Raw genomic sequence first — 115,343 nt, 5'->3', positions numbered from 1 at the left:
GGGATTATTGACCATGAAACTGGCACACGTGATTTACGCAAGCTCAGTGGCATCTGGCAACTGCTTCCATTTACAGGCACTCTCACCATGATCACCGCTGCCTCAATGGCGGGTGTACCACTGACCAATGGCTTTATCTCAAAAGAAATGTTCTTTACCGAGCTATTGGCCAACTTATCGGGTACCGTGATGGTGATTTCAGCCATCGTCGCAACACTAGCTGGTATTTTCGCAGTCAGTTATTCAATTCGCCTCGTTCATGGGGTGTTCTTTGACGGCCCAGTTGGTAAACATGTACCCAATAAAGATGCGCACGAACCGCATTTCGGCATGCGCCTACCTGCCATTATTTTAGCTACCTTATGTATTTTAGTGGGTATCCTCCCTGCTCTACTGGCAGGAACAATGGTCAACAGTGTTACTCGTGCAAGTTTGGCACAGCCTGAATTTGAAGGCGTTCATCTCGCGATTTGGCATGGTATCAATGCCCCTTTGATCATGAGTCTAATTGCTTTAATTGGTGGATCGATCTTCTACTTTACCCTAGCAAAAGAGGGACGTATTCGTAAAATCGACCTCGATCCTTATCTTGGAAAATTCCAAGGCAAGATCCTGTTTGATCTGTTCTTGAAACATTTATTACTCACCAGTCGCAAGATTAAACAGAAGACCGAAAATGGTTCTTTGCAAAGCTATATCCTCTGGATTGTGTTATTCAGCATTGTGATGGTGGGCTTACCCCTGTTCAACCAAGGCTTAACCACAGGCACACGTGAACTCACGCATGCACCGTGGGTGGCGATTGTACTCTGGCTAACCTTGTTCTCTGGGTGCTGGATGATGCTGTGGTTCCACCATGAACGTATCAAAGCCGTCCTGATCAGCGGTGCAGTCGGTCTCGTCGTTACCATGGTGTTTGTTACGCTCTCAGCACCTGACTTGGCATTGACTCAGATTACAGTTGATGTCGTCACCACTGTTTTACTCTTGATGAGTTTGTCTTTACTTCCACAACTCACGCCTTACGAATCAAGCCGTTCACGTCGCTGGCGAGATGCCAGCCTGGCCATCGCAGGTGGTTTAGGCATAGGTTGGATTGCTTGGTTGCTGTTAACCCGTGATCACAATTCAATTTCATGGTTCTTTATGCAACAGGCGATTCCACTGGGCGGTGGTTCAAACGTCGTCAATGTGATCTTGGTTGACTTCCGTGGTTTCGATACCTTCGGTGAAATTACCGTACTCGGCATTGCCGCGATTGGTGCGCTGTGTCTGATGGATGGTATGCGTGCACATGGGACCACCATGACCCAAGGCTTAACTTACCGCTTCAACCCTTCCCCACTGATGTTCCGTATCACGGCGTCATGGATCTTGCCTCTGGCCTTGGTGGTTAGTGTCTACATCTTCATGCGTGGACATAATCTTCCAGGCGGTGGCTTTATCGCAGGTTTGATCACCTCAATGGCACTGATTATTCAGTACATCGTATTAGGTCAAGACCAAACCGAACAAATGATCAAAGCCAAATCAGGTCGTCTCTATGAATTATGGATTGGCGCAGGTTTAACCATTGCTGGTCTCACCGGTATTCTCGCATGGCTCTGGGCTCGTCCCTTCCTCACCAGTGCACATATCTATGTAGAAGCACCATTGCTTGGAAAAATGCATCTTGCCTCTGCAGTCGCATTTGATACAGGGGTCTACATTACCGTTGTGGGTGCTGCCATGTTGTTGATCTCCGTACTCGGAGACTCGCGTCACTCTAGTATGGCTGGTCCAATCCCAGGTGGAGATAATCAAAATGATTAGTATTGAATTTTTACTCGCGTCAGGGATTGGCTTACTCACGGCAACAGGCATTTATTTGATTCTGCGTGCCAGAACATTTCCAGTGGTCCTTGGTTTAGCCATGATTGGCTATGCCGTGAACTTGTTCCTGTTTGCCATGGGCCGCCTGCAAATCAATGCACCTGCGGTGTTGACTCAGGCCACCAAAGTGACCGACCCACTCCCTCAAGCACTGGTATTAACGGCGATTGTGATTGGCTTTGCCACCACTGCCTTTATCGTGCAACTTGCCTTACGTAGTCGTTATGAATCTGGTACAGACCATGTCGACTCGAAAGAAGAACCCACTTTGACTTATGACCCACGTGAGGATGAGCCATAATGTTTGATTTTTACAGTTTCTGGCACGCTCACGCTCCAATTATCAGCATCTTAATTCCAGCATTCACCAGTTTTATTCTGGTGTTATTGGGCAATCCAGGTTCAGGTTCTTTAAAGCAAGATTGGCGTCAACCTTGGCGTCGCGGGATTAGTATTGCTTCGGCAGTTTTGGGCTTAATCACGGCAATCAGTTATCTAAGTATTGCCAGCACAGGCCAAATTACGGTTTATCAGCTCAGTGAATGGTCGGCACCATTTGGGATTGTGTTAGTCCTTGATCGCCTCTCCGCTTTTATGCTGGTACTGACCTATATTCTTGCAGTGCCTGTGATTTGGTATGCCAGTGAGAACTGGGATACGCGTGGGCGTTATTTCCATACCATGGTGCATTTCCTACTCATGGGAATCACCGGTGCATTCCTGACAGGCGACTTATTCAACTTATTCGTCTTCTTCGAAATCCTGTTGATGGCTTCCTATGTGCTGTTATTACACGGTCAAGGTCGTCCACGTTTCCAGCTTGGCGTGCATTACGTCACCATTAACTTGCTGGCCTCTGCCCTGTTCCTGATTGGTTTAGGCATGATTTACGGCAGTGTCGGTAGCTTGAATATGGCTGATGTTGGCCGTCTAGTATCAAGCTTAGATGGCGATCAGCACAAGCTTGCCGTTGCCGGTGGACTCCTGCTGTTTGTGGTGTTTGGTATTAAAGCCGCAATGTTGCCTGTTGGCTTCTGGTTGCCGAAGACCTATGCGGTTGCAAGCACACCTGTCGCTGCAATTTTCACCATTATGACCAAAGTGGGTATTTATGCCATTTTACGTGTGAATGGCACTGTGTTTGATGATGCCATGGCACAAAGCATTTTCAAGAACTGCTTATTGATCATTGGTCTAATCACCTCTTTCTATGGCGTGATTGGTGCAATTGGTGCTGAACGCCTACGCCGTTTTGTTGGCTTTATGGTGTTGTCATCGATTGGTACTTTGCTAATTTCGATTGCTATGTTCAATACACAGGCATGGGCCGCAGCACTATATTATTTAGTTCACAGTACCTTGATCGCAGCAGCTTTCTATTTGTTCTGTGGCTGGATGACCTCGCAACGTGGCGCGTTTAAAGATCATTTAAAAGTTGCACCACGAATCAAACAGGAAAAGGCGGCTGCTTTTACTTACTTTACCATCGCCTTGATGATGGCAGGTTTACCCCCATTCAGCGGATTTTTGGGTAAAGTCTTCATCTTGCAAGCCACTGCTGAGACACCTTATCAAGGCTGGATCATCGCAGTGATTCTGATTGTGAGCTTGCTCAGCATCATTGCCATGACACGCGTTGGCTTTATTTTGTTCTGGCGTGCAACCCCACCGGAAGAAGATCAGAAAGAAGCGGCTTATGCTGAGTATCAAGCTCTGCCTGAGCTTGCGCCAAAGCGTAATGATACTGCGATCTATATTTTACTTGGCGTATTAATGCTTTATGTGGTTTGCGCGGCGCCGATTCAGAACTACACGCTTGCAACAGCACAGCAAATTCAGAATCACGCGCTTTATAACCAGACTATTTTGAAACATGATGCACAAGGTCGCCCGATCAGCGTACAGCCTTATGATCCAAGCTATTTACCTGAAACCAAATATGGCGGTGAAGTTGAAGATCCGAATGCCTTGCTAATTCCAGATATTATTTCCAAGCCAACACTACAAGGCGAACATATTTCTGAATATAAGCAGCGTCAAATTGCGGAGCAAGTCCTCGAAGCGCCGACCATTCCAAATAACACACAGTTAAAGCCAATGGAGGATCACTGATGCAAAAATTATCTTTGCTTGAGCGTTGGTTCCCACATCCATTTGTGTCGGTGCTGATTTTCTTGAGCTGGCTAATGCTGGCACATAGTCTGGATCTGACTGACATTTTAATGGCACTGATTTTAGCTGTCGCAATTGCTCGTTTGGTGAGTCCATTTATTGCAAGAACGCCGCATATTCATTGGCTTCCTGCGATTAAACTGGTGTTTGTGGTACTTTGGGATATTGTCATTTCCAACTTCCGTGTTGCCAAAATGGTACTTGGTCCAATGGATCAATTACACCCTAAATGGTATCGGGTTCCGCTGGAAACTGAGCACGAGCAAGTGAATACTTTACTCGCGATGATTATCACCACCACACCAGGTACGGTTTCAGCTGGAATCGATCAGGAACGTGGAGATATTCTGGTACATGCACTCAGCTCAGACAATACCGAACTGGATATTCAAGACATTAAAAACCGCTATGAAAGGCCTTTAATTGAAATCTTTGATGTCAAGATTACAGAAGGAGCAAATAAATGACCATTTTGCCTTATGCATTGGGTATTGGTTTAATTGCCATTACCATCTCTATGTTTCTGTGCTTGATTCGCTTGATTGCAGGCCCTTCAGTGATTGATCGACTCTTGGCACTCGATACTTTATTCTTAAATGCCACCTGTCTGATCGTGGTCTTAGGTATTTATTGGGTCAGCACCAATCTATTCGAAGGTGCACTCTTGGTTGCAATGCTCGGCTTTGTTTCTACTGCCGCGCTTGCTCGTTACTTCACTACAGGTCATGTAATTGATTAAGGAGCTATACCATGCAACTGATTCTTGAGATTGTGGTTTCATTTTTTGTGGTGTTTGGTGCATTCTTTATGCTGATCGGTTCGATTGGCATGATCCGTCTCCCTGACTTATTTATGCGCCTGCATGCACCCACCAAATCAAGTACCTTGGGCCTCGGTAGCTTCCTGATTGCAGCTATGATTTTTGCTGCGATGCATGGTCGTTTTGGTTTTGCTGAATTACTGATTACCTTGTTTGCCTTTATCACTGCGCCTGTATCGGCGAATTTGATGGCACAAGCAGCCATTCATTTACGCTTACGCTCAACCAGTGGTGATGTACCAGAAGCACTCAATCGTCCATTGCCTTGGCAACGTTATCGTCGCAATCCATTGAAGAAAGATTAACTCTTTTATTCAAAGCATAAAAAAGCCACCCGAAGGTGGCTTTTTTATGTGTATTTACTTTTGTTCGTCTTGCTCTTGTTCAGGTAAATCCTTCACAGCTTCCGCAATCAGACCAAACATATAATTACCGTAGGCATTGGTTTTGTCATAGTGAAAACGTAAACGAGGCGTCACGCGAGTTTTAATGCGACGACTCAATTCATGGCGTAAGAAACCAGATGCTTTGTTCAATACATCTAAAGTTTCTTTATTCGCAACTTCACTTTGATCATCACCGAGTTCACGTCCCATTACCGTGACATAAACTTCGGCATAACCCATATCTGCACTGACTTTCACGGCTGAGATGGTCACCAGACCACCCAGACGTGGATCTTTAAGCTCCTGACGGATAAGTTCAGACAACTCACGTTGTACTGAATCCGCCATGCGCTTTAAGCGTTGGCTACCCGCCATTAAAGACTCCGTTTAATCAATTGAACATCATACACTTCGATCTTATCTTGTGCTTTGATGTCTTTATAGCCTTTGACTGCAAGACCACATTCCATACCAGCACGAACTTCTTCAACCACTTCTTTATAGCGACGAAGAGATTCAAGCTCGCCTTGGAACACAACCACGTCATCACGTAATACGCGAATTGGTTTGTTACGGTGTAATACACCCTCAAGCACCATACAGCCTGCTGCTGCACCAAACTTGCTTGAGTGGAACACTTCACGCACTTCCGCAACACCCAAGATGGTTTCACGGTGTTCAGGTGCAAGCTTACCGCTCATTGCCGCTTTAACATCATCAATCAATTGATAAATGATGCTGTAGTAACGAATATCGATACTATCTTGGTCTGCTTTTTGACGTGCAGTATTGTCTGCACGTACGTTGAAGCCTAACAATACTGCTTCTGATGATTCAGCTAAAGTCACATCTGACTCAGTGATCGCACCGACACCAGAACCAATTACACGGACTTTAACTTCATCAGTTGCAAGCTCATCAAGTGCAACATGTAAGGCTTCTAAAGTACCGCGTACGTCAGTTTTGAGTACCACGTTTACTGTAGGAACATCTTTCTTGCCCATTGATGCCATGATGTTTTCAAGACGCATCGAGCTTGCACGCTCAAGACGCTTTTGACGTTCGCGATCTGCACGAGCATCAGCAACTTCACGCGCTTTCTTCTCATCATTCACAACAAGAACTTCGTCACCCGCCATTGGCGCTTCTGGTAAACCTAAGATTTCAACTGGAATTGATGGACCAGCAGAAGTAATACGTTGACCATTTTCATCTGACATCGCACGAACACGACCATAAGATGAACCCGCAAGAACCAAGTCACCAATGTTCAAGGTACCGTTTTGTACCAGAATCGAAGTCACCGCACCACGACCTTTGTCGACACGTGCTTCAATGACCACACCTTGCGCCGCACCTTCTGCTGAAGCTTTAAGCTCCATCAATTCAGCTTGGATCAAGATCAAATCTAGTAAACCGTCAATACCTGCACCAGAGTGTGCTGATACTTTGGCAATTGGCACATCACCGCCCCACTCTTCAGGTACGATCCCTTTCGTGGTCAATTCATTTAAGACACGGTCTACATCAGCCGACTCTTTGTCCATCTTGTTGATGGCAACAATGATTGGCGTACCCGCAGCACGTGCATGGTCAATTGCTTCTGCAGTTTGTGGCATTACACCATCATCAGCCGCAACAACAAGGACCACGATATCAGTCGCTTTTGCACCACGTGCACGCATAGAGGTAAACGCTGCGTGTCCCGGTGTATCTAGGAAAGTAATAATTCCTTTCTCAGTTTCAACGTGATAAGCACCGATATGCTGGGTAATACCACCCGCTTCACCCGCAGCCACTTTAGAGCGACGGATACGATCCAGTAATGACGTTTTACCATGGTCAACGTGACCCATGATCGTTACCACTGGTGGACGAGTGGTTTGCTCACCACGTGCTTCTTCAGCAGCAACCAATAAGTTATCTTCTGCTTGCGTATCTGAAACTAAAACAGGGTTATGACCGAGTTCTTCAACCACAAGGACTGCAGTATCTTGATCAATGGCTTGGTTCTGAGTTACAAGCTCACCCATTTTCATAAGGGTCTTGATTACTTCACGAACTTTAACTGCCATTTTTTGTGCTAGATCAGCAACGATGATTTTCTCACCGATCTCAACATCATAAATTTGCTTTTTAACTGGTTTTTCAAAACCATGTTTATTTGCTTGGCTGGTTTTTAAGCCGCGCTTATGGTGGCTTTTGCTAAAGCTTTGTTCTGCTTGTGCATCACCACCACGACCGCCTTTCTTACCAGCGCGTGGGTTTGCTGTTGCACCACCACGTTTGATTTCACGGTCTTCCTTATTAAAGGAATCTTCATACGCTTGGCCAACAAGACCTGCGGCTAAAGGTGAATCATCAATCACACGAATGGTTGTCGTCGCATCATCACTTGAATATTTTGATGCCATTTTACGCATTTGTTCAAGTGTACGTTGCTGTGCTTCTTCAGCCGCCTTACGACGTACTGCTTCTTCAGTCGCTTTCAACTGAGCAGTTTGCTCTTCACGTGCGCGTTTTTGTTCTGGTGTTTCTGTTGGACGAATAACTGGGGCTTTAATCACCTTATCGCTATTACGCTTTTTCACCACAACTGCTGCTTTTGCAGGTGCTTGACCTGAACTATCAGAAGTATGCGCAGCACGCATCGCTTCTAAAGTTGCATTGGCTTTTTGTTCAGCGCTGTGACGAGCTTTTTGATCTGCTTCATCACGTACTTTTTGTTCAGCACGGACTTTTGCATCAGCTTCTACACGCGCTTTTGCTTCTGCAGCAAGTAACTCTGGATTTGGCTTAGCAAAAACTTGTTTCTTGCGAACTTCAACATTAATGCTTTTCGCTTTACCTGAAGTACTTGTTACTTTAGCAGTACTCGTTGTTTTACGTTTCAACGCAATCTTTCCTGTGTTACCACTTTCCTGACCATGTACTTTTTTCAAGTGATTGACCAAAGTATCTTGCTGTTCAGTGGTAATAATGTCATCTGCTTTACGCTGTGGTAGACCTGCTTCGCGAACCTGCTCTAGGAGTTTCTCTACAGGACGTTCTACGCTGAGCGCTAACTCTTGAATCGACTTGTCCGTCATCTATTATCTCCTAGTTAAACCATGATTCACGTGCTTTCATGATTAACTGACCCGCTTTGTCATGACCTAAACCGTCGATATCAGAAATATCATCAGTTGCTTGGTCTGCCAAATCATCAACAGTAACCACACCACGCGCCGCCAATGCATACGCAATCTCAGTCGTCATACCTTCCATACCGAGAAGTTCTGCACTTGGCTCTTGAATATTTTCTTGCTGTTTCAATGCATCTGTTAAAGCAGCTTCTTTCGCACGACTTTGAAGCAATTCAACTAAATCTGCCTCAAGCTCGATTTCGTCAAATGTTTCAGCTGGTACATATGCAATCTCTTCTAACGAAGTGAAGCCCATTTCGACTAAAGCCATTGCCAAGTCTTCTTCAATATCAAGACGTGTAATAAACATGTCTAAATACTGTTGCGCTTCATTTTGCTGACGAGCACGATACTCTTCTTCTAACATCATGTCGAGTTTATAACCCGTCAATTCCGATGCTAAACGAACATTTTGTCCTTGCGAACCAATCGCACGTGCTAACTGATCATTGGTTGCGAAGATGATATCGGCACTGCGTGCATCCTCATCTAAAACAATACCTGATACATCAGCTGGCTCTAATGCGCTTGCAATATATTGTGCTGGATCATCAGACCACACCACGACATCAATACGCTCACCGTTTAACTCTTGTTGTACTGCTTGGATACGTGTACCACGCATACCAATACATGCACCCACAGGGTCAATACGATGGTCATTGGTTTTCACTGCAATTTTAGCACGAACACCTGGTTGACGAGCAGCTGCTTTAATTTCGATGATTTCTTCAGAAATTTCTGGAATTTCTTTTTTCATCAATGCAATTAACATCTCAGGACGCGCACGCGACAATAATAATTGTGCACCACGACCTTCACGGTTGACGTTATACAAGATTGCATTGATACGCTGTTTAGGGCGTAAAATTTCTTTATGAATGGTTTCTTCACGCGCTAAATACGCTTCAGCGTTGTCGCCGAGATCAATGATAAAGCCATCTTTAGTTTGCTTTTTCACTTCACCGTAAATCAACTCACCCACTTTAGATTCATAAGCATCAGCCACTAATGCGCGCTCAGCTTCACGAATCTTTTGTACGATGACTTGTTTTGCGATTTGTGCAGCGATACGACCGAATTCAATCGACTCGACTTCCAACTCACGCACATCACCAATTGACCATTGTGATGGATCTACATCAGAAATTGCGTCTTGGCATGCTGGCATTTCATGATCTTCATCCGCCACCACAGTCCACTGACGGAAGGTACGGTAATCACCTGTTTTACGATCAATCTCAACACGAAGTTGAGCTTCTTCTGAACGTGTGCCTTCGTAAAACTTTTTCTTCGTTGCCGCAACCAGTGCTTGCTCTAACGCTTGGAAGATCGCTTCACGACTAACACCTTTTTCATTACTAACCGTTTCTGCAACGGTAAGAATTTCGCGGCCCATAAGTCACCTACCGATTTCTTATAAAATTAAGTTAATATTAGTCTTGATAGATTAAATTTGCTTTATCAATATTATTACTATCAATTTCAAGCACATGCTGACCTTCAACTTCGACCTGAATCAGTTCGTTTTCTAAGTCTACAGACAGTAATTTGGCTTGGAATTTACGACGGTTCTCGACAGCAGCAATTAATCGTAAAGCCACTTGATGCCCAATGTAGGCAGGCAGTTGGTTCAATTGGAAAAATGGACGATCCCAACCCGGCGAAGACACTTCCAAAGCATATTCACCTGAAATTGGATCATGAACATCAAGCATAGCACCCACCTGTTGTGTCACAAGAACACAATCTTGAACGCCAATACCACGCCCGAGTTCAACTTCACCATCTTCATTTAAGACAGGTTCAGCATTCTCATCTATCGCTTTATCAATATAAATACGTAATAGAGAACGTTTACCTTGTGGCAGGAATTCAATCCCCCACAGATCTACACCACACGCAGCTACTGCTGGGGCGATTAGATCATGCAATGCTTGAGATTTATTTGATAATTTCATTTACTCTCGTCGCTCTTATACGAGCCAATCAATCTTAACCGTATAGTGAAGCACGACTATTTGACCAATTGATGTCGAACAACTACACGATAGCTAAACAACCAATAAAAAAGGGCGTAAATCGCCCCTATGTTACACAGAAAAGCAATGCCCACTGTGCAAAAAGGCCCACCTTATTGTGAGCCTCTTTTTAGAAACTTGGTAGCGGGAGCTGGATTTGAACCAACGACCTTCGGGTTATGAGCCCGACGAGCTACCAGACTGCTCCATCCCGCATCAACGTGCAAAAATTATATACAAATATGAAAAAAAGTCAATTTAAGCTTTCATCAAATTTGCTTGATTAAGTTGCACCTTAATCAAATGGTAGCGGGAGCTGGATTTGAACCAACGACCTTCGGGTTATGAGCCCGACGAGCTACCAGACTGCTCCATCCCGCATCAACACAAACACTGCATACACCGAACTTAACTGGTTATTAAGTTTGGTGCGGAAGGGGGGACTTGAACCCCCACGCCCGAAAGCACTACCACCTCAAGGTAGCGTGTCTACCAATTCCACCACCACCGCAGTTTGTGGGACGCATTCTAGTCCTTAAAGTACAAAAAGGAAAGAACTAATTCAACTTATTCAGTTGTTTTTGGTGCGTTTGATGAAGTTTCAGGCGATGTTGCTGGTGCAGATGTAGTTGTTTGAACAGTTTTCAAACTATATGCATCTGTCGTTTGCTTTTTGGCAAAAACAGCCAAAGTCAAACTGGTGACAAAAAACAATGCAGTAAAAATTGCAGTTAAACGAGTCAAAAAGTTACCCGCACCCGAAGCACCAAATACGGTTGCAGCACCGCCACCACCAAATGATGCGCCGGCTTCTGCACCTTTACCTTGTTGTACCAGAACCAAAGCAATAATTAAGATTGCCAAAATAATGTGTACAACGAGTATAAAACTATACATCTCAATTCCTCGTTATTTGCTTTGTGCAAATGCTTTTGCGATTTGGTAAAACGATTGCGCATTTAAAGATGCACCACCGACCAAAGCGCCATTAATATCTGGACATGCTGCTAATTCAACTGCATTTTCAGCTTTTACGCTACCCCCGTAGAGAATAGCCATATTTGCACCAAATGCTGTAATCTGTTTTAAACCTTCACGAATTTTTGCATGCATCGCTTGAGCATCAGCTGGTGAAGCCGTCTTACCTGTTCCAATTGCCCAAATCGGCTCATAGGCGATCACAATATTTTGCCATTGTTCAGCCTTGACCACGGCTGCAATATCACAAATTTGTTGTAATACCACTTGCTCTGCTGCACCCTGCTCACGCTGCTCTAAACTCTCACCTACGCAATAAATAATCTTGAGGCCAGCACTTAAAGCATTTTGTAATTTCGCTTTTAAAATTTCGACATTGTCACCGAATAACTCACGGCGCTCAGAATGTCCAATTAAAACAAACTCAATGCCACTGTCTTTCAACAATTCAGCGCTCACCTCACCCGTATAGGCACCAGTACCTGCGACACGTGAAACATCTTGAGCAACGGTGTAAATCGTTCTCGCTGCATCTTTAAATTGTGTCTGAATGCCGCTTAACGCGATTGCAGTCGGCGCAACTCCAATATGACATTGCTCTGCTGCAATATTTTCCTGTTGTAATAACTGTTTAAATTCTTCTACTAATTGGAAAGCATTCGCATGCATTGGATTCATTTTCCAATTGCCAACAACCCAAGGAGTAATGCTCGAGTTCGACATACTTCGCCCGCCTACTGTTAATTTCTCAAAAATGCTGCATATTTTACACGGATTTTTATAAAATTCAGTTTTTTCTTTTACTGAGCTATAAATGACCCAAAAATCATCATGATCCGTAAAAGTCTCTTTGCTACCTTGATGCTATGATGGTGCTTCACATTCAAATTAAAAGGTAGTTTCAACTGAATTTATTTGATTCTTTGCAGGATTTATTTCAATCAAAGAAAATTAATTGACAAAAAACTCGATCAGTTCAAAGTTTTAGCTAGGAACCAAGGCAAAAACAACACTTTCTGTAGTAGTATTTTTGCATAACAAAAGTATAATTTTTAGAATACATATTATAAACATTTATTGTCATAAGGCGGACAGATGTCAGGATTACATACGTCTCCAAAGTTTTCGGGGTTTATTCGACGGTTAGTTGAAGATGGACACATGTCCACGACAATCATGCAGACCGCAATTGATGCAGCTAAAAAGTCACAACAAGATATCGTTGCACATTTGATTGAACAGCATCGCTTATCTCCTCTGACCATTGCGGAAACCATCGCCATCGAATTCGGTGAACCACTTTTCGATCTGGCCGTATATGATACTGCACTACTGCCTCGTGATCTGGCGGATAACAAACTCATTCAGAAACACAAAGTTGCGCCACTGCTACAACGTGGGCAAATTCTATATGTTGCGACCAGTAATCCCACTAATATCGAAGCATTGGATGCGATTCGCTTCAATACCAAACTGAATATTGAACCGATTATTGTTGAACACACTAAACTTGAAAAACTGATTGAACAACAGTTTGGCGATTCTGGCAGTTTTGATTTTGGAGAAAGTGAAGACTTTGATCTCGACATTGATGTGAGTCAAGATCCAAGCAACGAAGAGGATGAGGCACCACAAGGTGATGAGTCTCCAATTGTCAAATATATTAACAAACTATTGATTGATGCGATCCGTATGGGGGCATCTGACTTGCATTTTGAACCTTACGAAAAAATGTATCGGGTGCGTTACCGTGTTGATGGTGTACTCCGTCAAATTGCCAATCCGCCTTTACAAATGGCCACTCGCCTCGCCTCGCGTTTAAAAGTCATGTCACAAATGGACATTTCTGAAAAACGAATGCCTCAGGATGGACGGATTAAACTCAAACTCTCCAAAACCAAAGCGATTGATTTCCGTGTCAACTCTCTGCCAACATTATTTGGTGAAAAGTTAGTACTGCGTATTCTCGATCCATCAAGTGCCATGTTAGGGATTGAAGCACTCGGTTACGAAGATGAGCAAAAAGCCTTATTCATGGATGCGTTGGATAAACCACAAGGCATGTTACTGATTACAGGCCCAACAGGTTCAGGTAAAACCGTGTCTCTGTATACTGGTTTAAACATCCTCAACACTGAAGATACCAACATTTCTACAGCCGAAGACCCTGTCGAAATTAACTTAGAAGGGATTAATCAGGTCAACGTCAATCCCAAAACAGGACTCACCTTCTCTGCCGCACTGAAAGCGTTCTTACGTCAAGATCCTGATGTGATTATGGTCGGGGAGATTCGTGATCTGGAGACTGCTGAAATTGCCATTAAAGCTGCACAGACAGGACATATGGTGATGTCAACACTACATACCAACAGTGCACCTGAGACACTGACTCGTTTACGTAATATGGGCGTGCCCTCTTTCAATATCGCAACCTCCGTCAATTTGGTGATTGCACAACGTTTGGCACGTCGCCTCTGCGGTCAATGCAAAGAAGAGATTGAGATCCCTAAGCAAAGCTTGCTGGAACTCGGGTTTACCGAACAAGATTTAAATGACCCTGAATTCAAAATTTTTCAACCTGTCGGTTGTGCGGAATGCCGTGAAGGCTATAAAGGTCGTGTGGGGATTTACGAAGTCATGAAGGTTACACCAGAGATTTCCAAACTGATTATGGAAGATGGCAATGCCTTACAAATTGCAGCAGCATCAGAACAAGCAGGATTTAATAATCTACGTCGTTCGGGTTTGAAAAAAGTCATGCAGGGAATTACCTCTTTGCAAGAAGTCAACCGAGTAACAAGTGAATAAAATCAATAAAAAGGATTAATAATCATGGCAGCTAAAAAAGCGCAAATGATGCCAACTTTTGCTTATGAAGGGGTCGACCGGAAAGGGGCAAAAATTAAAGGGGAATTACCAGCACGGAATATGGCTTTGGCTAAAGTTACCCTGCGTAAACAAGGCGTAACCATCAAGAACATCCGAGAAAAGCGTAAAAATATTCTTGAAGGTTTGATGAAGAAAAAAGTCACCACACTGGATATCACCATCTTCACCCGCCAATTAGCGACCATGATGAAAGCAGGCGTACCTTTGGTTCAAGGTTTTGAAATTGTGGCTGAAGGACTTGAAAACCCATCTATGCGTGAAGTGGTACTGGGCATTAAAGGTGAAGTCGAAGGGGGGAATACCTTTGCAGGCGCACTCAAAAAATATCCACAATATTTTGACAACCTATTTTGCTCTTTAGTTGAATCTGGTGAACAGTCTGGTGCACTTGAAACCATGCTGGATCGTGTTGCAATTTATAAAGAAAAGAGCGAATTATTAAAGCAAAAAATTAAAAAGGCCATGAAATACCCCATCTCAGTGATCGTAGTCGCAGTTATTGTGACGATTATTTTGATGGTGAAAGTGGTTCCTGTCTTCCAAGATCTATTTAGCTCTTTTGGTGCAGACCTACCTGCATTTACCAAGATGGTGGTCAATATGTCGAAGTGGATGCAAGAATACTGGTTTATTCTGATTATTGTAATTGGTGCGATCATCGCTGCCTTTCTCGAAGCAAAAAAACGCAGCAAAAAATTTCGTGATTTATTAGACAGGATAGCACTCAAATCACCTATTTTCGGAGATTTGGTCTACAAAGCGATAATTGCCCGTTATAGTCGCACCCTAGCCACAACCTTTGCGGCTGGTGTTCCGCTGATTGATGCGCTGGAATCAACGGCTGGAGCAACCAATAACGTTATTTATGAAGAAGCTGTGATGAAAATTCGTGAAGATGTCGCAACAGGGCAACAACTACAATTTGCGATGCGGGTTTCAAACCGCTTCCCGTCCATGGCAATTCAGATGGTGGCGATTGGCGAGGAATCTGGTGCTTTAGACAGTATGCTGGATAAAGTTGCGACACATTATGAAAATGAAGTGGATAATGCGGTCGATGGCCTAACCTCGATGATGGAACCTTTAATTATGGCGATTCTTGGGGTACTGGTCGGTGGTCTGGTCATTGCCATGTACTTACCAATCTTCCAAATGGGCTCAGTTGTCGGATAATCTGGTGTTTTGATGCAATCTTTTCTCTCTTATTTTATTGAAAACCCAACTGCACTTTATCTTGCAGTTGGGCTTTTTAGTTTATGTATTGGCAGCTTCCTGAATGTTGTCATTTTTCGCACGCCTCGGATGATGGAACAGGAATGGCAACAAGAATGCCAAATGCTACTCCATCCTGAACAGCCGATTATTGATCAGGCTAAACTCAGCCTAAGCCAACCAGCCTCAACCTGCCCGAAATGTAATTCAAGCATTCGCTGGTATCAAAATATTCCAGTGCTCAGTTGGTTAGCTCTTCGCGGTAAATGTGGGACTTGCCAGAATCCGATCAGTATCCGTTATCCACTGATTGAATTACTCACCATGTTCTGCTCACTGGTTGTGGTTGCTGTATTCGGCCCAACCCTTCAAATGCTGTTTGGCCTGTTACTCACGTGGACACTGATTGCCTTAACCTTTATTGATTTTGATACCCAACTGCTGCCTGATCGCTTTACACTGCCTTTGGCGGCTTTAGGTTTGGGAATAAATAGCTATGCGATCTATACGACAGCTAGTGCTGCGATTTGGGGCTATTTAATCGGTTTTCTATGCTTGTGGATTGTGTATTACATTTTCAAACTGATCACAGGCAAAGAAGGGATGGGCTATGGTGACTTCAAACTCCTTGCGGCCTTAGGCGCTTGGATGGGGCCCCTCATGCTACCATTAATTGTGTTACTCTCTTCTGTAGTGGGTGCAATCATTGGTATTATTTTGATAAAAGCGCGCGGTGAAAATCAGCCTTTTGCATTTGGTCCATATATCGCCATTGCAGGCTGGATTGCCTTTTTATGGGGTGATCAAATTATGAAAGTGTATCTAGGTGGTTAATATGCGTTTTATCTTGGGAATTACAGGTGGTATTGGAAGTGGTAAATCTGCTGCGACCCAATGGTTTGAGTCCCAAGGTATTACCGTGGTCGATGCTGATGTGGTAGCGCGAGAAGTGGTTGAACCTGGCCAACCCGCGTTGAAGTCGATCCAAGAGGCTTTTGGTGACTGGGTATTATTAGCCGATGGCAACCTTGATCGCCGTGCCCTGCGTGAACATATCTTCCAATTTCCAGAAGCACGCCAACGTTTAGAAAAAATTACCCACCCTGCCATCCGTCAGTCGATTGTTCAGCAACTACAACACGCTGAAAGCCCATATGTGATCTTGGTTTCGCCCCTACTGTTTGAAACCAATCAGCATGAACTGGTTCAACATACCTTACTGGTCGATGCTGATGAGCAAACACAACTAGAACGTGCCAGCCAACGTGATGGGCAAAGCGAAGCGCAGATCCGAAAAATTATTGCAGCACAAATGTCTCGCGCTCAAAAACAGCAATTAGCCAATGATATTGTACTGAATGATGGTCTGTTAGAACATTTGCACCAGCAGCTCAAACCGCTGCATTTCAGCTACTTACAACGTGCAGAACACAGCGCTTAACCTTGTTTCTGTTTTTCTAATTGTACGCTCAAGCTGTCTTTACGTAGCCATCGCCATGGCTGCAAAGCACCAACTCCCATCCCAATCAAACCACAAACTATTGCAGCATTGAGCGGCTCATTTAATAAAGGGACTGCTACCACTGCGGCAATAAACGGTGCCAAGGTCACAATACTCCCCGTCTTAAATGCCCCCAAACGCTCAATCGCTGCCACATAGCTTAAAGTAGCCACGATCACCACCAAGATGCCATGAAAAAGCCCTTGAATCAGCAGATGGATCGGTGCAGCATCTTGAAAATGCTTGGGAATAAATAAAAGATAAATCGGTAAATAAATGATTGCAGACCAAATCACCACGCCAGCGGTTGCATGCCACGCAGATAGCTTCCACTGCTTTAACAGTACCGTGAAAATCCCCCACCATATCGCACTGATAAAAAGCAGTAGATCTCCAACACCCAATGCCGAAGCTTGCTGATGCAGCATCAAATAGCTCATCAGCATCAAAGCCGCCATCATGATCAATAGACTGAACCAAGTGTGTTTATCAAAAGGCTGCCTAAATAATAAATAGGCCGCTACAGCAGTACACAAAGGAATACAGCCATTGAGAAAAATAGCAGCGTGTGCCGCAGGTGCATGTAAAAAGGCAGTATAGACCGTCAAACAGTAAACCAGACCACCGATCAGCGCCAAAATCACAGGCCGTGGATGCCATAAGAAGGCAAAATCTTTTTTATAAATCAAGACAGGTAATAAAATCAAAGAAGCGATCGCAAAGCGCATTGCCACCAGATCCCAGACACTGACATGCCAATGTGCATTGAGACGGGAAAAAATGGTAAATCCACCCCAAATACACATGGTTATAAAGACAAAAAAATAGCCTTGCGTACGCGCCGTCATTTTAAATCACATGAACCGTGAGGATTAGATTATACACCACGCTGACGACAAGCTTCATACAATGCCATGCCTGTTGCCACGCTGACATTCAAGCTTTGTAAATCACCTGACATTGGAATATAAACGGTATGATCACATTGTGACTGGGTAATCGGCCTTAAACCGGTATCTTCTGCGCCCATCACAATCACCACAGGCCCATTGAAATCACACTGATGAATCGGCAAAGCCTTCTCATCCAACATCGTCCCAATGACACGGGTATGGGTGGTGTCTTTTAAATGCGCAAGTGTTCGAGCAAGATTGGTCACCTGAATAAATTTGACTTTTTCAGCGCCACCAGCAGCCACCTTACGTGCGGTCGGGGTTAAACTCGCAGAACGATCACGCGGTACAATCACTGCTTGAACGCCCATCGCAGCCGCAGTACGAATACATGCACCCAAATTATGCGGGTCTGTCACTTGATCAAGGGCCAACAACAATGCATCTGGAGATTGCTGCATCAATTCATCTAGATCTTTTTCATTGAGAGTCGGATGTGGGCGCACAGCAGCGACGACACCTTGATGAAAAGGTAGGCCTGCAAGCTTCTCTAAGCTGTCACGACTGGCTTTTTGAACACTAATCCCAAACGGTTCAGCCAACTGCAAAATTTTCTGCAAACGCTGATCATCACGTCCTTTCAAGGTAAATAACGTCAAAACGCGTTCAGGCTCTAACTCCAACAATGACTCTACTGAATGAACGCCATAATAATATTCAGGTTTTGCCATGAACGACCTCTTGCTGTATTCCCTCAGATATAAAGAAGGAGAATTAGGGGGATTTTAAAAAATAAAAATCCTGCAAAGGAACTTTACAGGTGAGGAGCTGTTATAGCTCCGCAAGGGAACTTAATAAAAAATCCTGCAAAATGACTTTTACAGGATTTCCATTAAATCTAGTGTACTCGATTTGGACCAGAATAGGTTAGCCTTCTAAATGGCAGACATAATCTAGGACTTCATCTGCTTCAATATGAAAGGTACTATTTCCAGGCACATAGAAAGATTGGCCCGCACGGAATAATTCACTTTCAGTGCTATCTGCAATTTTGACGCGACATTCACCAGAAATAATTTCCATACGCTCTGGAACATGTGTTTCGAAAGTTAAAGGCTGTTCAGTAGGTAAAATAACCCCTAAAGTCTTTTTTGTACCATCTTCAAATTGTACTGTATGGCTAATACATGCCCCACCAAAATACACATTCGATTTCTTAATGACCGTTACATGATCAAATTGCACTGAACTCATGCGTACTCTCCAAATAATGCCGCATTTATATTAGGTTATGCTGGACGTAGTTTAATTGTGCCGTGACAACTAATCAATCCATTTTCTAGGCTAAACATAGCAATTTTCATACCTGAGCCCAGATTAACAAAGCAACGCTTTGTCTGGGCGCAAGACGAACAGCTTTGCTGTGAGTAAAGGAGCAACCCAACGCTTTGCCTGAGCGCAAGACGAACAGCTTTGCTGTGAGTAAAGGAGCAACCCAACGCTTTGTCTGGGCGCAAGTCGAGCAGCTATGCTGTGAGTGGCGAGGAAAAGCAAAGTGAAACTTTACCCGAGCGCAAGACCTTGCGCCATATATGGCTCATATGCTGCGAGTTACGAGGATTAACAAAGCATGAGAAGCATCGCTTCGTAAGGTTCGGGCGCAAGACCTTACCTAAGTACTACACCAACCGTTTTCTATTCACGATCAAGAAATACAAAGCGAAATGTTCTCTGAAGCTTACAAACTATCAGCAATTCCTCAGTAAATCAGGAAAATCCTGTATTCCGCTCTTGTCGTCACTTTAAAACTTCTCTATCTTTAAGCAAAAGATTCCGTGCATTGGATGCGTTTATGCTCACCCATTTAACTTTAATTAATTTTGCACTCGCTGACCATTTGGCTTTAGATATTGAACAAGGCTTCAATGTACTGACTGGTGAAACTGGCGCGGGCAAATCATTATTGTTAGATGCGCTTTCTGCCTGCTTAGGTGAACGAACCGATACCAATTATGTGCGTTATGGTGCAGATAAAGCCGATGTCACCGCCGTGTTTAGTTATCAAACCGAAAGTGCTGAAGCGCACTGGCTGACTGAACATGAACTGGATGATGATTCCGGTGAAATCCATTTAAGACGTGTGATTTTTGCGACAGGTCGCAGTAAGGCATGGATTAATGGCCGCCCAAGCAGCTTGGCCGAACTCAAAGAAATTGGCCGCTTACTGGTTCAACTGTATAGTCAACACAGTCAGCAACAATTACTCGAACCGCCTTATCCAAAACATTGGCTTGATCGTTATCATAATTTTGCCGAACCTTCGCAAGCAGTACGCGATGCTTATAGCACATGGCAACGAAATATTCGCCAACATCAAGCCGCCCTGGATGCACAGGCGACACGCATTCAAAAAATACAACGCTTAGAGTCTCAAATAGAAGAGCTTGAAGAGGTTGTTCAAACTGATTATCGCGAAACAGAACAAGAATTTGATCGTCTCAGTCATCATGAACATATCATGCAAGACTGTAGTTATAGTCTAAATGTCTTGGATGAAGCCGAGCAAAATATCACTCAAGAAGTTGCCTCAATCATTCGTCGCTTAGAATCTCATGCAGGTCGTAGCGAACAACTCGCCAACATTTATAATTCACTGTTAAATGCGCAAAGTGAGATTGATGATGCAACTGCAAGTTTACGTCAGTTTATTGATCGTCAAAGCTTTGATCCTGAACGGATGGAACAACTGAATGCCACCCTCGAAGTGTTCCATCGTCTGGCACGTAAACATCGCACCCAACCTGAATTACTCAAGCAAGACTATGAAACTTGGCAGCAGGAATTAGAACAACTGCATCAGTTGGAGGATCCCGAAACCTTAGCTGAGCAAGTTGAAGTTTCCTATCAGTCCTTTTTACAAGCAGCACAACACTTGGATGACATCCGTCGTGCCGCCGCAATACCTTTGGCAAAACAACTAACCGAGCAAGTCAAACCACTGGCCCTCCCTGAAGCACATTTTGAGTTTAAATTTGAGCCACAGGAACCCAATGCCGAAGGACTGAGCTTTATTCAGCTATTATTTACCGCCAATAAAGGCATTCCACCGCAACCCCTGGCACGCGTTGCCTCGGGTGGTGAGTTATCCCGTATTGCGCTGGTAATGCAAGTGATGAATGCCGAGAAAACTGAATCTGAAGTTTTGGTGTTCGATGAAATTGATGTCGGCATCAGTGGTGGCACTGCTGAAGTGGTAGGCCGATTACTGGCCGATCTGGCTCAACATGTGCAACTGCTCTGTATTACCCACCAAGCCCAAGTTGCAGGACAATCAGACCAACATTTATTGGTCAAAAAACAGCAGACCGATCCTGCCAGCAGTACCATCATCGAACTGGATGAAGAACAACGCATTTTAGAATTAGCACGTATGTCTGGTGGGGTCGAAATTAGTGAAACGACTTTGCAGCATGCTCGGCAACTGCGTCAGCTTAAGTTCCAAACGGCCTAATTAAAGCGATAAAATTTCAGAAAAAGATTGGCGAAATCCGATTAACTCTTGTATGTTGATAAAAAGAACCTATCTAACTAGATCAGCACAATATATTGATGGAGAATCGCCTAGGTGACGAAACAATACTTAACTCACCGTTGTCTCATCGCTCCACCAGACATGGCAGATGACTTTTTTGCCAATACAGTCATCTATATTGCTCGCCATGACGAAGATGGTGCTCAAGGTATTATTATCAACCGACCTTCAGATTTACAAATCAAAGAATTACTCAATGATTTAGAAATTGATGCCGACAATGTCCACCCCCATGCAGTGTTGCAAGGTGGTCCATTACGTCCAGAAGCAGGCTTTGTATTGCATACAGGTCAACCGACTTGGCATTCATCCATTGCAGTCGGTGAAAATGTCTGTATCACCACCAGTAAAGATATCTTGGATGCAATTGCGCATAACGAAGGTGTCGGACGTTATCAAATCGCCTTGGGCTATGCCAGTTGGAGCAAGAACCAACTCGAAGAAGAGATTGCACGTGGTGATTGGCTAATCTGTGAATCAGATATGGATTTGATTTTTAATCTGCCTTATCACGATCGTTGGGATGCTGCTTACAAAAAGATTGGGGTTGACCGGACTTGGTTTGCTTCTGAGATTGGCCATGCCTGATATGCAAAACGCTCAATCGATTATGGCTTTTGATTTTGGCACCCAAAAAATGGGGATGGCTATCGGCCAATCCAGTATTGAAAGTAGTACTCCCCTGCCATTATTCCCGATGAAAGACGGTATTCCAGACTGGGATAAATTATTAAAGATTGTCAAAGAATGGCAACCGAATCTATTTATTGTAGGTTTACCGCTGAATATGGATGATAGTGAATCTGAGCTCTCTGCTCGGGCAAGAAAATTCGCCCGTCGTTTACGTCATCAAACCAATATTGAAACCTGGATGGTGGATGAACGTTTGACTACACGTGAAGCCAGAGAAGAACTCGAGTCTTATCAAAGCAAAGGACAGGCAAAACGCTTATCGGCAGATAGCTTTGCAGCAGGATTATTAATTCAGAGTTGGTATCGTGATCCTGCAGGGATTACACCTTAACTCAATCTCATGACAATTTTTCAGCATTGCGGCATCCGTGCCGCCTAGTAGCATCATTTTTCAATAATTCTTACGGTAGCCGTACGTCCAGAAACAAAGGCCAATGGATTTTGCGGTTGCTCATCCAGTACAATTTTCACAGGCACACGTTGCGCCAAACGCACCCAACTAAAGGTTGGATTCACATTGGCCAATAGATTCGAGCTCCCAGAACGCTCACGATCTTCAATCCCCGTTGCGATACCTTGTACATGGCCTCGAATGCGCTGTTTATCTCCCATCAACTGGACAGTTGCTGCATCACCGACATGAATACGGTTCAGTTTAGTTTCTTCAAAATAACCCACTACATAGAGCTGATGACGGTCTAATAAAGCAGCAACCGCTTGCCCCACCTTCACATAATTACCAACCCGCAAATCAAAATTCGATAAAGTTCCATCCGCAGGTGCAACCACTTCAGAACGATTCAAATTTAACTCAGCCAAATGCAGATTACTGGTCGCTACATCAATTAAAGCTTGCTGTTGTTGAATGGCGGCATTGGCTTGCTCAATACTGGCGGTGAGCTGCTCACGCTCAGCAACAGCTTGATCACGGGTCGCAAAGACTTGATCTTGCTCTTGCTTAGAAATTGCACCATCCATCAGACTGGCATAACGCGCTGCATTTTTCTCAGCCAACTTCATATTGGCTTCAGTTTTCACCAAACTCGCTTTTGAACCTGCCAAATTGGCATGCGCTTGTTCCAAACCAGCTTTGGCTTTAGCAAGATCAGATTTGGCTTGCTCAACATCCAAGGCTTGACGCGCGACATCAATCTTGAACAACACCTGCCCTTTCTTCACAGTTTGGTTGTCTTGCACCAAAACCTCTGTCACCAAACCATTAACATCGGAAGCAACTTGAATCACATCGCCTCGGATGCGTCCATCGCGTGTCCATGGTGCAGCATTGTAGTAATTCCATAAATGCACAATGGTATAAACGGCAATCAAAACCGCAACCAGCAATACCATAGGACGTATGACTTTTCGCACATCAAATGCATTCATGTTTATGACCTCGACCACATTTCTTTACATTATTAAATTTCAGCATCTCGCCCTAGACCTCAGCCCCATAGCCAAACAAAGAGGCAATGCACCAGCAACATCAGTCCCAAGTAAAAACACAGGTTAAAAATGCTGGGTAGCGCAATCCAGCCTTTGATGACTAAGCGATCAATCAAGGGACTGAGCAACTTAAACAGCACATAGGCAATAATGGCTTGTACCAAAAGGATTGGGATATAAATCCCATACAGATTCATTTCACCCATGAGATACCCCTAAACCAGATCTATTTGCATCTATCTCTTGTATAGAGATATGCCCAATGCTTTCACAAATATTATTCAGTGAAATGCACAACCGCTGCCGTAACTGCACATCTTCAATCTGTTGGGAGATGTCTTGCAAAGCTTTAATTTGTTGTACAATTTGTGTTGGAAAATGATGAATGGACAGTTGCTTTTCCTGCGCCTGAAAATAGGCTGCAAGCTGTTGCTGTAACTGTCCCAATTCATGTTGTAGTTGCTGTAATTGCGGTAATTTCTGACTAATTTCCTGTAAACGAACCAAATCAACAATTGAACTACTTTCAACCAATGCATTTTGAATCGCTGTTTTTACTTCAGGGTTCTGCACCATCTTGGTATTTAATACCCCGACACGGTCCAACATACTACGTAAGTGAATTTTAAAATCACTGCCATAAGACAAATGTAAGGCTTGGCGCATCGCCTGATAATGCAAAGCGAGGATTCGGGTTGCACTGGTATCAGGTGAAACTGCACGTACCAAATCAATCACAATCAATGACACCAATACGCCCAAGACCATCGCAAAAGAACTGTCCAGATAAGACACGGCATCCATGGTGTATTTGTTGTGTAGGTTCAGCCCCATCATGGTATTAATCCCAAGGACCATTCCTACAGGCATCAACATTTGATTGGCCATCATGGTAACTGCAACCAGAAAGACAGGAAATAACACCAAGGCCAATTGCCAGAAATGCGTCACATGCGGAAAGATCCCGAAAGCATAGATAAAAACCAGACCTGCCGAGACAATACTGCCCCAGATAAAAATACGTAATACAGGTACTGGATTATCCAAAGCCGTTAAGATACAGGCGGTAATTGCGCCCATTTGCGCCATCATAAAGCCGGCTTTCCAGCCCGAAAGAATCCAAGCCGCGGTCACAATAAAGGTAATTAACACGGCACTGATTCCACCACGAACAGCGATACCATGATCCCGATGCAAACTCGGATATTTAGTGGTGATTGCGGTAATTTCAGTTGGAATCTCTTTGTTGCCTTGCTGAATTTGCTGCCAAATCAATTTCACCGCCAACATATTGGCAATAAAATGACGAACATCCATCTTCAAAGCACCCAATACAATTTGTTGTTCGGCTGTGGCTTGCGCAATCAGCTCAGCAAAATCTTCTTCAAATCTTAGAGGCAAGCTTTGCAAATCGCTGGGTTGAACAATGCGCTCTTGCTTTAAAAAAGCCAGTGTATCCTGACGTATTCGGTCTAAATGCGGTGCCAGATTACTCAGTTGCATCTGTTCCAGCTGTTTCACCCGTTGTGACAGAGCCACCAGATTGGCCACCACCAATGACACCTGATGCAGCATTTCCTGCAAGGTTTTGGTCATGCCCTTGAGCTCGCCTTTCTCATAAGCCAAATGCACTGCCAAGGCATGAATATCTGCTGTATCACGGGTAATCACAGACAAAATCTGAGTATAGTTTTCAGGACTATCTTGAACGGTAATCAACTTTTCAAAGGTACTTTCCAGATCATTCAAGGTTTTATTAACCCGTTGTTTGATCATTGCCCCAACATGCACAGAAAAGAAGGTTGCGGAAACCACAGCAGTTGAAATTACACCCACAGAAATCTCAAGCACACGGGCCAAAGCAATATCAAAAATATTATAGGTATCGATATAGGTAATCGCGTTATACACAATCATGGCAGTGGAATAACCCGCCAACATAAAGACATAGCTCCTTGCCGTACGATCTAGCAATGAGACATATAAAGCAAAACCCACCCATAAAGATAAAATAATGGTAAATAACCACGGTGTATTAATAAAATGGGGGGTCAACAACAAAGCAATGATTGCTCCTGCTACCGTTCCCACCAAGCGATAGACACATTTTGAAGACACCATACCCGAATAAGGGCTGGCAATAATCAATACGGTACCAATCGACCACATCGGATTAATCAAATCCAATTCAAACGAAATAAACAGTGCCAGCATACCTGCTACAAATGTTTTGCACGCAAAGATCAGGTCAAGTCGACTCGGTCTAAAAGCCAACAACTGTTTAAATAGCATGAGTAGGTCTCAGTTCAGCATCAGTTTAATCACGCATGCCATCACTAAAAAAGTGACAAGCTGTCCAGACTGATTTGAAAGCATTCAAATCAGGGCAAGTACGATGAGTGAAACTGGATATAAGGAGTGATCTGCAATACTTCGTATTTTTAGGTATTTTCTCCTAAAAATAATTATCCACATAAGACATTGCGTAGCTTATTTTTTCAAAATCGAGCAAATTAGTCAACATAAATTATCACCATTTGATAATTTTTCATTTTTATCTAAAATAATCGCTATAAAATTTATCATTTTTCTCAGTATTCATCCTAAACGATTGATCTTGGATGATCAGATTTAAAAGTACATACACGACCTTTCGCTTTTCTGTTATAAAGCAATAAAAGTTCGGTTTTCACGTTATTTTGTAAGGAGTAGGCGTCCCATCATGGCCATTTCGAGTTTTGGTAAAATTCTTACTGTGCTGGATTTATTTTCAGTTTCACGTCCGATTATCAATGTCGATATCATTTGTGATGAGCTGGCGCTATCCAAACCTACCGCCTATCGTTATCTCAAAGAACTGGTTTCGACGGACATCTTAAAACGGATTAGTGGCACATCGGGTGACTATACGCTTGGCTCTAAAATTGCGGTTTTAGATTATATTTCCCACAGCACTGACCCCCTGATTCAAATCAGCATCCCCTTTATGCGCGATATCGTGGAACGCACTGAACTGTGCTGCTTATTAACCTATTTAAATCATGATTATTGTATCGACCTACATCATGAGACCTTTAAAGATGCTGAATTACTCTCTTTTGGTCGAGGTTGCCCACGACCTGTTTATGTCGGTGCTTCACCTAAAATTGTCATTGCACACTTAAGCAAGCAGCGTATTCAAGCCTATTATCAGCAGTTTTCAAAAGAATTGGCACAAGTCGGATTTGCACAAACGCAGGATGAATTCATCCAACAGATGCGCAAAATCAAAAAACAAGGATTCTACTTATCACAAGGTGAAATCGACCCTCAACTTTGCAGTTTGTCTGTACCGATCCGTTTCTCCAACAAAGAAGCGCCAATTGCGCTCACATTAGTGGCATCAAAGAATCGTTTTGACTTCATCAACATTCAAAAATTAATTGAAATCTTGCAAAATAATGCGACTCAAATTGAACATAAATTTGCAACACTGTCTGAAAGCCAAGGCAACCCGATTTGAGAATATTAAAAAACATTTACATTTTACACGGTTGTAAATATCAATAAATTCTCATATGATGATTATGTTCTTCAGCATACTCTCCCAAAAGAGCATGACTTTCCTCAGAGAACTAAGCTCATCGTTGTATGGGCTTTTTTCTTGTCTAACCGTTCATCAGTCAATAAAAAAACCCTCTAGAGAGAAGGCTTTTACGGTTAAAAATGTATTAACACATGATTTTTTGAATCAGTTTGGCTTCTACCAACATCTGCTCAGTCTGATCAGCCGCGATAGATACCAGATGCTTTCCATTCGAATAGAGAATTAAACCCTGAGTATTCAAGCGATAGCCCAACACACCGCGCTTGAGTACTTTTTGCTCGCCTGTGCTTGAACATTGGATCAACTCCCAACTGCGTGGAATAACGCCTGCAAATTTTTCTCCTGCGCTTTGATTTTGCTGCAATGTCTTTTGTGCCTTGATCAAATTTCCTTCCACAAACAGTTCTTCTTCTGACTTTTGTCTCGATTTCGCAGGGTTGCTGCCGGAGGTTGATTTCAAGGATTCACCAGTATAGCGCTGGGTAAAGAAATCCAACCAACCAAATACGGCCCGAATAATTTTAAATGGCGCCAATACGATATCTTTCAAAGAGTTGCCACTATAGTTTTGATTCTTATAAGGTCGCTTCAAAAAATACAACTGCCCAGCCGCATCAATCTGCGGTTTATAGTAATCGTAACGCGGGTCAGCAATAATCGTTTCCAAATCACCTGTTTTCAGATTTAAACGACAAATTTCTTTCGGACCAATGCTAATTCCCCCTTGTTGGTCATAAGCAAAGCCACAGCTATCATAATAAATAATGTCCGGGTTTTGTGGATCAAAACATGGATGCTGATCCTGACAATCACCTTCTGTAATATATTGAATCCGATTGGAATCCAAGCCTAATACACATAGATGTTGCTCAAAAGCATAACCTTGACTGGCTGATAAAATCAGCCGTTTATGCTGTGCATCATAATCCATATGATGAATAATGAACTCGTTATTTCTTAATACCAACGCTTCAGGTTGCTGCGGATCTAGGAGTGATTTGATATAAATCGCACAACCATCCTGCAATTGCGCGGCATAAATCAAATGCTGTTCATCCATCAATACCGCGTCAACAGGATAAACATGCGCCAATTCATCTTGCTCACTATGATTCGCGACGCCCATGAATTGTGCCCCCGTACCCGAGGTTTTCCACTGCTTGCGTTGCTTGATCTCTTGTAAGTTTTTCTTGTACTGGCTCACTGCATGACAGTCAACTGTTTGAACTTTTTGGTCGTGCAATTGATGTAAGGCTTGATCTGATAAATACAATATTGATGACATTGATGTGTGTTCCCAACTTATCGTTTTAAGCACTCACACTGCTCAATCGGCCCTTGTGAGTGCTGTTATTTTCTAATCTTTTTATTTAAATTTGAATAAAATATATGATGACTGAAATTCTAAGGCTGTTTCAAATAAGGCCACGCAGCTTTCATATAAATAAACATCGACCAAAGCGTTAGTATCACGGCTGCATACAGCAAAGCATAAGCCCAGATTTCTAGCGGTTTCCAGTTCAATAAGAACACGCTGATCGCAATCATTTGAAAAGCGGTTTTATATTTACCAACGGTTGACACCGCAACACTGGTACGCGCACCTAATTCGGCCATCCACTCACGAAGTGCAGAAACTGTAATTTCACGCGAAATAATCACAATCGCGGCAAAGGCCATTGAAATGGTCGGTTGCCATTGCACCAAAACAATTAATGCCGCTGCAACCATTAATTTATCTGCCACTGGATCTAGAAACCGTCCAAAAGCAGAGGTTTGATTCAATGTTCTTGCCAAATAGCCATCGAACCAATCGGTCACTGCTGCAAGTACAAAAATTGCAGTCAGCACCATATGGCGCATCATTCCCCCATGATGCTCAGCAATTCCAATCGCTGGCGGCCAATATGCAATCGCCAAAAATACTGGAATGAGGGCTATACGTGCCAAAGTTAAAATATTGGGAATGTTCAGGATTTGCCCTGTACTCATAAACACCGCCATGTTGTTCGCACTAAATATGCATGTCGCACAAAGGATGTGCCGAGATTGTATCCACGTGTAGGCAACTTTATACGAAATGTATCGCAGTGTCGACTAGGCAAAAACAGCAACTGTCTGTCTAAGCACCGCAATTAAACGGTTTTCAGCATCCCACACATAGGCATATTCGGTTGAATAGCCATGTTCTGCATATTCAGTCACCACTTTATATTTCAACCAATTCTGAATTTGACCCGTAATCGGTTGCAAATAGGTAATTTGCCAAGTCAATGAGCTGGCTGGTGCAGGGGTCTTAAACATCGGCAATACCCCAGGTGGCCAGACATCCATCAAGGCAAATAGGTCAGCCAATTGCATCTCACGATTTGAATGCAGATTTGGCGCAAAACGGCCCCAGCCCCCAAAGTCTGGCACTTTACTGCCCGCCATTGGATAACTTCCTTCGGCCCAACATAGTTCAAAATGCTGCAAACATTCAGGCATTAACCCTTCAAGGTAAAAGGTCTTATCCAATTGCTCAGGGCTTGGATAATCTGGCACTTGTGGCAAGTTTTGCACATGAATACGGGAATCTCGCTGCGTGCCAAAACTGGCAATTAAGATACTTTGAACAGCATCATCCTGCCAAAGTCGGACTTCCAGCGTCGTGACAGATTTTCCTTCCCTTAATACCTCAGCACTCAGTCGCGCTTGGCCTTGCTGTACTGGGCCAACAAAAGTGACGTTACAGCTTAACAGTTGCTTTGCTGCATCTTGTACCACACTGAGTGCTTTCTGAATCAGCAATCCTGCAATCAAACCACCAAATACGGTACGGCCCTGTAACCAACCGGATGGAATATCAATCCATTCTTGTTGTTCAACCTGTTGATAGAGCGGAAGCAAGGCCATCATTTTTCCTTCATCATCGAAACACACTATCTTTGAACGTTTTTAACCATTTGTGAATGATCGTTTACACGGCAATATTGGGAAGATTATGTCAATCGGTCAAATTATTCATGCAAAATTTTATAAATGGTTCTGGCCAGAACCTCACCCAGCCCCGGAACCAAGGTCAGCTCATTTTCCGATGCCTTTAATACCCCTTGTATACCGCCAAAATGGGTCAATAAATCACGGCGGCGTTTCGGCCCCAAGCCTGGAATAGCCTCCAGAACCGAACTACTACGGCGTTTATCACGCTTGGCACGATGTTTGGTAATGGCAAAACGATGTGCCTCATCACGAACCTGCTGAATCAAATGTAAGGCTTTATGATCTTCTGGCAATTGAATCTTAGTACCATCGGTAAAATGCAGTGTCTCTAGTCCAGGTTTACGTCCTTCCCCTTTAGATACCCCAATCATAAAGGCATCCAGTTCAAGTTCCTGCATCACTTCCATCGCCATATGCAGTTGTCCTTTGCCACCATCAATCAGCAATAAATCTGGCAACATATTCTTTTTATAGCGGCGGATGAGTGCTTGACGCATCGCAGCATAGTCATCCCCCCCAGTAATATCCTGAATCGCAAATTGGCGATAATCACGCTTTCTTGCCCCGCCCTGATCAAACACGACACAGGATGCAATTGGCGCTTCGCCCATGGTATGACTAATATCAAAGCATTCAATCCGATCAACTGGACGTCCTACCACCTGTTCAAGTTGATGGAAACGTTCATTCAGTTCTAGATGATTACTGAGTTTACCTTTAATTGCATGTTGCACATTCATCTGCGCCAGCTCTAACCATTCGGCACGGGTCTCCCGTACTTTGTGTTTAATCTGTACTTTTTTATTAAAGGTCTGCTGCAAGCCATCTTCTAACTGCTGCCGATCTGGTACCTCAACATTGACAATGAGTTCTGTCGGTACTTCATCTGCCACTTGGAAATAAAAATTGGCCATGAAATCACTAAGCATTTGCCCCAAATCATCGCCCAACATATCTGGGAAATAGCTTTTTCCTCCCAGCATCCGTCCATTACGCACATACATAATCTGGACGCAGGTCACCCCTGCTTGGTAGGCAATTGCCAGAATATCTGCCTCACCTTTGATTTTAAACACCGCTTGCTGAGCCTGTACCTCACGTAATAAGCCAAGCCGATCGCGATAAAACACCGCCTTCTCGAATTCCAGTGCTTCTGCTGCCTGCTCCATTTTCCCGATCAGCTCTTGATTCAGCTCTTTGGTATCGCCTTGCAAAAAACGAATGGAGTTATCGACATCTTCTTTATAGTCGGCTGGGCTAATCAGTCCCACACAAGGCGCTGTACAACGTTTAATTTGGTATTGCAAACAAGGACGTTTACGCTGTGAAAAATAGCTGTTTTCGCATTGGCGTACATTAAACAGTTTCTGTAACACCAATAAGGTATCCCGCGCGCTATAAGCACTTGGGTAAGGCCCAAAAAATTTACCAATTTGATGCTTGCCTTTGCCCCGTCCACTGGCAATCCGTGGATAGGGTTTGTCTGATGAGACAAAAATATAAACGTAGGATTTATCATCCCGCAACATAATGTTATAAGGCGGGCGATGCAGCTTAATCAGGTTTTGCTCAAGCAATAAAGCTTCGGTTTCGGAACGCACCACCAAGCTTTCAATATCATAAATACGGGCAACTAAGGCCTGTGTCTTCGGATGCTCAATGGTTTTTACAAAATAGCTCGACACACGATTCTTTAGATTTTTGGCTTTACCGACATACAATAACTCCCCATCTTTACCCAGCATTTTATAAACGCCAGGTAACTGAGTCATATGCGCCAGTATTTTTTCAATGTGTTCTCGAGCGTTTGGGTTCACAAGTCGACTTTAATCATAAGTAATATCTGGATGATGTTGGCAAACCCATCGCTTTTCAAGTGTTCAACCGTCAATTTTCATGCTGAAAGGGAGAGACGAGCCATTGGATTAGTTTCTGCTTGTCTGCTCTTTTCTTTAGACCACTGATTTTTACACTTTCCCAATCAAACTGATAATCTTGTTTCAGTGTTTTCAACCATTCTGGAAAGCCAAATACACCATATTCAGAAAAAGCAGGCATTTCTAAATCATTCTGATAAGAATCACTAAAATAGTGTTGCGAATAACTTTGATTTAATGGGCTTACAAATAATTTTACATGCCAGTTAAACGCACTATCATCTTGTAGCTCCAGAAAAACATAGCCATGATCGTATTTAAGGTCAATCCAAATACTGACACCCCAATCCTTTAAGGGTAAATCCAGCCCAAGTTTCGTTTTCCAAATAAAAGTTTCGCTTGCCCGCCGTTTCACATTTTCCAATTCGATCAGTTGCTGTACATATGGAAAGGCATCAGCAGTGAAAATATCATCACCATATTGTTGCAGCATTTTTTCGCAGTATAAACAAAGAATTCTAAAGTTATCAGGCCCGAAGACAGCATAATCACCGTGTAAAAATTTTTCTAGAAAAATAGCTTGATACTGTGGGTTAAACAAAGCCAATAATGCCATTGCACGAATTTTCAAACCCAGTACCAACTGATTGTCTTCACAATAGAAATCGTACTGGCTCATATGTTCTAAGCATTGCAAGGCGTACTCGGCGAATCCTTGTTGTTGTTTAAAAAAGTCCATTTTTTTTAAATGACCACGGATAGAGGTATAGCTCTCTATACGGGTATACAGTTTTCTGAGTTTTTCATATTGCTCAAACGAGTGGCCTTGAGCAAGAGGATTAAATTGATCGAATCCGTAAAGAAATAAAGGCTCTCTCACATCGTATACATTCAATACCGACCCGAAATCGCTTAAATATTGCCGATAGGCTTCAATAAAAATCGAATAATTTTGAGCTTTTAATTTTATCGAACATTTGAGGTGTAGAACAACGCTATATAACTGGATCAATTCTTCTTGATTCAAAATCTTATCGGCTTTTACCGAAAGTTCCGCAAAACGTTGCCAATGCTGGCTATAAAAATCTTTTAATGGCTGATCATCTTGATTGCAACGCGGGTATAGCGCATCGCTGATAAAATATTGTAAAAACTGTAAGTCACTTAATTGTTGCATCATTCTTCCTTATTATAAAAAAACGCCCTTTCGGGCGTTGATCTTATTCAAACTTAAAAAACATACGGACGCACAAAAATCAGGAAAAATAGCCCAAGCATGATGAACCATTTCAAGAAGTAATACAGTGAACGGTTCGATTTCTTCAACGCTTTGGCTTTAATCCGAATCTGGTAAATATAACCAAAGGCTTTATTCAAACCACCTGTTTGGTCACCCGCTTCATTGGGTGAACTCGCAGCCGTCATCACACTTTTACCAAACCAGTGATTAAATTTCTCCATAAAACGTGTTTTTAATGGGCGCTCTACATCTGCGAAGAAAATAATACGGTTTTGGTCAGTCGTGTTTTCAGCATAGTGAATATAGGTTTCATCAAACACCACACTTTCACCATCACGCCAAGAATAACGCTCGCCATCGACATCAATAAAACAGCGATCATCATTTGGTGTAATTAAACCTAAGTGATAACGCAAAGAACCTGCATAAGGGTCACGGTGGCGAACCAAACGACTATCTGGCGCAAGCTCAGTAAACATGGCCGCTTTAATCGTTGGCAAGGTCTTTAACAATGCGGTTGTTTTTGGACAAAGTTCAGCTGCTGATGGATGTGCTGAGTCGTACCATTTCAGATAGAACCGCTTCCAACCTGTTTTAAAGAATGAGTTAAAGCCCAAGTCATCATAGCTGCTAGATGCTTTAATGCCACCTTTCTCGTACAGCGCTTTGGCTTCATCACGAATCATTTCCCAATTTTCATCCAGAACTTTTAAGTCCTGAAAATGCTGGGTGTCGATATACGGCTGATTCGGCACTCTAGAAAACATGTACATCAAAAAGTTAATGGGTGCAAGAATCGTAGAATGGTCAAAAAACTGACGATAAAACGAATGCTTTACCTTCCCACGGCGCTGAATATACAAAGCCGAAATGATAAAAATCGCTAATATGATCCATTTAATCATTGAAATCGACACAAAAAAACTAATCGGCAAATTTTAACACCATCCCCTATAATTTCTATACTCTTTTACTTAATTCATCCCTTTCTTATTTTTTATAAAAATTAAATCAATATTATCAATATCTTATTATAAAAACGATTTCAGTTTTCAAATTTTCTTAAGGCTGAGTTTATGCTGCCAATCCAAGTATCAACAACATTATTCTTGAGATAAACTTTGCAAACAAGACCATGAACAGATATGAAAAACTTGCTGATGCGCGAATCCACATCAGCAATTAGACATTATGATAAAGTCAAAAACTAGTTCACTTAGAGCTTTTTAATCGTTTCGGCTGCAGTATTATTAAACCAATTACAACTTTTCTTAAGCTCTTCTAAAATAGATTTTTGCATATAGTAGTCTTGAGGAGCTGAGCTTTCGCTAATCGTGCTTAAACGTCGAGTATGTTGATTAATTATGTCATTCAAGCGAATATCTTCAAAATTGTTCATATCACCAAATACCAATTCACCATTATAATTGATCACAGCACTTTCGCTCACCATGCCATATGCATCGTATTCACGATAATAGCGCCATGAATAATCTTTCCATTTACCGCTATCAATTTTTAAGGTATGCCCAAATTCTTTCACTTTCGCTTTAAAGTCATTTTCAACTCTTGAAATAACCTCTGCATAGTTTGCCCCAGTCATCCCTTCTTTAGAAAAAGTAAGATAAGGCTTGTCAACATTCTCTTCTTGAATTTGATAGCAGTAAGAGCCTTGTGGAAAAAATAAGGGACTGCCACGGTTATAAGCTTGAGCAGCCTTGATTTCTTCCAACTGAGAAGGTACTCCAAATTTATCAAACATTACTTTATAACCCGGATAAAAACGATCAAAAACGTTTTCACCTGAAAGATCAATCTTTTTAAAGGTATGGTAATACCCTGTTTTAGGTGCATCGCTAAAATAGAATTTTAAAGCGTTGATGGCTTTAGTATCAGAATAAACCCAAGTATTTGTAAAAAGTTGATCTGCTGTCAACAAAAACTCATCTTCACTTAAAGGCGTATAATAGGTTGTTCCTTTAATGACATTGTCAACATACGAATATTTTTTTGCATATAAAGTTTCAGTGTCTACATTATATAAATCTACTGTCACTTTTTCTTGAATAGGTGTCGTTGTGTTATTGCCATCTTTTGAACTTGATTCAGCACCAGAACCACCACCCCCTCCACATGCACTCAACATAAAAGGAAGGATTGCCAAAACTATAAATTTATTTTTTAACATAATATTACTTTCTTAAACATTTTTATAACATGAAGTTTATCCAAAAATAAAAAATAGACAATACTTTCTGTCTAACATTTCACAAATAATTCTACTTTTTATGACTTGTTTAAAAAATGGGATTAACCGCTATCTTTATTATTTAACATGGATGAGATTTACTTCCACTCACTTAGTATTTCGCTGTTTCTTTAGCTATCAGCCCAACGAGCGGATATCTCCTCCAACTTGATCTTGCACAATTCTCCAGCAAGCAAAAAACCAAATTAAACATATATTTTTCATATAGATAAGACTAAAAAAATTATTTACAAACAATTGATGACCCTAGCGTCACGGCTTGATACAACTTGTTATGTCCTTTTTGGATATAGTTATCGTAAGATTAGCGAAGCATTTTTTGTGTGCTTAAGCGCACACACGCTTTATGACATCAACTCAGAATCCTCCACAACAAGGGAGATCAGGCATGATCCACGCTGGCAATGCCATTACCGTCCAAATGCTTGCGGACGGAATTGCAGAATTCCGCTTTGACTTACAAGGTGAGTCGGTTAATAAGTTTAACCGTGCAACCATCGAAGACTTCCAAGCAGCGATTGCTGCAGTGAAAGCCAATAACGATATTAAAGGCTTAGTTGTTACCTCTGGCAAATCAACTTTCATCGTTGGTGCTGATATCACTGAATTTGGCGATAACTTCGCTGCAGGTGAGCAAGCGATTGTTGATTGGCTTATGCCTGTACATGATGTCTTCAACAGCTTTGAAGATTTAGATCTACCTAAAGTTGCTGCTATCAATGGTACAGCGCTTGGTGGTGGTTTTGAAATGTGCTTGGTATGTGACTATCGTGTGATGTCAGAGCAAGCACAAGTGGGCTTACCAGAAATCAAACTCGGGATCTATCCTGGTTTCGGTGGTAGCGTGCGTTTAAGCCGTTTAATCGGTATCGACAATGCCGTTGAATGGATGGCTATGGCGAACCCGAAAAAACCTGCTGCTGCATTGAAAGATGGTGCGGTAGATGCGGTTGTTGCTGCTGACAAATTACAAGAAGCTGCGGTTGATCTCGTTAAACAAGCGATTGCTGGCCGTTTAAACTGGAAAGCAAAACGCCAAGAAAAATTAGACGCAATCAAATTGAACCCACTTGAACAAATGATGGCGTTCAATACAGCGAAAGGTGCGGTCCTTGCGAAAGCAAATCCTGCACAATACCCTGCTCCAAAGCTATTGCTTGATTCTTTACAAGCAGGCGCAAGCTTAACCCGTGATGAGGCATTAAAAGCTGAAGCACAAGGTTTTGCTAAAGCAGCAATTACACCACAAGCGGGTGCATTGATTGGTTTATTCATCAATGACCAAGTCGTGAAGAAAACTGCGAAAAAATATGAGAAAGGTGCTCATCCAGTGAACCAAGCCGCTGTTCTAGGCGCGGGTATCATGGGTGGTGGTATTGCTTACCAAGCGGCAAGCAAAGGCACACCAATCATCATGAAAGACATTGGTAACCCACAACTTGCATTGGGTATGGCAGAAGCGAATGGCTTACTGACCAAGCAAGTTGAACGCAAGAAAATGAAACCTGCACAAATGGGTGAAACACTGGCTCGCATCCGTCCAACTTTAAGCTATGACGAGTTTAAAGAAGTGGATATCGTGATCGAAGCGGTGACTGAAAATCCAAAAGTTAAAGAAATCGTACTCGCTGATACTGAAAAGCATGTTCGTGAAAACACGATCATTGCATCTAACACATCGACGATTTCAATCACTCGTTTAGCGAAAGCATTACAACGTCCTGAAAACTTCGTTGGTATGCACTTCTTTAACCCAGTACACATGATGCCATTGGTTGAAGTGATTCGTGGTGAGAAGACTTCTGAAGAAGCAATCGCAACAACTGTAGTGCTTGCTCAAAAAATGGGTAAAACACCAATCGTTGTTAACGACTGCCCAGGTTTCTTGGTTAACCGTGTATTGTTCCCTTACTTTGGTGCATTTGACCTGCTTGTAAAAGACGGTGCAGATTTCCAACAAGTGGATAATGTAATGGCGAAATTCGGCTGGCCGATGGGCCCTGCATACCTGATCGATGTTGTTGGTATCGATACAGGTGTTCATGGCGCAGAAGTGATGGCAGAAGGTTTCCCTGACCGTATGAAGCCAGATTACAAAGGTTCGATCGAAGCGATGTATGAAGCAAAACGTCTTGGTCAAAAGAATGACGTTGGTTTCTACAAATACGTGTTAGACAAGAAAGGTAAGAAAGCGAAAACTGTTGATCCAACAGCATACGAAATCATTGCACCATTCGTAACTGGCGAAAAACGCGAGTTTGATAGCCAAGAAATCATTGACCGTATGATGCTTGCTTTCTGTAACGAAACTGTTCGTTGCTTAGAAGACAAGATCGTAGCAACTGCTTCTGAAGCAGATATGGCGATGATCATGGGTGTAGGTTTCCCTCCATTCCGTGGTGGTCCATGCCGTTACATCGACCAAACAGGTGTTGCTGAATACGTTGCACTTTGCGACAAATATGCACACTTAGGTAAGGCTTATGAAGCGCCACAAATGTTGCGTGACATGGCTGCTAACAACACAAAATTCTACGGTTAAGGAGCGACGTGAATGGCTACTTTAAATCCACGTGACGTTGTGATTGTTGATGGCGTTCGTTCTGCCATGGGCAAATCACGTAACGGTATGTTCCGCAATGTACGTGCCGACAGTTTATCTGCTGAATTAGTACGTGCACTTGTTGCTCGTAACCAGTTTGATACCAACGAAGTTGAAGATGTAATTTGGGGCTGTGTCAACCAAACTTTAGAGCAAGGGATGAACATTGCTCGTAATATTGGTTTATTGGCTGACATTCCAAAAACTGCTGGCGGTCAAACAGTAAACCGTCTTTGTGGTTCTTCAATGCAAGCAATCCACACGGCTGCTGCACAGATTGCAACCAACCAAGGTGATGTGTTCATCATCGGTGGTGTAGAGCATATGGGCCACGTCGGTATGATGCACGGCATCGACCTTAACCCAGAAGCATCTAAACACTATGCCAAAGCATCAAACATGATGGGCTTAACCGCTGAAATGTTAGGTCGCATGAATGGTATTACACGTGAAGAACAAGATGCGTTTGGTGTTGAATCTCACCGTCGTGCTTGGGCTGCAACTCAAGAAGGTCGTTTCAAAAATGAAATCGTGGGTGTTGAAGGTCATGATGCTAATGGCTTCAAAATCCTTTGCGACATCGACGAAGTAATTCGTGCTGATGCTAACCTTGAAGCATTCAAAGCATTGAAACCGGTTTTCGATCCAAAAGGTGGTTCAGTCACAGCAGCGACTTCTTCTGCGCTTTCTGACGGCGCATCTGCAATGTTGCTGATGTCTGCTGAACGTGCTCAAGCATTGGGTTTAAAACCACGTGCCGTGATTCGTTCAATGGCGATTGCAGGTTGTGATGCTGCAATCATGGGTTATGGTCCAGTACCTGCAACTCAAAAAGCGCTTAAACGTGCGGGTTTAACGATGGCGGATATCCAGACTATCGAATTAAACGAAGCATTTGCTGCTCAAGGCTTATCAGTGATGAAAGGCCTAGGCGTTTATGACAAACAAGACATCATCAACTTGAATGGTGGCGCGATTGCATTGGGTCACCCATTGGGCTGTTCTGGTGCGCGTATCACAACAACTTTGTTGAACGTGATGGAACAACAAGATACACAAATCGGTCTTGCGACCATGTGTATCGGTCTTGGTCAAGGTATCGCGACCATTATCGAACGTGTTTAATCGACACTGAGATAAAAAGAAAATCCCCGTGCTAAGCGGGGATTTTTTTATGTGATAGAAATTCGTTTCATCGTTGTATCAAATTCTTAAAATACAAATGCCCACTGTAGACAGAACAATACACGGCAAATTATGATCGCAGTTCCAACAAATAATAAGGTTCTAACAATGTTTAAAAATATGGCAGCCGATCTAATGGGAACCAGTGATATCGGTAAGATTATTGAACCTCAAGATTATGATAAAACGGATATTGATGACTATATTTTCCATGAAGACAATGAAAAAATCTTCTTCTTAATCAAAGCAAAAACAGATGAATATTGCTTTACCAACACGGCATTTATCCACCTTGATGGTACCAGTGCGGTGAGTAAGAAAAGAACCCTAAATCGTTATCCTTATAAACACTACCAAATTAGCCGCGTACTGCTTGAAACCGCCGGAACCATTGATCGCGATGTCGAAATCAAATTCCAATTGGGTGGTGCGGCTTATTCAATTGATATTGAGAAAGCACAAATCGAAAAAGTACGCGACTTATATAAAGCCTTGTTTAGTATTGGCGAAGCATGTAAAGAAATCGAGCGCCAATACACCACATTGGTTCAAACCCAGCAAGCCGTAAATGGTATGTTCTCGCTGCGTGAACTGCCAGAGCAGGTATTATTGAATTTACCAGATATTATTTCGCAGACTACTCTTCAGGTTGAGAACAAATTTACCGAGCGACGTAAACAAATTGAAGACTATGATTTTTCGGCTATTTTTGAACGCTATCTGAAGCAATAATAAAAAATCCCCGCACATTGCGGGGATTTTTAATTTCATTCAGGATCAGCAATTTATCGGCTATCAAAAACCTCTTAAGCCGTCTTGAAACTGTTGTCGCAATCTCAAAATATCATCCACATTGATTTTAATCGTGCCATTTCGAATCCCTTCAGCACTATTACGATTAAGATTCAGAGGCTCTAACATTTTAAACAGACCATTGGTCGGATCAGAAGATTGAAAACCCGAAGCAACGGCGAGAATATATTGCTGTAATATCGGTGAAAATTGAGATAAATCGGGTGCTGCTGCCATTGGCTGATAGTCAACAACCGTTCTCATCTCAGGAATACCCGCATTCTGCATATCATTATGAACTTTATAAACATAATGTTGCAGTGCCTGGCGAACCTGCTTGTCTTCTTGAAAGGGCACAAATCCCACTTCTTCACGAAGTTCAGATTCTGCCATGACACGGATGGTCGGCAAAGAGGTCACTTCATCATTTGCCTGAACCACAGGGATGCCCATAAAAGCCAATACAGTGATCAGGGCGGATCGTTTTAGAAAATTCATCGTTTGCTCCAAACATCCCTCATCCATAAGAAGATAATGAGTTAAATAAAAGCAGTTATCTAATAGGCTACAACAAAGTGTGATTTGATTCAGTAGAGGTCAGATAAACGGTCAAGATCATCCAAATCTGGATTGAGCCCGTCGAATATTTTACCAGTCAGACAAATTTAAGCATGTAGTTCATATTCCCTAGTTTTTTGTTTATAGTCGTTTTTCTTGTCCAACCAGTCCCTAAAAGAAAGAATGAATTTTAAAATATTGAATCATAAAATTTTTGTTTGCTGTTTATTATCTGGATTAGTTCTTACAGGCTGTTCAAGTAATCGAGTCATTGGTGAAACCACACGGGATTTATTCACTAAATATGAATCTGGTCATCAATGGACAACATTAATCGAAGATGATGTGATTGCCTTTGGTAAACCCGCTATTGCCTTGCCCAATGAGCCGACGGATAGCATTATCATTGCAGGGAAACAATATAGCTATGTGATTCACAAAGGGGGAGCCGAATTTGTGCAATTGCTTAACCAGCTTAATCCTCAGTATATTCAGATCAGTCGTGATTTAGATTTTATTGCACCCGCGCCCGATAGCAATCGTTTTAGAGGCCAATTTAGATTTACGTATGCACCACCAAATGGAAATCTCAGTGAAAAAGAGCAAGCACTATTTAAGCAATATGGGATTGCTCCCTGTAACTGTATTGACACGCAAAAACCGCATAGCTTTGAACTCGGCCTTGAAGGCACTGTGTATCCTGCAGTGAGTAACCTTAGATCACTACAGCCACTCTCCAAGCCTTACCGAGTTAAAATTCAATATCTTGACTATAAAAGTGCTAAAGTTCAGTTATCGACTAAAGAAAAACTGGCTCATTTACCGCTGCTTCCCTTTACTTTAACGCTAGATGCAATTGTCTTGCCTTCTAAAGTTCTGGGTATTATTTATCAGCCTTAACAGGATCAATCCTCAGCCTAGAATAATGACACGACAAATCAAACCAAAGACACAGATCTGAGCTTTAAAATGACAGGAGTACACGGATGTTAACACCACCGATTAAAACCCTCATCAGCCTATGCGCAATCACGGTACTCGCAACAGGTTGTGCCACCTCAACCCTGATCAAGAAAGACAATCGTAGTTATACGCGAACCACAAAAGTCACCTTGGTTGAAGACAACGTGGTGGCTTTTGGCCGACCTGCGCCAAATGCTACAAACTTACCTAAAGACAGCATCGTGATTGCAGGCCAACAAAAAAGTTATATTCTCACTCAGGGCGGGACTCAGTTCGTTACGCTGATCAGTAAGCTTGATCCTAAAAATATTCAAATCACCCGTGATCTTAATTTCTATTCAGAAAAAAATGATGGTCATTTTTCAGGTACTTTGCCACTTTCCTATGTGAAACTCAAAGAAGACTTAAGCAAGAAAGACCTAGAATTCTTTATTGAAAATGGTGCCAAAGAATGTTCTACATCAAGTGATGAGCGTATGCAGGCACAACGCTTCTGTTTTGATATCAAGCTGGCAGGTGTGGTCTATCCTGCGGCGAATAATCTCAGCTCGTTAAAGGCGTTAAGTAAACCCTATCAAGTCACCATTTATACTCAGAAAGAGGAAAGCTATAAATCCAAATCAGGCTTAAATCCTCTCGAAAAACTGGTGCTGCTACCGTTTGCAGTCGCGATTGATGTGGTGAGCCTCCCCTTCCAAGCCGCAGATAAGATATTTGATTAATCCTGAGTTAAAACCATTTCAAATCGCATGATGAAGAGTAGCTAACTATGAGTTTCCTCTTCATCATCCCCCTCAAAAGTCTTGGAAATTTTTTCGATATTGAGACTCTTGGCCATCGCATCAAAGATATCTTTATACACCCCTTGTTGCTGATAAAGCTGATGGTGCTCACCATGTTCCACGATCCTGCCATCCTGCATCACATAGGTATAATCGGCATCAATAATCTGTGACAAGCTATGTGAAATGATAATCACCGTCCGCCCCTGCTTAATCTCATCCAGACTGTGCTTGATCTGCTCAGTTGCAATCGCATCCAGACTTGCCGTTGGCTCATCCAGAAAAATAATTGGTGGATTTTTCAGGAACATGCGAGCAATCGCAATACGCTGTTGCTGTCCGCCTGACAATAGTAGCGCATCGGATTGATAGGCCAATGGTAATTTGAGAATCTGCTCATGAATCGAGGCTTTCTTTGCAGCCAGGATGATTTCATCCTGTGTCGCATCCATCTTGCCATAACGGATATTTTCCTCAATCGTACCCTGAAAAATATGATTCTTTTGCAGGACTAAACCAATATGATCACGTAGATATTGGGTGTCAATTTCCGTTAACGAAGAGCCATTCAGTAGAATCTCACCAGACTGCGGTAAATAGAATTTGTCCAGTAAGCTGATCAAAGTTGATTTACCCGCACCAGACAAGCCCACCAAAGCCGTGATTTTATTGGGTTGTATGGTGAGGTTGATGTCTTTCAGCGCATGGAAACCATTGGGATAGAAGAAGTTCACCTGCTTGAGTTCAAACTTACCGGTCAGGGGTTGTGGTTTCAGCTGCCCAGAGGTTTCTATTTCATCATCGGCTTCTAAAATTTTGAAAAAGCTTTCCGCATAAATCATCGCATCATTCACTTCATCATAGATACGATGTAAGGAGCGAATCGGTGCTGAGACATTATTAAATAACAGAATATGAAACATGATCATGCCAATGCTCATATCACCGACCAGAACAAAATAAGCCGTTAAAATGATAATAAATACCACACCGATCTGTTCAATAAAGGTTTTTAAGCCATCAAACAGAAAACTGAGTTGGCGCGTCCGCATCTGGTCATCGGTCAGTTGTTTTTGTAAGGTCAGTTGTTTTTCTGCCTCTATTTGCTCACGGTTAAATGACTTAATCACCGTGATCGACTGAATAATACTTAAGGTGCCCTGACTTTTACGTTCTCGACCATCACGTAAATTACGTCGTGTGCCACTGAGTTTTTGTGCTTGTTTAAAGGTAATCCAGAAATAAATCGGTACAATACTCAGCGCCACCAAGCCAATCCAGAAATTGGCATAGAACATCAGACACAAGGCGATGATGGCGCTGCTAAACAAGGGGAAAATATCAATAAAGAAGATTTGCACCAGTCGGGTAATCGAACCAATCCCCCGATCAATCCGAGTCTGTAACTTTCCTGCTTGGTTATCATCTTGGGTAAAGAAGGCCAGACGGTATTGTAGAAACTTCACAATGATCGACTGCGCCACATCCTGTGAAATCAAAATCCGCAATTTTTCGCCAAAAAACTTTTGTCCAAACTGAAGAAAAATATTCAGTACTTCTTTACTCAATAAAATCACGCTGATGGTGAGCAGAATATGCCAGCCGGCATTTAAGCCCTGCCCTGATTCAACCACGGCATTGATTTGATCGACTGCATATTGCAAGGTTAGCGCATTGACCTGTGCGGTTAATGCGCCAATCAAGGTCAGCACCAAAGTCACTGCAACCAGCCACTTATAGGGGAGTACAAATGGTTTTACTTTATGAAACAGCTGCCATAAATTCATATGCTTCGATATCTACCTGTTCTTGTATTTCATGCATGTTGAAGGATCACTCTTGATTACAGTTCCTCTTCTAAAACCTCAGCATTATTTTGTTTAATCTTCTCCATTTTGGTATTCAGCTTTAACACATCTTGATAAAGGGCGTTGAATTTCTTCACTTGAGCCGTCTCGCGGAACAAAATCATTTTGTCTTTTCTTTGCCACTGATATTTCTTCAGCATATCGAACATGGCTTGTGCCTTTTCAATGATTTGCTGCTCAATCGGAAAAATATCATGAGCCTTATCCGCTTTTAGATTATGTTCTAATTTTGCTTGTAGCGAGCTTCTCATTTCATTATGAATCGCCAAACTTTTTGCCTGCTGCATAGCATTGGCCTGAATGTGTTGCCGTGCTTGCTCATATTCGGCTGATGCTTTACGCACCTCTACAAACATCTGCTCAGTATTCTTATAGTTCTGCTTGCGGTCCTGATCCAAACGCGCAACATCTAAAAAAGTATCCCAATTGGCAGCTTTGAGTTCACGTAAATAACGATTACGCGCTTCTACATTTTGCATCCAATAGCTCAATAAAAACTCGGACATCAACTTATAATCACCAGCCAAACGATCATCATGGATATCCAGTTGCACAGGCGTCGACCAATCTTGTGCTTGATCATAAAGTTCACGCATTTTTTCAGACATGACCACCTCAAACATCTGCTGATTATTGATGGCACGCTGTTTCAAGGTATGCTGATAAAAGAAAAAAGAACCAATACAAAGCACTACAACTGTCACAAAGATTAAAAAACGGCGCATAGAGCCTCCAAATCTCATTATATTTTTTTATGTTCTGAACTCAGTTTAATCGATAAAACACATGCAGTTATAGCCCTTTTTATTTCACTTCTCGTAACGGAGCATTACATTTTCATCGCTTTAAATTGATCGTGTTCGCCCCTATTATCTGTTTAACGAGAATTGAAGAGATCCACCATGCGTGTAGATATTTGGTCAGATGTGGTCTGTCCGTTTTGTTATATCGGTAAAAAACGTCTTGAACATGTGGCTGAAGAAGCAGGTATTGAACTGGAAATTCACTGGCATAGTTTCGAACTAGACCCAGATGCGCCAGCCAAACATGAGACTTCAAACACCGAACGACTCGCAAAGAAATATGGTCGTAGCTATGCCGAGATGGAAGACATGGAGCGCAATGTAGCAGCCATGGCCGCAACGGAAGGCATCGATTTCCAATGGCAAAAAGCCAACTCAGGCAATAGTTTTAATGCACATCGTATTATTCATCTTGCCCAGAGCAAAGGTTTGGGCAATGAAGCAGAAGAAGCTTTCTTCCATGCTTATATGACCGAAGGTCTTGCCATTGGTGAGCGTGAAGTGGTTGAAGAAATTGCCTCTCGCATTGGCTTAGACAATGCCGAAGTTGAATATGTACTGGACTCGGATGAATTGGCTGATTTTGTACGCCATGATGAGCAGATCGCCCATGAACAACTGAAAGTAACAGGTGTTCCGTTCTTTGTCTTTGAGCAAAAGCTGGCGCTTTCAGGCGCACAACCACGTGAAGTTTTCTTGCAAGCCTTACAGCAAGCACAAAGCTCATCAAATGCCGAAATTGAGCAAACCGAGGCCGCTCAATGTAATGATGATCAATGCGAAATTAAACCTTAAGCCAGGTTAATCCTAAGACTGCTTTCATCTGTATATGGAAGCGGTTTTTTTAAATCTTTAAATTTGTATATTCCCCTTTGGTTTCAGTCTTTTATCTTTAAAAAAATACCGTTTATCGCTGTTAATGATGATTTCAATCGTATTGGTTTTTTATTTGCTGAGCTTTTCACCAGCAGATATGTGAAAGTGATCACAATTCATTCAAAAATTTATAGATGATTTTTTATCTAATGATCTATTAATCCGATTCATTCTTTTAAAATGTTTTTATTTTCAAAGACAAACCGAGATATATATCTCGATTTAGAATACTTAAATGAGATTTTTTACTAACTTGACCACTATAGATTTTGCCTCTTTTTCTTCTATAATCGTCATAAAGTGACAATCTTTTGTGATCAAAATACCTCGTATAAATGCAGTGTATGCAGCGCAAAACAGTAACTGTCACATGGATAAAACAGCATACTTTATCGACTATAACTGATTACAACGTGTGAGAACTGCTGCCACTTTTTCGGATTCATGATTTAAAACAGGCTCTCGCCTATCTCTAAGGAAACAATTGATGGACGTATTAGAGAAAGCACTCTTGGTTGATGAGCTTAAAACGCTTGTTGACGGGCTGAATGATGACAAAACATCACTTTTTGAAATTGCCAAATCAAAACAACGTATCAAAGATATTTGCGCATCTTGCGACGATCCAACCTTTCAAGATCAATTGACGCCATTCAAAGAATTTATTTTGAATGAAGAGTTTTCTGCCGCAGACTTAGCCGACTATGGTTATGCCATGACCTACCGCGGCACCTATAATTTTATGGGCCGTGTCGAAAATGCCTTGTTTGCTTCAGCCGATATGGGCTGGGCTGCATTACGTCAGGGCCAGCATTGGCAGGTCTGGGTGATTCGCCCTGCGCTCTCCTTCCTGAAAAGCCCTTGGTTCAGTTCATCACAAGATGCATTGCGCTGGTTACAAAAGCATGCTCAGGATTATGTGAAAACTGATGATGTGCTACACAACCTGATTCCAGTTTTAGAGCCTATTCAGGCAGAAGATACTGAGAAAAATTCGAGCTTAGACAGTCGATCAATCATACAGCAACAGACTGCTAACTTTCAGTCGCAGCTAGATGCCATTATTCAAGAAAAAATTCAGCCCGCGACAGTAACAACTGCATCTCAGGCCACTCCGCGTGTAAAACCTGGTTTTAGACAAAACCTGAGTCCTGCTGCAAATCTCAACAAGGCCAAACCCTTGGCTTTGAATGATTTTAGTTTAGATGGTCTGCTCTGTCGCTTGGAACGGATCGATGCACGAACCTTTCCATCCCTATATCGAGTCGATCTACACGACGAGATTGATCAAAATATTAAAATTGATTGGCTCTATCTCAAAGCCGAGAACGAAGCACAACCCCTGTGGGGATCAGCACAGATTTTTATTGCTGAGCAACTCTATGCCCAAGGTCAATTTTCCCATTATGTGGTGCTGGTTGGAACACATAGCGTTGAATATGCGACCACCATTTTACAAGCCTACACCGATCAGCGTCATACCCGAACCAGTTCCATTCATCAAACCAGCTGGAATAACTTTAAACAACACTATCACCTACATGAGCACTTGTTTAATGAATGTATCATGAATGGCACCTTAGTCTGGCAGCGGGATCAACGTGTCTATCCCTACATCCCAGCATCATTTATCAACACGCAAAAATTTATTGCCTTTGATGAAACCTCTGCGACCTTTTTTACGCCTGTCATTTTACTCAGAGAACGTCAGAAAATCCGTGTCATTCATGGCCTAGAACGGGTCAAGCTATCCAGTGAAGATCAAGCCTATCCCTATCTATTACTCGATCGCACCGATGGATATACTTGGCAACTAATTCGACAAGTGATCAGCCGTTTACCACAACCAATTTCTGTGCACGATCTATATCAGGCTTTAGAAAACAGCGCCGCGCCTGAGTCCATATAACAACCCGAAAAAGTAAATTTTCTGGACACTTTAACTCAAGGATGAGTGATTTGCTCCCGATCAATCTGCTGCATAACAGATAACGCTAAACCCTTATGATCACTCTATTTTTTTTACACAGTTAAATTGCTGCTTTTTGTTTCTGATGCTTGATTTTATTCCCCTAATCATCAAAAGTTAATATAAGAACAATATATAAGTCTTTATTATGAATAATTTACAGCAAATGGTGCCATCGCGTATCTTTTTTGCTTTGCTAACGTTGTCAATTGGCTCTTTAAGTGTTGCAAATGCAGAAACCAATGCCCAAAATCAGCAAACAAAAAATGTACCAAACTCAACAGCAGCAAATAACACTGAAAATGCCTTAGACTATATTCCACGTTGGGTCGATGCTGCACCCACGATCTTTCCTGGGCAATCTGACCAATCTAATGTGCCACCCACCACCGAAACTGAAAACAAAACTTGGGCGGATAAAAAGCAGCGCAGTATTCGTGAGTGGGCTGACCGAACTTCAATCAAAATTGATGACTGGTTTGGTGATGTTGATCCAGACAAACCAGCCTCTGCCACCATTCGGGTCATGCTGGATAATTCCTGGAATGAATATGATAACTTCGAGGTTAAACCTCGTATTCGCGGTAAAATTAAACTACCCACGTTAGAAAGAAAAGTCAGTGTGGTGTTTGGTGACGACTCCCTTGATGATGAGTTTAAGAACAACGTCGCCAATACCAATAATCAACCCAATCAAGACCCCGATAAAAAATTCGACTCCAAACAAACCCGCGACAGTAACGGCTCTTTGGCCTTACGTTGGTCAGACTTTTCTAAAAAACTCCCTTTCGAGACTGATGCTGACTTAGGTATTCGTTCAGGCAGTGATATTTATGCCCGCTTAAGAGCAGAAAAACATTGGGACTTGCGTAATGACTTCCGCTTTAATGCAGAACAAATCTATCGCTATGGCAGCAAAAGTGAAAATTATTTAAGAACCAATTTAGAATTGATTCATGCACGTCCAAATCAACCTTTTTTATCAAACCAATTCAGCCTGACCTATGCCGATAAGCAGGATGATGATCTATGGTGGGATAACCGCCTTTTCCGCCAACATCAGTTCTTTGCCCATAACAACTTCAACTATGGTATTTATACGGGTGGCTACTATAACAATAACCAACTGCGCTTAAATAACTGGGGGCCTTTCGTGTCGTGGCGGCAACCTCTGTGGCGTGAATGGTTCTATGTACAAGGTGATCTTAGCTATCTTAATGATCATCGCGAAAACCGCGATCATTTTGTCAGTACTTTTGTTCGGTTAGAAACCTTATTCTAGTGCTAAATGGATGCACAAAATGCCCAATCAAAATCTAGATTGGGCATTTTTATTTTAAAAATGAAGTCCAGTAAATAAATGCTTAAGCTAAAACTGTTAAACTAATTTTCTTTTATTTTTCTTCGCTTTAACATGGATCAACGATACGCTGCACTTGTGTATTTATTGATTGTAGGTCATCTCTGTCTAGGTGAGCTACTCAGTCCTTTTTTCCCTATGTTCTTGCCTTTAAACAGGCATTTGGTACGTACGCCAGTGCAATTCTCCAATCCACATCTTCTACAACGACAGGGGGCAAAAATAAGGGCTTGTAATCTTCCATTAGAAACATCTATTGATCCACGCAGTGATATAGAACTGAGTCAGGAGTTAATGGCTGTTTTTGGTGATGATTCCCTGTGGCAACGTGCCCAACTCACACAAACAAGCCAAAAACTAGGCAAAATCACGAAGCAACACTCACATAAACACCTCAGCATGCCCAACCCTGTTAGCGCCAGTTGGAGCACCATCTCAAGTTGGTTACCCTTTAACAATGATCTGGACTTAGGTTCTAACTCCAATACCGACATCTATGTGCAGTTCCTTGCCAAGAAGCAATGGAACCTACATTCAGGACTGGATCTCGATACGGCACAAATCTTTCGTTATGGTTCCACCAGTAAGAATTATGCAGAAACCAATTTCAATTTAACCCAGAAGTTTCAACAACAAGCGCTGTTCTCGACCCAATTCAACCTGTCTAAGACCCAAGATGAAGACTACACTTGGCGTAATCGTACCTTCCAGAAATTGCATTTACTCTCCAAAGACAATCTCAGCTATGGCATCATCAGTGAGGGTGATTATGAAAATAAAGAACTTCGGGTGAATCAATGGGGGCCCTATTTCTCCTGGAAACGTCCGATTTGGCGTAATTGGTTATATATGCAAAACGATCTGAATTATTTAAATATTCCAGCAGATAAACAGGACAATCATTTCAGCTATCAAATGAGCTTTGAAGCTCACTTCTGATGAAAATAACCACACAACTGTGGATAAGTTTTAAGTTATCCATAAAAAAACCTCTGCCGAAGCAGAGGTTTTTGATCAAAGCACTTATTTCAATAACAAACTATTAATTCGTTTTACATAAGCCGCAGGATCTTCAGGTAAGCCACCTTCTGCAATCACTGCTTGATCAAAGATCACATTGGCCAAATCATCGAACTGCGCTGAGTTCTCTAATTTTTTCACCAAAGGATGCTCTGGGTTAATTTCCAAAGTGGGCTTAATTTCAGGTACTGCCTGACCTGCCTGTTTCAACATACGAATCAGTTGTGGCGAAAGCTCCCCTTCGCTGGTCACTAAACATGCAGGAGAATCCACCAAGCGTGTCGTCACACGCACTTCTTTGGTTTTATCTTTTAACGATGTGCTTAAACGATCCACCACTGGTTTAAACTGTTCTGCGGCTTGTTCTAAAGCTTTTTTCTCTTCCGCATCTTGCAGATCACCTAGGTCAACTGCACCTTTAGACACATTCTGCAGCGGCGTTCCATCGAACTCAAATACAAAGTTCATGGCCCACTCATCCACACGGTCTGCCATGAGCAGGACTTCAATGCCTTTTTTCTTGAATACTTCAAGTTGTGGCGAGTTTTTCGCAGCACTTAAACTATCTGCAGTCACATAATAAATGGCTTTCTGGCCTTCTTTCATGCGTGCTTTATAGTCCGCAAAAGAAGTACTGATCTCATCATTATTTGAAGTCGCATAGCGTAATAATTTGAGAATACGTTCACGGTTACCTGTGTCTTCACCTAATCCTTCTTTAAGGACTGAACCAAATTCAGTATAGAAGGTTTTGAATTTTTCTTGGTCCTTCTCATCGTCCGATTTGGCCAAGCCATCAATTAAAGTCAATACACGACGTGCATTACCTTCACGAATAGTTTTTACATCACGGCTTTCTTGGAGTAACTCACGACTGACATTCAATGGCAAATCAGCACTGTCTACTACGCCTTGAACAAAACGTAAATAGTTTGGAATCAGGTTATCTGCTTCATCCAAGATAAATACACGTTTCACATACAGCTTAATACCCGCCTTAGCTTCACGGGTAAATAGATCCTGTTTGGCCTGACTTGGGATATACAATAACTGCGTATATTCGGTACTGCCTTCTACGCGGTTATGCGCCCAAGCCAAAGGCTCAGCAAAGTCATGACTCAGATTTTTATAGAATTCGATGTATTGCTCATCGGTGATTTCGTTCTTGCTGCGTGTCCATAATGCACTCGCAGAGTTAATCGCTTCCCACTCATCGGTCTTGACCATTTGACCGCCTTTAGGTTCTTCACCTTCAGCGACCTCCTCCTCTTGCCATACTTCTTTTTGCATTTCGATTGGCAAGCTGATGTGGTCAGAATACTTATTGATGATTTGTTTAACTTTCCACGACTCTAAATAATCCAGTGCATCATCACGTAAATGCAAAATGATATCTGTACCACGAGTGGCTTTATCAATGCTTTGCACTTCGAACTCGCCTGTTCCACCACTAATCCAGCGTACACCCTCTGCTGCGTCCAAACCTGCACGGCGTGATTCCACCGTAATTTTGTCAGCAACAATAAAACCTGAATAGAAACCCACACCAAACTGACCAATCAACTGGGCATCTGATTTTTGGTCACCTGTCAGTTTAGACATAAAGTCTTTGGTACCTGATTTTGCAATGGTCCCTAAGTTATCAATGGCTTCTTGCTGGCTCAGACCTATCCCGTTATCAGAAATGGTTAAGGTTTTATGGTCTTTATCTAAAGTGACGCGGACACGTAAGTCTGGATCATTTTCATAATATTCAGGGTGATTAATCCCTTCAAAACGTAGCTTATCGCAAGCGTCCGATGCATTTGAAATCAATTCACGTAAGAAAATTTCAGGATTTGAATATAGCGAGTGCGTCACTAAATGTAATAACTGAGCAACTTCTGCTTGGAAACTATAATTCTGGGTCACTTGTTCACTCATAAATCACTCCTTATCTGTGCTTATCTCTTTGGAATGATTTATGAATGGTGCATATCTTGAATTTTTCAATCCTTGGGATTTATTTTTCAGTTAAAAATCGCACAAAAATCACAATTAGAACGGTCCTTGACTCAAGACGCGTGTTTGTAGAAGTTGATCAAGCTGTTGCTGTCTCTGTGCATAAGCACGACGAAGACATGGGGTATTGGCGCCACAAGAATTACGCTGTTTCAACCACTGGAACTGCTGGTCCTTTTCTGCATCACGGCCACCCATCGGCAGAGCACGCAAAATAATTTGATAGGTGGTCGCGAGTTTAACATCGGCATCATTTAAGCCACGATCATTACAAATCTGTTGCTCCGCTTTTAATTTTGCTGCCTTACAAGAGTAACTCGCTGCATGCACTTGAGATAGAAACAGCATGGGCATAACTATGAGGATCAAGGCGACTAATTTTTTCATTATCAATGGCTCACTTTTATTCGTGATGATGTCTCAGCATACAAAACTCTCTGTGTAGCCGCTGTATCTGTTTTATATGGGAATTGCAAAAATAAAAAAGCCCCACAGGGTGAGGCTTTTTCAGTAGAGCTTCGGCTTAGAACTTGTAGCTATAACCTAAAGTATAGACCACTGGATTGAGATCTAAATCGAATTTAGTCCCATCCACCAATGTCACTTCTGGGCTAATGTCTGCATAACGGACATCAACATAAACACCCCAGTTTTTAGCATCCGCAGGCTGGAAGTTAAAGCCCAACTGACCTGCGAAACCAAAGTCTTCTTTCACATCTTTCGCTACACCTTTTTCATGCCAAGGAATGAAGGCAGTACCACCGATACCGATATAAGGGGTAAAACGTGTTGAATTTTTAAAGTTATATTTCGCGGTAATGGTCGGTGGCAAATGACGAACACTCGCAACTGACTCACCATTTAATAGCACATCATGTTTCACTGGTGTCGCCAATAAAATTTCAGCTGAGAATGGTGTTTCACCAAAGAAATATTCAACTGAAGGTGTAAATGCAAACTCATCATCGCCTTTGACCGTTGCTCCTGGAGCCAACGTTGTATCTGCAGTTGGATTAATGACACTCGCACCCACTTTAACTTGAAAGCCCCCTGCAAATGCAGTTGAAGACAACCCCAATAATGCAACAACCAACACTTTCTTTAACATTAAATTAACCTCTTTAACAATTTATGTTCTTGTTCAACATAATAAACACGGGTTTTTACATTATGCAATACTTATTAATTCCGACCTTTTAAATCTATTTTGTAATACCTTGAATATTAATAATATATAATTGTTAAAATATGTAATATTTATAAATTCAGACTATTTTAGTCTACTTAAATTACTATAAAACCTAGTATTTTTATCGGATTACCTGTATTCAAGAACTCACTTAAAGTTTTTAAAAAAATTAAATTAAGCTGAATTTAAAAATATCATCACATAAAACTTAATATTAAAACCATATTATAAAATTAGATTAAAAAAGAGACAAAAAATGTCATTTAATGATATTTTTTATATTTTAACTCCAAAAAAATAAGCAAAAAAAAATGGCTCTTAATGAGCCATTTTTATTATAAAATCATCGCTGCAATCCAGCCAAAAATAAGTAGCGGGATATTAAAATGTATAAAGGTCGGCACAACGGTATCCCAAATGTGATCATGTTGACCATCCACCCCCAAACCAGCCGTAGGTCCCAAGGTAGAATCCGAAGCCGGTGAACCAGCATCCCCTAGCGCCGCCGCAGTTCCGATGAGTGCAATCGTAGCTAAAGGAGAGAAACCAAATTGTACGCATAAAGGGACGTAAATTACCGCCAGTACAGGCACACTTGAGAATGATGAACCAATCCCAATCGTGACAAATAAGCCGATAAATAACATTAGAAATGCTGCAAGCGCATGGTTATCGCCAATGATATGCACCACGCCATTGACCAGATGGGTAATATCACCGGTATGCGTCATCACTGAGGCAAAACCTGCGGCAGAGATCATGATAAAGCCCACCAGAGCCATCATGCGCATCCCTTGTACAAATACATCATCGGCATCTTGCCATTTAAAGATCCCTGATGCAGATAACACCGCAAAACCGACCAAACCACCGAGAATCATTGAACCCGAGTACAACTGCGCTACCAAGGTTAATGCAATCGCAAGTACTGCCATAAACATGGTTTTCTTCGAGATATACGGAACATTCTCTGCTTCTTGTTTCAGTTCTTCAGCATCGCTTTTCAAGTCATATTCTGCTTGTGAAGTGACTTTCAGTGGCTTGTCCAGATCAATCGTTTTGACTGGCGTAATCGAACGATCTACATAAATACGTGGCTTACGATAGCTAATAAATACGGCCACCAACGTACCAATCACCATCCCCAAGACAGGAATCGCCATGCCCAGTGGCATCATGCCGCGTTCCACATGCAAACCATAGGCTGCACCAATTTTGTTGATATTACCCATCAAAATCTGTTCAAGGAAGATCGCACCAAAGCCAACTGGCAGGAAAATATAGGTTCCCACCAAGCCGAGGGTCATGACACAGGCTGCCGCACGTCGATCTAGCTTTAAATGGTTCATGACTTTCAATAAAGGTGGAACCAGAACAGGAATAAAGGCAATATGCACGGGAATCAGGTTTTGAGAGAAAATGGCAGCAATCAGTAAAATGGTTAATAACAGATATTTCACCTTTTTTTGCTGATTTTTACCGGCTTCCATCCCCAACAAACCAATCAATTTATGTGCAAGCAAATCAGGTAAACCAGACTTAGACAAGGCTAATGCAAAAGCACCTAATACCGCATAGGCCAGTGCCACTTCAGCACCATCCCCCAAGCCAGCATTAAATGCCTCTACCGTTTGAGAAAGACTTAAACCAGCGACCAAGCCCCCAATAATGGCGGAAATCACCAAAGTGAGAACAACAGAAACACGTGCCAGTGATAGGATAAACATCACGGCAATCGCAATTACGACAGCATTCATGAATAAATTCAGGAGCAATAAAAAGGCGATATTCTAGCAGATTCATTAAAACCTAGCTGAAAATATCGCCGAATTGTGCCGCATCTCAAGTGATTTTTAGCTTAATAAATCCACTAAAGCCTTAAGCAGCCTGACGTTGTACGAACTGACGGATCAGTTCAGCAATTTTTTCTGGCTGACTCAATACCGCCCAATGGTTGGCATCGAGTTCAACATATTCAAATTTTTCTACCCATTTTGGCATCGATTCAGTAATGTACTCTGGACTGACAAAAGCATCGCGTTTTAACACAATTGCCTGTACAGGGCATTGTGCATAACGTTGACGTGGTTGAGTTAATGAAGGAATAAAGTTGGCACGATACAGGTTAATCCCATACTTACCATCCGCCACAATATTGGCATTCAATGGCAAATCTTTCTTCTTCTCTAAACCACTTAAAATCTTGCCCCATTTTTCAGGACTAAAGAACGTCCATACCGTTGGTGCAACAAGCGGTAAATGGAATGCACCGATATACCAAGATTTGGTCAGCATCTTCAATACATTGCTTGGAGCCGATTTAAATTTTTCACGTAAATACAAAGATGCATGGTCTAAGCATGGTCCTGAAATAGTGGTATAAGACAATAAACGGCCTTTTAACTTAGGCTCAGTTGCAGATTCCCACGACTGCAAAGACCCCCAATCATGCGCTGCCATATGGAAATTACGGTTAGGTAAAACTTGATCCACCACTTCTTGCAAGTCTAATGATAAACGCGGCAAGCGGTAATCCTTAATACGCTTAGGAATCGAAGAAAGTCCTGCTCCGCGCACATCATAAGTCACCACGTAATAATCATTAACCAGTTTTTCAATGATCGGCTCCCAGACTTCCTGATTATCTGGATAGCCATGGACTAAAACCAAAGGCGTTTTCTGCTCATCTCCCCATGTTTTGACACACAGTGTTTGCTGATCCGATGTTGTGACTGTTTTGACTTGTGCTTGCATAATTTTTTCCCATTTTGTTTTCTATCGGCTGTTCATAAAACAGCCATTGCCAGCGATGCAATAAAAATGATACTTATGAAGTATGAATAGAGTTGCAAGAAAAAAAATTGACCATGAAAGACTTTTTCAAAAAAATTCGCACCATTCCTGCGATTTCCAAATTTATGCTGAATCACTACTCCCCTTATCGTGGGGCAGGAATTGTAATTGAAACCATCGATCTGGATGATTATTACATTCGCGTCAAAATGCCACTGACTCGACGCAATCGTAATTTGGTGGGAACGCATTTTGGCGGTAGTCTATATTCAATGGTTGATCCCTTTTATATGCTGATTTTGATCCATCATTTGGGGCATAAATATATTGTGTGGGATAAAAGTGCCACGATTAACTTTCTTTCACCTGGTCGTAACACCGTCTATGCCGAGATCAGGCTGAATGCGGATGAAATCACTGAAATTAAAAAGCTGGCAGAAAATCATGAACCAGTTTTAAGGCATTACAGCTTGAATATTGTGGATGATGCAGGAACGCGCATCGCCGAAGTTGAAAAGGTACTGTATATCCGTCGCAAAAAACCTAAAGCCAGTTCTTAAAAACTTATTTCAATAAAAATGCCTGCAATCAATTACAGGCATTCTTGAATCAGATCTGAAGAAATTATCGTTTCTTCTCTTGAATGGCTGCACCAGCACCGCCGCCAATTGCACCACCGATTGCAGCGCCTGAGTCACCACCAAAGATGGCTTTCCCGACAACTGAGCCAATACCTGCACCCACTGCGCTGCTTGTGGTTGAACTACTATTTCCACCTTTAGCATTCGCACCGACACCAGCACCTGCTGCTGCACCAACACCAGCACCGAGGCCACCACCGACATGGTTACCAACGCCACCGCCCACAGCACCACCCAGTGCTGCGGCACCAATACGTTGATCAGATGCACTCATATTTTGACAGCCCGTAAACATCACCGCCGATAACAGCAAAGTGGAAACTAAACCGATTGTTTTTTTCATGACTATACTCACTACTCTTATGTTCTAACAAAAGCATAGTCTTCTTTTATGCGGAATTTGATCACATTGTGTTATCACAATGTCCTAATCGATTGATATTTTGTAAAGGGTATTTTTTTGGGGTAACAACATAAAAAAAATAATAAGGAATTCTAGAATTTCCCATTTAGATAAATCTTCATGATTTCTTTGTTTATTTTTCTCATAAGCAGTCTGTTAATATTTTTAGTCACGATAAACCAAGGATAATTTATGAAAAAGATAGTTTTTCTTTTTGTATTTATCTCATTTCTGTCGGGCTGTGCCGGTTCTCCAGTTGGAAACCTTATAACAAATCAACGTAATGAAACAATGCGAGATCGCATGCAATCATGGGTAGGTGCATCATCTGATGAGCTGATTACCTCATGGGGACCACCCTCTAATCAATCCAAATTATCGAATGGGTCTCATCTTATCGTCTATGAATCCTCATGGGATACGTATAGGAAAGGCGGCACTTACAGCTTCTATACCAATTATTGTGTACAAAAGTTTTTAATAGAGCGGAATATCGTAAGTAAATGGGGATTATCGGGTGGATGTAAACGTTATCCAAAAAATCCTAAGCTACTCCCTGCGACTACGGCGATACCAGAACCAACTTTAGCTGAATAAAAATCGTCATTTATAAGTTTAGCAATAAAGCTTTTCTCAGCGGTATTTTTTACTGAGAAAAGCCCATTTATATAATGAGATGATACAGATACTAATCATCAGATAGCGTCCCTGACTTTAGTTTTGAATCAAACTCATAAACAGCTTAGTACTTGCCTTTTTTCTCGCCATAAGCAGAACCAGCACTACCACCCAGCGCACCACCCACTGCAGCACCTGAGTCTCCACCCAATACGGCACCACCAATCACGGCACCTAAACCAGCACCGATGGCACTGTTTCTGGTATTTTTACTATTCGAGCCTTTGGCATTCGCAGCAACACCAGCACCAAGTGCAGCACCTAGACCTGCGCCTAAATTACCGCCGACATGCTTACCGACAGCACCACCTGCACCACCACCAATCGCAGCAGCACCAATACGCTTACTTTCGGGACTCGCATTTTGGCAACCAACAAATAGCGTGCTAGACATTAAAGCAACACCTGCAACCATCATCATTTTTTTCATTAGAACTCTTCCTCTCCTCAGATGTGCATAGGATAGTATTGTTTAATGAACTGTTTACTTTGATTAAGTAATCAAATACTGAAGCTCTAATGTGTTTTTGTAACAATTGCTTCATTTTTCCACAAAAAAAGGCACCCGAAGGTGCCTTTTCTATTCGCTAGAACTTAGAACTGGTCTGAGTTCAACGCTTGACTAAATGCTTGGTCAACTTCACTGAAATCGTTATGAAGTTCAAATTCAGCAGCTTCTGCTTCTTGGCGACGACGCTCCAAGTGGTAAGCAAGACCTGTACCGGCTGGGATCAAGCGACCCACAACAACGTTTTCTTTCAAGCCGCGTAAATCATCTTCTTTACCTGTTACAGCCGCTTCAGTTAACACGCGTGTGGTTTCCTGGAACGATGCCGCAGAGATGAACGAGTCAGTAGAAAGTGATGCTTTGGTGATACCCATCAATTGACGTTCAAACTTCGCAGGGAACTTGTTCTGAGCCAAGACAGCTTGGTTCTCTTGAACAACGCGGATGTAATCCACTTGCTCACCTTTGATGAAGCTTGTGTCACCGCCATCAGTGATATCAACTTTACGCAACATTTGACGTACAACAACTTCAATGTGCTTATCGTTGATTTTTACACCTTGGAGACGGTAAACGTCTTGAACTTCGTTCACGATATAGTTAGTTAACGCAACTTCGCCTTTCAAACGCAAGATGTCATGTGGGTTTTGTGGACCATCAGAAATCGTCTCGCCACGGTTCACATGCTCACCTTCGAACACGTTGATTTGACGCCATTTTGGAATCAATTCTTCGTAAATCTCAGAACCGTCATCTGGACTGATCACTAAACGGTTCTTACCTTTGGTCTCTTTACCAAAGCTAACAACACCTGATACTTCTGCAAGAATCGCATGCTCTTTCGGCTTACGTGCTTCGAACAAGTCAGCTACACGCGGAAGACCACCGGTAATATCACGAGTACGTGAAGTTTCTTGTGGTACACGACCAATGACGTCACCCACACCAATCGTTTCGCCATCACGGACAGTCACAATTGTGTTTTGTGGCAAGAAGTAGAACTGTTCGCCGCCATCGGTTGTATCCAACACGATTGCAGGACGTAAATCTTTACCAGAAGCAGGACGCGCTGTTACAGGCAAGATTTCAACAGTGGTCATACCTGTTGCATCATCAGTTTTTGATGTTGCAGTTACGCCATCAGCGATCTGGCTGAAACGCGCTTTACCAGCAACTTCTGTAACCAATGGATGTGTATGTGGATCCCAAGTCGCTACGATACCGCCAGCTTCTACAGCTTCACCATCTTTCAACAAGATGCTTGCACCATAAGGAAGTTTATAACGCTCACGCTCACGACCTAAGTCATCCGCAATACCAATTTCACCTGAACGTGAAACAGACACCAAGTGACCTTTAGCATGTTGTACAGTTTTCACGTTGTGGAAACGTACAGTACCTTTGTTACGGACTTGAACACTGTTTGCAGCAGACGTTCGGCTCGCAGCACCACCGACGTGGAAGGTACGCATTGTTAACTGTGTACCCGGTTCACCAATTGACTGTGCAGCCATTACACCAACAGATTCACCTGGGTTCACCAAGTGACCACGTGCAAGGTCACGACCGTAACATTTCGCACAAACGCCGAATGCAGATTCACATGCGATAACTGAACGGACTTTAACTTCATCGACACCCGCTTCTTCAAGCTGAGCAGCAATTTTCTCGTCAATTAAGGTACCACGTGGAAGAACCACTTCATCATCAGATGCACGACGTACGTCTTCAGCAGTTACACGACCCAATACGCGATCGCGTAATGGTTCGATTACGTCACCACCTTGAATGAATGGAGTCATCACCAAGCCACCAGCTGTACCACAATCCGATTCAGTAATCACTAAATCTTGTGCTACGTCTACAAGACGACGAGTCAAGTAACCCGAGTTCGCAGTTTTCAATGCGGTATCGGCCAAACCTTTACGCGCACCGTGTGTCGAGATGAAGTACTGAAGTACCGTCAAACCTTCACGGAAGTTCGCTTTAATTGGGGTCTCAATGATCGAGCCATCCGGCTTCGCCATCAAACCACGCATACCCGCAAGCTGACGAATCTGCGCCGCACTACCACGGGCACCCGAGTCAGACATCATGTAAATCGAGTTGAATGATTTCTGCTTCTCGTCTTCACCTTGTTTGTTTTTCACAAGGGTATAAGACAAGTTGTCCATCATCGCTTTCGCAACTTGGTCGTTGGTACGCGCCCAAATATCGACAACTTTGTTATAACGTTCGCCCGCAGTTACGAAACCTTGCTCAAACTGTTGTTCAATTTCACGAACTTCAGTTTCAGCTTTATCGATAATCGTATGCTTGGTTGGTGGAATCAACATGTCTTCCATACCAACAGATACACCTGAACGCGTCGCTTGACGGAAGCCCAAATACATCAATTGGTCAGCGAAGATAACTGTATCTTTCAAACCAAGTTTACGGTAGCAAGAGTTGATTAACTTCGAGATGTTTTTCTTGGTCATCTCAAGGTTGATCGATTCAAAGCTTAAACCTTGTGGAACAACTTCCCACAACAAGCAGCGACCTGGTGTTGTATCAACAATAATGGTTTGCTTTTCGCGTTGACCATTTTCATCAATCACCGTTTGGTGTACACGTACTTTCACGCGTGCATGAATTGCAACTTTACCCGTTGCTAAAGCACGGTTAACTTCGTGAGTATCTGCAAACACCATGCCTTCACCTTTGGCATTTACCGCATCACGCGTGATGTAGTAAAGACCCAAGACCACGTCCTGAGAAGGAACGATGATTGGCTCACCGTTTGCAGGTGACAAGATGTTGTTGGTCGACATCATCAACGCACGCGCTTCAAGCTGTGCTTCCAATGTCAATGGAACGTGTACCGCCATTTGGTCACCATCGAAGTCGGCGTTAAACGCAGCACAGACGAGTGGGTGAAGACGGATCGCCTTACCTTCGATCAGAATAGGTTCAAATGCTTGAAGACCTAGACGGTGAAGTGTTGGCGCACGGTTCAACATCACTGGATGTTGACGAATCACAGAAGCAAGAACGTCCCAAACTTCCGGCGTCTCGCGCTCAACCATTTTCTTCGCAGCTTTAATGGTTGTTGCTTGGCCAGAGGCTTGTAGTTTCGCGAAAATGAATGGCTTGAACAATTCAAGTGCCATTTTCTTCGGAAGACCACATTGGTGAAGACGTAAAGTAGGACCAACGGTAATAACCGAACGACCAGAATAGTCAACACGCTTACCGAGCAAGTTTTGACGGAAACGACCTTGTTTACCTTTGATCATATCTGCCAAAGATTTCAATGGACGTTTGTTTGAACCTGTAATCGCACGACCACGACGACCGTTATCAAGCAACGCATCAACAGACTCTTGTAACATACGTTTTTCGTTACGTACGATGATGTCTGGCGCAGCAAGGTCAAGAAGACGCTTCAAACGGTTGTTACGGTTGATCACACGACGATATAAATCGTTCAAGTCTGAAGTCGCGAAACGACCACCTTCAAGTGGTACAAGCGGACGTAAGTCTGGTGGAAGTACTGGCAGTACATTCATCACCATCCATTCAGGCTTGTTGTTCGAATCTTTGAAAGCTTCCATCAATTTCAAACGCTTAGACGCTTTTTTAAGTTTCGTCTCAGAGGTTGTTTGTGGAATTTCTTCACGTAAACGTGCAATCTCGGCTTCAAGATCGATATCTTTTAATAAATCCTGAACAGCTTCTGCACCCATTTTCGCAGTGAATTCATCACCGTGTTCTTCAAGTGCATTGTAGTATTCTTCGTCTGTTAAAAGCTGATACTTTTCAAACGGAGTCATACCAGGATCAGTAACAACATAAGATTCGAAATACAATACGCGCTCGATATCACGTAATGTCATATCAAGAAGTAAACCGATACGGCTCGGTAATGATTTCAAGAACCAGATGTGTGCAACTGGAGACGCAAGCTCGATGTGACCCATACGTTCACGACGAACTTTCGCAGTTGTTACTTCAACGCCACATTTTTCACAAATGACGCCTTTGTATTTCATACGCTTGTATTTACCACACAAGCATTCGTAATCTTTTACTGGACCAAAGATTTTGGCACAGAACAAACCGTCACGTTCAGGTTTAAAAGTACGGTAGTTAATGGTTTCAGGCTTTTTAACTTCACCGTGAGACCATGACTTAATCATCTCTGGTGACGCAAGACCAATACGGATACGGTCAAATTCAATAGGTGCATGACCTTCTGAATCCGTTTTCTTACGCATGATATCGAGCAAGTCTTTCAATTTTTTTCTCCGTGTGTCGAGGAGCTAAGCTCACCCGACTGGGTCACAAATATTGTTTTTACTGAAATTTGGGAATCTCGAATCCCCCCTCTCTTTCTCAAAGAGGGGTTGGAGGAGATTTTTTAGTCACCATTTTTCAGTTCAATGTTGATACCTAAAGAACGGATCTCTTTGGTCAATACGTTGAACGATTCAGGCATACCCGGATCCATATAATGGTTACCATCTACAATGTTCTTATAGATGCGTGTACGGCCTTCGACGTCATCCGACTTCACAGTAAGCATTTCTTGGAGAGTATATGCTGCACCGTATGCTTCAAGTGCCCATACTTCCATCTCACCGAAACGCTGACCACCGAATTGTGCTTTACCACCAAGCGGCTGTTGGGTCACAAGTGAGTAAGAACCTGTTGAACGTGCATGCATCTTGTCATCAACCAAGTGGTTCAATTTGAGCATGTACATGTAACCTACAGTTACAGGACGGTCAAACTGTTCACCTGTACGTCCGTCAAACAATACCGTTTGACCTGTACGTGAGATGTCAGCAAGTTCAAGTAAGTCTTTAATCTGACTTTCTTCAGCACCATCAAATACAGGTGTTGCCAATGGAACACCAGCACGTAAGTTGCCTGAAAGTGCCAAGATTTCTGCGTCAGTCAAGCTATCTAGCTCTTCTTGTTCGCCACCAACCTTGTTATAAATCTTGTCTAAGAAGTCACGTAGTTCTAACACTGTACGCTGTTCTTTCAACATTTTTTCGAGTTTGTCACCCAGACCTTTGGCCGCCATACCCAAGTGAGTCTCAAGAATCTGACCCACGTTCATACGTGACGGTACACCCAATGGGTTCAATACGATGTCGACTGGTACACCATTGGCATCATGCGGCATGTCTTCGACTGGTAAGATGTTAGATACAACACCCTTGTTACCGTGACGACCCGCCATCTTATCACCAGGCTGGATACGACGTTTAACAGCAAGGTAAACCTTAACAACTTTCAATACGCCCGTTGTTAATTCATCACCTGTAGAAAGTTTGCGTTTCTTCTCAGCAAACTTCTCGTCAATCTCGTAGCTCTTCTCTTTCAAGAATACTTGAATTTGAGTTAAACGCTCTGCGATTGCTTCATCAGTCGGTTGGATTTCTAGTAAATCAACCAGCTCTAAACCAGACAATACGTCTTCAGAAAGCTTATCGCCACGTTTGGTTGAACCACCACCGTTAGACTCTTGACCTTTCAACAAACGAACAATACGTTCACGTGCTGCTTCTTCGAAGATTTTGTATTCTTCTTTCAAGTCTTTACGGTATGCATCCAACTGAGCTTTCTCAATTGCTTGAGCACGTTCATCTTTTTCCAAACCATCACGAGTGAAGACTTGAACGTCAATCACCGTACCTTTAGTGCCAGACGGAACACGTAAAGACGAGTCTTTTACGTCAGCCGCTTTTTCACCAAAGATTGCGCGAAGTAATTTTTCTTCAGGTGTTAACTGAGTTTCACCTTTAGGTGTTACCTTACCAACAAGGATGTCACCTGCAGTCACTTCAGCACCGATATAAACAATACCTGACTCATCCAATTTAGACAGTGCAGCTTCACCTACGTTAGGAATATCGGCAGTAATTTCTTCTGCGCCTAACTTGGTATCACGCGCTACACATGACAATTCTTGAATGTGAATCGACGTTAAACGGTCTTCTTGAAGAACACGCTCAGAAAGTAAGATCGAGTCTTCGTAGTTATAACCGTTCCATGTCATGAACGCGACGCGCATGTTTTGACCTAGCGCAAGTTCACCCATGTCAGTCGATGGACCATCAGCCAAGATATCACCACGAGCAACTTTGTCGCCCAAGTTCACGATGACATTTTGGTTAATACATGTATTTTGGTTTGAACGTGTATATTTGATCAGGTTATAGATATCTACACCTGCTTCACCCGCGATCATTTCATCTTCGTTGACACGAATCACGATACGAGATGCATCTACATATTCAATCGCACCACCACGGTCAGCGATCACACATACACCTGAGTCACGTGCTACGTTTGCTTCCATACCCGTACCAACAAGCGGCTTGTCAGCACGTAAGGTAGGAACAGCCTGACGTTGCATGTTTGAACCCATCAATGCACGGTTCGCATCATCGTGTTCAAGGAATGGAATCAATGACGCTGCGACAGATACAACCTGTTGCGCAGAAACGTCCATATGGGTTACGCGCTCAGGCGACATACGAACGAAGTCACCTTGATGACGTACAGAAACCATTTCTTCAGTTAACGTACCATCTTTATCCACTGCAGAATCGGCCTGTGCAATGACAGTACCTACTTCCTCAATTGCAGATAAGTATTCAACTTCATCAGTTACACGACCATCAACAACTTTACGGTATGGTGTTTCCAAGAAACCGAAGTCATTCGCTTTTGCATAGACAGAAAGCGAGTTGATCAAACCAATGTTTGGACCTTCAGGCGTTTCAATTGGACAAACACGACCATAGTGAGTTTGATGTACGTCACGAACTTCGAAGCCTGCGCGTTCACGTGTCAAACCACCAGGACCAAGCGCAGATACACGACGTTTGTGTGTAATCTCAGACAATGGATTGTTTTGGTCCATGAACTGAGACAACTGGCTTGAACCAAAGAATTCTTTGATTGCAGCAGCAACTGGTTTTGCGTTGATTAAATCTTGTGGAGACAAGTTATCAGTTTCTGCTTGGCTTAAACGCTCTTTAACAGCACGTTCAACACGAACTAAACCAACACGGAATTGGTTTTCAGTCATTTCACCAACAGAACGTACACGACGGTTACCCAAGTGATCGATATCGTCGACTTCACCTTTACCGTTACGGATTTCAACCAATGTACGCAGTACATCGATGATATCTTCGTGCGACAAAATACCTTCAACTTCGCGTGACTTCTGATCCGTACCCACTTCGTAAGGACGACCCAAACGACGGTTGAACTTCATACGACCTACTGGAGAAAGGTCATAGCGCTCAGAAGAGAAGAACAAGTTGTTGAATAAGTTTTCAGCAGCTTCTTTTGTTGGCGGCTCGCCTGGACGCATTACTTTATAGATTTCAACAAGCGCTTCTTCACGGCCTGTAGTTGTATCTGCACGTAATGTATCTGCAACGAAAGAACCACGATCAATGTCGTTAGTGAATAGGATGTTAAATTGTTTAACACCACCTTCTGCCAACTTCACCAAAGTTTCATGGCTAAGCACGGTATTTGCAGGAATCACATCGCCATTTTTCAATGGAATGTCTTCAGCTGTAATACGCTCATATAAATATTCATCAGGTACAGAAAGCTTCGCTAAGTTTGCAGCTTCCATTTGACGTACGTGACGTGCATTAATACGTTTACCTTGTTCAACGATCGCTTTACCATCATTGTCCAAGATATCAAATTGCGCCATTTCACCACGTAAGCGATCTGGAACGAGGTCAATTTGATAGCTACCCATATCAAGATATACAGGTACTTTTTCATAGAACAAATTCAAGATTTGTTCATTGCTATAATTTAAGGCACGTAAAATCACAGTCGCAAGCAACTTACGACGACGGTCAATACGTACGAATACTAAATCTTTAGCATCAAATTCAAAATCTAACCATGAACCACGGTAAGGGATAATACGTGCTGAATACAACACTTTACCGCTTGAGTGGGTTTTACCCTTGTCATGGTCAAAGAATACGCCTGGTGAACGGTGTAATTGAGATACGATTACACGCTCAGTACCATTAATAACGAAAGTACCGTTATCGGTCATGAGTGGCATTTCACCCATGTAGACTTCTTGTTCACGAACGTCTTTAATTGATTTCGTTTCACGATCTTTAATGATCAAACGAATTTTTACGCGCATTGGTGCCGCATAAGTTGAACCACGTAAAATACATTCACGTACGTCAAACTCAGGCTTACCAAGGCTATACTCAACAAATTCTAAAGCAGCATTGCCAGAATAACTTTCAATAGGAAAAACTGAACGAAATGCGGCTTGGAGACCGATATCTTCGCGATTTTTTGGAGTTTTACCGCCTTGTAAGAATGTACGGTACGAATCGACCTGAATCGAAAGTAAGTACGGTGCTTCCATTACGTGGGGCAATTTACCAAAATTCTTACGGATCCGTTTCTTTTCGGTATATGAGTATGCCATCTGGAGTCCTCGGAAAGTAAACTAAGCCCGCCTGCAGAACGGGCTTAGAAGGAATTACGCAGGCCGATATGGCCACCACTGTTTACAAATGCTGCAATTTTTAGTGGTATTAAAACGCTTAACAATATTTTTATAAGCAAAAAAATATTGGTAAGCGTTTGATTTTGTGTTGTTTGTTTAAATAACGTGCGTTTCAAACACGAAACTAACAAAAAACGAGCCGATTATTGTAACGCAAAAAGGCTGATGACCCAAGAGCCATCAGCCATTTTTTGGAGCCGATTTTGAAAAAATCGACTCCCTACAGAATTACTTAAGTGTAACTGTAGCACCAGCTTCTTCAAGCTTCTTCTTAAGTTCTTCGCCTTCTTCTTTAGAAACGCCTTCTTTAAGAACTGCAGGAGCGCCTTCAACAAGATCTTTAGCTTCTTTAAGACCAAGGCCAGTAGCTTCACGAACTGCTTTAATTACAGCAACTTTGTTAGCACCGAAAGAAGTCAACTCTACGTTGAATTCAGTTTGTTCTTCAGCAGCAGCAGCAGCGCCTGGAGCAGCAGCAACAGCAACAGCAGCAGCAGATACGTTAAATTTCTCTTCGAAAGCAGAGATTAATTCAACAAGTTCAAGAACAGTTTTTTCAGCAACTGCGTTTAAGATTTCTTCGTTTGTTAAAGCCATGAGAATAACTCCAAATGGATATTGAATGGTGTGAAAGTAGGATTAAGCCGCTTCTGACTCGTTTTTCTCTTTGAGTGCCGTAATAAGGCGACCCAATTTCGAAATAGGAGCTTGAAGGACAGAGGCAAGCATCGTAAGCGCTTTTTCTTGGTTCGGAAGATTTGCAATTACACTAACTTCAGCACCTTGATAAACTTTGCCATCAAATGCAGCAGCTTTTAATTCAAAAGCTTTGTTAGCTTTCGCAAATTCTTCGAACAAGCGTGCAGCTGCACCCATGTCATCTTCAGAAGTTGAGAAACCGAGAATGGTTGGGCCAACAAGGTCGTCATTCAAGATATCAAATTGAGTACCTTCAAATGAACGCTTAGCTAAAGTATTACGCACGATACGTGTTGTAACACCTAGCTTACGAGCTTCAACACGAAGTTGTGTTAATTGCTCTACGCTTGAACCTTGATAGTTAGCCACAACAACAGAAAATGCTTTAGAAGCAACTTCGCTTACTTCAGCAACAATCTGTTTTTTGTCTTCGATAAGAAGAGCCATTGTAAAACCTCCTAACGGTGATTTATGCACCCAGATGGATGCACTCCCAATTCGTAAACCCTTTCAGGCTTACACGCGGAGGAGGAATAAATCACACCACCGCGTCTACTCAGACTGGATGATTAAGAAAAATATTCGAAAATATTTCTCGCCTGAGGTCTTTGACGCTGATAAATATTCATTTATCAATTCAAAGTTTGCCTAAAAACCCCTTCTCCCTCAGGGAGAAGGTAGGGATGAGGGTATAAAACCTCTCCCCAACCCTCTCCTATAAAGAGAGGGAGCTTTTCAGGGCTTTAAAATTCTTGCAAATTACTTAGAAACGTTGCTTACGTCAACGATCAAACCAGGACCCATAGTTGAGCTCAAAGTGATCTTTTTAACGTATACACCTTTAGAAGTTGCAGGCTTTAACTTTTTCAAGTCTGCAATTAAAGTTTCAACGTTTTGACGTACAGCTTCTTCGCTAAAGCCAAGTTGGCCGATCGCAGCGTGGATGATACCCGCTTTGTCTACACGGTAACGTGCTTGACCAGATTTAGCATTCTTAACCGCGTTAGCAACATCAGGAGTTACTGTACCCACTTTAGGGTTTGGCATTAAGCCACGTGGACCAAGAATCGTACCTAACTTACCAACAACGCGCATTGCATCAGGAGCAGCAATCACTACGTCGAAATCAAGGTTTCCACCTTGAATGCTTTCAGCAAGGTCATCAAAACCAACGATATCAGCACCAGCAGCTTTCGCAGCTTCTGCAGCAGCACCTTGAGCAAATACTGCAACACGTACAGTTTTACCAGTACCTGCAGGTAAAGTTGTAGCACCACGAACAACCTGATCAGATTTACGTGGATCTACGCCAAGGTTTACAGCGATATCTAAAGATTCTTTGAACTTCGCAGCTGGAAGGCTGTTAAGAACTTGTACTGCTTCTTCCAAAGTGTAAACTTTGTTTGCTTCTACAGCAGCAGCAATGGCTTTTTGACGTTTAGTTAACTTTGCCATGTCTTATAGCTCCACTTCCAAGCCCATAGAACGTGCAGAACCAGCAATGGTACGTACACGAGCGTCTAAATCAGCACCAGTTAAGTCTGGTTCTTTAGTAGTCGCGATTTCTTCTAATTGAGCACGAGTCAACTTACCAACTTTAGTTTTGTTAGGTACAGAAGAACCCTTTTGAATACCAGCAGCTTTCTTAAGAAGAATAGATGCAGGTGGAGTTTTCATGATGAAAGTGAACGACTTATCGTTGTACACAGTGATCACGACAGGAATTGGCAAACCAACTTCAAGTTTTTGTGTAGCAGCATTGAATTCTTTACAGAATGCCATGATGTTTACACCACGTTGACCTAAAGCAGGACCAATTGGTGGAGATGGATTTGCTTTACCAGCTGGAACTTGCAGCTTGATATAGCCGTCAATCTTCTTAGCCATTGAAAATTACCTCTGGGTACAGACGCCGTTAGGCTCCCCAAAAAATTAAACAACACCGAAGTGTTAGAACAACAATGCCCGATCAGATCGGGCGCTTATCAACCTACGCAGATTAAATCGTTTTTTCGACTTGGCGAAACTCGAGTTCAACCTGAGTTGGTCGATTAAATACATTAATCGTCAACGTTAAACGTGACTTATCGTATTGAACTTCCTCCACGACCCCTTTAAAGTCAGTGAACGGACCATCAATAACGAGCAATTCTTCACCAGGTTCAAACATCGTCTTAGGACGCGGTGCTTCACCTGTATTACGTACACGCGCAAGAATCGCATCAGCTTCACGTTGTGAGATTGGCGCTGGTTTTTCTGGTGTACCACCAATAAAACCAAGAACCTTTGGACACTCTTTAACAATGTGCCAAGTATCATCATTCATTTCCATTTCGACTAATACATAGCCAGGAAAGAATTTACGTTCAGACTTACGCTTCTTACCATCCTTCATTTCCACTACTTCTTCAGTAGGGACGAGGACTTCACCAAAACTATCAGCAACAGTGCTGCGCTGGATTCGGTCATTAAGTGAACGCATCACTTGTTTTTCAAAACCTGAATAGGCATGAATAATATACCAACGTTTCATCGCACTCTTACCCGATAATTAACTTAATAAACCAACCTAACCCGTAGTCAAAACACCATAAAACCAATGATGCAATGAGTACAACCAAAAGCACTTGCCACGATGTCGTGATCGTCTCTTGTTTTGTTGGCCAGGTCACTCGACGCAGTTCAATTCGCGCATCTTGCAACAAACGCACAAAGCCTTTGCCTTGATGGGTGGCGTATAATAAACCTAAAGCGACGACGACACAAGCCAAAATTACCCCAACGCGCACCCAAATATCATTTGCAGGTGCCCAATAGGCCGGTAAATGCTGATTTACCAATGCGGCGCCGATCAATAAAACGATAGCAATCAACCACAAGACAATATCAAGTGGAGAGCCAGAGTTTACAACTTCAACGGCATTATTTCTTTGAGGGATTGGCGCGTCGCTTAATGCGTCACGCGATTTATCATTCGACATTTTTTTACTCGTCGTAGAATTCGCGACTTATTATATGACAACTCAGCCAGAATTAAGCTTTTTTATAAAAAAAAAGTGGCAGGCCAGGAGGGACTCGAACCCCCAACATTCGGTTTTGGAGACCGACGCTCTACCAATTGAACTACTAGCCTATTATGCAAATCGAAAGCCGAAGCTTCCGATTTGAGTGTAACACAGTCTTGGGCTTATGCAGTTACTTTAGCAACAACACCAGCACCCACAGTACGACCACCTTCACGGATCGCAAAACGTAGACCTGGGTCCATTGCGATCGGGTGAATTAACTCTACTGACATCTCAACGTTGTCACCAGGCATTACCATTTCTACGCCATCTTGTAATTTAATCGCGCCAGTTACGTCAGTTGTACGGAAGTAGAACTGTGGACGGTAACCGTTAAGGAATGGAGTATGACGACCACCTTCTTCTTTAGAAAGTACGTATACTTCTGCGTCGAATTTAGTGTGCGGCTTGATTGTACCTGGTTTAGCAAGTACTTGACCACGTTGTACGTCTTCACGCTTAGTACCACGAAGTAAGATACCACAGTTCTCACCAGCACGGCCTTCGTCAAGAAGTTTACGGAACATCTCAACGCCAGTTACAGTTGTCTTAACCGTATCTTTGATACCTACGATTTCAACTTCTTCACCAACTTTTACGATACCAGCTTCTACACGACCAGTTACTACTGTACCACGGCCTGAAATAGAGAATACGTCTTCGATTGGCATCAAGAATGCTTTATCGATAGCACGTTCTGGCTCTGGGATGTAAGAGTCAAGCGCAGCAACTAAGTCGATTACAGCTTTCTCGCCATAAGGACCGTCATTACCGTTTAATGCTTGAAGCGCTGAACCACGGATGATTGGAGTGTCATCACCTGGGAAGTCATAAGTAGAAAGAAGTTCACGAACTTCCATTTCTACTAATTCAAGTAATTCTTCATCATCAACAAGGTCACACTTGTTCAAGAATACGATGATGTAAGGTACACCAACCTGACGTGAAAGAAGGATGTGTTCACGAGTTTGTGGCATTGGACCATCAGTCGCAGCACATACAAGGATCGCGCCGTCCATCTGAGCAGCACCAGTAATCATGTTTTTAACATAATCGGCGTGGCCCGGGCAGTCTACGTGAGCGTAGTGACGGATTGGAGAATCGTATTCTACGTGTGAAGTATTAATTGTAATACCACGTGCTTTTTCTTCAGGAGCTGAGTCGATTTGTGAGTAATCTTTCGCTTCACCGCCGTAAGTTTTTGCACAAATAGTTGCAATCGCAGCAGTTAAAGTTGTTTTACCATGGTCAACGTGACCAATTGTACCCACGTTTACGTGTGGTTTGTTACGTTCAAACTTAGCCTTAGCCATTTTGATTTTCCTCGTTTACGTCGACGCCAGTTTAGAGAAAAACAACCCTGAAAAACCTTCTTAATCGACATTCGCCTAAAAAACTAGACACCTAATACTTGAAAAGCAGACTATAATAGCCTGCTTCTTTAAAATGTTGTGGAAATTCCACTAAGCTGTATATCTGGAGCTCTTATCGAGATTTGAACTCGAGACCTCTCCCTTACCAAGGGAGTGCTCTACCACTGAGCTATAAGAGCGACATCTTCGATATGGAGCGGGAGACGAGGATCGAACTCGCGACATGCAGCTTGGAAGGCTGCCACTCTACCAACTGAGTTACTCCCGCATGTTGGTACTGACCACTTCTATCGAAGTTAAATGGTGGTGAGAGAAGGATTCGAACCTTCGAAACTTTCGTAGCAGAGTTACAGTCTGCCCCCTTTGGCCGCTCGGGAATCTCACCACATCACACTTACACAGTGCTGTTCTTCTACTTAATACTACCACACTTTTAAGATGGTGCCGGCACACGGATTCGAACTGTGGACCTACTGATTACAAGTCAGTTGCTCTACCAACTGAGCTATGCCGGCGCTTTCTAAGTGTTTCGTACGTTTCGTATCGGAACGGTGTGCAGTTTAGCAAAACTCTGAATCGATGCAAGTGCTTTTTTTAAAAAAACTGCTAAAAACTCATAAAATCAATCCGTTTGACGATAATTCAACCGCTTTGATCACTGCGCGAGCTTTTATTTGGGTTTCATTCCACTCAGATTCAGGATTTGAGTCCGCAACTAGCCCCGCTCCCGCTTGCACATAGACCTTTTGATCGCGAATAACGCAAGTACGAATCGCAATCGACATGTCCATTTCACCATGCCAGCCTAAATATCCAACAGCGCCACCAAATACACCCCGCTTAACAGGCTCAACCTCATCAATAATTTCCATAGCCCGAATTTTTGGTGCACCTGAAAGCGTTCCCGCAGGGAATGTTGCTTTAAACACATCTAAAGCATCTACATCATCTCGTACTTCACCCTGTACATTCGAAACAATATGCATCACATGGGAATAACGCTCGATCACCATCCGATCAGTCACTTGCACTTTACCGATTTTAGATACACGTCCGACATCGTTACGCCCCAGATCAATCAGCATTAGATGTTCAGCAATCTCTTTTTCATCTGCCAATAGATCTTGCTCCAAGGCAAGATCTTCCTCCTTGGTTTTACCACGTGGCCGCGTTCCTGCCAAAGGACGTACCGTTGCAATGCCATTTTCTAAACGAGATAAAATTTCTGGTGATGAACCCACAATATGAAAGGGCTTTTGGTCTGTCAGGGTTTGCCCTTGCACCAAGAATAAATAGGGCGATGGATTTAAATGGCGAAGCGCACGATACACTTGCAGCGCTTCACCATCAAAATCAGAGACCATACGTTGTCCAGGCACTACCTGCATCACATCACCCGCACGGATATATTCTTTGACCTTTTCAACCGTCTCAAGAAATTTTGCTTTGCCTGTGATCGATTCAAAATGCGGTGCTGTGTGCGGCTTCGCTTGTAAGCTAACAGGTGTCGCCAACAATTGCTCTAACTGATCCAGCTTTTGCTGAGCCTGCACATATGCATCAGCTTGGTTGGCATCGGCATGATGGATGAGGAATAAGGTATCTTTTAAATTATCAAACACAATCACGGTTTGTGAGAGCATCAACCAAAGGTCTGGTAATGTTACAGGATCAGCAGCAGGCACGTTTTTCAGCTTCGGTTCAATATAACGCACAGCGTCATAACCCAAATAGCCCACCAATCCTCCAGTAAAACTTGGCAAATCAGGCAATTCAACTTGCGTAGGGACTTTAAACTGACCTTGAAACTCACGAATATAGTCAAAGGGATCAGCACAATCCTGCTGAATCACGGTACCATCCGCCTGTTGTATGGTGAGTACCCCTGCATTGCAGGAAAAAACGGTGGACTCACCCAAACCAATCATTGAATAGCGTGCCCAGTTCTCACCACCTTCAACAGACTCAAATAGATAGGCTTGCTTATGTTGTTTAAAACGAGCAAAAACAGAAAGTGGGGTTTCAGTATCGGCCAAACGCTGGCGATAAACAGGAATGGTGTTATAGCCTGCTGCTTTTAATTGCTCAAATTGTACTAAGGTCGTCATGAATCTTCTCTATGGTTTTTAATTTCTGTGCGTTTTTTCTTTAGTGCTGTCTCAAGCCCGCCATCGAAAAACCATAATCATCTTCATGCTTGTCTCCTTACTAAATCTTCTTCTATCAATTCTGCCAAACTATCGACCACTTGCTGTGGCTGACAGTCGTAAATACTTTCTCCATGATTATAGCCATAGCTGACCACAATACAATCAATACCTGCACGTCTAGCTGCTTCAACATCATTGCTTGAATCACCAATCATCAAGGTTGCCGCAGTCGTGGTATTCTGCGCCTGCACACAGTGCAGCAACGGCAAAGGATGTGGTTTTCGTTCAGGCAAACGATCACCCCCAATCACCATTTTAAAATATGGACTTAAAGCCAAGAGATCAAGAATACCTTGTGCCAGCTGTTCAGGCTTATTGGTCACACATGCCATGCTAATATTATGGGTTTGACAATAATCTAAAAATGGTAAAACCCCCTCATACACTTGAGTATTTACACAGAGCTCCTGCGCATAAACATCAACAAATGTACTGAGGAGTTGCTCTTGCTGCTGAGCATCTACTTCCCCAAACAAATGTTCTAGCACAGCCTCACACAGTTTGGCTGCACCTTTTCCCACCCAGACCCGAACTTGCGCCTCGGTTACCTTCGCCAAACCCAATTTTTCTAAACTCAGGTTCATCGCTCGATATAAATCAGCAGCGGAATCGACCAGTGTCCCATCCAGATCAAATAAGACTAAACTACGGTTGTGTAACTGAGCAACGGACATATCTTTCGACTCAAGAAATGAAAAAGGCATACCCACGTGGGCATGCCTTGATTGTAAAAGCTTCGCCCGATTATTTAAAGAACAGCCAAGCAATCACCGCCAGAATGATCAATACAATAATAGAAATGAGGCCAACCGAAGCATTCTTCTGTTGCTCTTTTTCCGCAGTAACACGCGAAATAGGTTCTTCAATTGCAACAGGTTGCGGCTCTGGCGCTGCCTGTACATTGATTCCCTCAGGAATCGGTGCTGGCTTTGGTATCGCCACTTGCTGTGGCATTCCATCACGTGTGATCGGCGTCTCAACTGCACGTTCAGCAATACTTGGCATACCTTGATCTGTAGAATTTGACGCTACAGGTTCAATCTCGATTTCTGGCAATTCAGCTTCAGATAGCGCTGGCGCAAGTACTGAAAAGACAAAACTGGCAAACTGCAAGATATCGCCATCGTGCAATTCTGTTTCCTGCTCAACACGCGCATCATTAATAAATGTACCGTTTGATGAATTCAGGTCTTGCACCCAAAGCTGCTGATCTTTTAACAATAACGCCGCGTGACGACGTGAAATATCTGCTGACTGCAACAAAATATCGGCATCTTGATGTCTTCCCACCAACATGTCACGCTCGATACTCAGTTCTTGCCCCGTAAATTCACCTGTAATGGCTTGTAATTTCCAAGTCATAGATGCATATCCTTATAGAATTTCTTGCAATCATAGCATTGTGACATAAGCGCTTCTGTGCATCTACTGTGAAGACGCTGGTCGAATCGTGGTGGTGGTTACCGTGTTTTTACTACGCTCTGTTTCTTTCACAGGAAGTTGTACCGTTTTTTGTTGTACTTGAGGCGCTTCAACTGCAACAGGTGTAGTCACCACAACCGTTTTATTCGCTTGGGTTGCTGTGGGTACTTTTTGATACGGTGAATTTGTCGCCACTGCTTGTCGATTATAAATATCCTCAACATTCTCAGGTAGTTTGGCAAAGTTACCATTTTTGTCCATTGAAAGTTGCAAACTATAGAGCTGGTTATAACGCTGTTGAGAAATACGGCGTACATCATCAGCATCCCCTACAATTGTGGGATGTATGAAAACTAAAAGATTACGTTTTACATTACTTTTTGTATTTGAACTAAATAGACGACCTAAATAAGGGATATCACCCAACAATGGAAGGCTCTGGCGAGACAGTTCCGTATCATCTGAAATCAAGCCACCTAAAACGACCGTTTGTCCATGATCAGCCAAAACTGAGGTTTTAATCGCACGTTTACTGGTCACCAAATCCGCGGCTTGACCTTTATTGCTTTGGACATTCGAAACTTCTTGTTCAACCTCTAAACGTACAGACCCACCCTCACCAATATGTGGAATTACTTTTAAGGTCACCCCAACATCTTTACGCTCAACCGTAGTATAAGGATTTACCGTACTATTTCCGGTCGTTGCTACTGAACCCGTGACAAAAGGTACGTTTTGGCCAACAACAATATAGGCCTCTTCGTTATCCATGGTTACAATTGACGGAGATGACAATAAATTGGACTTGGTATTGGTTTTTAAAGCTTGAATCAAAGCACCATACGCACGTCGCGGATTACTGAAGTCACCAACAGCAAAACTTGCTCCACTGCCAGTGCCTCCATTTGTACTCCCAAGCACACCCGCCGCGCCTGCTGACCCACCAGTTAAATAACCTGCCGCAATTTTAGACAGGCTTGCGCCTACATTACTAAAACTAAGCAAGCCAATGCCACTAGTGAGATCACCTAAAGCCCACTGAACGCCAAGTTGATCGGCATCATCACCCGTCACCTCCATAATCGCAGCTTCGATTAATACCTGCTGACGGCGAGTATCTAATTGCTGAATTGCCGCATCTATTTCTCGCATCAACTGTGGATCAGCTTTTACGACCAAGGCATTTTGCGCAGGATCAGCAATAATACTGACTCCACCTTGATTAAAACTGGTAATACTTGAATTTTGGCTATTGTTGGAATTGCTGTTTAAATTAATCGAAGGAGTAGAAACAGACGACGACGATGATCCTGTTGTCGAGCTTGAGTTTTGATTATTCGAGATCAGATTACTCATCGAATTAGATCGGTTATTACTATTCGATGTTGACGATGACGTAGAGGCCGATTGTCCTGTTACTAAGCCTTGTAAAATCTCAGCTAAGTTTTTTGCGCTCGCATATTTCAAACGATAGACTTTAAGACCACCCAAACGATCTGCTGATGGCACATCCAGCATTTCAATCATTTGACGCAAACGTTTACGTGAATCTGGGTCACCTTTGATTAAAATCCGATTGGTTCGATTATCGGCAATGATACGCACCCGTGAACCGATAAAATCTTTTGAAGCACCAGTAGCACTCATGGTCTCCAACAAACCAATCACTTCTTCAGCCTGGCTCGACTGCAAGCTAATCGCTTCAATGTCATTTTGACCCGTGCCATCTAAATTACGCACGATATTTTCAAGCTGATAAATATTGGTTGCACGATCAGAAACGATTAAAGCATTGGTCCCCGCAACCGCTGCCAAATGCGCAAATTGCGGCATTAACGGGCGTAGGGCTGGAATCAAGTCATTCGGATTGGTATTTTGCAGCCAAATCACTCGCGTTACGATTTGATCACCACCCGCACGGCTACGTGCATCGTAAGGAATCCCAGAGTTCTTCGCATTACTGTCAGGGACAAGTTTAACCGTGTTTCCTGAAGGGAGCGCCACCACACCATTGACATTGAGTACACCTAGAAATAGGTCATACACCTCGTCCTTATTCAGAGGCTTATTGGAAATAACCGTCACATTACCACGCACACGAGGATCAACCGCAAAGTTCTTCCCAGTAATATCCGCAACTTCATTAATAAATGCGGTTAAGTCTGCATCACGTAGATTGATCTTCCATGTTTGTGCTTGCACATGAGTACTCACTGACGCAATCAAAGGTGCGGCGGCAAGTAATGCCCAAAGTGGTCGTTGATGATTTAAAAAAGCCATAACCTGCACTTATTCCTAACTGATGTGTGACGTGTGATCACTAAAAACTTTGTTGTATGGTCATCACTTGATCACCACGTTTTATTTCTATTTTGGCATGCCCTTCACGACGTACTTGCTCTAATAATTGTACTTCGTTGAGCCCCTGCCCGACGGTTTGACCATTGATCGATAGAATACGGTCACCCGAACGTAAACCCAAGGTATTTTTTAAATTCGATGGGGTCTTGTCTGATATTTCATAACCATCCGCACCGCCACCATTGACTCCCATATTTTTTAGATATTGCTCGCGATTATCCTGCATTTGCTGGATCGCTTGACCTAAAGCCGATTGTGGTGAGTTCTGAGTTGGTGCAGCCGCTGCTGGCGGTACATTGTTGCTGTTGTTAAGCACAGGATCAATTGGCTGATATAGACCTTTGTCCAAACCCTTAAATTTAACTTCTCGGGTTGCACCATTGCCCTGTTTTAAAACCACATGATCCCAATAGACTTCAGCCAATTGATATGACGTTGATCCCACGGTTTCACCAACACGATATCGTTCAGCACTATCATTCAACTTAATTACAGCCGATGATAAATAATTGGGCTGTCCCAACAACACACCTTGTAACTCCAGATTGACATTATCATCAGCCGAAGTTGCTGCTGGTTCGTTGAATAATGCAAAAGAACTGATATTGGGAACTTGGGCTTGCTGCGAGCCCAACTCCACTCGGTCAAACTGCATCGGTTGTGGTGGCGCAACCACCCACCAGAACAGTGAAGCCAATTTCCAACATAACCACAAAATCAGGAGTACTAAAACCAGACCACTGAGCTTATCCAGTTTTTGCCAACGCAATTGTTGCATTTTTTCAGTGATTGCTTTCATTAGAAACCACCTTGCAACAAGGGTTGCCGCGAACTGATCACATAGGTGTCTAAGCCAGCTTTACCTTCATAAGAGGGAATGTTTAACAACATCCGCTGGGTGAGTTGTACATCCAGCATCAGACTTGCATCTAAGCTCAGATTCGCCATTTTCTGGCTACGTTGATCACGGACATCTATTTGTAATTGCCCGTTTTCATCTTTAAGTTCAGCCACTAAAGACGGCATATTCATACGATCTTGTCGCTGACCAAAAGTATAGGCCAACGCACCACCGCCCCAATTCAATTGTCCTTCTACCGCGCTAAAGCCTTTTTCTTTTTGGTAATTCAATTGTACGTCTTTCAGTTGGATTGAGTTTTCAGGCCACTGCCAGTTGGCAAAATATTTTAATGTTTCAGGCGAGATTTTCCCTTGCAGGTCTTTAATCATGATTTTCTTACTTAGACCGTAAGCAAAAACCCCATTGAACTGGGTATTACCACTATGAATATCCAGATCTGCACCAACGCGCAGTAATAGCAAATCCAGAGGGCGAGTTTTCCAATGCACTGAACCGCGCAATTGACCACGTTGCCAGTCTGCTTGCCCCTGCCAAATGTTACCGCTGACATTATGTAATATTTGATTATCTTTTGAAAATTTCGCAATTAACCATGTTGCTGGAATTTGTAAAATAATAAAAATTAAAAATGCAAAAATGGCGAATACCCACCATCTCCATTGCTTGGTTTTTTTCTTCATTCCACCCTTACCAACATGCAAATATCATCCTTTTTGAGACAATCGCCCCCTGAATGACATTATGCATACTTTTTCAACATCGCCAATTCTCTGATATAAAAAAACCAAGCTTTTTAAGCCTGGCTTTTAATAAAGGATAAAGTCATCGTATGACAAAACGATGACTTTAAAACTTGCTTAGATTAAGAAATCTTCAAGTTTTGCACCTTTTTCTAACTGAGCAACTAACCAACGTGGTTGCTTACCACGACCAGTCCAAGTTTCTTCAGCATTGCTCTTGTTACGGTAGCGTGGCTCTACTGCTTTACGCGTAGTTTTCTTACGCTTTTGCTCGCCCACTTCCAATAACTCTTCAACGCTATAACCAATCGCATCTGCAATCGCGATAATTTGATTATACGCATCTTCAACTGCTTGATCTTTTTTACTTGCAATCAAAGCTTCTGCTTCTGCTTGTAAACGCTTTAAATCTTCTACAGATAAATCACTAATATCTGGTTTCATTAGAACCACTCCAACTTATATAGGGGAAATATATCACTCAAAAATAAAATGAATTTTTAATTCGATTCAATATTAATTTATAAATGATTAATTAATCAATATAAGAATAACGCACTTAATCGTATATTTACCCCCCAAATGGCAATTTATTTACAATAAAGCAAAAAAAGTAGACCTGTTATATAAAAACATATTCTATAAAAGCGAGACCACGGATCCGAAGCAATCCGATTTATATTAAATTACTCTTAATTTTATCTAAAAAATTTTAATTTTCTTTTCAGGGTTTAGGTTCAAATACCTTATCTCTTACAAATGAAAGCTTTGAACCTTATTATATGAAATGATGATATAATCAAACAAAAATAGACATAATCGTCTTTATAATCATTTACATTATATTAAAGCATGACCTACGCTATGTTCTAACTGAATTATGTGCTGTCTAATCTCATCAGAAATATTTAATTTCTTTGATGTGTTCTTATCCACACAAACCATGACCGCCTCAGCTGTTGCCACGATTTGCTGTTGTGTTTCACTCCACAATACATAATGCATACGAAAAGCACTATTTCTTAACTCCTCAATCCGCGCACCAATATGCAGCACATCGGGATAGAATACAGGACTCAAGTATTTACACTGGCTTGATGCAACGACCGTCAATATCTCCTGATCAAAGATATTCAGCGTCATTAAATAAGCGATGCGTGCACTCTCGATATAACGATAATACTGAACATTATTTACATGACCAAACGCATCCATATCCCCCCAAGCAACGGTTTGCTGAAGCACAACAGGATAGACAGACAATTCTTTCATGTTTTCACTCATATCTTAAAATTAAGAAAATTTACATCATTTTCAAATATTAAATTTAACTGCCTGATTAAATCTGGATTATCACCCAAAGTTGATTTAATCCTTAAATAGCTCATTAAAATATTATCTGGATATAAAGTTAATAATTGCTCTGCTTCTGCTTGTCGCTGTGTTGCCACATAAATATGCCATTTTGCAAAGCTTAACATCGGCACACTGGTGTAACGCTGTTCAAGCTGCATAATGCGCTGCTCAACATAGGCATAATCTGGAATCTGCTTCAATAATTGTTGTTGGAACCAAAGATAAAACACTTCTGGATCAAATTGATCTTGTAATAAATGTAAGGCTAGATCTTCATGCTGTACACTCATTTCTGGCATACGTGCCAATAGTTTCAACCAGAGCACTTTACTACTGTACGGACGAGTTTGAATTTCATCCTGTAAAAACAGATAGCGTTGCTGCAGTGCCGCCAGATCATCGACAGATGCCTGATCAAACCGAATCAATAATTGTTGCAACCATAGATCACGGTGTTCAGCATCAAGCAAACCATATTGGGTTGTTTGCAAAAACAACCATGGCTCCTGCAAGGCAAGTTTACCCCAAAGCGCAGTAATCCGTTGCTGATAAGCCGTCTCAATTTCAATCAACCAAGGTGAAAGCTGATGTTGGGCCAAAAACTCTAAATGGGTGAGTGCTTTTTGTGTTTCCTGCTGCTCAAGATAAATATCAATGCGTTGCAATTCAGCCAGTTCAAATGCCATCGGTGCAGATTTCTCTAAACTCTGCAATGCAGTCTCATAATCACCATTTTTATAATCAAATTGCGCATCAATAATATGATTGAGCAACCCCGACTGAGTATAAACACGCTCAATAAACACTTGTTGATCTTTTGCAGCTTCCAATAACCAAACAATCCCGAGTTGCTCATAAGGATGTAGATCTTTAAAATGCAGAATCGTTTCTTTTTTACGTTGCTCTCGGGCGAAATAACGCTTACCAAATAGCCAAGCAAATTGTGCCAGCAAACTGATGATGATAAACAGCGCAATCAGCCCCCAAACTCCACTCTGAAACTGCCAATCACGCCAATAAATATACACATAACCATTCCCATAGCCATAACTCAAGATGGCAAACAGGGCGAACAACACCATACTTGCAAGCAGATAAATCCACAATAAATGTTTCATAATGCCTTATCCCAACAAACCCAGTGTGGTTAATTTCGGAGTGGGTACCGCAGGTAGGTTTAAAATTTTCTCTAAACGTTGCTTCATTTGCTGGCTATTCTGATCAGGTAATTCAGCCAATAACTGCATCACTTCCAAGCTTGATTTTCGATATTCAGCCAACTGTCCTTGTTGCAAGGCTTGCGAAGCCAGTAATAAACGTAATTGAGCTTCTTTCAAAGTAATATTACGACTCATCAAATCGGGCGAATTACGCTGTACCTTTTCCAACTTAAACCAATGCCACCAAGCGCCACTGTCACTTTTTGTCATGCTTATTTTGGGATTTTTGATTTCTTGCTGAATCTTCTGATCCAGCTGCTGCAACAAATTGTCGAGTTGCTGCTGTTGCTGCGTTTGACTGAGGACGTATTGTTGAATGCTTTGTTTGTCCTGTTCAATGGCTTTCATCAGACTATGCTGCAACGCTGGTGAAACCGCATACTGAGCAATATGTTGCTGAGCTTGATTTAGTTGATCTAATGCATAAATAAACTGCTGTTGATCCAAAGCAAACTGAACCAATTGCATTTGTTGTTTAACCAAAATAACCGGGGCGATCCCTGTCATCGTGGTCGGTATTGCAACATTATCTGTAGGCTCGATCACACTACTATTTTGCAACTGGCGTTGCACTGCAACAAATTGATCATTCAATAGAGCATAGCGTTGCTCGGTTTGATCGAGCTGCTGTTGTAACTGGGGTAGCGTTTGAGAATATTGCGCAACATCGTAACTGAGTTTAGCCAACCACAATAAACTCAATCCTAATATTAGATAACCAATTTTTCTCATACATGTCCTTTCCAGTCACTCATGCGATGAATGATCTCTGATGCGGATAAATTTTCAAGCTGAATAATGTTAAATCCTTTCGCCGTTTGCGATTGGGCCGTTTCTACAAGCTGAGCCAAACGTGAGCCCAAAACCAGATAAACCCACGCAGCTGTACACGGAGATTGTTTGCAGAATTGCTGCCAATAATTCCAACTCGCTTCACTACTGATCAACACTGCAACAGGCTGATTTAAACTTATTTTTTTTACAATTTCAGGAAATGCAATCACACTCTGCTTAGGGCATTGACGATGATAGAGCACAAAATTCAGGATCTCGACACCGTGTTGCTGCAATTGCTGCATCATAAACTGTCGACCCCCTAAGCCTCGCCAAAATGCGATTTTCTTTAGATCTTTGTGTTGTTTTAAAATCGGCAGTTGCAGCATTCCTTCCGAAGTTTCCACCTCAGGCACCCAACTGTCTATGCTGTATTTTGCTAAAGCGTGTGCTGTAGTCTGTCCCACAGCAATCCATTGAATATGCTGCAGCTGATCAAGTTGCAAACCTGCTTGCCGTAAATAACGCATCCCAACATCAACAGCGGTTGGACTCACCACCACAATTGCTTGAACCTGTTTCAATTCTAAATAAAGTTGTTGCAGAACATAAGAAAAAGGTTCTGCAACCAACTCAAGCAAAGGTAGTGCTTCGACCTGATAACCCACTTCACTTAATGCTTGTGTTAAAGCAGAGGCACGGTCATCAGGACGTGTATTAATAAACAGCATTAATACAACGCTTTGAGCAATTCACCTGCACCTTGTTCTAACAGGCGCTGTGCGAGCTGTTCACCCAATTGTTCAGCATCGACTGTTGCACCGACCAATTGTTCTTTGAGTAAGGTCTGACCATCAACACTACCGACACGACCTTCTATGTGCAGTTGATCATTCGTCAAGGTTGCATAACCTGCAATCGGCACTTGGCAGCCCCCTTCCAGATAAGCATTGAACGCACGTTCTGCACGGACACAAATCGAAGTTTCTTCGTGTTGCAGTGGCTGAATCAATTTTAATAATTCGACATCATCGCTACGGCACTCTAGACCAAGTGCACCTTGACCCACCGCAGGCAAGCTCAATACGGGCGCCAAACAATGGCGAATACGATCAGCCAAACCTAAACGTTTTAGGCCTGCGCTGGCTAAAATAATGGCATCATACAAACCATCATCCAACTTGGATAAACGTGTCCCGACATTACCGCGTAAATCAATAATCTCTAAATCTGGACGTTGCTGTAAAATCTGGCATTTACGGCGCAAGCTCGATGTACCCACTTTGGCACCTTGCGGTAACTCGTCAAAATGGGAGTAGTGATTTGAAACAAAAGCATCCAAAGGATCTTCACGCTCGCAAATGACTGCCAAACTCAAACCTTCAGGCAAATGCATGGGTACATCTTTCATCGAGTGTACCGCCAAATCAGCACGCCCATCCAACAGTGCTGCTTCCAACTCTTTTACAAATAAACCTTTACCACCAATTTTTGCCAGAGGGGTATCCAGAATCTTGTCGCCTTGCGTTACGAACTTAAGTAATTCAACCGTTAAATCTGGATAAAGCGCATTTAAACGAGAACGAATATGTTCCGCCTGCCAGAGTGCAAGCGGGCTTTGTCGAGTCGCAATTTTTAAGGTTTTCATAAATTCAAGTGAGGTATTGATCAAAGCAATTGTTCCAAACTTAACTTGCTCACCTGAAATTGCAAGTAAAAAATCACAAAGTGATCAATCATTCAGCCGAAAAGTTTGGTTTTATAATTGATGCATACATTCTCTTAAACTCGGCAAGTGTCGGCGACTGACCGACAAACGCTCATCCAACTCACGTAACCGCACCTGATATTGTCCCGCAGTCACCAACTCTAAGCCTTCAAGATAGTCGAGCGAGACCAGTGCATTACGATGAATGCGGATAAAGCGATCGGCAAATTCCAGTTCCAGATCTTTAAGTGTTTCATCAATCAGTACACTGCCATTTTTATGGCGAACAGTGACATATTTCTGATCTGCTAAAAAATAATAAACATTTTCCAAGGGAATCAGTTCCACTCCGCGATAAGTTTTCGCAGCAATTTGATGGCGTTGTGCTTTGGTATCGTACATATCGTCTTGTTGTTGTAAACCCGTCATTTGTGCTTGTGTGAGTTGAGTTAAATGGTTAAATACCTGCTGTAAATCTTGTTGTGCAACAGGTTTAAGTAAATATCCTTGTGCTTGAAATTTAAATGCTTCCAATGCATGTTGATCATATGCCGTGCAAAAAATAATCGCAGGACGTGGATTAAGCTGGCTGAGTTGTTCAGCACATTCCAAACCATTCATCCCTGGCATTTGAATATCTAATAAAACGACATCGGGTGAGTCGTTTTCTATATGATTTAACACATCCTGACCATGATGCGCTGTCGCAATGACTTCGTGTCCCATCTGGGTCACTAAACGTGCCAAACGCTCTACTGCGAGAGGCTCATCATCAGCAATCAGAACTCTCATCCTCTCCTCCTTGTCACCGTTAACTTCATCCATATTTTTTATGGTTAACTTGACTTATTATTTTACTCGATAGTGGTAGCTCACCACGGTCGTATATAACGACGTTCCCCCATAAATCTGAAACTTAACCGTTTGCCCATAATAAGCTTTCAAGCGCTGCTTCACATTGTCTATCGCAATACCATTTCCCTGTCTCGATTTTATTGTATCGTGAGAATAAGGGTTAGTAATGACTATACTGACTTGATTTTGCAATATTTCAACCAATACACTAATGGTTGAAGGTTGTAAAATTTTTTCTACCCCATGAAAAATACTATTCTCCAGCAAAGGTTGCAACGTCAATAACGGAATCGTCACCCGTTTTAATTCAATCGGTGTTGCCTGTATATTCCATTCTACATTCAAACGCGCGCCTAAACGCATCTTTTCAATACTTAAATAATGCTGACATAATTCAATTTCTTCGGCCAGACTCACCAGTTTCAGCTCTTGAAAGCTGGCTCTGAATAAGCGTGACAGATTAATCAACATATTTTCAGCTTTTTCAGGGTCAATCGCAATTAAACTCACCACGCTATTCATACTATTAAATAAAAAATGTGGGTGAATCCGTGCCTGCATCGCCTGAATCCGCGCATTGAGTTCACTATACTGCTGGTTCATCCATTGCTCACGCATATATAAATAACGTAAGCAGAACGCCCCCAGCAAAACGCCGTAGCCTAAATGCAAACTAGTCCCATGAAATAAAATCTCATCCGAAAATGAACCCGAACGTGCAGCCCAGAATTGAAGCAGATTGATCACACAAGTCGTCAACAGCACAATCAGCTGTAACAACACAAAGCCCATTATCAAGGCAATTTTCTGACTAAACTTAGCAAAAAAATCCTTAAAATAATCAACAACTGTCGCGAACGATAAAATTACCCAATTAATAAAAACCATATATTGCAGTACACGAAAGCTCTCCAAGGCTTGCCATGACCGCGCTTCAGCCAATGCCAGCACCATCGCTAAGACATTACTTGCAACAATTAATTCCAATAAGTATTGCCATTGGCCAATTTTCGTAAAAAAATAGGAGCCTGATGGATTCCCCTGACGAGTTTGCGATAACTTCTTACGTCGAGTTTCGGCAACTGCGTTTGGATTTGCTATACTCTTTTTTATTTTGCTGAGCCGCCATGACCACATCTTCTCAATCCTCTTCTTCAGCCAACCCGAATCAAACCTCTGGAATGTGGGGCGGTCGCTTCTCTGAAGCAACTGATGCTTTTGTTGCAGAATTTACCGCATCTGTGCAATTTGACCAACGTTTTTATAAACAAGATATTGCAGGTTCAATTGCACATGCCACCATGCTTGCCAAAGTAGGTGTCTTAACTGAAGCTGAACGCGATGACATTATCCAAGGCTTGAGCACCATTAAAGCTGAAATTGAGGCAGGCAACTTTGAATGGCGCATTGATTTAGAAGACGTACATATGAACATTGAGTCTCGTTTGACTCAACGAATCGGCATTACAGGAAAAAAATTACATACGGGCCGTAGCCGTAATGACCAAGTTGCAACCGATATCCGCTTATATTTGCGTGATGAGATTGATGACATCTTAGGTCTATTATTACGCTTACAAAAAGGCTTACTTGGTTTGGCAAGCAACAATACCAATACCATTATGCCAGGTTTTACCCATCTACAAACGGCTCAGCCTGTGACTTTTGGTCATCATTTATTGGCATGGTTTGAAATGTTAGTGCGTGATACTGAACGTTTACAAGACTGCCGTAAACGCGTCAATCGTATGCCACTCGGCTCAGCAGCTTTGGCAGGTACAACCTACCCGATTGATCGTGCTTACACAGCAGAACTTCTCGGTTTCGAAGCCGTTTCAGAAAACTCTTTAGATGCCGTTTCAGATCGTGACTTTGCCATTGAATTTAATGCAGCAGCATCTTTGATCATGATGCATTTATCACGTATGTCTGAAGAATTGATTTTATGGACCTCAGCGCAGTTTAAGTTTGTGAATATTCCAGACCGCTTCTGTACAGGTTCGTCAATCATGCCACAAAAGAAAAATCCTGATGTACCAGAACTGGTTCGTGGTAAATCAGGTCGTGTCTTTGGTGACTTAATTAGCCTATTGACCTTAATGAAAGGCCAACCATTGGCATATAACAAGGACAACCAAGAAGATAAAGAGCCTTTGTTTGATGCGATTGATACCGTACGTGGTTCACTCATGGCTTTTGCAGACATGGTTCCTGCCCTTGTGCCAAATATTGAGATTATGCGTGAAGCAGCGTTACGTGGCTTCTCAACTGCAACTGACCTTGCCGACTACCTGGTCAAAAAAGGTGTGGCTTTCCGCGATGCACATGAGATTGTTGGTAAAGCCGTAGCTTTAGGCGTCGCAGAAGAAAAAGACTTATCCGAACTAACGCTACAACAACTGCAACAGTTCTCTGATTTGATCGAAGCCGATGTATTTGACAAGGCCCTGACTTTAGAAGCATCTGTCAATGCACGCGATCATATTGGCGGTACCTCACCGAAACAGGTTGAAGCTGCAATTGCCCGTGCACACACTCGCCTAGAACAGTTATACGCTTAAGGATTGATGATGACTAGACAAGTACTTTGCCGTAAATACAAACAAGAGCTTGAAGGTTTGGACTTTGCGCCATTCCCTGGTCCGAAAGGCCAAGAGTTCTTTGAAACAATTTCAAAACAGGCATGGCAGGAATGGTTAAAACACCAAACCACGCTGATTAATGAAAAACGCTTGAATGTATTTGAGCCTGATGCGAAAAAGTTTCTTGAAGAACAACGTGAGAAATTCTTCAATAATGATGAAAGCGTAGAAAAAGCAGAAGGTTGGACTGAACAAAAATAAGTCGCTTGGTCAAACCCTACCGTAAAAAGAGAGCTGAAAAACAGCTCTCTTTTTACGTGATATTTACATAAGTAATAAAGCCTTACAGAGTATACACAGTTGTCTACATGACACCTTTCACCCTACCCCGTATAGTTAAATCCAGAAGGACAAAGAGATACGTTGATATCTCACGTAACGCATGAAATTTCTCTCCCAGACTTTTCCCCCGAAGTCTGGGATTTTTTTATGCTAAGATTTTACACATAAAAAAACCGCCTATTCAAAGCGGCTTTTAGTTATGTGATTTTTACATGATTATTTTTGATGCACTTGTTGTTCAATTTCTTCAATACTGGTATGACGTACATCCGTCCCTTTCGCCATATAAATCACTTGTTCTGAGATATTACGTGCATGGTCACCAATACGCTCCAATGAACGCAATACCCACATCACATTAATCACGCGTGAGATATGACGCGGATCTTCAATCATATAGGTCATTAAGGTACGTGTAGCCGACTGATATTCACGGTCAATATCCACATCTGCCATCACGACTTTAAGCGCTTGCTCGATATCTAAACGGGCAAATGCATCTAAAGCATCATGAATCATGACACGCACTTGGTTACCAATATGACGGGTTTCCATATAACCGCGTGGCGACTCACCCTCTTCACATAAGGTTTGTGCAATACGAGCAATTTTTGCAGCCTCATCACCAATACGCTCTAAGTCAGTATTGGCCTTACTCATTGCAATCACCATACGCAAATCAATCGCAGCAGGATGACGACGCGCGAGAATCAAGGTTAAACCTTCATCGATATCGCGTTCAAATTGGTTGACCGCATTGTCTTTAAACTGCACATCAATCGCTAAGTTAGCATCTGTGTCTAATAAAGCATGAATTGCGTTGGCAACTTGTTGCTCCACTAATCCACCCATGGTCATAAACTTGGTATGCACATCTTGCAAGTCTTCATTAAATTGTGAAGAAATATGATGACTTAACACAGGATTGCTTGGGCTCACAGTATGCCTCCACTAGACACATGGAAAAATGATTGGTGATTAAAACATAGAAATGATGAAAGTTTTATGACAGCCTATCCGTTGATTTCATCTTTATAGCATGCGCTTTATAATCCTACCGCCATAACAATCACCAACAAAGAATTTTATTATGCGTTTTTTTACTCTTTGCCTGATGAGCAGTGCCTTATTACTCGGCTGCCAAAAACCGCCACAACCGACTAATACAGATAAACAGACCCAGCAACAAACGAATAAAACAACCACCACTCAACAGAATTGCACCAACTTAAATCAGGCAATGCAAAATATTGATGAGCGCAGCAGTATTGAAGCATTAAACCAAGTCAATGCTCAACTCAAACAGTGCATTTCTCAGGTCAAAAATACTCAACAATTACAATGGCTGCAAAACTCAAGCAATATGTATTTGCGTTTTATGCAAGGACATCAAAGCAAGAAAGGCTATGATCAATTTCTGAATCTTGAAGAATATCTATATCGCTTAATGGATCAAGATCCCTCATGGCAATCGATCCAACAAATCAAAAATTTTCAGGCCAAACCTGAACTATTTAAGAAGCTTTCACCTCGAGATCAGTATTTATTGCAACATCGAGGACAAGCGTATATCGAGCTACAAGACCAAGGTGAAGGTATCATTGACTACCGTCGCCAACCTCAATATATTTTGGACGTTTTTGCACCATCATTACCTATTGATCAAAAAATCTTTGTACAACGAATGGCAAAAGATAATCAGGACTTATTCTACATTGATGCGGCAATTAACGCTTCATGGGCAGAGTTGATTGAACGGGCTTTATTTTGGGAAAAATATCTACAGCAATATCCTCAAAGCTATTTTGCTAAAGACGCTCAACGCCTATTGGATGAATACTCATTTCTAATTTTCTTTGGTTCAGACAACACACCAGCACCAGTCCCTTATACCGGACTGGCATCAGATCAAGAGACAGACAAAGAAGCCTTACAACAGATCCAACACTTAGCCAAACAGAAGCATAGTCATTTGGCCGAAGTGGCACAAAAATACTTAGCCTTCACAACCACGCCTTTAGAGCAGCGCCAGCAAAAGTTTGCTCTCACTACTGCAAATACAGTCACAGACAACCCTGAAAGTAATTCGAGTGAACAATTGCACGAGTTATTACCACTAAAATCACCGTTTGAAAGTACCGATTATCGAGACTGCCATCAGGATGCAATTTGTATTCAATACAACATCAATTAAACAAGCATTTTTTTTAAAATCTGTTAGTCTAAACGCCTAGCTTGACGGAGCGCAGTTAACAAACTGCTGAGATTGTCTTAATCATTCAATTTAAAGACAAGTACCGTTGAACCTGATCAGGTTAAAACCTGCGTAGGAATCAAGCCCAGCAAAAACTTAGCCTTTATTTATCATAGAGATAAATCCGCCATTGTTTTTGGTCGTGCTTGATTCGTTAATGCCATACATAAGGATCATGCCATGAACCAATTAACGAATCTTTCCCCTGCCGATATTTCTGCTCAACATGAGCAAGACGCTAAAGATTTAACCCGTATTTTACCTGCTTCACGCAAGGTTTATGTTGAAGGTTCTCGCCCCGATATCCAAGTGCCTTTCCGTGAAATCAGCTTGACTGAAACCCCAACAGGCTTAGGTGGCGAACACAACCCACCGGTCATGGTCTATGACACTTCAGGCGTATATACCGATCCGAATATACAGATTGATTTAAACAAGGGGTTACCTTCCGTGCGTCAAGCATGGATTGAAGAGCGCCAAGATACCGATGTGCTGTCAGGTCTCAGTTCTGAGTTCGGACAAGCCCGTTTAAAAGATATTCGTACTGCTGAAATCCGCTTTGCGCATATTCAAAACCCTCGCCGTGCGCAAGCAGATAAAAATGTTACGCAAATGCATTATGCCAAACAGGGCATCATTACCCCTGAAATGGAATATATTGCCATCCGCGAAAATCAACGTCAGCTTGAACATGTTGATATGCGCCAGCATCCAGGTCAAAACTTTGGTGCACAAAATCTAAGAGAAATTACGCCTGAGTTTGTACGTCAAGAAGTTGCCGCAGGCCGTGCCATTATTCCTGCCAACATTAACCATCCTGAATGTGAGCCGATGATCATTGGGCGCAATTTCTTGGTCAAGATTAATGCCAATATTGGGAACTCAGCACTCGGTTCATCGATTGATGAAGAAGTTGCCAAAATGACTTGGGCCACCCGTTGGGGAGCGGACACCATCATGGACTTATCAACTGGTAAAAATATCCATGAAACCCGTGAGTGGATCATCCGCAACTCACCTGTGCCGATCGGAACGGTTCCGATCTACCAAGCACTGGAAAAAGTCGATGGTGTGGCAGAAGACCTCACTTGGGAAATTTTTAAAGACACCTTGATTGAACAAGCCGAACAAGGTGTTGACTACTTTACTATTCATGCAGGCGTATTACTGCGTTATGTGCCAATGACGGCAAACCGCTTAACGGGCATCGTCTCTCGCGGTGGTTCGATCATGGCACAATGGTGTTTAGCTCATCATGAAGAAAACTTCCTGTATACGCATTTTGATGAAATCTGCGAAATCATGAAAGCCTATGACGTATCCTTCAGTTTGGGCGATGGCTTACGTCCAGGTTGTGTGCAAGATGCCAACGATGAAGCACAGTTTAGTGAACTAAAAACCTTAGGCGAGCTCACCCATCGTGCGTGGGAACATGATGTACAGGTGATGATTGAAGGTCCTGGTCATGTGCCAATGCATATGATTAAAGAAAATATGGATCTACAACTTGAAGTCTGTAAAGAAGCACCATTCTATACCCTTGGGCCACTGACCACCGATATCGCTCCAGGTTATGATCATATTACTTCTGCAATTGGTGCAGCGATGATTGGTTGGTATGGGACGGCGATGCTGTGTTATGTCACGCCAAAAGAGCATCTAGGCTTACCCAATAAGAAAGATGTAAAAGACGGAATCATCACCTACAAAATTGCAGCGCATGCAGCAGACTTGGCCAAAGGCCACCCAGGTGCACAAGTGCGTGACAATGCTTTATCTAAAGCACGTTTTGAATTCCGTTGGGATGATCAATTCAATTTAAGCTTAGACCCTGATACAGCACGCAGTATGCATGATGAAACCCTTCCAAAAGAAGCGCATAAATCAGCACACTTCTGTTCAATGTGTGGACCTAAGTTCTGTTCCATGAAAATCACTCAGAATGTGCGAGATTATGCGCAAAATCAACACAATGCCAAGCAGTCAAATGATGCCGAAACAGAAGTTGAAGCAGGTCTCAATGCAATGAAAACCGCTTATCAGGAACATGGTCAAAAATTGTACCACAAGGTGTGAATCGACTAAAAAAAGATTTTCCTGCGAATCATTCTCGGTTAGGATGAGATATGTACAATCTCATCCTGATTGAAGATGACTATTCTTGACCACGCCAGCTACTCAGCAACCGACGTTACGATAGAATCTCGAGAGCCTTTATTTCGGGGGTTCATTCAAGTTGAGAAAGTGAGCTTAAAACATCGATTATTTGATCGAGAAGATTACTCACCCTTAATTCAGCGTGAATTGGTTCATCGTCCAGAAGCCGCTGGCGTTCTACTTTATAATGACCAACAACAACGCTTTGCACTGATTGAACAATTTCGTATCGGTGCATTAAGTGATCCAGTTTCACCATGGCAACTCGAAGTGATTGCTGGTGTACTTGATGGAGATGAATCTCCTGAAAGCTGTATCCGCCGTGAGAGTCTCGAAGAATCAGGCTGTGAGATCACGGAATTAAAACATTTATTTAGCTTCTACCCTTCTGCTGGCGCATGTTCTGAATTTTTTCATTTATATGTTGCAGAAGTTGATTTGCCAAAGGATGGGGGTATTTTTGGAATGCCAGATGAAGGTGAAAATATTCAGCTTCATCTATTTGATTATTCCGCATTAGAAGCATTATTAAATAACGGGCGGTTGAGAAACGCACCTGTAATCATGGCATTACAGTGGCTGTCTCAACATATACAACAAAGATAAAAATCTGAAGGGGCTAAAGACGGTGACTTTCCAAGTCTCATCATTATCGCAACAAGATTTTGTGATGATACAGATTACCGATACACATTTGCTCGAGTATCCACATTTAGAATTTGTCGGGATGCAACCTGAGCAAAGTTTTCATGCTGTAATCGACTTGATGCGCCAGCAACATCCTCATATTGACCTTATTGTACACACGGGTGATTTAGCACAATCGCCAACACCTTTGACGTATCAACGCTATGTACAATATATGCAAACTTTGGGAATCCCCTTTTTTCATACCCCAGGCAATCATGACGATGTTACGCATTTTCCATTCCACGAGGCAGATCAAACCCAACCCGCTGTAATTGAGTTGGGGCAATGGAGTATTATCCTGCTGAATAGCGCGCAGCCAAAGCGGATTGATGGCAATATTGCTGAAGTGCAATTGCAACAACTCACCCAGTTGCTGACACAACACCACGATCGCCATGTGATTATTGCCTGCCATCATCACCCTTTTGCCATGCAATCGGCTTGGATTGATCAGCACAAGCTGAAGAATTCATCTGATTTGCTCGAAACGATTCAACCCTTCTCCAATGTCAAAGCGATCGTCTGTGGTCATGTACATCAGGATTCGATCAATACATGGCAAGGCGTTGAGTTCTTATCAACCCCCTCAACCTGTATTCAATTCAAGCCGAGAAGTGATAAGTTTGCATTGGATGAAGAGCATCCAGGCTACCGTTTGATTCGTCTCAAAGCCAATGGAGAAATAGAAACGCAGGTCTATCGTTTGTCCACTTCACAACGAATGAATAGTTCAGAAGTATTGGGCTATGATTAGGGACTGCTGACATTTCACAGATGCTTGTGGCAGAGGATATTTTTTTAGGCGGTACAAGGCAGGTTTTGTGAAACTTAGTCATTCTCAGTAAACAAAACCTAACATCGTAGCGGCAAAAAATCTCTCTGCCCCGCAGGGTTATGGCTAAAACATCCCTAAACTGCGTTATGAAACTTGACAAAGGAATCGCCATTGTCTGTATTTCATGCCTTGTTTATGTTGTTTTAGCCTATAACACAATGCATGGCTGAAATAGCAGCAGTTCCTAAAACTTTTGATTACAAATTACATTGGGGATTTCTCACAAAATCTGGACGGGAATGACTACCATCTTGCTCAAAAACTCTATATGATGTCGACCCTTGATGGGAAAAACCATCTCAGGTTTCTATAAAAACACTTGCATATCACCATATTTTTTGCGTATAGATAGTACGTGTAAGATGAGGAATGCCCTATATGGCGAATGACAACCAAAATCAAGTCTTGGATGAACCGACAGAAGTGATTGATGATCTGAAATCGGCGAAACGTGTACGTAAAACCAAACCGAAGGCTTCAGAAGGTGGTACAACTGCTAGTCTGTTTGGAATTGCGCCTTATCAGCCGAAGAAAAATGAAGAATACATGTCAGAAGGACAACTTGAGCATTTCCGCCAAATTTTAAATGCATGGAAAGCGGAGTTAATGTCTGAAGTTGATCGTACCCTAAATACGATGCAAGACGAATCAAGTGCACTTCCTGACGTCAATGACCGCGCGACGCAAGAAGAAGAGTTTGCTATTGAGCTACGCACACGTGACCGTGAACGCAAGCTCATTCGTAAAATCGAACAGTCGATTGAAGCCATTCAAAACGAAGACTATGGTTTCTGTGAAACTTGTGGTATCGAGATCGGCTTACGTCGTTTAGAAGCTCGCCCAACTGCGACTTTATGTATTGATTGCAAAACTTTGGCTGAAATCAAAGAAAAGCAAAACAACGGTTAATTTTTGACAACCGTGTTGAGCCATGAAGCGAAGCAAGGCGATGCTTTGCTTAATCGCTGCTCATATGTGGGCCGGTTTGCGCCATCGCCAACCGGCCCCTTGCATTTTGGGTCTCTGCTCACCGCAGTGGCCAGTTATTGCGATGCCAAGGCCAATCAAGGCCAATGGTTGGTTCGGATTGAAGATACTGATATCCCGCGTATTTTCCCCAATAGCGAAGCACATATTCTCTCTTGCATTGATGCCTTTCAATTTGAACCCGATGCAGAGATTATTTTTCAAAAAGATCGTTTCGATATCTATGAACAGGTGCTTGAGCAACTCAAGCAATGCAATGCAATTTATGCCTGCCAATGTACCCGTAAAATGTTGGGTTCCAATCATATCTATGTAGGAACCTGCCGTGATTTAAATCTGGATTTTGCCGATCAAGCGATACGCCTAAAAGTCGCGGATCAACAGATTTGTTTCGAAGATCGCTTGCAAGGTTTGCAATGTTCTAATTTACAGCAAGATCTGGGTGATTTCGTCTTGAAACGTCGTGATGGCATTATTAGCTATCAATTGGCCGTGGTCGTAGATGATTATCTGCAAGGGATCAGCCATGTGGTTCGCGGTGCAGACTTACTCGATAATACTGCTCGACAAATCTGGTTAGGTTCTTTGCTGGATTATCCCAGCTTAAGCTATATGCACCTTCCGCTTGCCATGAATGATCAAGGGCAAAAACTGTCTAAACAGAATCTGGCACACGCATTGGATATCACTCAAGCCCCCAAACTGTTACAGCAAGCCATCTTGGCTTTAGGTCAAGCGAAGGTTGAATTGGATCAACCTCGTATTATGCTGCAACAAGCGGTACAACAATGGGATATCAACTTAATCCCAACGGGGCTTCATCTCAGTGGGACTTATTTATAAGCAATAAAAAGCCCTGTACATCGTCAGGGCTTATTTCGTCTCAATTCAGTTAGAAATTAGATTCTTCTTTCACTGGATTCAACTCTTGGGTTGACGCATCAATTTTTAGAATCAAGCTAATCATCGCCGCACACATCATCAGTGATGTACCGCCATAACTAATAAACGGTAAGGTCAAACCTTTGGTTGGCATTAATCCCATATTCATGCCTGCATTGACCAGAATCTGCATCAAGAAGATGATACTAATCCCGTAGGCCAAATAACCTGCACGTAAGTAATTATGTTGCAAGGCACGATGACCAATACGGATACAACATGCCAGCATGGTAAACGACAGCATCATCACAATCGACACGCCGAAGAAACCAAATTCTTCACCTAGTACAGCCAGCATAAAGTCAGTATGTGCTTCTGGCAGATAAGAAAGCTTCTGTACGCTGTGACCCAAGCCCGTACCAAACCACTCACCACGACCAAAGGCCATCAAAGCGTTGGAAAGCTGATAACCAACCCCCAATGGATCTGCCCAAGGATTGGTAAACGAGATCAAACGCTGAAAACGGAATGGCTCGAAGATGATCAGCGCACTGACACCCGCAAAGATCGCACCGAGCATGATTAAGAACTGCGTTGCAGGTGCGCCAGCTAAGAAGAATACTCCAACCATCATTAAGACAATAACGACAGTTGCCCCCAAGTCAGGCTCGGCAACAATAAAACCGACAGTTAAGGCCATCACACCACTTAAACGCAATAAACCTTTCCAGTGTGTTCGGACTTCTTTAGCACGGCGTACCACATAGTCAGCGGTGAAAATCGCCATGACAATCTTAGCAATCTCGGTTGGCTGCAAGGTAAAGCCACCGACCTTGATCCAGCGATGGGCACCATTCACTTCGGAACCGACCACCAACACGGCTAACAACAGCACGATGGTAATCAACCATAAAGGAAAGGCATTTTTAAACCATAAGTTTAATGACACCCGATAAGTCAGAAACGCCACCACCGCAGCCACAACAATTGAAATACCATGACGAATCAAGAAATAAAATGGACTTTCGTGAATATATTCCGCATAGGGCATCGAGGCTGATGCCACCATCACCGAACCGAAACACAGTAATGCAATCACACAAAAGATTAGAATATTTCGTGCCGTCATTTCTGCAGGCAACTTTGGCAAACGATTGAGCAATTGCGAAATCTTTTGCACCGTATTTTGGGCTAAATCCGCCATAGTTCTATTCCTAATTGTTCTCGTCATTCAAGGCATTTACACATGCCACGAATTGCTGTCCACGATCATTGTAGCTTTTAAACATATCAAAGCTTGCACAAGCGGGTGAAAGCAAGACCACATCTTCAGCTTGCGTGTTTTTCTGTGCCAATCGCACGGCTGCTTGTAAACTCTGTGCATGTTGGATCACACTGCTGCCCTGAATTGCTTGTTCGATGACTGCTGCATCTTCACCAATCAAAATCACCGATTTCACATATTTATGAATCGCATCACGAAGGGGTTTGAAATCTTGCCCTTTGCCTTGACCACCCAAGATCAAAGCCAGCTTACCGTTGTTGACTTCAATAGCAGCCCCCAAGCCATCAATCGCGGCAAGGGTTGCACCGACATTGGTGCCTTTAGAATCATTGTAATAACGCACACCGTCAATTGTGTCGACATACTCGCAACGATGCTCCAAGCCTTTAAAATGCTTTAAGGTTTCTAGCATAGATGCCATTGGTAAACCAATCGCCTCACCCAGTGCCAAACACGCCAAAGCATTGGCAACGTTATGCATCCCTTGAATATACATCTCAGTGGTTTTAAGCAGACGCTCACGGCCACGTGCTAACCACATGCTGCCATCAGCATCACGCAGCACACCAAATTGATTTAAATCTGGCGCATTCAAACCAAAGCTTTGTATCGGTGTGACATCAGGAACCAAAGGACGGCTGAGATTGTCATCACGGTTATACACCACTTTTTTCACGCCTTGGAAAATACGGTGTTTCGCTTTGTGATAGCCCAGCATATCGCCATGGCGATCAAGGTGATCTTCACTCATATTGAGTACCACGGCCACTTCTGCATTCAGATGTGACGTGGTTTCAAGTTGAAAGCTGGATAACTCTAAAATAATCAGTTCTGGTTTATCTTTAAGTAAATCCAGTGCAGGCCGCCCAAGATTGCCTCCAACAGCAACCTTCTTGCCCGCATCTTGTGCCATTAGGCCAATCAAAGTCGTGACTGTACTTTTTGCATTTGATCCTGTAATCGCAATAATTGGCGCTTCTGTCGCACGTCGTAATAATTGAATATCACCAACAACTGGAATGCCTTTTTCAACTGCTTGTTGAATTTCTGGAAGTTGCGGTGCAAGTCCTGGACTGAGAATAATTTCTTCTGCTTGTAATAACAGTTCCGTATCCAATTGACCAAAACTGGTACGAACACCAGCTGGAATCTGATCATGACCTGGTGGGGTTAGTCGTGAATCTGTTACTGCAACTTGGTAGCCCTGTTCATGTAGAAAGTTAACTGCTGATACCCCCGAAATACCTAAGCCAGCCACAACTTTTAATCCACCACGTTGTATTAACATTTTCGCCCCATTTTTTGCAGATTACAGAATGGCAAAAATGTTAGCACTTTACTGTTTTAAATGCTTTTTCAGTTTTGGTTTTATTCAATCTTTTTTGTGTCAGTGCGTAAAAGCTTCAACAGGCATAGCACAACTGATCAGCAACAAAATCAAGTTCACAACTCCCAGCCAAGCTACAGATTTAAATACATAGTGCTTGATTTTAAGTTCAATCAATTCGGGTCTTAAGCATAGATAAATCAAGATGAAATATGAAAGTAGCCATCAAACCATCTCTTTATCAATATTCAATTTTTGTGACAAAGCAGAGAGATAAAGCAAAGTCATCAATCGCATAAAACCCAATAAAATCAATTTATATTTTAAGCTGAATGATCTCTTCTAGTTCATCTTAATTTGATTCATTTTTTCTTTTCCAAAAAAATGCCCATCATAAGATGGGCAATTTTAAGATTGCGATTAACGCCATTTCACTGTTTGAATGGGGTCTGCTTTTTTGTTCTCCTTTTCATCAGTCGAACAACCACAGCCACCGCCACAACCCACAGCCATTTTAGGTTTTAACCATGTCGCCAAACGCTGCCAGCCTAAACGCTGACAAGAGTTCGACAAACTCAGAAATGCTGAATTTGCTGTTTGAGGGAACACCTTTTTGAATACGACAACAGCACTCCACAGTACCAACACAGCAACAATCAAGTACTCAAACATAACCGTCTCTCCAATGATTGCCTCCCTTTTCAAAGGGAGGCTAGGTGGAATTTCTTAACCCCAAATGCTTGATGCAATTTGATAAGTCAAGAAAGACATTAAATACGCCAAACCGAATAAATATGCCGTCATCACCGCCACATGTTTCCATGAGCCTGTTTCGCGACGTACGGTTGCTAAGGTTGCCAAACAATGTGGCGCGTAGATAAACCAGACCAATAATGATAAACCTGTTGCCAATGACCAACCCGTCCCATCAGCACTAATCAAATGCGACAAGCCTTGTGCAATCGCATCATCATCTGCACCCGATAAGGCATAGACCGTACCCAATGCAGCAACCACAACTTCACGCGCCGCCATTGCAGGAATAAGTGCAACCACGATCTGCCAGTTAAAACCAACAGGTGCAAAAATCGGTTGCAGCAAATGCCCTAACATTCCAGCAAAACTGTAGTCGATGTCTGGTAAAGTCGCCCCTTCTGGTGCTTGCGGGAAGGTACACAAGAACCAAAGTAAAATCGACAGAGCGAAGATAATCCCACCGACTCGTTTTAAGAAGATTTTGCCGCGATCGAGTAAGCCTATGCCAACACTTCTTAAATCAGGAATACGGTAACTTGGCAGCTCCAGTAATAATGCATGTTGTGATTTATCTTTTTGCAGAAACTTCATCACAATCGAAACACAGAGTGCGCTGACAATGCCTGACATGTACAAGCCAAACAGCACTAAACCTTGTAAGTTGAAAATACCCCATACCGTTTGACTTGGAATAAAGGCCGCAATCAATAAAGCATAGACGGGTAAACGCGCAGAACAGGTCATCAATGGCGCAACCATAATCGTGGTAAAACGATCACGTGGGTCACTAATACTACGCGTCGCCATAATCCCAGGCACTGCACATGCAAAGCTCGACAGCAAAGGAATAAAGGCACGTCCACTCAGACCTGCTTTAAACATGAGCTTATCCAGCAAGAAAGCTGCACGCGGTAAATAACCTGATTCTTCTAAGACCAAAATAAAGAAGAATAAAATCAAAATTTGCGGCAAGAACACCACCACACTACCCGCACCCGCGATGATGCCATCTACGACCAAGCTATGCAGCAAAGGCTGCGAGATATACTCACCGAGCTTCTCACCAAACCATGCAAAGAAGGTTTCAATCCCATCCATAAATGGCGCAGCCCAAGCAAATACCGCTTGGAATACAATGAACATCATGATTGCAAGGCTCAATAAACCAAGCACTGGATGTAAGAAAATCTTATCCAGAAAATCAGTACGTTTATCTTCCTGATCAACAAAGTTCACCACATCTTTAAAAATCACTTCAATTTTCTGGTGATGATCCCCTTTCAAGCCACTCAGTTCCGTTTGTGGAATTGAATACTTGTCTTGATCAAGTGCATGCAGTAGGTTTTCGATACCTGAATTGCGTACCGCAACCGTTTCAACCACAGGGACACCCAAACGCTCAGAAAGCTTTTGCGTGTTGATCTGAATACCACGACGACGTGCCTCATCCATCATGTTCAACACGACAAGGATTGGGCGACCCAGCTCAATAATTTCCAGTACCAAACCAAGATGTAGCTTTAAGTTAGTCGCATCCACCACACACAAGAAGGCATCTTGTTGCCCTTCTTCCGCAATTTTGCCTTGGCAAACATCACGAGTAATTTCTTCGTCTGGGCTGGTTGCCTGTAGACTATAAGTTCCTGGCAAATCCAAGACACGAACCGCTTTTCCAGAAGGAAGCTGAAAATGCCCAACTTTACGTTCAACCGTCACACCCGCATAGTTGGCAACTTTTTGACGTGTACCTGTTAAATGGTTAAATAAAGATGTCTTACCGCAGTTTGGATTTCCCACAAGGGCAACACGTAACGCATCACTCATGCAGGTGCTCCTTCAAGTTGAATTTCAATTTTATCCGCTTCCGCTTTTCGTAACGCAAAACGCGTAAAACCGAGTTGGATTAGAATCGGATCTCCACCAAAGATGCCTTTGGTAATCACCTGTACTTGTGTCCCTGGCACAAAGCCTAAACTTTCTAAACGAACTGCAACTAAATCTGGCTGTTCTGTCTCATCGACCACACGATTTACTTTCGTAATCATCGCTGTTTGCTTGACTTTTAATGCTGACAATCGCACCGCTTCTAACCCTTAACCCTTTTTTACTAGTATACAAGCAAATGAGAATAATTACCAAAACCAATCTCAGTGGCATTTGCTTCTGTGACAGATCGACAACAATTCATTTTTCTTTTACAGTGCAATTCAACCAAAAATAAATCAGGGCAGCGTTTTCCCTAAAATACCCGCCCCTCTTTCACTGAGAAATATCTTCAACGCCTTATGCTAAATAAAAAGCCTCGTATTCCCGCTGCGGTTAACATTCCCGAACATTTGAGTTTTTTACAGGGTTTTCGGGATTATCTGGTGACTCAAACCGTAAGCCCACACACCCGCAACGCCTATTTATCTGACCTGATTCAATGTGCTGAATTACATCAGACAGCAGCCTTACCACACTGGTCCAGTGACGATATTGCTGATGTTCTCATCACCCTCACCAAGGTCGGTAAAAGCCCGCGTTCGATTGCACGTTGCCTGTCTGCATTAAGACAATTTTATAAGTTTTTAAGAGAACAAAAGTTACGGGACGATAATCCTGTCGCCACCCACCATTCCCCTAAAATTGGACGAGCCTTACCCAAAGACTTATCTGAACAAGATGTAGAAGCCTTAATCAATGCGCCTGACATCAATACAGCATTAGGTCTCCGTGATCGTGCCATGTTCGAGGTGCTGTATGCCTGTGGCCTGCGTGTTTCAGAGTTACTGAATTTACGTTTAGAACTGATCAATTTAAAACAGGGCTTTGTGCGAATCACAGGTAAAGGCAATAAAGAGCGTCTGGTACCCCTAGGGCAATTTGCCTGTGACTGGATTGAAAAATATTTAATTGAATCACGCCCACAACTGTATAAAAGCAGCACGGATTATCTGTTTCTGACTCAACATGGTGGCATCATGAGTCGACAGAATTTTTGGTATGCGATTAAACGCTATGCATTGCAAGCCAATATTCAAGCTGAACTCTCCCCCCATACCTTACGTCATGCTTTTGCGACCCATCTACTCAATCACGGCGCAGACTTACGCGTGGTACAGATGCTGCTTGGACACAGTGACCTTTCCACCACGCAAATTTACACCCATGTCGCGCAACATCGTATGCAGGAATTGCATGGCAAATACCATCCACGCGGCTAAATCCACCTTTTATCTAGGATTCAACCAAAACTTGATACTGTTCACAGAGCCTATGCAAGATTTAACGAAGTGATTCATTTTTTTTGTTATGCTAGGCCCCTTATACAAATGAATTCGTACAAAAAAGGTTCTATATGTTGTTTACTCGGTCTCAGCTTGTAATTGCTTGTACATTAGCATCAACATTATTAGTCAGTGCTTGCTCAAAAGAAAACTCTGCACAAAAACAAGATGCGCTCACAGCAAGTGCACCTGCGACAGGTGAAGCATCAACTTTAAATGAACGCAATGCGCAACAGCGTTTAGTCTCGACCTTAGAGAAAAATTTCAAAACAGCCAATATCAACGCCAAAATTCTTGCGGTGAAGAAAACCGAAGTGCCTAATCTCTATTGGGTAAGTCTGGAAGGTATGGGATCTGTCTATGCCACCGCTGATGGCCAATACATTATTCAAGGCGATGTGGTGCGTTTAGGCGACAAGCAATTACATAATGTGAGTGATGCCTTACAAGCCACTGAAAATAAAAAACATTTAGCGGCACTAAAAACCGAAGATTTGATTGTTTATCCTGCTCAAGGCGGCAAAGCCAAGCATGTGATCTATGTATTCACCGATTCAAGCTGCCCATATTGCCATAAACTGCATGAACATCTTGCTGAAATTAATGCCAAAGGCATTGAAGTCCGTTATATCGCATGGCCACGTGGCGAACAATTCATGCCAACCATGCAAGCGATTTGGTGTAGTGAAGACCGTAAAGCTGCCTTCGATCAAGCAGCCAAAGGCTTACCAGTCTCTGCGGCTGAATGTAAGAACCCTGTTCGTGACCAGTATCAACTGGGTTTAAATATGGGCGTGAATGGCACACCAGCGATTTATAACGTCGATGGTGAGTATTTAGGCGGCTATATGACACCTGAAGAAATCGTACAACGCTTAAACAAATAAATTCAAACCGCACCACAAATCAGCAAAGACTCGGGCGACAGATTAAAGATGATCTTAGCCCTAGTGTCTGCGCATTTTTTTAGCTATGATCAAGCTTCATTAAAATGATTGAATATAATGGAGTGTAACGTGAAACCAGTTCGTCTGGCGATACTCGGTCTTGGTACTGTAGGTGGTGGAGCCCTTAAATTACTACAAGAAAATGCTGCGGAAATTAAACGCCGTACCGGTCGAGAAATTCAAATTACACACGTAGGCACACGCCGTCCACGTCCAGATTTACAACTCGAAGGCATTAAACAAAGCGATGACTTGATGGAAATCGTACGTCAACCTGATGTTGATGTTGTGGTGGAAGTCATGGGCGGTATTCACCCAGCCTATGAAGTCATCATGGAAGCCATTAAGCATGGCAAACAGGTTGTGACTGCAAACAAAGCTTTACTGGCTGAACATGGCAATGAACTGTTTAAAGCAGCAGAAGACAATGCTGTTCAGATTGCCTATGAAGCAGCTGTTGCGGGTGGTATCCCAATCATTAAAGTGATCCGTGAGGGTCTCGCAGCGAACCATATCGAATGGCTTGCAGGCATCATTAATGGTACAGGCAACTTCATTCTGACTGAAATGCGTGAAAAAGGCCGTGCCTTTGAAGACGTTTTAAAAGAAGCGCAAGAACTTGGTTACGCTGAAGCTGATCCAACTTTTGATGTTGAAGGCATTGATGCTGCACATAAACTGACGATTTTGGCCTCATGTGCTTTTGGTATTCCATTGCAATTTAATAAGGTCTATACCGAAGGTATCAGCAAAATCACCGCCCAAGATGTGAAATATGCAGAAGAACTTGGTTTCCGTATCAAGCACTTAGGTATCGCACGTCGCGCAGATAAAGGCATTGAATTACGTGTTCACCCAACGCTCATCCCTGCAGAAGAATTGATTGCTAACGTGAATGGCGTGAAGAATGCAGTCTTGGTACAGGCCAATGCAGTTGGCCCTACTTTGTATTACGGTGCTGGCGCAGGTGCAGGCCCAACCGCTTCTGCCGTGGTTGCTGACGTAATTGATATCGTGCGTGATATTTCGTATACCGAAGATGGCGCAGGAACGATTCCTCAGCTTGCCTTTGAAGCGTTGACTAATGTGCCAATCTTAAGCCGTGAAGAAATGACCACAGGTTATTACATCCGCTTAAATGCTGAAGACCAGACTGGCGTATTGGCTGATGTCACTACGATTCTTAGCCGTGCTGGCATTAGTATTGATGCCATCATGCAGCAATCACGCTTAAAAGACTTGATTCCTATCGTGATTTTAACGGATCCGATCGTTGAATCAAAAATGGATGAAGCGCTTGCGCAAATTCAAGCATTACCTGCAATTCGTGGCGAAATCGTAAGAATTCGTTTAGAATCGCTCGATAGTTAATCAGGTTGAGGGAAAATGACTTCCCTCACCCCGCTCTACCTCATATTGGAACACCATCATGTCGAATGCCAATCGTTATACTGGTCTTGTAGATCGTTATCGTGACCGTTTACCTGTGTCTGCAACTACACGTGCAATTTCTTTAGGTGAAGGTAATACTCCACTGATTAAACTTGAGAACATTCCACGTCTTATTGGCAAAAACGTCGAAATCTATGTGAAATACGAAGGTCTGAACCCAACAGGTTCATTTAAAGACCGCGGTATGACCATGGCGGTGACCAAAGCTGTTGAAGAAGGCTCTAAAGCAATTATCTGTGCCTCTACAGGTAATACTTCGGCAGCCGCAGCGGCTTATGCAGCACGTGCAGGCATTAAAGCATTCGTCTTGATCCCAGAAGGCAAAATTGCCATGGGTAAAATGGCGCAAGCGATGATGTATGGTGCGATTACCATGCAAATCCGCGGTAACTTCGATGATGGTATGCGTTTAGTCAAAGAAGTTGCAGATCAAGCACCAGTAACGATTGTAAACTCAATCAACCCTTACCGTTTGCAAGGTCAAAAAACCATTGCTTATGAAATCGTAGAAGCATTGGGCCGTGCTCCTGATTATCACTGCTTACCTGTCGGTAATGCCGGTAACATCACCGCACACTGGATGGGTTATACCGAAGCAGTTGCCAACCAACCTGCAGATCAGTTTGAGCAAGTGATTTATGATGCTGCAACAGATCAATTCACAGGCCCTAAACCTGAAGGTCTACCAACTATGGTGGGTTATCAAGCATCTGGTGCTGCGCCATTCTTACGTGGTGCGCCAGTAGAGAACCCAGAAACAGTTGCAACAGCGATTCGTATCGGTAATCCACAAAGTTGGAACCATGCTAAAGCAGTGGTACGTGATTCTAAAGGTTGGTTCGATGAACTAACTGATGTTGAGATTTTAGAAGCGCAACGTTTGCTTTCAATGTATGAAGGTGTGTTTGTTGAACCTGCTTCAGCAGCATCTATTGGTGGTGCGATCCGTGACCTGAAAGCCGGTAAAATTGCTGAAGGCTCTGTGATTGTATGTACGGTTACAGGCAATGGCTTAAAAGATCCTGACACTGCAATCAAACAATGTGCTGATGCCGTAATGTTGTCAATTGATGCGACTATGGATCAAGTGAAAGATTCGATTCTTTCAAATATGTAAGCAGAGATACTGAAATAAAAAAACCAGTTGCCTGCAACTGGTTTTTTATTGTGCTAAAGAAAAGAGACTTTCTTTTTGTAGATATAAAAAAACTCTTCATAAAGAAGAGCATTTTTATATTTCGAATGATTAAACGCGTTTTGGCAAAGTGCTTAACCAGCTTAATAAATTGGTGGCATCGCTATTACGTGCTTGCGAACTTGGTGCACCTAATAGCACGACAACCGCTGGGCGTGAATTCACAGTCGTATGCATCACCACACAACGGCCTGCTTCATTGATATAACCTGTTTTCGACAAGTTAATATTCCAGCCGCCATTACGCACCAGTGCGTTGGTATTGTTCGATTTAAGAACACGGTAACCTAAATTGAAATCATAGGTTGGCGTCGTTGAAAATTGACGAATCAACCCATATTGCGACGCTGTACTGACCAGAATACCCAAATCACGTGCTGATGAGACATTATGCGGATCTAAACCAGTAGATTCAGCATAACGTGTAGATGTCATACCCAATTGCCTCGCTTTTGCATTCATCGCAGCAATAAAGGCAGATCGGCCACCTGGGTAAGTGCGCGCTAAAGCTGCGGCAGCAGGATTCTCAGATTTCATCAAAGCAAACAAAAGTGCTTCTGCACGATTCATTCGATCGCCAGCACGTAAGGTTGAACTTGAGTTCTTGCCACCTGCACCTGCGAAATCAATCGATTCCAGCGTAATTTCTTCTGACATGTTTAAACGTGCATCAGCAGTCACTACAGCAGTCATCAATTTGGTAATCGAAGCAATCGGGACAGACATATTACTGTTTTTACTGTACAGCACCTCGCCTGTCTGTGCATCCATCACCAAAGCAGCACGTGCATTGACTGAAGGCTGACTGCTATACCCGAAGGTATCGCGAATCTGTGTCGACGATTGTGGCGCCGTTGAAGATGTAATTGGTGCTGAACTGCCATTACGCAATGTTGTGGTAACAGAAGTTGAACCTTGTGGACTAATTTCTAGCGGATCATCATCTTCCATGAACTGACTTGCATCACTTGCAGACCAATTCATTGAAGCTGAACCGCTCACACGCGAAGAAGCTGGATTGTTATTCACAACCAGTTCAGCGAAACTTGTTGAGCTCCACGCCAACAAGATAGACATGCTTAAAACATGCATGATAGATTTTTTAGAATTTTTCACGACACAATACTCAACTCAGGACGCTGCACATTTGCGCTTAATACCATTATGCCTTACATTTGAACAAATCAGGTAAAGCTTTTATAGACACAATTGTGTACAACTATTCGCTAAAAACGAAGAATAGGATTGCTAATTTTGTCGTTTCATTGCAAGCTAATTTTGCTTTATGTAACAAAAAACCAGTTTTTTTGAAAAAAGGAGGTCTTCTTGATCACTGTTCTCGTTGTTGATGATCATGAACTCGTGCGCACAGGGATTTGTCGTATGTTGGAAGACCACCCCGATGTAGAAGTCATTGGACAAGCTGAATCGGGTGAAGAAGCGATTGCTTTGGTCCGACAAAAACACCCACAAGTGGTGTTATTAGATGTGAATATGCCAGGCATTGGCGGCGTAGAAACCACTCGCCGCTTATTACAAAGTGTGCCTGAAACTAAGGTGATTGCAGTGAGCGGCCTTGCTGAAGAACCTTATCCATCACTGTTATTAAAAGCAGGCGCCAAAGGTTATATTACTAAAGGTGCACCGATTGCAGAAATGGTTCGTGCCATTAACAAAGTCATGCAAGGCGGAAAATACTTTAGCGCAGATATTGCCGAGCAACTGGCCAGTTCGTATCTTTCAGATACGCAGCAATCGCCGTTTGATGCCTTGTCAGAGCGAGAGATGCAAGTGGCCATGATGGTGGTCAACTGTATTAGCGCCCAAGAAATCGCAGACAAATTGTTTGTTAGCGTGAAGACGGTCAACACCTATCGTTATCGTATTTTTGAAAAGCTGGCAATTGATAGTGATGTCAAATTGACCCATCTTGCGATTCGCTATGGACTCATTAAACCTTAAAATAACAGTAAGCGCCTATGTTAGGGAAAATTGCGTCGTCTGTTTCACAGACGGTCTATCGGCTTGGGGTGTGGTATAGCGGCTATCGACTAATCATCTCGATTAGTCTGCTATTAATTTATTTACTGACTGCTGAGCAACTTTCAAGTAACTATATTTACCCCTTTCTGTATTTTTATACACTGGTGTGCTATATCACCTTTAATATTTTCCAGCTTGCTTTGCTGCAGCTTGTTCCAATACAAATCTCCAAGCAGCTGATTTTTATCTTTATTATTGATGTTATTTGTCTCAGTTTAATCACCTTCGCAGCAGGTGGTCCAAATCTGCAACTCAGCTTACTGTATGTCATTATTATTTTCTCCTCAGCAATTTTATTAAATGCACATCTTTCGCTGATCATTACTTTATTTGCAGTCATCATGGTGGTTTACCAACGCTTTTTAGGTGACTTCTTTGATGCCAATAATTTAACCCATCTTGGCAATAGCATTTTTCTGGCCTTTCTGTTTTTCGTGGTACATGCCATTGGTCGTATTGCGGTGCAGCGTTTTAAGATTCTAGAAACCTTAACCTTTCATCAATCCATTGAAATTCATCAACTACAAAATATTAACCGTTATATTCTCGAACAAATTGAGGATGGCTATTTGGTACTGGATGAAAGTAATCATATTGTTTTAACCAATCCAGCTGCCAATACTTTGTTAGGCATTCATTTGGCTGTTTCTTTGGAAAAAACGCCACTGATTAAGTTACAGCCAGATCTATTTGAACTGATTCAATTCAGTAATCTTGAAGATGGCGAAGAATTCAGTTTTGAATCTCAACAAAGCCCTTACACGATCAATGTTCGGGTCAAACATTTGATTGTGCCAGAACAAGCGTTGGTCTTATTGATTTTAAAAGATGCCCAGAAGCTAACCCAACAAGTTCAGCAACTGAAGCTCGCAGCGTTGGGACAGCTTTCAGCCAGCATTGCCCATGAAATTCGCAACCCCTTAGCTGCGATTGTACAAGCCAATGAGTTAATAAAAAACAGCGATGCACATCAATTGAATATGTTGTCACGCATGATCAACAAACAAGCCAAACGCATTGACAGCATCGTTGAAGATACTTTAGCTATGGCAAGAAATAAGCCAACAGACCCACAAATCATTGAACTAAATCCTTTCTTTGAAAGCCTTCTGAATGAAGACCTTTCCGATGCGAAACAACGTATTCAGCTGAATCAGACCGAACAGCTCAATATCCTGTTTGATGAAAAACAACTCCGCCAAGTGCTGATTAACTTAATTAGAAATGCACTGCGACATAATGCGACCGATGCGCCCTTTATTGAAGTGAATATACAGCTCAAAGATGGACGAACCTGCATTGATGTTATCGATTTTGGGACGGGTGTCTCAAAACGAGATATTTCTCAGCTGTTCAAACCATTTTTTAGTACCGAAATTAAAGGAACTGGTTTAGGATTGTATCTGTCTCATACCTTTTGTGAGGCAAATCATGCAAAGCTCACCTATATAGAGCGACAACAAGGAGCATGCTTCAGGATTGAATGCTCAAAAATTCATTGATTAGATTAGGTTTCTCGGGGAAATGGCAACAAAACAACCACTCGTCTTATTGGTAGACGACGAAGAAGATTTATGTCTTTTAATGCAGATGACGCTGGCGCGTATGGGCATCAAGACACATCTCGCCTATCGGGTCGAACAGGCAAAAAAGTTCTTTACTGAGTTCCAGTACGATGCTTGCTTAACGGATTTAAATCTTCCAGATGGTAATGGTTTGGATCTGGTTAAACATGTAACACAGAACTATCCCAATACACCGATTGCGGTACTGACCGCCTATGGCAATATGGATATTGCCATAGCAGCCTTAAAGGCAGGCGCATTTGACTTTGTCAGTAAGCCTGTCAACCAGATGCATCTGGATCAATTGATTCAGAAAGCATTGAACCGTCCACAGCCTGAACAAGAGGCTGCCGAAACAGCCTTAGAGAATAAGCTGTTAATTGGACGTTCTGCACCGATCCAACAGCTCCGCATCGCGTTAAAGAAAATTGCCCGCTCCCAAGCTCCCGTCTTTATTACGGGTGAATCAGGAACAGGTAAAGAAGTCGTTGCGAATCTGGTACATCGCTTGAGTAACCGTAGTGAAGGCCCATTTATTGCCATCAACTGTGGTGCGATTCCAACTGAATTGATGGAAAGTGAGTTGTTCGGACACAAAAAAGGCAGCTTTACCGGCGCAACTCAGGACAAGCAAGGCTTAATTCTGTCTGCACACGGTGGCAGTTTGTTTTTGGATGAAATTGCCGAACTGCCTTTAAATATGCAGGTCAAATTGCTACGGGCAGTACAGGAAAAGAAAATTCGTCCAGTGGGTTCAGATCAAGAAATTGATGTAGATTTCCGTGTGATTAGTGCCAGTCACCAAGACTTGGAACTATTGGTCCAGCAGGGACGATTCCGTCAAGATTTGTTCTTCCGCATTCATGTGATGGATATCGTACTACCACCTTTACGTGAGCGTGGTCAGGATATTTTGTTATTGGCCAATCACTTTATTCAAAAGATTAGCCAAGAGTGGGATCTACCAGCGAAATCCCTATCTTCACGTGCAGAGCAATTCTTATTGCAGCAATATTTCCCAGGTAATGTGCGGGAATTACGCAATATTATTGAGCGGGCAATTACCCTAAGTGATGATAACAATATCGATTTAGCACATTTGCAGACCGCTCCGTTGCGTAGTTCTCTGGCAAATCCAACGCCTTCTTTTTCAAATACTGCATCAGAAGAAGTCGAACCCGTACAACACTCGGCAAGTCCAAGCATGAGTTCAAAGAAACTTCCACCTGAAGGTTTAGAGCGTTATTTAGAGAATATCGAAAAAGAGATTCTTCTAAATGCGCTGAATCTCACCCATTGGAATCGAACTTTAGCCGCGAAGAAATTAGGCATGACCTTCCGCTCTTTGCGCTATCGTTTGAAGAAATTTGGTTTAGATACCGAAGACGATGAATAATGCTTAAAAATAAAGCCTCTCAATCGAGGGGCTTTATTTTTTAATAACGACTTTTTAACACCAGATCGGTGACATGCTCCAAGTAAGTGTCTTCTTTCATCTCTGCCGTTAAAGGTGAAATTTGATTGGGTTGAATCCCCTGACCTTCAATCATATTGCCATTGGGGGTGTAGTAATGCGAAACTGTCATTTGTAGTGCGGCACCACTCGGTAAAGGGAACAACTTCTGTACCACACCTTTACCATAACTGGTTTCGCCCACCACCCAAGCACGTTTGTGCTCTTTCATTGCTGCGGTAAAAACCTCAGCTGCAGAAGCAGAACGTCGATTGATCAAAATCCCTAATTTCATATTTTGAAATTCATTCGACGGCAGTGCCTGAAATTGTTGATCGCCTTCTGAACGACTTTTGGTGGTGACAATAATGCCTTGATTTAAAAATAAATCAGCTGCTTCAACCGAAGCCGAGAGTAAGCCACCTGGGTTATTGCGCAGATCAAACACCACAGCTTTTAGCTTAGTAGAACTATATTCTTCAATTAAACGTTTAATTTCATTGGCGGTATCTTGTTGAAAAACACGTATTTTCAGCACCAGCACCTGATTATGTAACAGAACAGGTTCAATATCGGTTTCGACTTTTTTATTGCGAACCAAAATCACGGTACTGCTATTATTTTCTGGCTGGATCTGTACGGTACTGCCAATTGAACCGTAGAGTAAACCTTGCACTTGATCTTGGTTCAGACTTTTCAGTTCCTGATTATCAACTTTGAGAATCACCTGTCCATTGCGTAAACCCAACTTACTTGAGTCCGAACCTGTCTTTAAATCTTGAATCTGCCAAGACTTGGCATGCGCATCATAATTTAAATTGAAATCGACAGAAGCAAGATCTCCTTCTGTATATTGAATCAGCTGGCGATATTCTTCTGCCGATAAATAACGGGAATAACGGTCTAAGCCACTGACCAAGCCTTTAATCGATTGTTGAAACAGCGCATCATCCGATTTTTTATCGACATAGTTATCTTTGACAATGCCATAGATCTGTACAAATTGCTGAATCGATTCGATTGGGACTTCTGCACTCTGGCTTGGAGCATCCTCAGTCCATCCTGAATTATGCGTCACAGGCGCAGCAGAGAGATTCACTCCCCAACACATCAACAAACTTGCACAGATCGCTCGGTAAATGTTGTTGTGTTGGGTCATTGCTTCACCTTATTTTAAAGTAATTAGATTCTTGCCTTGCATGTCAGCAGGTACCGGAAGGTTCATTAAATGCAGGAGTGTTGGTGCAACATCTGCCAATACCCCACCGTCAGCAATTGTGGCTTGTGTTGGGCCAACATAAATAAATGGCACCAATTCAGTGGTATGTTGGGTATGTACCTGACCGCTGTCATAGTCTTGCATTTGCTCTACATTACCATGATCCGCTGTAATTAACATATGACCTTTGTTTGCCATGACCGCATCATAGACACGACCCAGACAAATATCGACCGTTTCAACGGCTTTTACCGCAGCATCAAACACACCGGTATGGCCGACCATGTCACCATTGGCATAGTTCACCACCAATAAGTCAAACTCACCTGAATTGATGGCATTCACCAACTCATCCGTGACTTCATAGGCACTCATTTCTGGTTTTAAATCATAGGTAGCAACATTCGGCGATGGGATCAGAATACGTTTTTCGCCTTCATATTCATCTTCACGACCACCACTAAAGAAGAAAGTCACGTGCGCATACTTCTCAGTTTCAGCAATACGCAATTGGGTCTTACCCAAACTTGACAGATATTCACCAATCGAGTTTTTCAATCCTTCTGGCATATAGGCAACAGGCGCATCAATACTGGCTTGATAACGGGTCAACATGACAAACTTAGATAAGTTTGGAACGACTTTGCGCGTGAATCCGGTAAAATCTTTTTCAACAAAGGCACGGGTAATTTCACGCGCACGGTCGGCACGGAAGTTCATGAAGACAATACTGTCGCCATCTTGTACTTTGGCAATTTCACCAATACGCGTTGCTTTGACAAACTCATCATTTTCTCCTGCAGCATAGGCAAGTTCTAAACCTTCAACGGCTGAGTTCGCAACACGTAGCGCTTCCCCTTCGGTCATCAGACGATAGGCTTGCTCAACGCGATCCCAACGATTGTCACGATCCATGGCAAAGTAACGCCCAATCATCGACACAATACGACCTTGATTTGGATATTGTGCGAATAAAGCATCCAGTTTTTCTAAAGAAGGTTGAGCACTACGGGGCGGAGTATCACGACCATCGAGGAAGGCATGTAAATACACGGTTGCACCACGTTTTAGCGCTAGCTCACACATTGCCACAATATGGTCTTCATGCGAGTGCACGCCACCTTCTGACAATAAGCCCATCACATGCACAGCGCCGTTTACTGCTTTGGCTTTTTCCACCGCATCGACTAGCACTTCATGCTCAAAAAAAGCACCCGTACGGATATCTTTGGTAATACGGGTAAAATCCTGATACAGCACGCGACCCGCACCAAGATTCATATGACCCACTTCAGAGTTGCCCATTTGACCATCAGGTAGGCCCACATCTTCGCCTGAACCAGAGATTAAACTATTTGGATGCTTGGCCTTCATCGCAGTGAGGTTTGGCGTTTTTGCCGCTAAAAAAGCATTGTCTTCAACTGCTTCACGATGCCCCACTCCATCCATAATTACCAGAACGTGAGGAATTTTGCCAACGTTTGCATCCGTCATAATGGACTCTCTGTTTGTCATTTGATCGGTCTATTTTACCGAAATTTAATCGAATTCTCTATGACCTAGCTGATGGCTTTCATCAATCCTGAGCATAGAGCCGCTCCATCAAGATTAGCGTGCTCGATAGAGCAAATAGCTACCAATCATAAAGATCAGCACCACAGGTAATAGTACAAACCATGCAGGTGAAGGTGCATACACTAAGCTTGCATAGCCCAAGAAATCTTGCAGATAGAAGAAACCTAAGCCTGTAAACAATGCGATGACCAAACGGAAGCCCATCGACTGTTGGCGGAGCGGACCAAAAATAAAGGAACAGGCAATCAACACCAAGGTAATTAAAGAAAATGGTGCTGTGACTTTTTGCCAGAAGGCTAACTCATAAGTCTTTGGTACCTGACTATATTCTTCCATATAACGCATAAAGCTAATCAATTGACTCGGTGATAGATCCTCAGGATCCAGCGTCACCATATGCACATATTTTGGCTGTAAGGCGAGGCCCAACGATTGCTGTGCATGATCGGTCTTAATGGCATTGCCTTGCGCCAATAAATCAACTTGATGCGATTGTGAGAGTTGCCACTCACCATCTTTGACGAATTGCCCTTTCTCAGCCGTCACAAAGGACTGCAAGCGATAGTCTTGATCAAAATCAATGGTTTGGATGTTACGTAACTGACCTTGTGAATTGGCGTAATCAATATAGATAAAGCGCTGCCCTTCACGCGACCAATAACCTTTGACTTCACCTAAAGATGCGACACTGCGTTGCTTTTTGATA

At 42.5% G+C, this 115,343-nt stretch carries 102 protein-coding genes, 8 tRNA genes, 1 pseudogene and 1 riboswitch (2 of these 112 cut by a window edge); of the genes and pseudogenes, 40 read left to right on the top strand and 71 right to left on the bottom strand.

Features of this window, described 5'->3' with window-relative positions; all coding sequences use genetic code 11:
- The 6 genes in view from V6E90_RS15965 to V6E90_RS15940 are tightly spaced (at most 11 nt apart) and all read left to right on the top strand, a layout consistent with a single transcriptional unit that may run on beyond the window.
- Positions 1-1,812, top strand: the 3' portion of a protein-coding gene (locus V6E90_RS15965; RefSeq protein ID WP_332605871.1) for a monovalent cation/H+ antiporter subunit A. The gene continues 1,041 nt to the left of window position 1, outside the view; only the last 1,812 of its 2,853 coding nucleotides appear in the window; its start codon lies off the left edge, out of view; the stop codon is at positions 1,810-1,812.
- Entirely contained in the window at positions 1,805-2,173 is a 369-nt protein-coding gene (locus V6E90_RS15960; protein ID WP_004656199.1) for a Na+/H+ antiporter subunit C, read from the top strand. Before V6E90_RS15965 ends, V6E90_RS15960 begins: the two co-directional genes overlap by 8 nt.
- Positions 2,173-3,984 carry a monovalent cation/H+ antiporter subunit D gene (locus tag V6E90_RS15955; RefSeq protein ID WP_332605870.1) on the top strand — a complete coding sequence of 604 codons (1,812 nt, stop codon included), beginning with the start codon at positions 2,173-2,175 and terminating at the stop codon, positions 3,982-3,984. Before V6E90_RS15960 ends, V6E90_RS15955 begins: the two co-directional genes overlap by 1 nt.
- Entirely contained in the window at positions 3,984-4,511 is a 528-nt protein-coding gene (locus V6E90_RS15950) for a Na+/H+ antiporter subunit E (RefSeq protein WP_016542333.1), read from the top strand. The genes V6E90_RS15955 and V6E90_RS15950 overlap by 1 nt, the downstream gene beginning before the upstream one ends.
- Complete coding sequence (locus V6E90_RS15945; protein WP_004656203.1) at positions 4,508-4,783, top strand: monovalent cation/H+ antiporter subunit F; 276 nt, start codon at positions 4,508-4,510, stop codon at positions 4,781-4,783. Before V6E90_RS15950 ends, V6E90_RS15945 begins: the two co-directional genes overlap by 4 nt.
- 11 nt (positions 4,784-4,794) lie before the next feature.
- Positions 4,795-5,169: a Na+/H+ antiporter subunit G gene (locus tag V6E90_RS15940; protein ID WP_004656204.1), complete on the top strand. Its 375-nt coding sequence runs from the start codon at positions 4,795-4,797 to the stop codon at positions 5,167-5,169.
- 54 nt (positions 5,170-5,223) lie between these two features.
- Here V6E90_RS15940 and V6E90_RS15935 read toward each other — a convergent pair whose 3' ends face one another.
- From V6E90_RS15935 to tpiA, 9 genes are all read right to left on the bottom strand, one after another.
- On the bottom strand, positions 5,224-5,625 hold the full coding sequence (locus V6E90_RS15935) for a ribosome-binding factor A (protein WP_004656205.1): 402 nt from the start codon (positions 5,623-5,625) through the stop codon (positions 5,224-5,226).
- Entirely contained in the window at positions 5,625-8,339 is a 2,715-nt protein-coding gene (infB, locus tag V6E90_RS15930; RefSeq protein WP_016542332.1) for a translation initiation factor IF-2, read from the bottom strand. The genes V6E90_RS15935 and infB overlap by 1 nt, the downstream gene beginning before the upstream one ends.
- 10 nt (positions 8,340-8,349) lie before the next feature.
- Positions 8,350-9,834 (bottom strand): transcription termination factor NusA, encoded by a 1,485-nt coding sequence (gene nusA, locus V6E90_RS15925; RefSeq protein WP_016542331.1) that lies wholly within the window; start codon positions 9,832-9,834, stop codon positions 8,350-8,352.
- 37 nt (positions 9,835-9,871) lie between these two features.
- Positions 9,872-10,396, bottom strand: coding sequence for a ribosome maturation factor RimP (gene rimP / locus V6E90_RS15920; RefSeq protein ID WP_251116202.1), 525 nt, complete (start codon positions 10,394-10,396; stop codon positions 9,872-9,874).
- 199 nt (positions 10,397-10,595) lie between these two features.
- Positions 10,596-10,672: transfer RNA gene (locus tag V6E90_RS15915), tRNA-Met, on the bottom strand.
- A gap of 88 nt (positions 10,673-10,760) precedes the next feature.
- A tRNA-Met gene (locus tag V6E90_RS15910) sits at positions 10,761-10,837 on the bottom strand.
- Between the two features lie 45 nt (positions 10,838-10,882).
- Positions 10,883-10,967: transfer RNA gene (locus tag V6E90_RS15905), tRNA-Leu, on the bottom strand.
- A gap of 56 nt (positions 10,968-11,023) precedes the next feature.
- Entirely contained in the window at positions 11,024-11,353 is a 330-nt protein-coding gene (secG, locus tag V6E90_RS15900; RefSeq protein ID WP_004656213.1) for a preprotein translocase subunit SecG, read from the bottom strand.
- 12 nt (positions 11,354-11,365) lie between these two features.
- Positions 11,366-12,157: a triose-phosphate isomerase gene (gene tpiA / locus V6E90_RS15895; protein ID WP_065343638.1), complete on the bottom strand. Its 792-nt coding sequence runs from the start codon at positions 12,155-12,157 to the stop codon at positions 11,366-11,368.
- Between the two features lie 372 nt (positions 12,158-12,529).
- Between tpiA and pilB the strand changes: the two genes are divergently transcribed.
- The 4 genes from pilB to coaE are packed head-to-tail and all read left to right on the top strand — an operon-like array spanning position 12,530 to position 16,976.
- On the top strand, positions 12,530-14,242 hold the full coding sequence (gene pilB / locus V6E90_RS15890; protein ID WP_016660492.1) for a type IV-A pilus assembly ATPase PilB: 1,713 nt from the start codon (positions 12,530-12,532) through the stop codon (positions 14,240-14,242).
- A 24-nt stretch (positions 14,243-14,266) separates the two neighbouring features.
- Positions 14,267-15,496, top strand: coding sequence for a type II secretion system F family protein (locus V6E90_RS15885; protein ID WP_065343637.1), 1,230 nt, complete (start codon positions 14,267-14,269; stop codon positions 15,494-15,496).
- A 12-nt stretch (positions 15,497-15,508) separates the two neighbouring features.
- The gene (locus V6E90_RS15880; RefSeq protein ID WP_016542327.1) at positions 15,509-16,369 is read left to right on the top strand and encodes a prepilin peptidase; all 861 of its coding nucleotides are present in this window, start codon (positions 15,509-15,511) and stop codon (positions 16,367-16,369) included.
- A 1-nt stretch (position 16,370) separates the two neighbouring features.
- Complete coding sequence (coaE, locus tag V6E90_RS15875; protein WP_023270909.1) at positions 16,371-16,976, top strand: dephospho-CoA kinase; 606 nt, start codon at positions 16,371-16,373, stop codon at positions 16,974-16,976.
- Here the strand turns inward: coaE and V6E90_RS15870 are convergent.
- The 3 genes from V6E90_RS15870 to ppnP form a co-directional block, all read right to left on the bottom strand.
- Positions 16,973-17,884, bottom strand: coding sequence for a DMT family transporter (locus V6E90_RS15870; RefSeq protein ID WP_016542325.1), 912 nt, complete (start codon positions 17,882-17,884; stop codon positions 16,973-16,975). The genes coaE and V6E90_RS15870 overlap by 4 nt on opposite strands.
- A 29-nt stretch (positions 17,885-17,913) precedes the next feature.
- Complete coding sequence (rlmB, locus tag V6E90_RS15865; protein WP_004656224.1) at positions 17,914-18,660, bottom strand: 23S rRNA (guanosine(2251)-2'-O)-methyltransferase RlmB; 747 nt, start codon at positions 18,658-18,660, stop codon at positions 17,914-17,916.
- Between the two features lie 196 nt (positions 18,661-18,856).
- Complete coding sequence (gene ppnP, locus V6E90_RS15860) at positions 18,857-19,183, bottom strand: pyrimidine/purine nucleoside phosphorylase (protein ID WP_004656225.1); 327 nt, start codon at positions 19,181-19,183, stop codon at positions 18,857-18,859.
- 598 nt (positions 19,184-19,781) lie between these two features.
- Here ppnP and recN point away from each other — a divergent pair.
- The 3 genes from recN (at position 19,782) to ruvX (ending at position 22,545) form a co-directional block, all read left to right on the top strand.
- A complete protein-coding gene (gene recN, locus V6E90_RS15855; protein WP_016542324.1) occupies positions 19,782-21,440 on the top strand; it encodes a DNA repair protein RecN in 1,659 nt (552 codons plus the stop codon).
- Positions 21,441-21,554: 114 nt separating this feature from the next.
- Entirely contained in the window at positions 21,555-22,109 is a 555-nt protein-coding gene (locus V6E90_RS15850) for a YqgE/AlgH family protein (RefSeq protein WP_004656229.1), read from the top strand.
- Positions 22,102-22,545: a Holliday junction resolvase RuvX gene (ruvX, locus tag V6E90_RS15845; protein ID WP_023270911.1), complete on the top strand. Its 444-nt coding sequence runs from the start codon at positions 22,102-22,104 to the stop codon at positions 22,543-22,545. Before V6E90_RS15850 ends, ruvX begins: the two co-directional genes overlap by 8 nt.
- A gap of 53 nt (positions 22,546-22,598) precedes the next feature.
- On the opposite strand, the gene V6E90_RS15840 is transcribed toward ruvX, so the two are convergent.
- From V6E90_RS15840 to V6E90_RS15830, 3 genes are read right to left on the bottom strand one after another with little or no spacing between them, the layout of a single operon-like run.
- A complete protein-coding gene (locus V6E90_RS15840; protein WP_332605869.1) occupies positions 22,599-23,600 on the bottom strand; it encodes an HlyD family secretion protein in 1,002 nt (333 codons plus the stop codon).
- 59 nt (positions 23,601-23,659) lie between these two features.
- Positions 23,660-23,866: a DUF1656 domain-containing protein gene (locus V6E90_RS15835; RefSeq protein WP_016542321.1), complete on the bottom strand. Its 207-nt coding sequence runs from the start codon at positions 23,864-23,866 to the stop codon at positions 23,660-23,662.
- Complete coding sequence (locus V6E90_RS15830) at positions 23,859-25,952, bottom strand: FUSC family protein (protein WP_332605868.1); 2,094 nt, start codon at positions 25,950-25,952, stop codon at positions 23,859-23,861. The genes V6E90_RS15835 and V6E90_RS15830 overlap by 8 nt, the downstream gene beginning before the upstream one ends.
- Positions 25,953-26,382: 430 nt before the next feature.
- Here V6E90_RS15830 and V6E90_RS15825 point away from each other — a divergent pair, with 430 nt between their 5' ends.
- Positions 26,383-27,162: an IclR family transcriptional regulator gene (locus tag V6E90_RS15825; RefSeq protein ID WP_065343631.1), complete on the top strand. Its 780-nt coding sequence runs from the start codon at positions 26,383-26,385 to the stop codon at positions 27,160-27,162.
- Between the two features lie 208 nt (positions 27,163-27,370).
- On the opposite strand, the gene V6E90_RS15820 is transcribed toward V6E90_RS15825, so the two are convergent.
- The 7 genes from V6E90_RS15820 to V6E90_RS15790 form a co-directional block, all read right to left on the bottom strand.
- Positions 27,371-28,531, bottom strand: a complete 1,161-nt coding sequence (locus V6E90_RS15820; RefSeq protein ID WP_332605867.1) for a hypothetical protein — start codon at positions 28,529-28,531, stop codon at positions 27,371-27,373.
- A gap of 119 nt (positions 28,532-28,650) precedes the next feature.
- A complete protein-coding gene (gene pgsA, locus V6E90_RS15815; RefSeq protein WP_010590272.1) occupies positions 28,651-29,238 on the bottom strand; it encodes a CDP-diacylglycerol--glycerol-3-phosphate 3-phosphatidyltransferase in 588 nt (195 codons plus the stop codon).
- Between the two features lie 105 nt (positions 29,239-29,343).
- Complete coding sequence (locus tag V6E90_RS15810) at positions 29,344-30,141, bottom strand: thioesterase family protein (RefSeq protein WP_016542317.1); 798 nt, start codon at positions 30,139-30,141, stop codon at positions 29,344-29,346.
- A 104-nt stretch (positions 30,142-30,245) separates the two neighbouring features.
- Complete coding sequence (gene uvrC / locus V6E90_RS15805; protein WP_332605866.1) at positions 30,246-32,045, bottom strand: excinuclease ABC subunit UvrC; 1,800 nt, start codon at positions 32,043-32,045, stop codon at positions 30,246-30,248.
- Between the two features lie 70 nt (positions 32,046-32,115).
- Positions 32,116-33,282: a hypothetical protein gene (locus tag V6E90_RS15800; RefSeq protein ID WP_332605865.1), complete on the bottom strand. Its 1,167-nt coding sequence runs from the start codon at positions 33,280-33,282 to the stop codon at positions 32,116-32,118.
- 53 nt (positions 33,283-33,335) lie between these two features.
- Positions 33,336-34,250 (bottom strand): lipid A hydroxylase LpxO, encoded by a 915-nt coding sequence (gene lpxO / locus V6E90_RS15795; protein WP_016542314.1) that lies wholly within the window; start codon positions 34,248-34,250, stop codon positions 33,336-33,338.
- A 311-nt stretch (positions 34,251-34,561) separates the two neighbouring features.
- On the bottom strand, positions 34,562-35,533 hold the full coding sequence (locus tag V6E90_RS15790) for a hypothetical protein (protein ID WP_332605864.1): 972 nt from the start codon (positions 35,531-35,533) through the stop codon (positions 34,562-34,564).
- Positions 35,534-36,002: 469 nt separating this feature from the next.
- On the opposite strand from V6E90_RS15790, the gene fadB reads away from it, so the two are divergent.
- The 3 genes from fadB to V6E90_RS15775 all read left to right on the top strand — a co-directional run bounded on the left by fadB (position 36,003) and on the right by V6E90_RS15775 (position 40,133).
- Complete coding sequence (gene fadB / locus V6E90_RS15785; RefSeq protein WP_332605863.1) at positions 36,003-38,156, top strand: fatty acid oxidation complex subunit alpha FadB; 2,154 nt, start codon at positions 36,003-36,005, stop codon at positions 38,154-38,156.
- Positions 38,157-38,168: 12 nt separating this feature from the next.
- Positions 38,169-39,341: an acetyl-CoA C-acyltransferase FadA gene (gene fadA / locus V6E90_RS15780; RefSeq protein WP_332605862.1), complete on the top strand. Its 1,173-nt coding sequence runs from the start codon at positions 38,169-38,171 to the stop codon at positions 39,339-39,341.
- Between the two features lie 168 nt (positions 39,342-39,509).
- Complete coding sequence (locus V6E90_RS15775; protein WP_004656254.1) at positions 39,510-40,133, top strand: PH domain-containing protein; 624 nt, start codon at positions 39,510-39,512, stop codon at positions 40,131-40,133.
- Positions 40,134-40,196: 63 nt separating this feature from the next.
- On the opposite strand, the gene V6E90_RS15770 is transcribed toward V6E90_RS15775, so the two are convergent.
- Positions 40,197-40,691, bottom strand: a complete 495-nt coding sequence (locus V6E90_RS15770) for a hypothetical protein (RefSeq protein ID WP_262757026.1) — start codon at positions 40,689-40,691, stop codon at positions 40,197-40,199.
- Between the two features lie 243 nt (positions 40,692-40,934).
- On the opposite strand from V6E90_RS15770, the gene V6E90_RS15765 reads away from it, so the two are divergent.
- The gene (locus tag V6E90_RS15765) at positions 40,935-41,651 is read left to right on the top strand and encodes a hypothetical protein (protein ID WP_016542310.1); all 717 of its coding nucleotides are present in this window, start codon (positions 40,935-40,937) and stop codon (positions 41,649-41,651) included.
- 86 nt (positions 41,652-41,737) lie between these two features.
- Positions 41,738-42,436: a hypothetical protein gene (locus tag V6E90_RS15760; RefSeq protein ID WP_023270921.1), complete on the top strand. Its 699-nt coding sequence runs from the start codon at positions 41,738-41,740 to the stop codon at positions 42,434-42,436.
- A gap of 41 nt (positions 42,437-42,477) precedes the next feature.
- On the opposite strand, the gene V6E90_RS15755 is transcribed toward V6E90_RS15760, so the two are convergent.
- Complete coding sequence (locus V6E90_RS15755; protein WP_332605861.1) at positions 42,478-44,283, bottom strand: ABC transporter ATP-binding protein; 1,806 nt, start codon at positions 44,281-44,283, stop codon at positions 42,478-42,480.
- A 56-nt stretch (positions 44,284-44,339) separates the two neighbouring features.
- Positions 44,340-45,089 (bottom strand): hypothetical protein, encoded by a 750-nt coding sequence (locus V6E90_RS15750; RefSeq protein ID WP_332605860.1) that lies wholly within the window; start codon positions 45,087-45,089, stop codon positions 44,340-44,342.
- A 177-nt stretch (positions 45,090-45,266) separates the two neighbouring features.
- On the opposite strand from V6E90_RS15750, the gene V6E90_RS15745 reads away from it, so the two are divergent.
- The 4 genes from V6E90_RS15745 to V6E90_RS15730 all read left to right on the top strand — a co-directional run bounded on the left by V6E90_RS15745 (position 45,267) and on the right by V6E90_RS15730 (position 50,311).
- Positions 45,267-45,962, top strand: a complete 696-nt coding sequence (locus V6E90_RS15745; RefSeq protein ID WP_016542306.1) for a DsbA family oxidoreductase — start codon at positions 45,267-45,269, stop codon at positions 45,960-45,962.
- A gap of 568 nt (positions 45,963-46,530) precedes the next feature.
- Positions 46,531-47,952, top strand: a complete 1,422-nt coding sequence (locus tag V6E90_RS15740) for a hypothetical protein (protein ID WP_016542305.1) — start codon at positions 46,531-46,533, stop codon at positions 47,950-47,952.
- Positions 47,953-48,160: 208 nt separating this feature from the next.
- Positions 48,161-49,294 (top strand): hypothetical protein, encoded by a 1,134-nt coding sequence (locus V6E90_RS15735; RefSeq protein ID WP_023270923.1) that lies wholly within the window; start codon positions 48,161-48,163, stop codon positions 49,292-49,294.
- A 132-nt stretch (positions 49,295-49,426) separates the two neighbouring features.
- Positions 49,427-50,311 carry a selenocysteine synthase gene (locus V6E90_RS15730; protein WP_065343619.1) on the top strand — a complete coding sequence of 295 codons (885 nt, stop codon included), beginning with the start codon at positions 49,427-49,429 and terminating at the stop codon, positions 50,309-50,311.
- A gap of 84 nt (positions 50,312-50,395) precedes the next feature.
- Here V6E90_RS15730 and htpG read toward each other — a convergent pair whose 3' ends face one another.
- The 5 genes from htpG to V6E90_RS15705 all read right to left on the bottom strand — a co-directional run bounded on the left by htpG (position 50,396) and on the right by V6E90_RS15705 (position 56,336).
- Positions 50,396-52,315, bottom strand: coding sequence for a molecular chaperone HtpG (gene htpG, locus V6E90_RS15725; protein WP_065343618.1), 1,920 nt, complete (start codon positions 52,313-52,315; stop codon positions 50,396-50,398).
- Between the two features lie 114 nt (positions 52,316-52,429).
- Positions 52,430-52,780: a lysozyme inhibitor LprI family protein gene (locus V6E90_RS15720; protein ID WP_262757033.1), complete on the bottom strand. Its 351-nt coding sequence runs from the start codon at positions 52,778-52,780 to the stop codon at positions 52,430-52,432.
- A gap of 136 nt (positions 52,781-52,916) precedes the next feature.
- Positions 52,917-53,501: an OmpW/AlkL family protein gene (locus tag V6E90_RS15715; protein WP_016542300.1), complete on the bottom strand. Its 585-nt coding sequence runs from the start codon at positions 53,499-53,501 to the stop codon at positions 52,917-52,919.
- 416 nt (positions 53,502-53,917) lie between these two features.
- Complete coding sequence (locus tag V6E90_RS15710) at positions 53,918-55,339, bottom strand: Na+/H+ antiporter family protein (protein WP_016542299.1); 1,422 nt, start codon at positions 55,337-55,339, stop codon at positions 53,918-53,920.
- Positions 55,340-55,460: 121 nt separating this feature from the next.
- Complete coding sequence (locus tag V6E90_RS15705; RefSeq protein ID WP_065343616.1) at positions 55,461-56,336, bottom strand: alpha/beta fold hydrolase; 876 nt, start codon at positions 56,334-56,336, stop codon at positions 55,461-55,463.
- 113 nt (positions 56,337-56,449) lie between these two features.
- On the opposite strand from V6E90_RS15705, the gene V6E90_RS15700 reads away from it, so the two are divergent.
- Complete coding sequence (locus V6E90_RS15700; protein WP_032865851.1) at positions 56,450-56,935, top strand: DUF4442 domain-containing protein; 486 nt, start codon at positions 56,450-56,452, stop codon at positions 56,933-56,935.
- A gap of 64 nt (positions 56,936-56,999) precedes the next feature.
- Here the strand turns inward: V6E90_RS15700 and V6E90_RS15695 are convergent, their stop codons facing one another.
- Positions 57,000-57,359: a hypothetical protein gene (locus V6E90_RS15695; protein WP_016542296.1), complete on the bottom strand. Its 360-nt coding sequence runs from the start codon at positions 57,357-57,359 to the stop codon at positions 57,000-57,002.
- 363 nt (positions 57,360-57,722) lie between these two features.
- On the opposite strand from V6E90_RS15695, the gene V6E90_RS15690 reads away from it, so the two are divergent.
- Positions 57,723-58,016, top strand: a complete 294-nt coding sequence (locus V6E90_RS15690) for a hypothetical protein (RefSeq protein WP_228129651.1) — start codon at positions 57,723-57,725, stop codon at positions 58,014-58,016.
- Positions 58,017-58,161: 145 nt separating this feature from the next.
- Here V6E90_RS15690 and V6E90_RS15685 read toward each other — a convergent pair whose 3' ends face one another.
- The 29 genes from V6E90_RS15685 to V6E90_RS15545 all read right to left on the bottom strand — a co-directional run bounded on the left by V6E90_RS15685 (position 58,162) and on the right by V6E90_RS15545 (position 86,959).
- Positions 58,162-58,527, bottom strand: a complete 366-nt coding sequence (locus tag V6E90_RS15685) for a hypothetical protein (protein ID WP_016542295.1) — start codon at positions 58,525-58,527, stop codon at positions 58,162-58,164.
- Positions 58,528-58,691: 164 nt separating this feature from the next.
- Positions 58,692-62,885: a DNA-directed RNA polymerase subunit beta' gene (gene rpoC / locus V6E90_RS15680; RefSeq protein ID WP_016542294.1), complete on the bottom strand. Its 4,194-nt coding sequence runs from the start codon at positions 62,883-62,885 to the stop codon at positions 58,692-58,694.
- Positions 62,886-63,007: 122 nt separating this feature from the next.
- The gene (rpoB, locus tag V6E90_RS15675) at positions 63,008-67,096 is read right to left on the bottom strand and encodes a DNA-directed RNA polymerase subunit beta (protein ID WP_332605859.1); all 4,089 of its coding nucleotides are present in this window, start codon (positions 67,094-67,096) and stop codon (positions 63,008-63,010) included.
- A gap of 309 nt (positions 67,097-67,405) precedes the next feature.
- On the bottom strand, positions 67,406-67,774 hold the full coding sequence (gene rplL, locus V6E90_RS15670; RefSeq protein WP_004656287.1) for a 50S ribosomal protein L7/L12: 369 nt from the start codon (positions 67,772-67,774) through the stop codon (positions 67,406-67,408).
- A 42-nt stretch (positions 67,775-67,816) separates the two neighbouring features.
- Positions 67,817-68,323, bottom strand: a complete 507-nt coding sequence (gene rplJ, locus V6E90_RS15665; protein ID WP_016542291.1) for a 50S ribosomal protein L10 — start codon at positions 68,321-68,323, stop codon at positions 67,817-67,819.
- 312 nt (positions 68,324-68,635) lie between these two features.
- Positions 68,636-69,331 carry a 50S ribosomal protein L1 gene (gene rplA / locus V6E90_RS15660; RefSeq protein WP_004656290.1) on the bottom strand — a complete coding sequence of 232 codons (696 nt, stop codon included), beginning with the start codon at positions 69,329-69,331 and terminating at the stop codon, positions 68,636-68,638.
- 3 nt (positions 69,332-69,334) lie between these two features.
- On the bottom strand, positions 69,335-69,763 hold the full coding sequence (gene rplK / locus V6E90_RS15655; protein WP_004637639.1) for a 50S ribosomal protein L11: 429 nt from the start codon (positions 69,761-69,763) through the stop codon (positions 69,335-69,337).
- 112 nt (positions 69,764-69,875) lie between these two features.
- Positions 69,876-70,409: a transcription termination/antitermination protein NusG gene (gene nusG, locus V6E90_RS15650; RefSeq protein ID WP_004656291.1), complete on the bottom strand. Its 534-nt coding sequence runs from the start codon at positions 70,407-70,409 to the stop codon at positions 69,876-69,878.
- 7 nt (positions 70,410-70,416) lie between these two features.
- Positions 70,417-70,857, bottom strand: a complete 441-nt coding sequence (gene secE, locus V6E90_RS15645) for a preprotein translocase subunit SecE (protein WP_332605858.1) — start codon at positions 70,855-70,857, stop codon at positions 70,417-70,419.
- 76 nt (positions 70,858-70,933) lie between these two features.
- Positions 70,934-71,009, bottom strand: a tRNA-Trp gene (locus V6E90_RS15640).
- Positions 71,010-71,063: 54 nt separating this feature from the next.
- On the bottom strand, positions 71,064-72,254 hold the full coding sequence (gene tuf, locus V6E90_RS15635) for an elongation factor Tu (protein WP_332605857.1): 1,191 nt from the start codon (positions 72,252-72,254) through the stop codon (positions 71,064-71,066).
- A 164-nt stretch (positions 72,255-72,418) separates the two neighbouring features.
- Positions 72,419-72,493: transfer RNA gene (locus V6E90_RS15630), tRNA-Thr, on the bottom strand.
- A gap of 13 nt (positions 72,494-72,506) precedes the next feature.
- Positions 72,507-72,582 (bottom strand) — tRNA-Gly (locus V6E90_RS15625).
- A gap of 33 nt (positions 72,583-72,615) precedes the next feature.
- A tRNA-Tyr gene (locus V6E90_RS15620) sits at positions 72,616-72,699 on the bottom strand.
- 54 nt (positions 72,700-72,753) lie between these two features.
- A tRNA-Thr gene (locus tag V6E90_RS15615) sits at positions 72,754-72,829 on the bottom strand.
- Between the two features lie 99 nt (positions 72,830-72,928).
- Positions 72,929-74,422 carry an anthranilate synthase component I gene (gene trpE, locus V6E90_RS15610; RefSeq protein WP_262757927.1) on the bottom strand — a complete coding sequence of 498 codons (1,494 nt, stop codon included), beginning with the start codon at positions 74,420-74,422 and terminating at the stop codon, positions 72,929-72,931.
- An 83-nt stretch (positions 74,423-74,505) separates the two neighbouring features.
- On the bottom strand, positions 74,506-75,198 hold the full coding sequence (locus V6E90_RS15605; protein ID WP_032860606.1) for a phosphoglycolate phosphatase: 693 nt from the start codon (positions 75,196-75,198) through the stop codon (positions 74,506-74,508).
- A gap of 70 nt (positions 75,199-75,268) precedes the next feature.
- Positions 75,269-75,886, bottom strand: coding sequence for an FHA domain-containing protein (locus tag V6E90_RS15600; protein WP_065344219.1), 618 nt, complete (start codon positions 75,884-75,886; stop codon positions 75,269-75,271).
- A gap of 63 nt (positions 75,887-75,949) precedes the next feature.
- Positions 75,950-78,226 (bottom strand): type II secretion system secretin GspD, encoded by a 2,277-nt coding sequence (gspD, locus tag V6E90_RS15595; RefSeq protein ID WP_065344218.1) that lies wholly within the window; start codon positions 78,224-78,226, stop codon positions 75,950-75,952.
- Between the two features lie 40 nt (positions 78,227-78,266).
- A complete protein-coding gene (locus V6E90_RS15590; RefSeq protein WP_016540834.1) occupies positions 78,267-79,106 on the bottom strand; it encodes a type II secretion system protein N in 840 nt (279 codons plus the stop codon).
- Complete coding sequence (gene gspN, locus V6E90_RS15585; protein WP_016660499.1) at positions 79,106-79,849, bottom strand: type II secretion system protein N; 744 nt, start codon at positions 79,847-79,849, stop codon at positions 79,106-79,108. The genes V6E90_RS15590 and gspN overlap by 1 nt, the downstream gene beginning before the upstream one ends.
- Positions 79,850-80,026: 177 nt before the next feature.
- Positions 80,027-80,353 carry an H-NS histone family protein gene (locus V6E90_RS15580; protein WP_016540832.1) on the bottom strand — a complete coding sequence of 109 codons (327 nt, stop codon included), beginning with the start codon at positions 80,351-80,353 and terminating at the stop codon, positions 80,027-80,029.
- Positions 80,354-80,749: 396 nt separating this feature from the next.
- Entirely contained in the window at positions 80,750-81,181 is a 432-nt protein-coding gene (locus tag V6E90_RS15575; RefSeq protein ID WP_332605856.1) for an acyl-CoA thioesterase, read from the bottom strand.
- Positions 81,182-81,189: 8 nt separating this feature from the next.
- Positions 81,190-82,383: a heme biosynthesis protein HemY gene (locus V6E90_RS15570; protein WP_332605855.1), complete on the bottom strand. Its 1,194-nt coding sequence runs from the start codon at positions 82,381-82,383 to the stop codon at positions 81,190-81,192.
- A 6-nt stretch (positions 82,384-82,389) separates the two neighbouring features.
- Entirely contained in the window at positions 82,390-83,217 is an 828-nt protein-coding gene (locus V6E90_RS15565; protein WP_065344215.1) for a hypothetical protein, read from the bottom strand.
- The gene (locus tag V6E90_RS15560; RefSeq protein ID WP_332605854.1) at positions 83,214-83,990 is read right to left on the bottom strand and encodes a uroporphyrinogen-III synthase; all 777 of its coding nucleotides are present in this window, start codon (positions 83,988-83,990) and stop codon (positions 83,214-83,216) included. Before V6E90_RS15560 ends, V6E90_RS15565 begins: the two co-directional genes overlap by 4 nt.
- Complete coding sequence (gene hemC / locus V6E90_RS15555) at positions 83,990-84,907, bottom strand: hydroxymethylbilane synthase (protein ID WP_016660500.1); 918 nt, start codon at positions 84,905-84,907, stop codon at positions 83,990-83,992. Before hemC ends, V6E90_RS15560 begins: the two co-directional genes overlap by 1 nt.
- Before the next feature lie 111 nt (positions 84,908-85,018).
- On the bottom strand, positions 85,019-85,759 hold the full coding sequence (locus V6E90_RS15550; RefSeq protein ID WP_016540826.1) for a LytR/AlgR family response regulator transcription factor: 741 nt from the start codon (positions 85,757-85,759) through the stop codon (positions 85,019-85,021).
- Between the two features lie 57 nt (positions 85,760-85,816).
- Entirely contained in the window at positions 85,817-86,959 is a 1,143-nt protein-coding gene (locus V6E90_RS15545; RefSeq protein ID WP_016540825.1) for a sensor histidine kinase, read from the bottom strand.
- Here V6E90_RS15545 and argH point away from each other — a divergent pair.
- Both argH and V6E90_RS15535 read left to right on the top strand, forming a co-directional pair.
- Positions 86,950-88,383 (top strand): argininosuccinate lyase, encoded by a 1,434-nt coding sequence (gene argH, locus V6E90_RS15540; RefSeq protein ID WP_016540824.1) that lies wholly within the window; start codon positions 86,950-86,952, stop codon positions 88,381-88,383. The two genes, V6E90_RS15545 and argH, sit on opposite strands and share 10 nt — an antisense overlap.
- Positions 88,384-88,392: 9 nt before the next feature.
- The gene (locus tag V6E90_RS15535) at positions 88,393-88,665 is read left to right on the top strand and encodes an oxidative damage protection protein (RefSeq protein WP_016540823.1); all 273 of its coding nucleotides are present in this window, start codon (positions 88,393-88,395) and stop codon (positions 88,663-88,665) included.
- A 297-nt stretch (positions 88,666-88,962) separates the two neighbouring features.
- Here the strand turns inward: V6E90_RS15535 and phoU are convergent, their stop codons facing one another.
- A complete protein-coding gene (gene phoU, locus V6E90_RS15530) occupies positions 88,963-89,685 on the bottom strand; it encodes a phosphate signaling complex protein PhoU (RefSeq protein WP_016540822.1) in 723 nt (240 codons plus the stop codon).
- Positions 89,686-89,836: 151 nt separating this feature from the next.
- Between phoU and V6E90_RS15525 the strand changes: the two genes are divergently transcribed.
- From V6E90_RS15525 to gluQRS, 6 genes are all read left to right on the top strand, one after another.
- Complete coding sequence (locus V6E90_RS15525; RefSeq protein WP_332605853.1) at positions 89,837-90,940, top strand: hypothetical protein; 1,104 nt, start codon at positions 89,837-89,839, stop codon at positions 90,938-90,940.
- 35 nt (positions 90,941-90,975) lie between these two features.
- Positions 90,976-91,096, top strand: a riboswitch (TPP riboswitch).
- An 84-nt stretch (positions 91,097-91,180) separates the two neighbouring features.
- On the top strand, positions 91,181-93,076 hold the full coding sequence (gene thiC, locus V6E90_RS15520) for a phosphomethylpyrimidine synthase ThiC (protein WP_016540820.1): 1,896 nt from the start codon (positions 91,181-91,183) through the stop codon (positions 93,074-93,076).
- A 75-nt stretch (positions 93,077-93,151) separates the two neighbouring features.
- Positions 93,152-93,763 carry an NUDIX domain-containing protein gene (locus V6E90_RS15515; RefSeq protein ID WP_016660503.1) on the top strand — a complete coding sequence of 204 codons (612 nt, stop codon included), beginning with the start codon at positions 93,152-93,154 and terminating at the stop codon, positions 93,761-93,763.
- Positions 93,764-93,785: 22 nt separating this feature from the next.
- Positions 93,786-94,601, top strand: coding sequence for a 3',5'-cyclic-AMP phosphodiesterase (gene cpdA / locus V6E90_RS15510; protein WP_332605852.1), 816 nt, complete (start codon positions 93,786-93,788; stop codon positions 94,599-94,601).
- Positions 94,602-95,060: 459 nt separating this feature from the next.
- The gene (gene dksA / locus V6E90_RS15505) at positions 95,061-95,591 is read left to right on the top strand and encodes an RNA polymerase-binding protein DksA (protein ID WP_004656335.1); all 531 of its coding nucleotides are present in this window, start codon (positions 95,061-95,063) and stop codon (positions 95,589-95,591) included.
- Between the two features lie 12 nt (positions 95,592-95,603).
- On the top strand, positions 95,604-96,512 hold the full coding sequence (gene gluQRS, locus V6E90_RS15500) for a tRNA glutamyl-Q(34) synthetase GluQRS (RefSeq protein WP_332605965.1): 909 nt from the start codon (positions 95,604-95,606) through the stop codon (positions 96,510-96,512).
- Positions 96,513-96,561: 49 nt separating this feature from the next.
- Here the strand turns inward: gluQRS and ftsW are convergent, their stop codons facing one another.
- The 6 genes and pseudogenes from ftsW to V6E90_RS15470 form a co-directional block, all read right to left on the bottom strand.
- Positions 96,562-97,755 carry a putative lipid II flippase FtsW gene (ftsW, locus tag V6E90_RS15495; protein WP_004656339.1) on the bottom strand — a complete coding sequence of 398 codons (1,194 nt, stop codon included), beginning with the start codon at positions 97,753-97,755 and terminating at the stop codon, positions 96,562-96,564.
- A 10-nt stretch (positions 97,756-97,765) separates the two neighbouring features.
- Positions 97,766-99,124, bottom strand: coding sequence for a UDP-N-acetylmuramoyl-L-alanine--D-glutamate ligase (murD, locus tag V6E90_RS15490; RefSeq protein WP_332605851.1), 1,359 nt, complete (start codon positions 99,122-99,124; stop codon positions 97,766-97,768).
- Between the two features lie 99 nt (positions 99,125-99,223).
- Positions 99,224-99,478 (bottom strand): annotated as a pseudogene (locus V6E90_RS15485) (hypothetical protein).
- 105 nt (positions 99,479-99,583) lie between these two features.
- Positions 99,584-99,835, bottom strand: a complete 252-nt coding sequence (locus tag V6E90_RS15480) for a DUF6587 family protein (protein ID WP_065344206.1) — start codon at positions 99,833-99,835, stop codon at positions 99,584-99,586.
- A gap of 54 nt (positions 99,836-99,889) precedes the next feature.
- Positions 99,890-101,743: a ferrous iron transporter B gene (gene feoB / locus V6E90_RS15475; RefSeq protein WP_004656345.1), complete on the bottom strand. Its 1,854-nt coding sequence runs from the start codon at positions 101,741-101,743 to the stop codon at positions 99,890-99,892.
- A complete protein-coding gene (locus tag V6E90_RS15470; protein ID WP_004656347.1) occupies positions 101,740-102,000 on the bottom strand; it encodes a FeoA family protein in 261 nt (86 codons plus the stop codon). The genes feoB and V6E90_RS15470 overlap by 4 nt, the downstream gene beginning before the upstream one ends.
- A 204-nt stretch (positions 102,001-102,204) precedes the next feature.
- Between V6E90_RS15470 and xerD the strand changes: the two genes are divergently transcribed.
- The 4 genes from xerD to thrC all read left to right on the top strand — a co-directional run bounded on the left by xerD (position 102,205) and on the right by thrC (position 106,704).
- Entirely contained in the window at positions 102,205-103,125 is a 921-nt protein-coding gene (gene xerD, locus V6E90_RS15465) for a site-specific tyrosine recombinase XerD (RefSeq protein ID WP_332605850.1), read from the top strand.
- Between the two features lie 134 nt (positions 103,126-103,259).
- Complete coding sequence (locus V6E90_RS15460; RefSeq protein WP_016540809.1) at positions 103,260-104,075, top strand: DsbC family protein; 816 nt, start codon at positions 103,260-103,262, stop codon at positions 104,073-104,075.
- Between the two features lie 129 nt (positions 104,076-104,204).
- A complete protein-coding gene (locus tag V6E90_RS15455) occupies positions 104,205-105,506 on the top strand; it encodes a homoserine dehydrogenase (protein WP_004773963.1) in 1,302 nt (433 codons plus the stop codon).
- A gap of 58 nt (positions 105,507-105,564) precedes the next feature.
- Positions 105,565-106,704 carry a threonine synthase gene (gene thrC, locus V6E90_RS15450; protein WP_332605849.1) on the top strand — a complete coding sequence of 380 codons (1,140 nt, stop codon included), beginning with the start codon at positions 105,565-105,567 and terminating at the stop codon, positions 106,702-106,704.
- A gap of 129 nt (positions 106,705-106,833) precedes the next feature.
- Here thrC and pbpG read toward each other — a convergent pair whose 3' ends face one another.
- Positions 106,834-107,898, bottom strand: a complete 1,065-nt coding sequence (gene pbpG, locus V6E90_RS15445; protein ID WP_141669913.1) for a D-alanyl-D-alanine endopeptidase PBP7/8 — start codon at positions 107,896-107,898, stop codon at positions 106,834-106,836.
- A 210-nt stretch (positions 107,899-108,108) separates the two neighbouring features.
- On the opposite strand from pbpG, the gene gacA reads away from it, so the two are divergent.
- Genes gacA through V6E90_RS15430 form a run of 3 tightly spaced genes read left to right on the top strand, consistent with a single transcriptional unit; the run spans position 108,109 to position 111,786 of the window.
- Positions 108,109-108,744 (top strand): response regulator transcription factor GacA, encoded by a 636-nt coding sequence (gacA, locus tag V6E90_RS15440; protein WP_004656359.1) that lies wholly within the window; start codon positions 108,109-108,111, stop codon positions 108,742-108,744.
- 17 nt (positions 108,745-108,761) lie between these two features.
- The gene (locus V6E90_RS15435) at positions 108,762-110,327 is read left to right on the top strand and encodes a sensor histidine kinase (protein ID WP_332605848.1); all 1,566 of its coding nucleotides are present in this window, start codon (positions 108,762-108,764) and stop codon (positions 110,325-110,327) included.
- A 22-nt stretch (positions 110,328-110,349) separates the two neighbouring features.
- On the top strand, positions 110,350-111,786 hold the full coding sequence (locus tag V6E90_RS15430) for a sigma-54-dependent transcriptional regulator (RefSeq protein WP_016540805.1): 1,437 nt from the start codon (positions 110,350-110,352) through the stop codon (positions 111,784-111,786).
- A gap of 40 nt (positions 111,787-111,826) precedes the next feature.
- Here the strand turns inward: V6E90_RS15430 and V6E90_RS15425 are convergent, their stop codons facing one another.
- From V6E90_RS15425 to lptG, 3 genes are all read right to left on the bottom strand, one after another.
- Positions 111,827-113,002, bottom strand: a complete 1,176-nt coding sequence (locus tag V6E90_RS15425; RefSeq protein ID WP_332605847.1) for a S41 family peptidase — start codon at positions 113,000-113,002, stop codon at positions 111,827-111,829.
- A 9-nt stretch (positions 113,003-113,011) separates the two neighbouring features.
- The gene (gpmI, locus tag V6E90_RS15420) at positions 113,012-114,556 is read right to left on the bottom strand and encodes a 2,3-bisphosphoglycerate-independent phosphoglycerate mutase (RefSeq protein ID WP_016660505.1); all 1,545 of its coding nucleotides are present in this window, start codon (positions 114,554-114,556) and stop codon (positions 113,012-113,014) included.
- A gap of 114 nt (positions 114,557-114,670) precedes the next feature.
- Positions 114,671-115,343, bottom strand: the 3' portion of a protein-coding gene (lptG, locus tag V6E90_RS15415) for an LPS export ABC transporter permease LptG (RefSeq protein WP_016540802.1). Its footprint extends 398 nt past the window's final position; 673 of the gene's 1,071 nt are visible here — the last part of the coding sequence; the start codon falls outside the window, past its right edge; its stop codon occupies positions 114,671-114,673.

The organism is Acinetobacter sp. ESBL14, assembly GCF_036668815.1.
In the GTDB taxonomy this organism is placed as follows: domain Bacteria; phylum Pseudomonadota; class Gammaproteobacteria; order Pseudomonadales; family Moraxellaceae; genus Acinetobacter; species Acinetobacter gyllenbergii.
The sequence above is the reverse complement of the archived record's forward strand: the minus strand, read 5'-3'. Positions and strand labels throughout refer to the sequence as shown.

Excerpts from the sequence above, each read along its gene's own strand:
- V6E90_RS15765 (WP_016542310.1), top strand. The coding sequence starts at position 40,935 with ATGAATTTTAAAATATTGAATCATAAAATTTTTGTTTGCTGTTTATTA.
- V6E90_RS15950 (WP_016542333.1), top strand. The coding sequence starts at position 3,984 with ATGCAAAAATTATCTTTGCTTGAGCGTTGGTTCCCACATCCATTTGTG.
- V6E90_RS15600 (WP_065344219.1), bottom strand. The coding sequence starts at position 75,886 with ATGACTTGGAAATTACAAGCCATTACAGGTGAATTTACGGGGCAAGAA.
- coaE (WP_023270909.1), top strand. The coding sequence starts at position 16,371 with ATGCGTTTTATCTTGGGAATTACAGGTGGTATTGGAAGTGGTAAATCT.
- rplA (WP_004656290.1), bottom strand. The coding sequence starts at position 69,331 with ATGGCAAAGTTAACTAAACGTCAAAAAGCCATTGCTGCTGCTGTAGAA.
- secG (WP_004656213.1), bottom strand. The coding sequence starts at position 11,353 with ATGTATAGTTTTATACTCGTTGTACACATTATTTTGGCAATCTTAATT.
- infB (WP_016542332.1), bottom strand. The coding sequence starts at position 8,339 with ATGACGGACAAGTCGATTCAAGAGTTAGCGCTCAGCGTAGAACGTCCT.
- V6E90_RS15605 (WP_032860606.1), bottom strand. The coding sequence starts at position 75,198 with ATGTCCGTTGCTCAGTTACACAACCGTAGTTTAGTCTTATTTGATCTG.
- V6E90_RS15730 (WP_065343619.1), top strand. The coding sequence starts at position 49,427 with ATGGATCAACGATACGCTGCACTTGTGTATTTATTGATTGTAGGTCAT.
- hemC (WP_016660500.1), bottom strand. The coding sequence starts at position 84,907 with ATGAAAACCTTAAAAATTGCGACTCGACAAAGCCCGCTTGCACTCTGG.
- gpmI (WP_016660505.1), bottom strand. The coding sequence starts at position 114,556 with ATGACGGATGCAAACGTTGGCAAAATTCCTCACGTTCTGGTAATTATG.
- rplJ (WP_016542291.1), bottom strand. The coding sequence starts at position 68,323 with ATGGCTCTTCTTATCGAAGACAAAAAACAGATTGTTGCTGAAGTAAGC.
- V6E90_RS15480 (WP_065344206.1), bottom strand. The coding sequence starts at position 99,835 with ATGTTTGAGTACTTGATTGTTGCTGTGTTGGTACTGTGGAGTGCTGTT.
- V6E90_RS15760 (WP_023270921.1), top strand. The coding sequence starts at position 41,738 with ATGTTAACACCACCGATTAAAACCCTCATCAGCCTATGCGCAATCACG.
- rlmB (WP_004656224.1), bottom strand. The coding sequence starts at position 18,660 with ATGGCAAAACCTGAATATTATTATGGCGTTCATTCAGTAGAGTCATTG.
- V6E90_RS15580 (WP_016540832.1), bottom strand. The coding sequence starts at position 80,353 with ATGAAACCAGATATTAGTGATTTATCTGTAGAAGATTTAAAGCGTTTA.
- V6E90_RS15945 (WP_004656203.1), top strand. The coding sequence starts at position 4,508 with ATGACCATTTTGCCTTATGCATTGGGTATTGGTTTAATTGCCATTACC.
- V6E90_RS15735 (WP_023270923.1), top strand. The coding sequence starts at position 48,161 with ATGAATAATTTACAGCAAATGGTGCCATCGCGTATCTTTTTTGCTTTG.
- V6E90_RS15560 (WP_332605854.1), bottom strand. The coding sequence starts at position 83,990 with ATGCTGTTTATTAATACACGTCCTGATGACCGTGCCTCTGCTTTAACA.
- recN (WP_016542324.1), top strand. The coding sequence starts at position 19,782 with ATGCTCACCCATTTAACTTTAATTAATTTTGCACTCGCTGACCATTTG.
- V6E90_RS15750 (WP_332605860.1), bottom strand. The coding sequence starts at position 45,089 with ATGCGCCGTTTTTTAATCTTTGTGACAGTTGTAGTGCTTTGTATTGGT.
- V6E90_RS15935 (WP_004656205.1), bottom strand. The coding sequence starts at position 5,625 with ATGGCGGGTAGCCAACGCTTAAAGCGCATGGCGGATTCAGTACAACGT.
- V6E90_RS15550 (WP_016540826.1), bottom strand. The coding sequence starts at position 85,759 with ATGAGAGTTCTGATTGCTGATGATGAGCCTCTCGCAGTAGAGCGTTTG.
- V6E90_RS15690 (WP_228129651.1), top strand. The coding sequence starts at position 57,723 with ATGCAATCATGGGTAGGTGCATCATCTGATGAGCTGATTACCTCATGG.
- V6E90_RS15435 (WP_332605848.1), top strand. The coding sequence starts at position 108,762 with ATGTTAGGGAAAATTGCGTCGTCTGTTTCACAGACGGTCTATCGGCTT.
- V6E90_RS15460 (WP_016540809.1), top strand. The coding sequence starts at position 103,260 with ATGTTGTTTACTCGGTCTCAGCTTGTAATTGCTTGTACATTAGCATCA.
- V6E90_RS15715 (WP_016542300.1), bottom strand. The coding sequence starts at position 53,501 with ATGTTAAAGAAAGTGTTGGTTGTTGCATTATTGGGGTTGTCTTCAACT.
- V6E90_RS15840 (WP_332605869.1), bottom strand. The coding sequence starts at position 23,600 with ATGAATGCATTTGATGTGCGAAAAGTCATACGTCCTATGGTATTGCTG.
- gspN (WP_016660499.1), bottom strand. The coding sequence starts at position 79,849 with ATGAAGAAAAAAACCAAGCAATGGAGATGGTGGGTATTCGCCATTTTT.
- V6E90_RS15830 (WP_332605868.1), bottom strand. The coding sequence starts at position 25,952 with ATGCTATTTAAACAGTTGTTGGCTTTTAGACCGAGTCGACTTGACCTG.
- nusG (WP_004656291.1), bottom strand. The coding sequence starts at position 70,409 with ATGAAACGTTGGTATATTATTCATGCCTATTCAGGTTTTGAAAAACAA.
- tuf (WP_332605857.1), bottom strand. The coding sequence starts at position 72,254 with ATGGCTAAGGCTAAGTTTGAACGTAACAAACCACACGTAAACGTGGGT.
- fadB (WP_332605863.1), top strand. The coding sequence starts at position 36,003 with ATGATCCACGCTGGCAATGCCATTACCGTCCAAATGCTTGCGGACGGA.
- murD (WP_332605851.1), bottom strand. The coding sequence starts at position 99,124 with ATGTTAATACAACGTGGTGGATTAAAAGTTGTGGCTGGCTTAGGTATT.
- V6E90_RS15885 (WP_065343637.1), top strand. The coding sequence starts at position 14,267 with ATGGCAGCTAAAAAAGCGCAAATGATGCCAACTTTTGCTTATGAAGGG.
- V6E90_RS15575 (WP_332605856.1), bottom strand. The coding sequence starts at position 81,181 with ATGAAAGAATTGTCTGTCTATCCTGTTGTGCTTCAGCAAACCGTTGCT.
- V6E90_RS15955 (WP_332605870.1), top strand. The coding sequence starts at position 2,173 with ATGTTTGATTTTTACAGTTTCTGGCACGCTCACGCTCCAATTATCAGC.
- rplL (WP_004656287.1), bottom strand. The coding sequence starts at position 67,774 with ATGGCTTTAACAAACGAAGAAATCTTAAACGCAGTTGCTGAAAAAACT.
- feoB (WP_004656345.1), bottom strand. The coding sequence starts at position 101,743 with ATGAGTGATGCGTTACGTGTTGCCCTTGTGGGAAATCCAAACTGCGGT.
- ruvX (WP_023270911.1), top strand. The coding sequence starts at position 22,102 with ATGCCTGATATGCAAAACGCTCAATCGATTATGGCTTTTGATTTTGGC.
- V6E90_RS15710 (WP_016542299.1), bottom strand. The coding sequence starts at position 55,339 with ATGAATGCTGTCGTAATTGCGATTGCCGTGATGTTTATCCTATCACTG.
- gspD (WP_065344218.1), bottom strand. The coding sequence starts at position 78,226 with ATGGCTTTTTTAAATCATCAACGACCACTTTGGGCATTACTTGCCGCC.
- secE (WP_332605858.1), bottom strand. The coding sequence starts at position 70,857 with ATGTCGAATGATAAATCGCGTGACGCATTAAGCGACGCGCCAATCCCT.
- V6E90_RS15740 (WP_016542305.1), top strand. The coding sequence starts at position 46,531 with ATGGACGTATTAGAGAAAGCACTCTTGGTTGATGAGCTTAAAACGCTT.
- nusA (WP_016542331.1), bottom strand. The coding sequence starts at position 9,834 with ATGGGCCGCGAAATTCTTACCGTTGCAGAAACGGTTAGTAATGAAAAA.
- ftsW (WP_004656339.1), bottom strand. The coding sequence starts at position 97,755 with ATGGCGGATTTAGCCCAAAATACGGTGCAAAAGATTTCGCAATTGCTC.
- V6E90_RS15685 (WP_016542295.1), bottom strand. The coding sequence starts at position 58,527 with ATGAAAAAAATGATGATGGTTGCAGGTGTTGCTTTAATGTCTAGCACG.
- rimP (WP_251116202.1), bottom strand. The coding sequence starts at position 10,396 with ATGAAATTATCAAATAAATCTCAAGCATTGCATGATCTAATCGCCCCA.
- V6E90_RS15745 (WP_016542306.1), top strand. The coding sequence starts at position 45,267 with ATGCGTGTAGATATTTGGTCAGATGTGGTCTGTCCGTTTTGTTATATC.
- V6E90_RS15960 (WP_004656199.1), top strand. The coding sequence starts at position 1,805 with ATGATTAGTATTGAATTTTTACTCGCGTCAGGGATTGGCTTACTCACG.
- V6E90_RS15755 (WP_332605861.1), bottom strand. The coding sequence starts at position 44,283 with ATGAATTTATGGCAGCTGTTTCATAAAGTAAAACCATTTGTACTCCCC.
- V6E90_RS15770 (WP_262757026.1), bottom strand. The coding sequence starts at position 40,691 with ATGAATTTTCTAAAACGATCCGCCCTGATCACTGTATTGGCTTTTATG.
- V6E90_RS15535 (WP_016540823.1), top strand. The coding sequence starts at position 88,393 with ATGACTAGACAAGTACTTTGCCGTAAATACAAACAAGAGCTTGAAGGT.
- V6E90_RS15870 (WP_016542325.1), bottom strand. The coding sequence starts at position 17,884 with ATGACGGCGCGTACGCAAGGCTATTTTTTTGTCTTTATAACCATGTGT.
- lpxO (WP_016542314.1), bottom strand. The coding sequence starts at position 34,250 with ATGATTAAATGGATCATATTAGCGATTTTTATCATTTCGGCTTTGTAT.
- V6E90_RS15590 (WP_016540834.1), bottom strand. The coding sequence starts at position 79,106 with ATGAAAGCAATCACTGAAAAAATGCAACAATTGCGTTGGCAAAAACTG.
- xerD (WP_332605850.1), top strand. The coding sequence starts at position 102,205 with ATGCTAAATAAAAAGCCTCGTATTCCCGCTGCGGTTAACATTCCCGAA.
- thrC (WP_332605849.1), top strand. The coding sequence starts at position 105,565 with ATGTCGAATGCCAATCGTTATACTGGTCTTGTAGATCGTTATCGTGAC.
- V6E90_RS15800 (WP_332605865.1), bottom strand. The coding sequence starts at position 33,282 with ATGCAACAATTAAGTGACTTACAGTTTTTACAATATTTTATCAGCGAT.
- V6E90_RS15880 (WP_016542327.1), top strand. The coding sequence starts at position 15,509 with ATGCAATCTTTTCTCTCTTATTTTATTGAAAACCCAACTGCACTTTAT.
- V6E90_RS15515 (WP_016660503.1), top strand. The coding sequence starts at position 93,152 with ATGACTATTCTTGACCACGCCAGCTACTCAGCAACCGACGTTACGATA.
- V6E90_RS15825 (WP_065343631.1), top strand. The coding sequence starts at position 26,383 with ATGGCCATTTCGAGTTTTGGTAAAATTCTTACTGTGCTGGATTTATTT.
- V6E90_RS15705 (WP_065343616.1), bottom strand. The coding sequence starts at position 56,336 with ATGCAAGCACAAGTCAAAACAGTCACAACATCGGATCAGCAAACACTG.
- thiC (WP_016540820.1), top strand. The coding sequence starts at position 91,181 with ATGAACCAATTAACGAATCTTTCCCCTGCCGATATTTCTGCTCAACAT.
- ppnP (WP_004656225.1), bottom strand. The coding sequence starts at position 19,183 with ATGAGTTCAGTGCAATTTGATCATGTAACGGTCATTAAGAAATCGAAT.
- pgsA (WP_010590272.1), bottom strand. The coding sequence starts at position 29,238 with ATGAGTACAGGGCAAATCCTGAACATTCCCAATATTTTAACTTTGGCA.
- V6E90_RS15545 (WP_016540825.1), bottom strand. The coding sequence starts at position 86,959 with ATGTGGTCATGGCGGCTCAGCAAAATAAAAAAGAGTATAGCAAATCCA.
- V6E90_RS15775 (WP_004656254.1), top strand. The coding sequence starts at position 39,510 with ATGTTTAAAAATATGGCAGCCGATCTAATGGGAACCAGTGATATCGGT.
- V6E90_RS15425 (WP_332605847.1), bottom strand. The coding sequence starts at position 113,002 with ATGACCCAACACAACAACATTTACCGAGCGATCTGTGCAAGTTTGTTG.
- rpoB (WP_332605859.1), bottom strand. The coding sequence starts at position 67,096 with ATGGCATACTCATATACCGAAAAGAAACGGATCCGTAAGAATTTTGGT.
- V6E90_RS15720 (WP_262757033.1), bottom strand. The coding sequence starts at position 52,780 with ATGAAAAAATTAGTCGCCTTGATCCTCATAGTTATGCCCATGCTGTTT.
- argH (WP_016540824.1), top strand. The coding sequence starts at position 86,950 with ATGACCACATCTTCTCAATCCTCTTCTTCAGCCAACCCGAATCAAACC.
- V6E90_RS15820 (WP_332605867.1), bottom strand. The coding sequence starts at position 28,531 with ATGTCATCAATATTGTATTTATCAGATCAAGCCTTACATCAATTGCAC.
- tpiA (WP_065343638.1), bottom strand. The coding sequence starts at position 12,157 with ATGTCGAACTCGAGCATTACTCCTTGGGTTGTTGGCAATTGGAAAATG.
- htpG (WP_065343618.1), bottom strand. The coding sequence starts at position 52,315 with ATGAGTGAACAAGTGACCCAGAATTATAGTTTCCAAGCAGAAGTTGCT.
- V6E90_RS15565 (WP_065344215.1), bottom strand. The coding sequence starts at position 83,217 with ATGAGAAAAATTGGTTATCTAATATTAGGATTGAGTTTATTGTGGTTG.
- trpE (WP_262757927.1), bottom strand. The coding sequence starts at position 74,422 with ATGACGACCTTAGTACAATTTGAGCAATTAAAAGCAGCAGGCTATAAC.
- V6E90_RS15835 (WP_016542321.1), bottom strand. The coding sequence starts at position 23,866 with ATGGGTGAAATGAATCTGTATGGGATTTATATCCCAATCCTTTTGGTA.
- fadA (WP_332605862.1), top strand. The coding sequence starts at position 38,169 with ATGGCTACTTTAAATCCACGTGACGTTGTGATTGTTGATGGCGTTCGT.
- V6E90_RS15570 (WP_332605855.1), bottom strand. The coding sequence starts at position 82,383 with ATGAAACATTTATTGTGGATTTATCTGCTTGCAAGTATGGTGTTGTTC.
- rplK (WP_004637639.1), bottom strand. The coding sequence starts at position 69,763 with ATGGCTAAGAAGATTGACGGCTATATCAAGCTGCAAGTTCCAGCTGGT.
- V6E90_RS15940 (WP_004656204.1), top strand. The coding sequence starts at position 4,795 with ATGCAACTGATTCTTGAGATTGTGGTTTCATTTTTTGTGGTGTTTGGT.
- V6E90_RS15525 (WP_332605853.1), top strand. The coding sequence starts at position 89,837 with ATGCGTTTTTTTACTCTTTGCCTGATGAGCAGTGCCTTATTACTCGGC.
- V6E90_RS15430 (WP_016540805.1), top strand. The coding sequence starts at position 110,350 with ATGGCAACAAAACAACCACTCGTCTTATTGGTAGACGACGAAGAAGAT.
- pilB (WP_016660492.1), top strand. The coding sequence starts at position 12,530 with ATGTCAGGATTACATACGTCTCCAAAGTTTTCGGGGTTTATTCGACGG.
- dksA (WP_004656335.1), top strand. The coding sequence starts at position 95,061 with ATGGCGAATGACAACCAAAATCAAGTCTTGGATGAACCGACAGAAGTG.
- V6E90_RS15810 (WP_016542317.1), bottom strand. The coding sequence starts at position 30,141 with ATGGCCTTGCTTCCGCTCTATCAACAGGTTGAACAACAAGAATGGATT.
- V6E90_RS15695 (WP_016542296.1), bottom strand. The coding sequence starts at position 57,359 with ATGAAAAAAACAATCGGTTTAGTTTCCACTTTGCTGTTATCGGCGGTG.
- V6E90_RS15700 (WP_032865851.1), top strand. The coding sequence starts at position 56,450 with ATGAAAGACTTTTTCAAAAAAATTCGCACCATTCCTGCGATTTCCAAA.
- V6E90_RS15790 (WP_332605864.1), bottom strand. The coding sequence starts at position 35,533 with ATGTTAAAAAATAAATTTATAGTTTTGGCAATCCTTCCTTTTATGTTG.